The sequence below is a fragment of the Mycobacterium tilburgii genome (assembly GCF_902168065.1).
In the GTDB taxonomy this organism is placed as follows: domain Bacteria; phylum Actinomycetota; class Actinomycetes; order Mycobacteriales; family Mycobacteriaceae; genus Mycobacterium; species Mycobacterium tilburgii.
Window position 1 is genome coordinate 57,672 of sequence record NZ_LR655691.1, and the last position, 98,249, is coordinate 155,920.

The following is a 98,249-nucleotide window of genomic DNA, read 5'->3' on the forward strand; positions in this document are numbered from 1 at the left end:
GGCCAGGCCGAGGCAGACGGTGATCGCCTCGACGATGCCCGCGCGGTCGGTGGTCGCCGAACCTGACGGGGGGCCTTTGGGGCGGCGCCGCCGGTAAGGCAGGTTGTACCGGATCGCCAGCCAGCCACGGCGGGCCCACTCGTCGCAAATCTGTTGTAGCAGTGGAGAATCCCGATCGCCTCCGGCGCCGTGAGTCAGCACGACGACACCGCGCGCCACCTCGTCGGGTGGGTGCGCGATGCCCGCGATCGTGTCGAGATTCATGCGAGCCGGAACAGTGGAGAGACGGGCCCGTGACCCGCTCCGAGTGGGTAGCCGGCGCGCAGGCATTCGGTGACCCAGCGCTTGGCGAACCCGACGCCGTCAGGCACGGTGAACCCGTATGCCAGCGTGCAGGCGGCCGCGGCGGCCAGCGTGTCACCGCCGCCGTGGTCGTTGCCGGTGGCTATCCGCTTCGCGACGAACTCGTGGAAGTCGGCGCCTTCGGAAGGCCCGTACAGCAAGTCGCAGCTGCGTTCCGACGAACGCAGGTGGCCACCCTTCACCAGGACCCACTGCGGTCCCAGCGCGTGAAGCGCCTTCGCGGCCGCGCGCTGCGAGTTGGCATCCACCACGTCGATACCGACCAGCAGTCGCACCTCGTCGAGGTTCGGGGTCACCAGCGTGGCCAACGGAAAGAGCTGGCCGCGCAGCGAATCGAGAGCCGCTGGTGCCATCAGTGCACCGCCGTGCATCGACGCGGCGACCGGGTCGACGACCAGCGGCACCGTCAACCCGAGGCGGCGCCAGGTGGCGGCCACGGTGTCGATGATGCGGGGCGATGCCAGCATCCCCGTCTTGGCGGCCTGGACACCGATGTCGGTGACCACGGCCTCGATCTGGCTCGCCACGACGTCGTCGGGAACCTCATGAAAGCCCTTGACGCCCAGCGTGTTCTGCGCCGTCACCGCGGTGATCGCGATGCAGGCGTGCAGGCCCAGCATCGCGATCGTGCGCATGTCGGCTTGTATGCCCGCACCGCCCCCGGAGTCCGATCCGGCGATCGAGAGCACCCGCGCCGGCGTGCTGCCCGGCGGCGGCACGGGCAGCACCGGAGGCGAAAAGGTCACTGCGCCAGCGGTAGATACACCCGGTTGCCGTGCTCGGCGAACTCGCGAGACTTCTCCGCCATGCCCTCCGACATCGCCGCCTCGATCGCTTCCTCGCTGCCGAGCCCGTGCTTGGCGGCGTAGTCGCGAACATCCTGGGTGATGCGCATGGAGCAGAACTTCGGCCCGCACATCGAGCAGAAGTGCGCCGTCTTGGCGGGTTCGGCCGGCAGCGTCTCGTCGTGGTATTCCCGCGCGGTGTCGGGATCCAGTGACAGCGCGAACTGGTCATTCCAGCGAAACTCGAAGCGCGCCTGGGACAGCGCGTTGTCGCGATCCTGGGCGTGTGGGTGGCCCTTGGCCAGATCTCCCGCGTGCGCGGCGATCTTGTAGGCGATCACCCCGTCCTTGACATCCTTGCGGTCCGGCAGCCCCAGGTGCTCCTTGGGTGTCACGTAGCAGAGCATCGCTGTGCCGGCCTGGGCGATGATGGCCGCGCCGATCGCCGAGGTGATGTGGTCGTAGGCCGGCGCGATGTCGGTGGCCAGCGGGCCCAGCGTGTAGAACGGCGCTTCCTCGCACCATTCCTCTTCCAACCGCACGTTCTCCACGATCTTGTGCATCGGAACGTGTCCGGGGCCTTCGATCATCACCTGCACGCCATGGGATTTCGCGATCTTGGTCAGCTCACCCAGGGTGCGCAGTTCGGCGAACTGCGCGGCGTCATTCGCGTCGGCGATCGAGCCGGGCCGCAGCCCGTCGCCCAGCGAGAAGGTGACGTCGTAGCGGGCGAAGATCTCGCAGAGCTCGTCAAAGTTGGTGTACAGGAACGATTCCTGGTGATGAGCCAGGCACCACGCGGCCATGATCGAACCGCCGCGCGAGACGATGCCGGTGACGCGCTTGGCGGTCAGCGGCACATAACGCAGCAGCACACCGGCGTGCACGGTCATGTAGTCCACACCCTGCTCGCACTGCTTGATCACGGTGTCGCGGTAGAGCTCCCAGGTCAGTTCGGTCGGGTCGCCCTCGGTCTTCTCCAGCGCCTGGTAGATCGGCACGGTGCCGACCGGCACCGGCGAATTGCGCAGGATCCACTCGCGCGTCTCGTGGATGTTCTTGCCGGTGGACAGGTCCATGATGGTGTCGGCGCCCCACCGGGTGGCCCACACCATCTTGTCGACCTCTTCGGCGATCGACGACGTCACCGCCGAGTTCCCGATGTTCGCGTTGACCTTGGTCGCGAACGCCTTGCCGATGATCATCGGCTCGATCTCGGGGTGGTTGTGGTTGGCCGGGATGACCGCGCGCCCACGGGCGACCTCGTCGCGCACCAACTCGGCGGGCCTCCCTTCCCTAGCGGCGATGAACGCCATCTCAGCGGTGATTTCACCGGCGCGGGCGCGTTGCAGCTGCGTGCCGCGGTCGCGGACCAACCTGGCACGCGGCGGCAGCCCGGCCGACAGGTCGATGGTGGCGTCTGGATCGGTGTACGGACCCGAGGTGTCGTACAGGTCGAAATCCTCGCCTGTGGCGAGGTGCACTCTGCGCAGCGGAACACGCAGGGTGACGCCGCCGGGTCCCTCGACCGTGCGGTAGGCCTTACTGCTGCCCGCGATCGGTCCGGTGGTCACGGACGGTGCAGTGGTGGGTGACAAGGTGTCGGTCATCTTTCATCTCCCTACGCCGGCATTACCCGGTCAGGTTCGTACGGTCGACGGCCCCAAGCCGTCCTCTCAGCACACTCAGCGTGCGCTCCCGCGCCTGTTTACTTTTGGTGTGGCTGGATTGCCCGCACCGACGTTACCCTGACCGCGCACGGATTGCGCCGCACGGGGACCACCAGAGCGATCTAGATTACGAAAACCTGCCGGGCGCCGCGGGGCGGAGACGCTTTCCCGACGGGTGCGTCGCCGTCCGATGAATTCGTGGGGGTGGAATGATGAGCCCGTGCAGCAGCCCAAACAAACGGGCGCCGAGGGCGCGGAGGCCGCGCTCCCGTACCTCAATGTCGGCAGTTTCCGGTTCTGGTTCGACGGTGAACGCTGGGAGTGGTCCTACGAGGTTGCGCGAATGCACGGCTGCGAGCCGGGCACGGTGACGCCAGACGACACAACCGATGTTGTCTACACAAGCACCCCGAGGACCGGGAGCACGTTCGCGATCTGCCGCACCACGCCCTGCATTCTGGGGAGTCGTTCTGCATTCCGGGGAGTCGTTTTCCAGCCGTCACCGCTTCGTCGACACCACGGGCGGCGTGCACGAGGCGATTGTCGTGGCCGATCGTATGCTCGACGATGCGGGCGCGGTGCTGGGGACTGCGGGCTACTACATCGACCTGACGAGCACATTCGACGAGAACCAGCCGGAAGTCCTCGACGATGCGCTGCCCGATCTGTTCGAGAACCGCGCGGTCATCGAGCAGGCTAAGGGTGTGTTGATGGCCGTCTACCGGGTCGGCCCCGATCAGGCATTCCGGGTGTTGCAGTGGCGCTCGCAGGAGACCAACGTCAAACTACGCACTCTGGCCAAACAACTGGTCGACTAGGTCAGCGCTATGCCACCGTTGTCGGCGCCTATCCAGGGCCGGTTCGACCAACTGCTGCTCACGGTCCATGAGCGGATCCGCGCCGAAACGGGCCCCGAGCCCGGCCCCCAAGACCAGCTAGGCTTCTTCCATCGCCTCGCCGAGCTTCTCGAGCAGCTTGTTGTGGTGATTGCTGGCCAGCAGGTGCCCCGCCGCGATGACCAGCGCGACCGGCCAGTCGATCAGTTCGAACGCGGCCAGCGCGGCCAGACCGCCGTAGTAGGCCAGCTGTTCGGGGCGCGGGATCTCGGTCTGACCGACCAACGGCAGCTTCACGACGAACGTTTCGCCTTCGCGGATTTTCTGCACCGCGTCGCGTTGCGACGTCGCGCAGCGAGTTTTCTTTTCCGCCATCATTTGCCTTTCAGTAACGAAGGGTTTGCCAACCCTCCGGGTGAGTTTGGTCACTGTCGGAGCTATGGCGACCAAGTCGACAACCGAAATCCTGGCCGATCCGATCGTCGCATCACTCGTTTCGGTGCTGAGTGTGCCGTTGTTCGAACTCTATGCGTTGCTGTGGCGGGCAGATCGTGGAGATCGTCGAGCCGGATCGCAGGCACCGCAGGCCTCCCCCGGTTCTCGGGCCGGGCGCCTCGCGGCCGCACGGGCAGTTGTGCCCCGATCCCTCGGTACACGGATCAAAGCGGTCCGGCCGGCCGCAGCACGCGACGGCATAACCCGTTCTGGGTCCGTTCCGGCCCGTTCCCAATCAGTTGGTGCTGCGTAAGTTGGTGGCGCCCGCCCGACGTCCGGTCGCCTTCTTTGCCGGCGACTTGGCGGCGGATATGCGCGGGGTGACCTTTTGCGGGACCGGCTCGCTGGGCACTCGGGTGAGACTGGCCTTCGGCGTGGCTTCGTCCCTCCGGTTCAACCGGCGCAACACCAGTGCACCGCCGCCGACGGCCAACAGCACCGGCCATTCGACCAGCCCGGTCAGCCCGAGCGCGCCGATGGCCAGCGCGGCCGCCGGCGTGGAATGACTGCCCGAGTTGATGCCGCGTTTGATGCCTTCCGCGGCTCCGGTGACGCCACCGACAATTCCGTTGACTGCCGCGCCCCCGACGGCGCCCGCGGCGGCGGTGGTGGCTTCTGCCGCGCGATTGACTGTTCTTCCCACGCTGCGGACTGCACCGCCGACGACACCCATGATGACTCCCTGGTTCTTCGGTCGCATTCGTTGCAAACGCGTAGCAACATGTATACCCGCCGAATGGTAAGTAAAGGCTGTGACAACAAATTGTTCACGCTTATAACACGCGAAATGCTGCCACGTTCGGAACGCGCAGACAATGCGCGGCTGTCGCTTTACTCAGGTGTCAGATTGACAAACACCGGCGCGTGATCGCTGGGCGCCTTTCCCTTGCGCTCTTCTCGCACGATCTGCGTGTCCACTACCCGGCCCGGCCAGCGCTGGTGAGGCGAGGATGAAGTCGATGCGCATGCCTTGCTTTTTCTGGAATCGCAGTTGGGTGTAATCCCAATACGTGTAGACACCCGGGCTGGGGGTGAAAGGCCGGACTACATCGGTGAATTGCGCGTCGACGATGGCGTTGAAGGCATTTCGTTCGGGTTCGGAAACGTGCGTGGCGCCGACAAAGAATTCGGTGCTCCACACGTCTTCATCAGTAGGGGCGATGTTCCAGTCGCCGACCAACGTGATCTGCGTGGACGGATCGTCGCGTAACCATTCGGCCGCAGTATACCGCAGGGCGGTAAGCCAATTCAGCTTGTATGTGTAATGCGGATCGGCCAGTGTGCGACCGTTGGGCACGTACAGGCTCCACACCCGGACCCCGCCGCGGGTGGCCGCCAATGCCCGGGCCTCGGCCATGGCCTCTACGTCCGGCTTGCTGCTCCAGGTGGGCTGGCCGTCGAATCCGATCTCCACGTTGTCCAGGCCGACCCGAGATGCGATGGCCACGCCGTTCCTATTGGGAGGCCGACGTGGGCGACCTCGTAGCCCGCCTCCAGGAACGGCAGGGCCGGGAATTGACCGTCGGAGCACTTCGTCTCCTGCATGGCGATCACGTCGACATCGGCGCGACCGAGCCAGTCGATGACGCGGTCGACACTACTGCGAATGGAGTTCACGTTCCAGGTCGCCAGTCGCACCCGCCGTGAATCCGGACGCCGTGAGTCGCCGCCATCAACCGTGCCGTCGGGCATGGCTAGACCGTATCCCAGCCGCCCTGTCGGGCGTCGAAGTAGCGGCGGTCATGGTGCAGGCGGAAAGCCAGACGATGCGCCAAGCCGGCTGCGACGGCGTCGTTCTCGGTGACGACGAGATAGCCGCGCGTGGCGCCGAGCTGCACCCCGGCGGCCAGTACCGCCTCGTACCGCCGCGCCGCCGACTCCTCGTCGGCACCGTCGGTACCGCCCGGCACGGAAATCCCTACCCACCGGGTGCCGTCCGGCGCGTCGGTCACTGTCGCGCGATCCCCGTCGTCCGGCGAGGCGTAGCTCGAGGTCGGTGGTGCAGGTCCCGCACCAGCACCCGGCTCGGCCGATACGGCCACCGCTCGCGGTGGCACCGCCAGCAACCGGTCGGGGATGGCCAGCCACGGAATCACGCCCCGTTGCTCGTACCAATCCACGATCGCGGGCACCGCGCTGAGCCGGGCCGAAATATCAAGGGGCAACGCCGAATTGCCGGTCGGGACTGGCTTGGTCTGTGGCCCGCAGCAACTAGCCGTCGATCCAGGCGCGTTCACCGCCGGCGCGGGCTGTCGCGGCGGCGTGCTCGAGCGCGCGGATCGCTGAGGTGCGGATCGGCGTATCGGTCAGCACCCGCAGCGCCACCGCGTCGTCGGCCGCGAACTCGACCACGGTGCCGGTCTTCGTCCGCACCCGCACCGACCGCCAGCAGGTGGCCGACCGCGTCCGTCAGCGGCGAGACCGATCCGGCGGGACGCCGGTAGCGCACCGTAACCCGGGTTCCGAGGTCCGGCCACGAGACCATCAGTGACCGAACGGATCCGGTCCGTCGCCGGGTTTCCAGGACAGGCCGGGCACGCCCCAGCCGTGGGACTTGACCGCCCGCTTGGCGGCGCGCGCATGCCGGCCGATGAGACGGTTTAGGTAGAGGAAGCCATCCAGGTGGCCGGTCTCGTGCTGCAACATCCGGGCGAACAATCCGGTGCCCTCGATGGTGATCGGTTTACCGTAGGCGTCGAGGCCGGTGACCCGGGCCCAGGTGGCGCGCCCGGTGGGGAACGACTCGCCCGGAACGGACAGACAACCCTCGTCGTCGTCACCGGGGTCAGGCATGGTCTCCGGGATCTCGGAGGTTTCCAGGATCGGATTGATGACCACGCCGCGGCGCTCGTTTGTGCCACGATCGTCGGGGCAGTCGTAGACGAACAGTCGTAACCCGAATCCGATTTGATTGGCGGCCAGACCGATGCCGTGGGCGGCGTCCATCGTCTCGTACATGTCGGCGATCAGTCCAACGATGTCGGCTGGCAGCGACCCGTCAGCATCGACGTGGACGGGTGTCGTCGCGGTGTGCAAGACGGGATCGCCCACGATCCGAATGGGTACGACTGCCATGGTCGGCTAGCTTAAGCCCGCCGACGATGCGCGCCGCAAGGCAGCGGGCTGTATGCGCACCGGGGCGCCCCTCCGATGCAAGCTATGAAGCCAATCGGCCGACTCGCGGGTCTGGATGACGACTTGAGGGTTCGCGGCGTGATTCAATACTCGCCGAAACATGCCTCTAGGTAAGTCAAGTCATGCGAGCAACACGGAATTCGGCGGAAGGGTCCAGGGGAAGCGATATGGACAGCGCCATGGCGCGGGCAAATCGATCGGGGGACGATGCTGAGACCGCCGATGGGCTGACCCGACGCGAACACGACATCTTGGCCTTTGAACGGCAGTGGTGGAAGTTCGCCGGTGTCAAGGAAGACGCGATCAAAGAGCTGTTCTCGATGTCGGCGACGCGGTACTACCAAGTGCTCAACGCGTTGGTGGATCGGCCCGAGGCGCTGGCGGCCGACCCGATGCTGGTGAAACGGCTACGGCGGCTGCGCGCCAGCCGGCAGAAGGCGCGCGCCGCCCGGCGCCTCGGCTTCGAGGTGACCTGAGTAGCTACAGTAGGGCTCGATGAAAGAGCGCGTGCCCGACTCGACGGGGCTCCCACTGCGGGCCATGGTGATGGTGCTGTTGTTCCTCGGCGTCATCTTCTTACTGCTCGGGTGGCAGGCGCTGAGCTCGTTCGGGAAGTCCGACGACGACTCGGCCTCGGCGGGCTCGAGCGTGACCAGCTCCGCCAGCGCCACGCCGGCGACCTCGACGAGCCCGAAGCCCGCCAACCAGGCCGACGTGCACGTCTACAACATCTCCGGCAAGGACGGTGTCGCCGGCCGCGCCGCGGACCAACTCAAGGCCGCCGGCTTCAAGGTCGTCGACGTGGGCAACATGTCGCTGCCCGACGTGACGGTGATGACGGTGTACTTCACCGACGCCGAGGGTGAGCACGCCACCGCCGACGCGGTGGGTAAAAACCTTGGGGCCGCCGTCGAACCGCGCATCCCCGCCCTGTCCGGTGAGCCACCGGGCGTCATCGTGGTGGTTACGGGCTGACTCGGAGTCGTGCGCCGGGTTAGGCTTCTGCTATGCCTAAGCCCGCCGGTCACCGCAAGGTTGTTCTCGCCACCTTGTCCGCAGCCAATGTCGTCGCCGCGCTGAGTGCGTGCTTGTCGCCCCTACACGCCTCCTCGGTGCCGGGCACCACGCCGTCCGTGTGGACGGGATCGCCTGCGCCGTCGGGATCCGCGGCTGCCGAGGGTGCAAGCGAGGGAAAGCCAAGCATCACCACACACCTGCCCGCGCCGGACGGCACCCAGGTGGCGACCGCGGCGTTCGACTTCAGCAACGACTACGCCACCATCACGATCGCGACGACCGGGGTCGGCGGGATCACGCCGGGCTTCCACAGCGTGCGCATCCACAAAATCGGCAAGCGCGAACCCAATTCGGTTGCCCCACCGGCGGCTCGCCCGGCGACTTCCTCTCGGTCGGCGGCCATTACCAAGCGCCCGGCCACTCCACCCAACCCGAAAGTGGCGACCTCACCTAGCTGCAGGGTGCGTAAGGACGGCATCGGGACGCGGGTGACCACCACCGACGCGGTCACGACGGAAGACTGTTGAGTGGTGAAAAGACCGCGATCATCATCCACGCCGGCGCCGACAACTTCGGCAACATCCCACCGGAACGCTACAACCAGACCAGGAGAAGCAAGTAGCGTGCGGCGCGCTACGGTCTGGACGCGGTGATCATCCTGGATGCCGAAGCAACGAGCGCATGGTCACCGAGGATCTCGCCGACGTGCTGACGCGGCTGGAGCCGGTCGCCAAGGCGCTGCACTGCAGTGAGGAACTGGCCGCGGTGGAAGGCATTTGGCGCAACGGCGCCTCATATAAGCGACAGCGGCGGATGGCCGAGGAGCACGACGGCGATCTGCGCGCGGTCGTCGATGCGTTGGTGGACGAGCTGGACATCCGAGCTGGACATCTAGGTTGGCGTTATGGCGGATCCGGAAACGATTGAGCTGGCGATGTTTCCGCTGAGGCGGCGTTTCTGCCGAACCAGGATCTGTCGCTGCGTATCCTAGAGCTCCGCTACGTCGCGCTGGTGCGGCACTGCCTGCGGACCGACGAACCCTTCGGTGTCGTGATGATCTCCGCGGCCGTGAGGTCGGTGGTGGTGACGAGCGGTGCGACGTCGGCGTGCTGTGCCACATCGACGAGTGCATCGACGCGGGCGCGGACCGCTACGAGCCGCACACCCGAACCGGCGAGCGGATTCGGGTGTGCGGGTGGCTGCCCTACGATCCCTACCCGCGGGCGTCGGTGCGCCGCTGGCCTGATGAGGCCGGCGATCCGGTGATCCCGGCCCAGCTGGTCGACGTCGAGGACCGGATGATGGCGTTGTTCGAGCGGATCGCCGAGTCCCGCGACACCGCACTGCCGGACCGCGAGGTGTTGCTGGGTTCGGGCCACTCCGATGCGGGACAGCGGCTGTTCGCGTTGGCCGGTCGCATACCGATCGGCGCGGCCGACCGGTATGCCGTGTTGTCGCCGCCAACCGCGGCGGACCGGTTCGTCGCGCTGCGCGAGGCGGTCGACACGCTCGCGGAAATGGTGGAGTTCCAGCTGTCGGATTAGCGGTGTGATTTTATGGGGAATTGGTTGAGCGACTGGACGGTTGAGTGAAGGCACATCTGCAGGTCAACGGATCGCCGACGGGTGTGTCGGCGAGCGCCGCCGAGACCGGCGCCGATGGCCTGTTCACCTTCGAAGGTCAACACGATGTCTTCTTCCCGCTGCTGGTGGCCGCCCGGGAGACCAGCCTCGATCTGATGACCAACGTCGCGATCGCCGCGCCGCGCAGTCCGCTGCACCTGGCACACGCCGCCTACGATTTACAGGTCTTCAGAGGTGGCCGCTTCCGGCTCGGTCTGGGCTCGCAGATCAAAGTCCACATCGAAAAGCGCTACGGCAGAACCTGGGACCAGCCGGCCGCATGCATGGCCGAGACGATTGCCGCGCTCAAGGCGATTTTTGCGGCCTGGGAGGGCCAGTCTCCCTTGAACTTTCGTGGCGAGTTCTTCACCCATACGCTGATGGCGCCCAATTTCAATCCGGGGCCCAACCCCTTTGGGCCGCCGCCGGTGCTGATGGGGGCGCTGGGCCCGATCATGACGCGCACTGCGGCCGAAGTCGCCGACGGCCTGCTCGTCATGCCGTTCAACAGTGCCCGGCATTTCGCCGAACGCACCCTGCCAGCCCTCTACGCGGGACTGCGCCGTGAGGATCGAAAGGCCAACGATCTTCAGGGTGATCGCGCAGGCCATGGTCGCGGTCGGCAGCACCGAGGCGGACCTGACCGCGGCCGTCAACGGCGTCGCGTCGTTGATCGCGTTCTACGGGTCGACGCCGGCATACCTGCCGGTGCTCGAGATCGAGGGCTGGGCCCGTGACGCCGCCCGCAGCGCCGCCTCGCGCACCAGGGCAGCAAGATCAGTGGCTACGAAAACTGTTGTGCTACTGCAGATATCATCAAGATTCAGCTCCTCGGTGGGGGCGGATCGTAGCAGTGTTTCGAGCAGCGCCTTGCGGGTGCCACCGTCGGGAAGCGTCAAGCTGAGTTCCCGGTCGCACAGCTCGGGGGAGCGCAACCGCGGATCGAGGTGGTCGGGACGCGCGGAGGTGGCGATCAGTGCCACCCCGTCGGTGGCTACCGCGTTGCGCAGCTCGGCGAGGATCAGAGCGGCCACCGGCTCGGCGGTCTCCGGCAGCAGCGCGTCGACGTCGGTGATCAGCAGCACGCCGCCATCGTTGCGGACCGTGGTCGCCGCGGCGGCTACCGTCTTGAGCCGGTCTTCGGCCGCGAGTGCACCCGCCTCCGGGCCGTCGAGTTCGACCAGCCGGCGTCCGGCGCACACCGCGCGCACCATCGTCGCCTTGCCCACCCCCGGCCGGACCAGAAACCAGCACCCCAAATTCGTTGTGGCGCCAAGGATTTCAGCAGGTGCGGTTTGTCGAGGGCCAACTTGAGCCACTCGCTCAGCTTGCCGGCGTGCACCTGGGAACCCTAAAGGTCGTCGACATGGATTGCCGGGTTGGCGATATCGGCCCGTTCAGCCCGGCCCGTCGCGACACCGGCGTTGGGCACCACACCGTCGCCCTAGGTGACCAGGGAATTCGGCTGCACGCTCACCGGGCCCTCGGGATCAACCGCGGTGACGGTGAGCAACTCCGAGGTCCAACTGATCCCGACCGCCAGCGCCCGGCTGGCGGCCGACGTCGAGGTGCCCGGCCCGAGGTCGCGGGGCAGCAGCGACACCGCGTCGCCCACCGTCATGACCTTGCCGAGCAGCGCCTGCCGCAGCGTCGCCGGGCTGATCGACCGGGTGGCAAACGAAGAGCCGCTCAATGTCACCGAGCGCGCGCCGTACACCGTGACGGCGCCGACGATCAACGCGGTGCCCCCGCGCAGCCCCGCGTTGGACAGCGTCACGTCGTCGAGCAGCACCGTGCTGACCGGGATGTCCCGATCGGCCAGACCCGCCACGGCGGCGGTGGTTCGCGATCCCGTCAAGGATACCGCATCCCATTCCCGAATGCTCAGCGCAGCAAGGGCATTCGGATCCAGCCTGACGACGCCGCGGCGCGAGTCAACGGCTGAGGTGTTCAGACGGGCGGTCAGCGTCAGCTGCCCGGGCCCCGCGGCAGTCATGGTAATCGCCCACCCGGCTTACGAAGTCCCAGCCGCGCCACCGACCGGCCGCCGGATCTGCCGAAGCGGACGATCGGCCGCCGGTTCGGCTGCGCCTGCCGATTCGTCCGCCGTACCGCGCGCCGCTGCTCGGGCTTTTCGTCCCACACCTCCGGGTGCTCGGCCAGCCACCGCTTGTTGCGCACCGCAAACGGGACGTGACACAGGTAGGCGATGATGATCACCCAGATCAGGACGTAGTGGACCAGCACCGCCGCCGCCGCGCAGATCGCCAGGAGTGCCAGCAGCGGGGCCGCCCAATTGGGCGGAACCGCGGCCGCATGCATCTTGCGCATCGGGATCTTGCTGATCATCAGAATGGAGGTTCCCGCGATCCAGATGCACAGGAACAGCGGCGCCGACCACCAGCCGTCACCGAACTGCAGCTTGAGCCCGATCAGGCCGATCATCGACACGGCGCCAGCCGGGGCGGGCATCCCGACGAAAAACTCACGCGCATACGCCGGCTGGGTCCCGTCGTCCTGCAGCGCGTTGAACCGCGCCAGCCGCAGCACCACGCACACCGCGTAGAGCAGCACTGCGATCCATCCCACCGGCGAGGTCGACAACAGCGTCACGTAGAGCACTACCGCCGGGCTCACCCCGAAGTTCACCGCGTCGGCCAGCGAGTCGATCTCCTCGCCCAGCCGTGATTGGGCCTCCAGGATGCGGGCCACCCGGCCGTCCAACCCGTCCAGGATCGCCGCCGCGGCGATCAACGCCATCGCCGCTTTGGGCTGGTGCTCGAGCGAGAACTTGATCGACGTAAACCCCGCGCAGATCGACAGCACCGTCATCGCGCTGGGCAGGATCTGCAGGTTGACCGCTCGGCCCCGGATCCTGTTGGTCATGGCAGCTCCGCCAACACGGTCTCGCCGGCCACCGCGCGCTGGCCGACTCTGACGATCGGCTCCGCGCCTGGGGGTAGGTAGATGTCGAGCCGGGAGCCGAACCGGATGAGGCCGTAGGTGTCGCCGATCGACAGCTTGTCCCCGGCGCGCGCGTTGCACACGATACGACGGGCCACCAGCCCGGCGATCTGGACGGCGACCACCTCGGCGCCGCTCTCGGTTCGGATTCGTACGCTGGTGCGCTCGTTCTCGTCGCTGGCCGAGGGCAGGTCGGCCGACCCGAAGCGGCCCGGCCGGTGCTGCACCGCGATCACCTGGCCGCTGACCGGGGCGCGCAGCACGTGGGCGTCGAAGATCGACAGGAAGATGCTGATCCGCGGCAGCGGCGTGTCGCCCATTTTCAGCTCCGCCGGCGGTGCCGCGGAGTCGGCCAGACAGACCAGGCCGTCCGCCGGTGCGACGACGGCACCGGGCCGGGCAGGCGGCACCCGCGGCGGGTGCCGGAAAAACGCGGCGCACGCGCCCGCGGCCAGCAGGCCCGTGCGCCGCGGCCAGCGGTGGTTGCGGCCAAGGATGGCCAGAGCCAGACCAGCCAAAATGAACGGCAGCCCTGCGGGGTGCACTGGCGGAACGGTCTCGCGCAGCAACTCAAGCATATGTCGAGGGCTGACAGTCAGACCTTGCAAGGACTGGCCTTCTGAAGCGGAAGGACGGGGGCGTCGTGCCACCCGCGTCATCTTACGGAGTTTGGGCAGCGTACTGGTTGGTCCGGATCCCGGCCGGGAAGGATGTTGGTAATACGATCGAGGGGGTCGTTCGCGGAGGCCAGCCACCGCAGGTGATGCGACGCGGGCGGGCCGTAACTGACCACACTGCCCGTCTCGGGGTCGAGGATCGCGCGGCGGAACTGGCGTTTGCCGCGCGGTGAGGTGAGCGATTCGGCCAGCACCGCGGGCCGGTGTGGGCGATACGGAGCCGGCAGCCCCATCGCCATGCGTAGCGCCGGCCGGATGAACACTTCGAAGGACACCAGCGCGCTGACCGGGTTACCGGGCAGGGTGACGATCGTCGTGCCGGCGACCCGGCCGACCCCCTGAGGCATCCCCGGCTGTATTGCCACCTTGACGAATTCGACGCTTTCCCCGCCTCGCACGCCGTCGGGACCGAACGCGTCCTTGACCACCTCGTAGGCCCCGGCACTGACACCACCGCTGGTGATGATCGGGTCGAACCCGTTTTCGGTGTGCTGTTCCAGGAGCGCGCTGAACTGCGCGACATCGTCCTCGGCGGTCGCGACAGCGATCACCTCCGCACCGGCCTCCCAGCACGGCCCTGGCCAGCATCACCGAGTTGGTCTCGTAGATCTGACCGGGTTGCAGCGGGGTGCCCGGCGTCACCAGCTCGCTGCCCATCGACATCACCAACACCCGCTGCCGCGGGATCACCGGCAGCTCCGCCAATCCCAGCGCCACGGCCAGACCCAGCACCGCCGGCGTCACGACCTGGCCCGCACGCAGCACCGTGGTGCACGCGACGACGTCCTCGCCGGCCCGCCGGATGTGCTTGCCGGGCGACCGAGCTCTGCTGGATCTCCACCGAATGCAAGCCGCCGTCGGTGTTCTCCACCGGCACGATCCCCGTCGCGCCGGCCCGGCACCGGCGCGCCGGTCATGATGCGGTGGGCCGTCGCCGGTTGCATCGTCAGCCGGCGAGAACACCCTGCAGTCGTTCAAGGAGCATCCGCCGGACTGGGTGATCGCCGCCGACAACATCGCGTTCCTCGATCTCGGACCGGTCTTCGAGGAATGGGAAGCCGACTTCGGGCGCACCTTCGTGTTGGGCAACGATCCCGCTAAACACGCTGTGCGCGAAGCGCTTCCGCGAGTGTGGCAGGCCGGGCGCGACTACTTCGGCGAACACTCGGGCGTCACCGGTGCCGAGTTGTATGACCGCATGGTTGGCGCGGCCCGCGCCGAGGGCTTCGAGTGGGGCAGCCCCATCGCCGGCCATCTGGTCGGCGAATTCTCGCACTGCAAGATCGTTGGCGACGGCGTCAAGTGGTACACCGCGCCCGGCTCGAACCGGCTGCTGCGGCACGAAGACGCCGCAGGACGGCCGTGCCACTGGATCCTGGAGAGCCACCTGGTCGACCGACCGCGCGGGTTCGGTGGCTTTTACGAGCAGCTACTCGATCTGGCTCGCTAGTCGAACGGATACGTCACCCCGGTGAGCTCCTCGGAGACCGCCTACAACCGGCGCTGCGCGTCGACGTCGTGCGACTTCTCGCTGGAGGCAACGACCTTCGGGTAACCGCGCTGCTCGGCGAAGCCGCCGGGCCGTAGTACTGCTCACCCAGCACGCCGGGGTCGGTCGCGGCGCGTAGCGTCGGCAACGCCCCTATGGCCTTCTCCTGGAACAACGGCTCGATCCCCATTGCGATCAGCATCAGCGGTTCGGACAGGGCGGGTCAATTCGCCGCGCGAACCACCGGGGTGGGCTGCCACCGCGATCGTCGTGCCGTGCGGTGCCAGCCGTCGTTGCAACTCGTAGGTGAACATCAGGTTGGCCAGCTTGGCCTGTCCGTAGGCGCCGACACGGCTGTAGCTGCGCTCCCATTGCAGGTCGTCGAAATGAATGTCGGCCTGGATGCGGTGGCCGATGCTGCTGACCGTCACCACCCGCGCGAGCCGGAGACCGGCAGGATCCGGTCCAGCAGCAGCCCGGTGAGGGCGAAGTGGCCCTGGTGGTTTGGTGCCGAACTGCAACTTGATGCCGTCCTTGGTGGTCGCCTTCGGCGTCCACATCACCCCGCGTTGTTGATCAGCAGGTCGATGCGGTCATGCGCGGTGCGCAGCGCCTTGGCGGCCTCCCGAACCGATGCGAGCGACGTCAGGTCGAGCTCCTGCAGGGCGACATCGGCGTGGGGACTGCGGGTGGTGATGCGCTCCGCGGCGTCCTTTCCCTTGTTGAGCTCGCGGACCGCGAGCACCACGTGGGCGCCGTGCTCGGCCAGCGCCAGGGCGGTCTCGAAACCCAGACCCGTGTTGGCTCCAGTGATGACGGCGACCCGGCCAGACTGGTCGGGGATGTTCGCGATGGTCCATTTGGTCATGACCGGGCTCCTTAAATCTAGTAAAGTAAACAAAGCGAGCGCTCCGTTTTGTCAACCACGAAGGGGTGAATGGATGGCGCAGCCCGAACGTCGGCTGCGTGCTGACGCGGCGCGTAATCGGGCACGCCTGCTCGACGTCGCCTACGACACCTTCGCGGCGGAGGGCTTGTCGGTGCCCATCGACGAGATCGCCGGCGTGCCGGCGTCGGTGCCGGTACCGTCTACCGGCACTTCCCGAGAAAGGAGGCGCTGTTTCGGGCCGTGATCGAGGACCGCATGCGCCTCCTCGTCGATGACGGGTATGCCCTGCTGCAGTCGGAGGGCCTGGGGGAGGCCCTGTTCGCCTTCCTGCGTTCGATGGTCTTGCAGTGGGGCGCCGCGAACCGCGGCCTGGTCGACGCGCTGGCCGGGTACGGAATCGACATCGCCTGCGCCGCACCCGAGGCCGACGAAGCGTTCAAGGCCATGCTGGGCGAGCTGCTTCGTGCCGCCCAGGAGGCCGGCACCGCGCGGCGCGACGTCGACATGCGGGATCTGACGGCGATCCTGGTCGGCTGCCAGGCGATGCGGGCCTATGACTCGGCGCTGGCCGACCGGGTGACCGACGTTGTCGTGGATGGGTTACACGCTGGGCGATAGCGGGTGAGCTTCTTGCACTCGGCATAGGCGAGTGCTAAGAATGACGTTGGCACTCGCGATGGGCGAGTGCTAGGTCGGGACAGTGAGACCAGTCCGGTCGTCCGTCGCGGGCACTGCGCCCGGCCAGCGTAAGTAATGGGGTCGCCCTGGTGACCCGTCATCCCCAATCCGGAGGAATCACTTCGCAATGGCCAAGACAATTGCGTACGACGAAGAGGCCCGTCGCGGCCTCGAGCGGGGCCTGAACAGCCTCGCCGACGCGGTAAAGGTGACGTTGGGTCCCAAGGGCCGTAACGTCGTCCTGGAGAAGAAGTGGGGCGCTCCCACGATCACCAACGATGGTGTGTCCATCGCCAAGGAGATCGAGCTGGAGGACCCCTACGAGAAGATCGGCGCCGAGCTGGTCAAGGAAGTCGCCAAGAAAACCGACGACATCGCCGGTGACGGCACCACCACGGCCACCGTGCTCGCCCAGGCGCTCGTCAAGGAGGGTTTGCGCAACGTGGCGGCCGGCGCCAACCCGCTGGGCCTCAAGCGCGGCATCGAGAAGGCGGTCGAGAAGGTCACCGAGACCCTGCTGAAGTCGGCGAAGGATGTCGAGACCAAGGACCAGATCGCTGCCACCGCCGCGATTTCCGCGGGCGACCAGTCGATCGGCGACCTGATCGCCGAGGCGATGGACAAGGTCGGCAACGAGGGCGTCATCACCGTCGAAGAGTCCAACACCTTCGGCCTGCAGCTCGAGCTCACCGAGGGTATGCGGTTCGACAAGGGCTATATCTCGGGCTACTTCGTCACCGACGCCGAGCGTCAGGAAGCCGTCCTGGAGGAGCCGTTCATTCTACTGGTCAGCTCCAAGGTGTCGACCGTCAAGGACCTGCTGCCGCTGCTGGAGAAGGTCATCCAGGCCGGCAAGCCGCTGCTGATTATAGCCGAGGACGTCGAGGGCGAGGCGCTGTCCACTCTGGTCGTCAACAAGATCCGCGGCACCTTCAAGTCAGTCGCCGTCAAGGCTCCCGGCTTTGGTGACCGCCGCAAGGCGATGCTGCAGGACATGGCCATCCTCACCGGTGGTCAGGTCATCAGCGAAGAGGTCGGCCTGACCCTGGAGAACGCCGACATTTCGCTGCTCGGCAAGGCCCGCAAGGTCGTCATCACCAAGGACGAGACCACCATCGTCGAGGGCGCCGGTGACACCGAGGCCATCGCCGGCCGGGTGGCGCAGATCCGCGCCGAGATCGAGAACAGCGACTCCGACTACGACCGCGAGAAGCTGCAGGAGCGCCTGGCCAAGCTGGCCGGCGGTGTTGCGGTGATCAAGGCCGGGGCTGCCACCGAGGTGGAGCTCAAGGAGCGCAAGCACCGCATCGAGGACGCGGTCCGCAACGCCAAGGCCGCTGTCGAGGAGGGTATCGTCGCCGGTGGTGGTGTGGCCCTGCTGCAGGCCGCTCCGGCCCTGGACTACCTCGGCCTTAAGGGCGACGAAGCCACCGGTGCTAACATCGTCCGCGTGGCGCTGTCGGCTCCGCTGAAGCAGATCGCCTTCAACTCCGGGCTGGAGCCTGGCGTTGTCGCCGAGAAGGTCACTAACTCGCCCGCCGGCGCCGGCCTGAACGCCGCCACCGGTGAGTACGAGGACCTGCTCAAGGCCGGCGTTGCCGACCCGGTCAAGGTGACCCGCTCGGCGCTGCAGAACGCGGCGTCCATCGCGGGTCTGTTCCTGACCACCGAGGCCGTCGTCGCCGACAAGCCGGAGAAGGCAGTCGCTCCGGCGGGCGACCCGACCGGTGGCATGGGCGGCATGGACTTCTAAGTCCCGTTACGAAAAAGCCCGGTCTGCGCATTGCAGGCCGGGTTTTTCGTGTCTCCACAGTGCTGAGCGATAGGTACGTCCCCACCGCGAGATTCGTTCCCAGGGCCCACACTCGGCGCATACCTGGCAGACGTATGGCGGTGAAAATGCCGGCACGGCATGGAGCCATTCCTTGGCAGCGCGGCGCTCAGGCGGGGCGCGGTTACCCGGAGCCAACTGCGCACCCGATACCGGCCGGTGTTCCGCGACGTGTACATTCTCAAGGAAGCGCGGCTGACGGCGGCGGTAAAGGCGCGCGGCGTGGCTGTCGACAGGGGCACCCTGGCGGTCCTGTCCGTCGCGGCGGTGCACGGCAGGAAATGGCGCGACGGCACCGCGCCCGCAGAGATCGTGCGCGGCAACCGGCATGGCCAGGCCGGCATCGTGGTCCACAGCTACGCGTTGGCCGACGGCGAGGTGCACATGGTCGCGGGAATGCCCGTGACGACAGCAGCCCGAACGGGTTTCGGCATCGGTCGCACCCGACCTGTCGCCAGTTCGGTCCCGATCCTCGACGCCTTGCTCAACGCGACAGGTACCAAGCCCGCCGACGTCAGCCTCGTCGCCGATCGGCACCCCCGGCGCCCGTGGTGTCCGGCAGCTGCGCGCTGTTCTGCAGCTTGCCGACGGTGGTGCCGAGTCACCGCAGGAGACCAGGGTGCGGCTGCTGTTGGTCGGTGCCGGAATGCCAAAACCCGAGACCCAGATCGAATTTCGGGAGCCGCGCATTCGAGTGGACATGGAGTGGGCGTGAGTGGCAGGTTGTGGTCGAATATGACGGCATCCAGCATTGGGAAAACCGATATCAGCGGTCATGGAACATCGAGCGAATCGCGCTGTTGGAGGCTGCCAGCTGGGCCGTGGTGCGGGTCAGCGCCGAAATGTTGTCCCGGCCGGACATCGTCGTCCAGCGGGTGAGGGAGAAGCTTCGCGAGCGTGGGGCATATGGACGAAATTGACGGCCGCCGCCGTAGGTAGGGCTCACACTCGGCCGGAAGGCTGAACACTACGCAGGTATGCAGGCAGCCCTGGGCCACCGATGGCGAGTCGATGTTGCGATGCAACAGGGCGCGGGTCGGCGCCACGCGCAGCCCGACCGTCTCGCCGTCCGATTCAGCGACCTCCGCCTGACCGTCCACGATCAATGAATAGCCACCCGGTTCGGGCGGCGGCCACAGCAGGGTGACTTCGTTACGGCGAGCCAGGTTTTCGCGGGTATGGCCGCCGATCTGCCCAACGTCCAGCGACGCCCCGTCCAGCCGCGGTTCGACCGCCACGGTGTGTACGCGATATTCGTCGTCGGCAGTGATCAAGTACCCGGACGAGAAGTCCGGCAGGGCGGCTGCCAGGCGCTCCAGGTCGACCCTATTTCTTCGTGCGCATGCTGTCGAGGATAGGCCTGCCCGGGCAGTGTCAGGTCGGCAAGCCCGCCTCGCCGTCGACCGGTGCGGCGCTGAACGGGACGTTGGCCAACGCTGGGTTCAGCAGGCCCTGCTGCGTGGCGTCCGGGTTGAAGCCTGTACCCGTGGTGGCCGAGTTCAGCAGGCCGGACTGCAGATTCGTCGTACTCACCCCGCCGGTGACGTACTGGCCGGAGCCCAACATGGCCGCGTCCGGGCCGGCGTGACTCACCCCGCCGGCCTGCCCCGCTTCGGCGTAGCCGGTACCGGTGCTGTCCCAGGGCAGCAGTCCGCCCGTCTGGCTGTCCGCCAGCCACGACCCGACATGGCCGCCGGTGTGGTCCAGGCCGGCCCCCGCGCTCAGGTGCTGCACCAGGTTGCCGATCCCAGCGTGCGGCGCGAAATTCAGGGTGCCGTTGTCGAAATTCACCCCGAGGTTCTGCATCACTTGCTGCCAGGGCACCAGCTGTTCGGCGGCCGCCGAACAGCTGGTGCCCTGGCAGCAAGTGATGCAGAACCTCGGGGTGAATTTCGACAACGGCACCCTGAATTTCGCGCCGCACGCTGGGATCGGCAACCTGGTGCAGCACCTGAGCGCGGGGGCCGGCCTGGACCACACCGGCGGCCATGTCGGGTCGTGGCTGGCGGACAGCCAGACGGGCGGACTGCTGCCCTGGGACAGCACCGGTACCGGCTACGCCGAAGCGGGGCAGGCCGGCGGGGTGAGTCACGCCGGCCCGGACGCGGCCATGTTGGGCTCCGGCCAGTACGTCACCGGCGGGGTGAGTACGACGAATCTGCAGTCCGGCCTGCTGAACTCGGCCACCACGGGTACAGGCTTCAACCCGGACGCCACGCAGCAGGGCCTGCTGAACCCAGCGTTGGCCAACGTCCCGTTCAGCGCCGCACCGGTCGACGGCGAGGCGGGCTTGCCGACCTGACACTGCCCGGGCAGGCCTATCCTCGACAGCATGCGCACGAAGAAATAGGGTCGACCTGGAGCGCCTGGCAGCCGCCCTGCCGGACTTCTCGTCCGGGTACTTGATCACTGCCGACGACGAATATCGCGTACACACCGTGGCGGTCGAACCGCGGCTGGACGGGGCGTCGCTGGACGTTGGGCAGATCGGCGGCCATACCCGCGAAAACCTGGCTCGCCGTAACGAAGTCACCCTGCTGTGGCCGCCGCCCGAACCGGGTGGCTATTCATTGATCGTGGACGGTCAGGCGGAGGTCGCTGAATCGGACGGCGAGACGGTCGGGCTGCGCGTGGCGCCGACCCGCGCCCTGTTGCATCGCAACATCGACTCGCCATCGGTGGCCCAGGGCTGCCTGCATACCTGCGTAGTGTTCAGCCTTCCGGCCGAGTGTGAGCCCTACCTACGGCGGCGGCCGTCAATTTCGTCCATATGCCCCACGCTCGCGAAGCTTCTCCCTCACCCGCTGGACGACGATGTCCGGCCGGGACAACATTTCGGCGCTGACCCGCACCACGGCCCAGCTGGCAGCCTCCAACAGCGCGATTCGCTCGATGTTCCATGACCGCTGATATCGGTTTTCCCAATGCTGGATGCCGTCATATTCGACCACAACCTGCCACTCACGCCCACTCCATGTCCACTCGAATGCGCGGCTCCCGAAATTCGATCTGGGTCTCGGGTTTTGGCATTCCGGCACCGACCAACAGCAGCCGCACCCTGGTCTCCTGCGGTGACTCGGCACCACCGTCGGCAAGCTGCAGAACAGCGCGCAGCTGCCGGACACCACGGGCGCCGGGGGTGCCGATCGGCGACGAGGCTGACGTCGGCGGGCTTGGTACCTGTCGCGTTGAGCAAGGCGTCGAGGATCGGGACCGAACTGGCGACAGGTCGGGTGCGACCGATGCCGAAACCCGTTCGGGCTGCTGTCGTCACGGGCATTCCCGCGACCATGTGCACCTCGCCGTCGGCCAACGCGTAGCTGTGGACCACGATGCCGGCCTGGCCATGCCGGTTGCCGCGCACGATCTCTGCGGGCGCGGTGCCGTCGCGCCATTTCCTGCCGTGCACCGCCGCGACGGACAGGACCGCCAGGGTGCCCCTGTCGACAGCCACGCCGCGCGCCTTTACCGCCGCCGTCAGCCGCGCTTCCTTGAGAATGTACACGTCGCGGAACACCGGCCGGTATCGGGTGCGCAGTTGGCTCCGGGTAACCGCGCCCCGCCTGAGCGCCGCGCTGCCAAGGAATGGCTCCATGCCGTGCCGGCATTTTCACCGCCATACGTCTGCCAGGTATGCGCCGAGTGTGGGCCCTGGGAACGAATCTCGCGGTGGGGACGTACCTATCGCTCAGCACTGTGGAGACACGAAAAACCCGGCCTGCAATGCGCAGACCGGGCTTTTTCGTAACGGGACTTAGAAGTCCATGCCGCCCATGCCACCGGTCGGGTCGCCCGCCGGAGCGACTGCCTTCTCCGGCTTGTCGGCGACGACGGCCTCGGTGGTCAGGAACAGACCCGCGATGGACGCCGCGTTCTGCAGCGCCGAGCGGGTCACCTTGACCGGGTCGGCAACGCCGGCCTTGAGCAGGTCCTCGTACTCACCGGTGGCGGCGTTCAGGCCGGCGCCGGCGGGCGAGTTAGTGACCTTCTCGGCGACAACGCCAGGCTCCAGCCCGGAGTTGAAGGCGATCTGCTTCAGCGGAGCCGACAGCGCCACGCGGACGATGTTAGCACCGGTGGCTTCGTCGCCCTTAAGGCCGAGGTAGTCCAGGGCCGGAGCGGCCTGCAGCAGGGCCACACCACCACCGGCGACGATACCCTCCTCGACAGCGGCCTTGGCGTTGCGGACCGCGTCCTCGATGCGGTGCTTGCGCTCCTTGAGCTCCACCTCGGTGGCAGCCCCGGCCTTGATCACCGCAACACCGCCGGCCAGCTTGGCCAGGCGCTCCTGCAGCTTCTCGCGGTCGTAGTCGGAGTCGCTGTTCTCGATCTCGGCGCGGATCTGCGCCACCCGGCCGGCGATGGCCTCGGTGTCACCGGCGCCCTCGACGATGGTGGTCTCGTCCTTGGTGATGACGACCTTGCGGGCCTTGCCGAGCAGCGAAATGTCGGCGTTCTCCAGGGTCAGGCCGACCTCTTCGCTGATGACCTGACCACCGGTGAGGATGGCCATGTCCTGCAGCATCGCCTTGCGGCGGTCACCAAAGCCGGGAGCCTTGACGGCGACTGACTTGAAGGTGCCGCGGATCTTGTTGACGACCAGAGTGGACAGCGCCTCGCCCTCGACGTCCTCGGCTATAATCAGCAGCGGCTTGCCGGCCTGGATGACCTTCTCCAGCAGCGGCAGCAGGTCCTTGACGGTCGACACCTTGGAGCTGACCAGTAGAATGAACGGCTCCTCCAGGACGGCTTCCTGACGCTCGGCGTCGGTGACGAAGTAGCCCGAGATATAGCCCTTGTCGAACCGCATACCCTCGGTGAGCTCGAGCTGCAGGCCGAAGGTGTTGGACTCTTCGACGGTGATGACGCCCTCGTTGCCGACCTTGTCCATCGCCTCGGCGATCAGGTCGCCGATCGACTGGTCGCCCGCGGAAATCGCGGCGGTGGCAGCGATCTGGTCCTTGGTCTCGACATCCTTCGCCGACTTCAGCAGGGTCTCGGTGACCTTCTCGACCGCCTTCTCGATGCCGCGCTTGAGGCCCAGCGGGTTGGCGCCGGCCGCCACGTTGCGCAAACCCTCCTTGACGAGCGCCTGGGCGAGCACGGTGGCCGTGGTGGTGCCGTCACCGGCGATGTCGTCGGTTTTCTTGGCGACTTCCTTGACCAGCTCGGCGCCGATCTTCTCGTAGGGGTCCTCCAGCTCGATCTCCTTGGCGATGGACACACCATCGTTGGTGATCGTGGGAGCGCCCCACTTCTTCTCCAGGACGACGTTACGGCCCTTGGGACCCAACGTCACCTTTACCGCGTCGGCGAGGCTGTTCAGGCCCCGCTCGAGGCCGCGACGGGCCTCTTCGTCGTACGCAATTGTCTTGGCCATTGCGAAGTGATTCCTCCGGATTGGGGATGACGGGTCACCAGGGCGACCCCATTACTTACGCTGGCCGGGCGCAGTGCCCGCGACGGACGACCGGACTGGTCTCACTGTCCCGACCTAGCACTCGCCCATCGCGAGTGCCAACGTCATTCTTAGCACTCGCCTATGCCGAGTGCAAGAAGCTCACCCGCTATCGCCCAGCGTGTAACCCATCCACGACAACGTCGGTCACCCGGTCGGCCAGCGCCGAGTCATAGGCCCGCATCGCCTGGCAGCCGACCAGGATCGCCGTCAGATCCCGCATGTCGACGTCGCGCCGCGCGGTGCCGGCCTCCTGGGCGGCACGAAGCAGCTCGCCCAGCATGGCCTTGAACGCTTCGTCGGCCTCGGGTGCGGCGCAGGCGATGTCGATTCCGTACCCGGCCAGCGCGTCGACCAGGCCGCGGTTCGCGGCGCCCCACTGCAAGACCATCGAACGCAGGAAGGCGAACAGGGCCTCCCCCAGGCCCTCCGACTGCAGCAGGGCATACCCGTCATCGACGAGGAGGCGCATGCGGTCCTCGATCACGGCCCGAAACAGCGCCTCCTTTCTCGGGAAGTGCCGGTAGACGGTACCGGCACCGACGCCGGCACGCCGGCGATCTCGTCGATGGGCACCGACAAGCCCTCCGCCGCGAAGGTGTCGTAGGCGACGTCGAGCAGGCGTGCCCGATTACGCGCCGCGTCAGCACGCAGCCGACGTTCGGGCTGCGCCATCCATTCACCCCTTCGTGGTTGACAAAACGGAGCGCTCGCTTTGTTTACTTTACTAGATTTAAGGAGCCCGGTCATGACCAAATGGACCATCGCGAACATCCCCGACCAGTCTGGCCGGGTCGCCGTCATCACTGGAGCCAACACGGGTCTGGGTTTCGAGACCGCCCTGGCGCTGGCCGAGCACGGCGCCCACGTGGTGCTCGCGGTCCGCGAGCTCAACAAGGGAAAGGACGCCGCGGAGCGCATCACCACCCGCAGTCCCCACGCCGATGTCGCCCTGCAGGAGCTCGACCTGACGTCGCTCGCATCGGTTCGGGAGGCCGCCAAGGCGCTGCGCACCGCGCATGACCGCATCGACCTGCTGATCAACAACGCGGGGTGATGTGGACGCCGAAGGCGACCACCAAGGACGGCATCAAGTTGCAGTTCGGCACCAAACCACCAGGGCCACTTCGCCCTCACCGGGCTGCTGCTGGACCGGATCCTGCCGGTCTCCGGCTCGCGCGGGTGGTGACGGTCAGCAGCATCGGCCACCGCATCCAGGCCGACATTCATTTCGACGACCTGCAATGGGAGCGCAGCTACAGCCGTGTCGGCGCCTACGGACAGGCCAAGCTGGCCAACCTGATGTTCACCTACGAGTTGCAACGACGGCTGGCACCGCACGGCACGACGATCGCGGTGGCAGCCCACCCCGGTGGTTCGCGCGGCGAATTGACCCGCCCTGTCCGAACCGCTGATGCTGATCGCAATGGGGATCGAGCCGTTGTTCCAGGAGAAGGCCATAGGGGCGTTGCCGACGCTACGCGCCGCGACCGACCCCGGCGTGCTGGGTGAGCAGTACTACGGCCCGGCGGCTTCGCCGAGCAGCGCGGTTACCCGAAGGTCGTTGCCTCCAGCGAGAAGTCGCACGACGTCGACGCGCAGCGCCGGTTGTAGGCGGTCTCCGAGGAGCTCACCGGGGTGACGTATCCGTTCGACTAGCGAGCCAGATCGAGTAGCTGCTCGTAAAAGCCACCGAACCCGCGCGGTCGGTCGACCAGGTGGCTCTCCAGGATCCAGTGGCACGGCCGTCCTGCGGCGTCTTCGTGCCGCAGCAGCCGGTTCGAGCCGGGCGCGGTGTACCACTTGACGCCGTCGCCAACGATCTTGCAGTGCGAGAATTCGCCGACCAGATGGCCGGCGATGGGGCTGCCCCACTCGAAGCCCTCGGCGCGGGCCGCGCCAACCATGCGGTCATACAACTCGGCACCGGTGACGCCCGAGTGTTCGCCGAAGTAGTCGCGCCCGGCCTGCCACACTCGCGGAAGCGCTTCGCGCACAGCGTGTTTAGCGGGATCGTTGCCCAACACGAAGGTGCGCCCGAAGTCGGCTTCCCATTCCTCGAAGACCGGTCCGAGATCGAGGAACGCGATGTTGTCGGCGGCGATCACCCAGTCCGGCGGATGCTCCTTGAACGACTGCAGGGTGTTCTCGCCGGCTGACGATGCAACCGGCGACGGCCCACCGCATCATGACCGGCGCGCCGGTGCCGGGCCGGCGCGACGGGGATCGTGCCGGTGGAGAACACCGACGGCGGCTTGCATTCGGTGGAGATCCAGCAGAGCTCGGTCGCCCGGCAAGCACATCCGGCGGGCCGGCGAGGACGTCGTCGCGTGCACCACGGTGCTGCGTGCGGGCCAGGTCGTGACGCCGGCGGTGCTGGGTCTGGCCGTGGCGCTGGGATTGGCGGAGCTGCCGGTGATCCCGCGGCAGCGGGTGTTGGTGATGTCGATGGGCAGCGAGCTGGTGACGCCGGGCACCCCGCTGCAACCCGGTCAGATCTACGAGACCAACTCGGTGATGCTGGCCAGGGCCGTGCTGGGAGGCCGGTGCGGAGGTGATCGCTGTCGCGACCGCCGAGGACGATGTCGCGCAGTTCAGCGCGCTCCTGGAACAGCACACCGAAAACGGGTTCGACCCGATCATCACCAGCGGTGGTGTCAGTGCCGGGGCCTACGAGGTGGTCAAGGACGCGTTCGGTCCCGACGGCGTGCGAGGCGGGGAAAGCGTCGAATTCGTCAAGGTGGCAATACAGCCGGGGATGCCTCAGGGGGTCGGCCGGGTCGCCGGCACGACGATCGTCACCCTGCCCGGTAACCCGGTCAGCGCGCTGGTGTCCTTCGAAGTGTTCATCCGGCCGGCGCTACGCATGGCGATGGGGCTGCCGGCTCCGTATCGCCCACACCGGCCCGCGGTGCTGGCCGAATCGCTCACCTCACCGCGCGGCAAACGCCAGTTCCGCCGCGCGATCCTCGACCCCGAGACGGGCAGTGTGGTCAGTTACGGCCCGCCCGCGTCGCATCACCTGCGGTGGCTGGCCTCCGCGAACGACCCCCTCGATCGTATTACCAACATCCTTCCCGGCCGGGATCCGGACCAACCAGTACGCTGCCCAAACTCCGTAAGATGACGCGGGTGGCACGACGCCCCCGTCCTTCCGCTTCAGAAGGCCAGTCCTTGCAAGGTCTGACTGTCAGCCCTCGACATATGCTTGAGTTGCTGCGCGAGACCGTTCCGCCAGTGCACCCCGCAGGGCTGCCGTTCATTTTGGCTGGTCTGGCTCTGGCCATCCTTGGCCGCAACCACCGCTGGCCGCGGCGCACGGGCCTGCTGGCCGCGGGCGCGTGCGCCGCGTTTTTCCGGCACCCGCCGCGGGTGCCGCCTGCCCGGCCCGGTGCCGTCGTCGCACCGGCGGACGGCCTGGTCTGTCTGGCCGACTCCGCGGCACCGCCGGCGGAGCTGAAAATGGGCGACACGCCGCTGCCGCGGATCAGCATCTTCCTGTCGATCTTCGACGCCCACGTGCTGCGCGCCCCGGTCAGCGGCCAGGTGATCGCGGTGCAGCACCGGCCGGGCCGCTTCGGGTCGGCCGACCTGCCCTCGGCCAGCGACGAGAACGAGCGCACCAGCGTACGAATCCGAACCGAGAGCGGCGCCGAGGTGGTCGCCGTCCAGATCGCCGGGCTGGTGGCCCGTCGTATCGTGTGCAACGCGCGCGCCGGGGACAAGCTGTCGATCGGCGACACCTACGGCCTCATCCGGTTCGGCTCCCGGCTCGACATCTACCTACCCCCAGGCGCGGAGCCGATCGTCAGAGTCGGCCAGCGCGCGGTGGCCGGCGAGACCGTGTTGGCGGAGCTGCCATGACCAACAGGATCCGGGGCCGAGCGGTCAACCTGCAGATCCTGCCCAGCGCGATGACGGTGCTGTCGATCTGCGCGGGGTTTACGTCGATCAAGTTCTCGCTCGAGCACCAGCCCAAAGCGGCGATGGCGTTGATCGCCGCGGCGGCGATCCTGGACGGGTTGGACGGCCGGGTGGCCCGCATCCTGGAGGCCCAATCACGGCTGGGCGAGGAGATCGACTCGCTGGCCGACGCGGTGAACTTCGGGGTGAGCCCGGCGGTAGTGCTCTACGTGACGCTGTTGTCGACCTCGCCGGTGGGATGGATCGCAGTGCTGCTCTACGCGGTGTGCGTGGTGCTGCGGCTGGCGCGGTTCAACGCGCTGCAGGACGACGGGACCCAGCCGGCGTATGCGCGTGAGTTTTTCGTCGGGATGCCCGCCCCGGCTGGCGCCGTGTCGATGATCGGCCTGATCGGGCTCAAGCTGCAGTTCGGTGACGGCTGGTGGTCGGCGCCGCTGTTCCTGTGCATCTGGATCGCGGGAACCTCCATTCTGATGATCAGCAAGATCCCGATGCGCAAGATGCATGCGGCCGCGGTTCCGCCCAATTGGGCGGCCCCGCTGCTGGCACTCCTGGCGATCTGCGCGGCGGCGGCGGTGCTGGTCCACTACGTCCTGATCTGGGTGATCATCATCGCCTACCTGTGTCACGTCCCGTTTGCGGTGCGCAACAAGCGGTGGCTGGCCGAGCACCCGGAGGTGTGGGACGAAAAGCCCGAGCAGCGGCGCGCGGTACGGCGGACGAATCGGCAGGCGCAGCCGAACCGGCGGCCGATCGTCCGCTTCGGCAGATCCGGCGGCCGGTCGGTGGCGCGGCTGGGACTTCGTAAGCCGGGTGGGCGATTACCATGACTGCCGCGGGGCCCGGGCAGCTGACGCTGACCGCCCGTCTGAACACCTCAGCCGTTGACTCGCGCCGCGGCGTCGTCAGGCTGGATCCGAATGCCCTTGCTGCGCTGAGCATTCGGGAATGGGATGCGGTATCCTTGACGGGATCGCGAACCACCGCCGCCGTGGCGGGTCTGGCCGATCGGGACATCCCGGTCAGCACGGTGCTGCTCGACGACGTGACGCTGTCCAACGCGGGGCTGCGCGGGGGCACCGCGTTGATCGTCGGCGCCGTCACGGTGTACGGCGCGCGCTCGGTGACATTGAGCGGCTCTTCGTTTGCCACCCGGTCGATCAGCCCGGCGACGCTGCGGCAGGCGCTGCTCGGCAAGGTCATGACGGTGGGCGACGCGGTGTCGCTGCTGCCCCGCGACCTCGGGCCGGGCACCTCGACGTCGGCCGCCAGCCGGGCGCTGGCGGTCGGGATCAGTTGGACCTCGGAGTTGCTCACCGTCACCGCGGTTGATCCCGAGGGCCCGGTGAGCGTGCAGCCGAATTCCCTGGTCACCTAGGGCGACGGTGTGGTGCCCAACGCCGGTGTCGCGACGGGCCGGGCTGAACGGGCCGATATCGCCAACCCGGCAATCCATGTCGACGACCTTTAGGGTTCCCAGGTGCACGCCGGCAAGCTGAGCGAGTGGCTCAAGTTGGCCCTCGACAAACCGCACCTGCTGAAATCCTTGGCGCCACAACGAATTTGGGGTGCTGGTTTCTGGTCCGGCCGGGGGTGGGCAAGGCGACGATGGTGCGCGCGGTGTGCGCCGGACGCCGGCTGGTCGAACTCGACGGCCCGGAGGCGGGTGCACTCGCGGCCGAAGACCGGCTCAAGACGGTAGCCGCCGCGGCGACCACGGTCCGCAACGATGGCGGCGTGCTGCTGATCACCGACGTCGACGCGCTGCTGCCGGAGACCGCCGAGCCGGTGGCCGCTCTGATCCTCGCCGAGCTGCGCAACGCGGTAGCCACCGACGGGGTGGCACTGATCGCCACCTCCGCGCGTCCCGACCACCTCGATCCGCGGTTGCGCTCCCCCGAGCTGTGCGACCGGGAACTCAGCTTGACGCTTCCCGACGGTGGCACCCGCAAGGCGCTGCTCGAAACACTGCTACGATCCGCCCCCACCGAGGAGCTGAATCTTGATGATATCTGCAGTAGCACAACAGTTTTCGTAGCCACTGATCTTGCTGCCCTGGTGCGCGAGGCGGCGCTGCGGGCGGCGTCACGGGCCCAGCCCTCGATCTCGAGCACCGGCAGGTATGCCGGCGTCGACCCGTAGAACGCGATCAACGACGCGACGCCGTTGACGGCCGCGGTCAGGTCCGCCTCGGTGCTGCCGACCGCGACCATGGCCTGCGCGATCACCCTGAAGATCGTTGGCCTTTCGATCCTCACGGCGCAGTCCCGCGTAGAGGGCTGGCAGGGTGCGTTCGGCGAAATGCCGGGCACTGTTGAACGGCATGACGAGCAGGCCGTCGGCGACTTCGGCCGCAGTGCGCGTCATGATCGGGCCCAGCGCCCCCATCAGCACCGGCGGCGGCCCAAAGGGGTTGGGCCCCGGATTGAAATTGGGCGCCATCAGCGTATGGGTGAAGAACTCGCCACGAAAGTTCAAGGGAGACTGGCCCTCCCAGGCCGCAAAAATCGCCTTGAGCGCGGCAATCGTCTCGGCCATGCATGCGGCCGGCTGGTCCCAGGTTCTGCCGTAGCGCTTTTCGATGTGGACTTTGATCTGCGAGCCCAGACCGAGCCGGAAGCGGCCACCTCTGAAGACCTGTAAATCGTAGGCGGCGTGTGCCAGGTGCAGCGGACTGCGCGGCGCGGCGATCGCGACGTTGGTCATCAGATCGAGGCTGGTCTCCCGGGCGGCCACCAGCAGCGGGAAGAAGACATCGTGTTGACCTTCGAAGGTGAACAGGCCATCGGCGCCGGTCTCGGCGGCGCTCGCCGACACACCCGTCGGCGATCCGTTGACCTGCAGATGTGCCTTCACTCAACCGTCCAGTCGCTCAACCAATTCCCCATAAAATCACACCGCTAATCCGACAGCTGGAACTCCACCATTTCCGCGAGCGTGTCGACCGCCTCGCGCAGCGCGACGAACCGGTCCGCCGCGGTTGGCGGCGACAACACGGCATACCGGTCGGCCGCGCCGATCGGTATGCGACCGGCCAACGCGAACAGCCGCTGTCCCGCATCGGAGTGGCCCGAACCCAGCAACACCTCGCGGTCCGGCAGTGCGGTGTCGCGGGACTCGGCGATCCGCTCGAACAACGCCATCATCCGGTCCTCGACGTCGACCAGCTGGGCCGGGATCACCGGATCGCCGGCCTCATCAGGCCAGCGGCGCACCGACGCCCGCGGGTAGGGATCGTAGGGCAGCCACCCGCACACCCGAATCCGCTCGCCGGTTCGGGTGTGCGGCTCGTAGCGGTCCGCGCCCGCGTCGATGCACTCGTCGATGTGGCACAGCACGCCGACGTCGCACCGCTCGTCACCACCACCGACCTCACGGCCGCGGAGATCATCACGACACCGAAGGGTTCGTCGGTCCGCAGGCAGTGCCGCACCAGCGCGACGTAGCGGAGCTCTAGGATACGCAGCGACAGATCCTGGTTCGGCAGAAACGCCGCCTCAGCGGAAACATCGCCAGCTCAATCGTTTCCGGATCCGCCATAACGCCAACCTAGATGTCCAGCTCGGATGTCCAGCTCGTCCACCAACGCATCGACGACCGCGCGCAGATCGCCGTCGTGCTCCTCGGCCATCCGCCGCTGTCGCTTATATGAGGCGCCGTTGCGCCAAATGCCTTCCACCGCGGCCAGTTCCTCACTGCAGTGCAGCGCCTTGGCGACCGGCTCCAGCCGCGTCAGCACGTCGGCGAGATCCTCGGTGACCATGCGCTCGTTGCTTCGGCATCCAGGATGATCACCGCGTCCAGACCGTAGCGCGCCGCACGCTACTTGCTTCTCCTGGTCTGGTTGTAGCGTTCCGGTGGGATGTTGCCGAAGTTGTCGGCGCCGGCGTGGATGATGATCGCGGTCTTTTCACCACTCAACAGTCTTCCGTCGTGACCGCGTCGGTGGTGGTCACCCGCGTCCCGATGCCGTCCTTACGCACCCTGCAGCTAGGTGAGGTCGCCACTTTCGGGTTGGGTGGAGTGGCCGGGCGCTTGGTAATGGCCGCCGACCGAGAGGAAGTCGCCGGGCGAGCCGCCGGTGGGGCAACCGAATTGGGTTCGCGCTTGCCGATTTTGTGGATGCGCACGCTGTGGAAGCCCGGCGTGATCCCGCCGACCCCGGTCGTCGCGATCGTGATGGTGGCGTAGTCGTTGCTGAAGTCGAACGCCGCGGTCGCCACCTGGGTGCCGTCCGGCGCGGGCAGGTGTGTGGTGATGCTTGGCTTTCCCTCGCTTGCACCCTCGGCAGCCGCGGATCCCGACGGCGCAGGCGATCCCGTCCACACGGACGGCGTGGTGCCCGGCACCGAGGAGGCGTGTAGGGGCGACAAGCACGCACTCAGCGCGGCGACGACATTGGCTGCGGACAAGGTGGCGAGAACAACCTTGCGGTGACCGGCGGGCTTAGGCATAGCAGAAGCCTAACCCGGCGCACGACTCCGAGTCAGCCCGTAACCACCACGATGACGCCCGGTGGCTCACCGGACAGGGCGGGGATGCGCGGTTCGACGGCGGCCCCAAGGTTTTTACCCACCGCGTCGGCGGTGGCGTGCTCACCCTCGGCGTCGGTGAAGTACACCGTCATCACCGTCACGTCGGGCAGCGACATGTTGCCCACGTCGACGACCTTGAAGCCGGCGGCCTTGAGTTGGTCCGCGGCGCGGCCGGCGACACCGTCCTTGCCGGAGATGTTGTAGACGTGCACGTCGGCCTGGTTGGCGGGCTTCGGGCTCGTCGAGGTCGCCGGCGTGGCGCTGGCGGAGCTGGTCACGCTCGAGCCCGCCGAGGCCGAGTCGTCGTCGGACTTCCCGAACGAGCTCAGCGCCTGCCACCCGAGCAGTAAGAAGATGACGCCGAGGAACAACAGCACCATCACCATGGCCCGCAGTGGGAGCCCCGTCGAGTCGGGCACGCGCTCTTTCATCGAGCCCTACTGTAGCTACTCAGGTCACCTCGAAGCCGAGGCGCCGGGCGGCGCGCGCCTTCTGCCGGCTGGCGCGCAGCCGCCGTAGCCGTTTCACCAGCATCGGGTCGGCCGCCAGCGCCTCGGGCCGATCCACCAACGCGTTGAGCACTTGGTAGTACCGCGTCGCCGACATCGAGAACAGCTCTTTGATCGCGTCTTCCTTGACACCGGCGAACTTCCACCACTGCCGTTCAAAGGCCAAGATGTCGTGTTCGCGTCGGGTCAGCCCATCGGCGGTCTCAGCATCGTCCCCCGATCGATTTGCCCGCGCCATGGCGCTGTCCATATCGCTTCCCCTGGACCCTTCCGCCGAATTCCGTGTTGCTCGCATGACTTGACTTACCTAGAGGCATGTTTCGGCGAGTATTGAATCACGCCGCGAACCCTCAAGTCGTCATCCAGACCCGCGAGTCGGCCGATTGGCTTCATAGCTTGCATCGGAGGGGCGCCCCGGTGCGCATACAGCCCGCTGCCTTGCGGCGCGCATCGTCGGCGGGCTTAAGCTAGCCGACCATGGCAGTCGTACCCATTCGGATCGTGGGCGATCCCGTCTTGCACACCGCGACGACACCCGTCCACGTCGATGCTGACGGGTCGCTGCCAGCCGACATCGTTGGACTGATCGCCGACATGTACGAGACGATGGACGCCGCCCACGGCATCGGTCTGGCCGCCAATCAAATCGGATTCGGGTTACGACTGTTCGTCTACGACTGCCCCGACGATCGTGGCACAAACGAGCGCCGCGGCGTGGTCATCAATCCGATCCTGGAAACCTCCGAGATCCCGGAGACCATGCCTGACCCCGGTGACGACGACGAGGGTTGTCTGTCCGTTCCGGGCGAGTCGTTCCCCACCGGGCGCGCCACCTGGGCCCGGGTCACCGGCCTCGACGCCTACGGTAAACCGATCACCATCGAGGGCACCGGATTGTTCGCCCGGATGTTGCAGCACGAGACCGGCCACCTGGATGGCTTCCTCTACCTAAACCGTCTCATCGGCCGGCATGCGCGCGCCGCCAAGCGGGCGGTCAAGTCCCACGGCTGGGGCGTGCCCGGCCTGTCCTGGAAACCCGGCGACGGACCGGATCCGTTCGGTCACTGATGGTCTCGTGGCCGGACCTCGGAACCCGGGTTACGGTGCGCTACCGGCGTCCCGCCGGATCGGTCTCGCCGCTGACGGACGCGGTCGGCCACCTGCTGGCGGTCGGTGCGGGTGCGGACGAAGACCGGCACCGTGGTCGAGTTCGCGGCCGACGACGCGGTGGCGCTGCGGGTGCTGACCGATACGCCGATCCGCACCTCAGCGATCCGCGCGCTCGAGCACGCCGCCGCGACAGCCCGCGCCGGCGGTGAACGCGCCTGGATCGACGGCTAGTTGCTGCGGGCCACAGACCAAGCCAGTCCCGACCGGCAATTCGGCGTTGCCCCTTGATATTTCGGCCCGGCTCAGCGCGGTGCCCGCGATCGTGGATTGGTACGAGCAACGGGGCGTGATTCCGTGGCTGGCCATCCCCGACCGGTTGCTGGCGGTGCCACCGCGAGCGGTGGCCGTATCGGCCGAGCCGGGTGCTGGTGCGGGACCTGCACCACCGACCTCGAGCTACGCCTCGCCGGACGACGGGGATCGCGCGACAGTGACCGACGCGCCGGACGGCACCCGGTGGGTAGGGATTTCCGTGCCGGGCGGTACCGACGGTGCCGACGAGGAGTCGGCGGCGCGGCGGTACGAGGCGGTACTGGCCGCCGGGGTGCAGCTCGGCGCCACGCGCGGCTATCTCGTCGTCACCGAGAACGACGCCGTCGCAGCCGGCTTGGCGCATCGTCTGGCTTTCCGCCTGCACCATGACCGCCGCTACTTCGACGCCCGACAGGGCGGCTGGGATACGGTCTAGCCATGCCCGACGGCACGGTTGATGGCGGCGACTCACGGCGTCCGGATTCACGGCGGGTGCGACTGGCGACCTGGAACGTGAACTCCATTCGCAGTAGTGTCGACCGCGTCATCGACTGGCTCGGTCGCGCCGATGTCGACGTGATCGCCATGCAGGAGACGAAGTGCTCCGACGGTCAATTCCCGGCCCTGCCGTTCCTGGAGGCGGGCTACGAGGTCGCCCACGTCGGCCTCCCAATAGGAACGGCGTGGCCATCGCATCTCGGGTCGGCCTGGACAACGTGGAGATCGGATTCGACGGCCAGCCCACCTGGAGCAGCAAGCCGGACGTAGAGGCCATGGCCGAGGCCCGGGCATTGGCGGCCACCCGCGGCGGGGTCCGGGTGTGGAGCCTGTACGTGCCCAACGGTCGCACACTGGCCGATCCGCATTACACATACAAGCTGAATTGGCTTACCGCCCTGCGGTATACTGCGGCCGAATGGTTACGCGACGATCCGTCCACGCAGATCACGTTGGTCGGCGACTGGAACATCGCCCCTACTGATGAAGACGTGTGGAGCACCGAATTCTTTGTCGGCGCCACGCACGTTTCCGAACCCGAACGAAATGCCTTCAACGCCATCGTCGACGCGCAATTCACCGATGTAGTCCGGCCTTTCACCCCCAGCCCGGGTGTCTACACGTATTGGGATTACACCCAACTGCGATTCCAGAAAAAGCAAGGCATGCGCATCGACTTCATCCTCGCCTCACCAGCGCTGGCCGGGCCGGGTAGTGGACACGCAGATCGTGCGAGAAGAGCGCAAGGGAAAGGCGCCCAGCGATCACGCGCCGGTGTTTGTCAATCTGACACCTGAGTAAAGCGACAGCCGCGCATTGTCTGCGCGTTCCGAACGTGGCAGCATTTCGCGTGTTATAAGCGTGAACAATTTGTTGTCACAGCCTTTACTTACCATTCGGCGGGTATACATGTTGCTACGCGTTTGCAACGAATGCGACCGAAGAACCAGGGAGTCATCATGGGTGTCGTCGGCGGTGCAGTCCGCAGCGTGGGAAGAACAGTCAATCGCGCGGCAGAAGCCACCACCGCCGCCGCGGGCGCCGTCGGGGGCGCGGCAGTCAACGGAATTGTCGGTGGCGTCACCGGAGCCGCGGAAGGCATCAAACGCGGCATCAACTCGGGCAGTCATTCCACGCCGGCGGCCGCGCTGGCCATCGGCGCGCTCGGGCTGACCGGGCTGGTCGAATGGCCGGTGCTGTTGGCCGTCGGCGGCGGTGCACTGGTGTTGCGCCGGTTGAACCGGAGGGACGAAGCCACGCCGAAGGCCAGTCTCACCCGAGTGCCCAGCGAGCCGGTCCCGCAAAAGGTCACCCCGCGCATATCCGCCGCCAAGTCGCCGGCAAAGAAGGCGACCGGACGTCGGGCGGGCGCCACCAACTTACGCAGCACCAACTGATTGGGAACGGGCCGGAACGGACCCAGAACGGGTTATGCCGTCGCGTGCTGCGGCCGGCCGGACCGCTTTGATCCGTGTACCGAGGGATCGGGGCACAACTGCCCGTGCGGCCGCGAGGCGCCCGGCCCGAGAACCGGGGGAGGCCTGCGGTGCCTGCGATCCGGCTCGACGATCTCCACGATCTGCCCGCCACAGCAACGCATAGAGTTCGAACAACGGCACACTCAGCACCGAAACGAGTGATGCGACGATCGGATCGGCCAGGATTTCGGTTGTCGACTTGGTCGCCATAGCTCCGACAGTGACCAAACTCACCCGGAGGGTTGGCAAACCCTTCGTTACTGAAAGGCAAATGATGGCGGAAAAGAAAACTCGCTGCGCGACGTCGCAACGCGACGCGGTGCAGAAAATCCGCGAAGGCGAAACGTTCGTCGTGAAGCTGCCGTTGGTCGGTCAGACCGAGATCCCGCGCCCCGAACAGCTGGCCTACTACGGCGGTCTGGCCGCGCTGGCCGCGTTCGAACTGATCGACTGGCCGGTCGCGCTGGTCATCGCGGCGGGGCACCTGCTGGCCAGCAATCACCACAACAAGCTGCTCGAGAAGCTCGGCGAGGCGATGGAAGAAGCCTAGCTGGTCTTGGGGGCCGGGCTCGGGGCCCGTTTCGGCGCGGATCCGCTCATGGACCGTGAGCAGCAGTTGGTCGAACCGGCCCTGGATAGGCGCCGACAACGGTGGCATAGCGCTGACCTAGTCGACCAGTTGTTTGGCCAGAGTGCGTAGTTTGACGTTGGTCTCCTGCGAGCGCCACTGCAACACCCGGAATGCCTGATCGGGGCCGACCCGGTAGACGGCCATCAACACACCCTTAGCCTGCTCGATGACCGCGCGGTTCTCGAACAGATCGGGCAGCGCATCGTCGAGGACTTCCGGCTGGTTCTCGTCGAATGTGCTCGTCAGGTCGATGTAGTAGCCCGCAGTCCCCAGCACCGCGCCCGCATCGTCGAGCATACGATCGGCCACGACAATCGCCTCGTGCACGCCGCCCGTGGTGTCGACGAAGCGGTGACGGCTGGAAAACGACTCCCCGGAATGCAGAACGACTCCCCAGAATGCAGGGCGTGGTGCGGCAGATCGCGAACGTGCTCCCGGTCCTCGGGGTGCTTGTGTAGACAACATCGGTTGTGTCGTCTGGCGTCACCGTGCCCGGCTCGCAGCCGTGCATTCGCGCAACCTCGTAGGACCACTCCCAGCGTTCACCGTCGAACCAGAACCGGAAACTGCCGACATTGAGGTACGGGAGCGCGGCCTCCGCGCCCTCGGCGCCCGTTTGTTTGGGCTGCTGCACGGGCTCATCATTCCACCCCCACGAATTCATCGGACGGCGACGCACCCGTCGGGAAAGCGTCTCCGCCCCGCGGCGCCCGGCAGGTTTTCGTAATCTAGATCGCTCTGGTGGTCCCCGTGCGGCGCAATCCGTGCGCGGTCAGGGTAACGTCGGTGCGGGCAATCCAGCCACACCAAAAGTAAACAGGCGCGGGAGCGCACGCTGAGTGTGCTGAGAGGACGGCTTGGGGCCGTCGACCGTACGAACCTGACCGGGTAATGCCGGCGTAGGGAGATGAAAGATGACCGACACCTTGTCACCCACCACTGCACCGTCCGTGACCACCGGACCGATCGCGGGCAGCAGTAAGGCCTACCGCACGGTCGAGGGACCCGGCGGCGTCACCCTGCGTGTTCCGCTGCGCAGAGTGCACCTCGCCACAGGCGAGGATTTCGACCTGTACGACACCTCGGGTCCGTACACCGATCCAGACGCCACCATCGACCTGTCGGCCGGGCTGCCGCCGCGTGCCAGGTTGGTCCGCGACCGCGGCACGCAGCTGCAACGCGCCCGCGCCGGTGAAATCACCGCTGAGATGGCGTTCATCGCCGCTAGGGAAGGGAGGCCCGCCGAGTTGGTGCGCGACGAGGTCGCCCGTGGGCGCGCGGTCATCCCGGCCAACCACAACCACCCCGAGATCGAGCCGATGATCATCGGCAAGGCGTTCGCGACCAAGGTCAACGCGAACATCGGGAACTCGGCGGTGACGTCGTCGATCGCCGAAGAGGTCGACAAGATGGTGTGGGCCACCCGGTGGGGCGCCGACACCATCATGGACCTGTCCACCGGCAAGAACATCCACGAGACGCGCGAGTGGATCCTGCGCAATTCGCCGGTGCCGGTCGGCACCGTGCCGATCTACCAGGCGCTGGAGAAGACCGAGGGCGACCCGACCGAACTGACCTGGGAGCTCTACCGCGACACCGTGATCAAGCAGTGCGAGCAGGGTGTGGACTACATGACCGTGCACGCCGGTGTGCTGCTGCGTTATGTGCCGCTGACCGCCAAGCGCGTCACCGGCATCGTCTCGCGCGGCGGTTCGATCATGGCCGCGTGGTGCCTGGCTCATCACCAGGAATCGTTCCTGTACACCAACTTTGACGAGCTCTGCGAGATCTTCGCCCGCTACGACGTCACCTTCTCGCTGGGCGACGGGCTGCGGCCCGGCTCGATCGCCGACGCGAATGACGCCGCGCAGTTCGCCGAACTGCGCACCCTGGGTGAGCTGACCAAGATCGCGAAATCCCATGGCGTGCAGGTGATGATCGAAGGCCCCGGACACGTTCCGATGCACAAGATCGTGGAGAACGTGCGGTTGGAAGAGGAATGGTGCGAGGAAGCGCCGTTCTACACGCTGGGCCCGCTGGCCACCGACATCGCGCCGGCCTACGACCACATCACCTCGGCGATCGGCGCGGCCATCATCGCCCAGGCCGGCACAGCGATGCTCTGCTACGTGACACCCAAGGAGCACCTGGGGCTGCCGGACCGCAAGGATGTCAAGGACGGGGTGATCGCCTACAAGATCGCCGCGCACGCGGGAGATCTGGCCAAGGGCCACCCACACGCCCAGGATCGCGACAACGCGCTGTCCCAGGCGCGCTTCGAGTTTCGCTGGAATGACCAGTTCGCGCTGTCACTGGATCCCGACACCGCGCGGGAATACCACGACGAGACGCTGCCGGCCGAACCCGCCAAGACGGCGCACTTCTGCTCGATGTGCGGGCCGAAGTTCTGCTCCATGCGCATCACCCAGGATGTTCGCGACTACGCCGCCAAGCACGGGCTCGGCAGCGAGGAAGCGATCGAGGCGGCGATGTCGGAGGGCATGGCGGAGAAGTCTCGCGAGTTCGCCGAGCACGGCAACCGGGTGTATCTACCGCTGGCGCAGTGACCTTTTCGCCTCCGGTGCTGCCCGTGCCGCCGCCGGGCAGCACGCCGGCGCGGGTGCTCTCGATCGCCGGATCGGACTCCGGGGGCGGTGCGGGCATACAAGCCGACATGCGCACGATCGCGATGCTGGGCCTGCACGCCTGCATCGCGATCACCGCGGTGACGGCGCAGAACACGCTGGGCGTCAAGGGCTTTCATGAGGTTCCCGACGACGTCGTGGCGAGCCAGATCGAGGCCGTGGTCACCGACATCGGTGTCCAGGCCGCCAAGACGGGGATGCTGGCATCGCCCCGCATCATCGACACCGTGGCCGCCACCTGGCGCCGCCTCGGGTTGACGGTGCCGCTGGTCGTCGACCCGGTCGCCGCGTCGATGCACGGCGGTGCACTGATGGCACCAGCGGCTCTCGATTCGCTGCGCGGCCAGCTCTTTCCGTTGGCCACGCTGGTGACCCCGAACCTCGACGAGGTGCGACTGCTGGTCGGTATCGACGTGGTGGATGCCAACTCGCAGCGCGCGGCCGCGAAGGCGCTTCACGCGCTGGGACCGCAGTGGGTCCTGGTGAAGGGTGGCCACCTGCGTTCGTCGGAACGCAGCTGCGACTTGCTGTACGGGCCTTCCGAAGGCGCCGACTTCCACGAGTTCGTCGCGAAGCGGATAGCCACCGGCAACGACCACGGCGGCGGTGACACGCTGGCCGCCGCGGCCGCCTGCACGCTGGCATACGGGTTCACCGTGCCTGACGGCGTCGGGTTCGCCAAGCGCTGGGTCACCGAATGCCTGCGCGCCGGCTACCCACTCGGAGCGGGTCACGGGCCCGTCTCTCCACTGTTCCGGCTCGCATGAATCTCGACACGATCGCGGGCATCGCGCACCCACCCGACGAGGTGGCGCGCGGTGTCGTCGTGCTGACTCACGGCGCCGGAGGCGATCGGGATTCTCCACTGCTACAACAGATTTGCGACGAGTGGGCCCGCCGTGGCTGGCTGGCGATCCGGTACAACCTGCCTTACCGGCGGCGCCGCCCCAAAGGCCCCCCGTCAGGTTCGGCGACCACCGACCGCGCGGGCATCGTCGAGGCGATCACCGTCTGCCTCGGCCTGGCCGACCGCCCGCTAATCGCGGGCGGGCACTCCTACGGAGGCCAGCAGACCTCCATGGTGGTGGCCGAAACGAACTCACCGCACATCGACGTCCTGACGCTGTTCTCCTATCCGGTGCACCCGCCGGGGAAGCCGGAGCGGCTGCGCACCGAACACCTGCCCGACATCCGGGTGCCGACCGTGTTCACCCACGGCACCTCGGATCCATTCGGTACACCCGTCGAGGTGCGCGATGCTGCGGCGCTGATCGCGGCGCCGACCGAAGTCATCGAAATCACCGGCGCGCGACACGATTTGCGTTCCAGCACCCTCGATGTACCCGCGCTCGCGGTTGACGCGGCGCTGCGGATGTTGGGGTAGCCGTCACGACCCCGGCAGCATGCACGAGGTGGGGAGCAGCAACACCACGGGCCACAACACGATCACCTCGCCAAGGGCGGCCATGTTCGCGCCGGCCGGCACCATCTTGCTCCACTCCGCCTCGAGCTCGTGCAGCCGTTCGGGATGGATCGCGGCCCAGACGCCGCCGCGATGTAGGGCACGGCAAGCCACAGCGCGATCTCCAGCAGCGCGCCGACGGTCACCCCGCGCTACAGAATACGTCGTAACGGCTCCATGACCCGCCTCGCATCTTCACCCGGCGACTACAGCAGCGGTTCGCGTCGCTCGACCCGGCGCTCGGACATCCCGCCAGCAGTACATGGCTTCCCCCTTGGTACAGGAACGGGGGAATGAATCGGTTCACGAAAGCGACCAAAAAGAACAACCGTTCAAAGCGCCGCTGCTCGACCTCGGTCCAAGTGAGGCCCAGCGCGTCGCGGAAGACCGGCGCCAGAAAACCGACCGTGAGAAAGCGTAGCAGGGGTCGAACGGCAGCCGAAGCAGCGGATTGACCATCTTCAAGCCGACCAGACCGAGCAGATTGAAGTTCAGGTACATCGCGATGTCGTTGAGCTGCTCGTCGTTCAGACCGAACACGTAATCCAGCACCCCGTTGAGGCCATCCTCGTCGGCTCCCCAGAACACGAACCACACCGCGTTGTTCACCGGCGCCAGTGGGCCGACCTGTAACGCGGTTTCCAACACGGCGGCCACGCCGGATCCGTTGTCGTTGATGCCTGGTCCGGTGCACGGTCCGTCCAGATGGGCGCCGACCATGATGACGTCTTTCGTCGAGCCGGTCTTGGTCTGCGCCAGAACGTTTCGTGTGGTCACGTTGATGTTCTCGGCGTCGAGCACCAGGCGTACCGATGCGGTGGTGCGGGCCAGCGCGTTGCCGCCGTAACTACCGACCACGGCCACGGGCATCGTCAGGGGTTGAAACAAGTTCGGCGGGGCACCCTGACCGCTGGGCGCGCTCACCACGATCAGCGCCGCCACGCCCCTGGCCTTCGCGCTGTTCTGCTTGTCGACCACCGAGCACCGAGCGTCGTCGACGACGGCGATCGCCCCTGCGGGCAGCGTCGCCGGATAATCGCCCACAGCGTAACCCTACGGTTGCCCAGGACGCACCGGTGGGCCGGTCAGACCGTCGCGCGGCGTCCGGACCAGCAGCGAGGCCTGGTCCACCGAATAGGTGCTGCCGGCGATTGTCAGCGACGGCTTGCCCGGTGACACGGCGTACAGCCGGTAGCACTAGGGCGTGGCGACGTCGAAGCTTTTGTCCCGCAAGGCTTTTTCCACATACTCGACGCTGGCGTCATAGCCCGGTGTCCCCTGTCCATCGAGGTTCAGCGATTCGACGTGTTGCGGGAAGTAGCCGGGGATGCCAACCGCTCGGGTGCCGTTATTGGCGTTCGCGATGTCTTGCAGCTTCGTCAGATGCACCATCATGGCGTCGGCGGTGACCTTGTTGTGCAGCGCCCCGGCGAATTCCGCCGCCGCGGGTTACTGGCCGGCTGCGAGTTCGCCGACCGATGGAAGCAGCCGCTCAGCGTCGCGGCGAGGGCGACCGCGGCAAGGATCGCCGCCAACGCTCGGGATTTGTTCACCATCGCGTCTAAGGTTAGACGTTTCAGACATACAGCCCGCTAAATGGGGCAAACGAAATGTTGCGCACCACAAACCAAACCATGACCAACGACAGCACCACCGCGGCTGACCAGCGCTGGTGCTGCCAGCTTCGGATGTGCCGGCCCTTGACTTGACCGTAGGTCCACACCGCATACGCCCACACCAACAGCACGACCGCCGCCAGACCCAACGCATTGAACCTGGCGGCGGCCATCAGGTTGCCGTGCAGCAGCGAATACAGCATTCGCAGACTGCCGCAGCCTGGGCAGTCGATGCCGAGCAGCGCCTTGGTGGGGCATACCGGCAGGGGCCCACCCGGCGTGGTCGGGTCGCCCAGCCAGGTCGCGGCGCACACCAACGTGGCGGACGCGGCGACCACCAGCGGGGCGCCGAGTTTAACCGCAACATGTCCCTGGCGCATGACCGCGAGCGTAGCCCGCTTTTCAGCGCATCGCGGCCAGGGTAGTAGATGTCGAGGTGTCAACGGTCAGGGCGATGATTCCCAGAACGATGGCGTAGAGGACGGCGCTAACGAACACGGCGATGAGCGACCACTTCACCCACTCCTTGGCGGCATCGGCGGCCGCCTGCGCCTCGCCTTACTGGCCCTGTGCTCACAACCCGCTCACCAACGGATTGTATTGACCGACCGACGCACGATCCTACGGTCGCGCGGAATGGGTTACCTAGCCACGGTGGCGCGAGGGGCGGCGGCCCCCACGGTCGGGATCGGCCGCCCCCGTGGCGGCCGATCCCGACACCGGCAATGCGGCGGAGAACACACTGGCCAGCGTGCTCTCGAAAGGGTATGGGCTGAACAACTGCACCACCCAGCCGGTTCCCCGCGGTGCACTGGCCTACCTGGTGCGGGACGAGCCCCGACCTGACCGAGCCGATCCTGGCCAAGTACTTACTGTTCGGCGACGACGGTCCCACGAGCTCGTTTAATGCACTCATCGGCGGCGACACCCTGAGCAACTGCGGGGACAAGCCCGCGCCCACGCTCTGACATCAGGGCAGCTCGACCACGACCGCGGGATCAATTGCGTGGAGGACCTTTCAGAACCACGCCGAGATCATTTGGGCCAACACCGGCAAGAACATGCTGTGGGCGTGATCCGCACCGCCGGGGCCGATGTGCCCGCGCTGTACCAAATCGTGGCGAAATAACGGCTGACCCACACCAAATGATGCCGATGTAAATGGTATTCGGCGGAATGGGTTGCGTCCGGGGGTTTATCCCTACGATCATTCTCACAACACGAATATCGTCAGCGCGGCCCGCTGAGCGGTTGAACTATTTTCAGGAGTTGACGATGCCTTACCTCACTTCCACTCTGCGAGTCGCGACCGTAACCGCCTTCACTGCAGGTTTTGCTGCATCGGTGCCGCCACCGCTACGGTGGATACCACCGGCAGTTCATCCGATGTCAATACATTGGCCAGCGCTGTGGGCTGGACGTTTGCGCCCAGAACCGCTTCGGGATCCGTCCGGCGCCCTGGGTCAGATGACCGGCGGTGACGGCGGCCGCCATCGCGGCGGCCATGGCAGGCGGATCGGCGGCGCGGGTCACGGCGCTGGCCAAGAGCACGGCGTCGCAACCCAATTCCATCGCCAGCGCGGCGTCACTGGCGGTGCCGATGCCGGCGTCGAGTACCACCGGGATCCCGGCCCGCGCCACGATCATCTCGATGTTGTGCGGATTGTTGATCCCCAAGCCGGTTCCGATCGGCGAGCCCAGCGGCATCACCGCCGCGCAGCCGGTGTCCTCGAGCCGGCGGGCCAGCACCGGGTCGTCGTTGGTGTAGGGCAACACGGTGAAGCCGTCGTCGACCAATTGCTCTGCCGCCCGGACTAACTCGACCGCGTCGGGCAGCAAGGTACGCTCGTCGGCGATTACCTCGAGTTTGACCCAGTTGGTGTCGAGGGCATCGCGCGCCAGCTGGGCGGTGAGCACCGCTTCGGCGGCGCTGCGGCACCCCGCGGTGTTGGGCAGCGGGGTGATGTTGAGCCGGTTGAGCAGGTCGAGCAGACCGGTGCCCCCGTCGGCGTCGACGCGGCGCATCGCGACCGTGGTCAGCTCGGTGCCCGAGGCGACCAGCGCCGCCTCCAGCACCGCCAGGTTCGTCGCTCCCCCGGTCCCCATGATCAGTCGCGACGCGAAGCTGCGGTCCGCGATCGTCAATTTGGAATCAGCCACCCTGCACCGCCGTCACTATCTCAACCCGAGCACCATCGGAAAGTGTTGTCGTCCAGCTAGATCGGGGAAGCACCGCGTCGTCCACCGCCACCGCGATGCCCCGTTCCGGAAAGCCCATCGATTGCAGCAAACCGGCGACCGTGGTCTGCCCGTCGATCTCGACCGCCTGCTCGTTGACCATGACGATCATGAGCGCGCCCCGACCGGAGCAAGTTCGCCGACGATCTGTTCCGCTGTCCACGGCGCCAGCAGGAAACCCGACCGGCCGTGCCCGGCCGCCACCAGCGTGCGCTTGTCCAGGCGGCCTACCAGCGGCAGATTATCCGGCGTCATCGGGCGCAGCCCGGCCGCGCATTCGGCCAGTTCGTACTCACCTAGCGCCGGCAGCACCGCGCACGCGTCGTCGAGTAGGTCGCGTACGCCGGACACCACCGGGGCGGTGTCGCGGCCGTGCTCATACTGCGTCGCGCCGACCACCACCCCGTCCGGGCGCGGCACCACGTAGACCTGGCGTCCGTGCACGCGGGCGCGAACAACCCTGCGCAGCAACGGCATACACCCCTTGCGCCAGCGCAGTCGCAGCACCTCACCCTTGACCGGGTGCACCGCCAGGCCGGGCCACAACGTCGGTGCGTCGATACCGTTGGCGATCACCACCGCGTCACCCTCCACCCGCGACAGGTCCTCGGCCGGCGGCGCCCACGTGACGCCACGACGTTCGCAGTCCGCCTCCAGCGCATCCACCACGGCGCGGTTGCCCACGGCCATCTCGGTGGGCGCCCGAAAACCGTGTCGGATACCTTGCGCCAGCAGGGGTTCGACGTCACGCGCCGCCGACTCCCAGATGACCAGATGGCCCTGGGCCTCCAGCCACTCCGCGACCGTGCGCAGATCGGCGACGTCGGCCCGGTCCACGGCCACCACCAGCGACTCCCGCGCGGTGATCACACCCGGCGGCAACCCATCCAGGTAACCGCCCTCGTGCCACAGCCGCAGCGAGTCAAGGCCCAATCGCAGCAGGTGCTCCTCGCCCGGCCAGCCCTCGCTGTGCGGCGCCAGCATGCCCCCGGCGACCCAGGACGCGCCCCGCACGTCGGTGCGGTGCACCCGCACCGACCAGCCGGCCTGAACCGCTCGACGCGCCACGGACAGCCCAATGACACCGCCGCCAATGACGGCCAGCGTCTGTTTGCTTGAAATCATCCCCAGCTCCCTTCGCCGGCATGATCCGGATCAGGTGTGACGGTAAGGGCAGGTCCGGTGGCTCTGGATGTGCCCATTCTCAGCCCCGCAATCACCCGGGACTCCCGTGTCTCTAAAATTGTCCGGGTACCACGCTAGCGCGCTAGCGTCATTGTGTGCATCCACGTGTTACCCGACTAACTTCCGCAAAACTTTATCTCTGTACCGACGCGCGGCGCGAGCGCGGCGATTTGGCCCAGTTCGCCGAGGCGGCGGTGGCGGGCGGAGTGGACATCATTCAGCTGCGTGACAAGGGGTCGCCCGGCGAGCAGCGGTTCGGGCCGCTCGAGGCCCGCGACGAGTTGGCCGCCTGCGAAATCCTCGCGGACGCGGCCCACCGGCACGGCGCGCTGTTCGCCGTCAACGATCGCGCCGACATCGCCCGCGCCGCCGGCGCCGACGTTCTGCACCTGGGCCAAGGCGACCTGTCGCCGGCCGTGGCCCGCGACATCGCCGGCCCGGACACGCTGATCGGTCTGTCCACGCATGACGCGGAACAGGTCGCGGCCGCCCGAATCGGCGCGGCCGGCGACGTCGACTACTTGTGCGTGGGGCCGTGCTGGCCGACGTTCACCAAACCCGGCCGAACCGCGCCGGGTCTGGGACTGATCCGCACCGCCGCGCAACAGAACCCCAGCGCCGACGGCGACAAGCCGTGGTTCGCGATCGGCGGCATCGATGCGCGGCGGCTGCCCGAGGTGCTGGACGCCGGCGCCCGGCGGATCGTGGTGGTGCGGGCGATCACCACGGCCGAGGACCCGCGCGCGGCGGCAGAAAAGCTCAGGTCAGCGCTTCTAGCAGCGAGCTGATCTGCGGGCTCAGCTGCGAGGGCGGCTCATCGGCCCGCAGCCGCGGGCCCGGCATGCACCAGACGAAGACGCCGGCTTCGATCTCGAGGGTGCGCGGCAGCTGCTGACGCCGTTCGTCGGTGTCCTCCAGTGGCACCCGCGCCTGCGCGGTGCGCAGCCGTTGCCAGCTCGCCGCGAAACCGGGGTGCAACAGCAGCTCGGCCACCTCGTCCTCGGCGACCCAACGCATTTCGGCGCTCTCCCGGTTGGGCACGGTGTGCAGCAACTCGCCAGCGTCGGCGACGACTGTGGTGTAGCTCCATTGGGTGCCGCCGCGCCCGGCGACCTCGGCGGTGACCACCGTGGCCCGCACCGCCAACCGCTCGACGGGCAGACCCGCCTCCTCGTGGGCCTCGCGAACCGCGGTATCCTCTGGGGTTTCGTGACTGTCCCGAGCGCCGCCCGGCAAACCCCAGGTGCCACCCTGATGGCTCCACATCGCCCGGTGTTGCAGCAGCACGGCAGGGGTGCCGTCGGGGCGGGGCGCCCGCAACAACAGACCGGCCGCGCCGTACCGACCCCAGTAGTGGGCGCCGCTGTCGGAGATCACCCAGCCGTCGCCGTCGCCTTGCACGCGTTCAGGATATGCAGGCGATCAGCGAACTTGGGTCTGCCTCCCCCATCAGTCCCGACATGCTCTTAGAATTTGCTTATACGCCTTCGAACAGTGCACTCCGGTGGCCGAAAGTTGAGGTCTGCAGACACGTGACGGTTGAGCTGGCGCATCCGTCGACCGAGCCGCTGGGGTCGCGGTCGCCGGGCGAACCGGCCCACCCTCGCTGGTGGTTCTTCTCGACGACCCCAGGACGCATCCTGACAATCGGCATTTTGCTGGCGGCACTCGGTGTGTCGAGCGCGTTCGCCACCTCGACGACCATCAACCATCGCCAGCAAGTGCTGACCACCGTGCTCAACCACACCGAGCCGCTGGCCTTTGCGGCCGGACGGCTCTACACCACGCTGTCGGTGGCCGACGCCGCGGCGGCCACCGCGTTCATCGCCCAGGCCGAGCCGTGGCCGGTGCGGCTGCGGTACGAGCAGGCCATCACCGATGCGGCGGTGGCCGTGACCCGGGCATCGAGTGGGCTGACCGATGAACCGTTGGTGCAGCTGCTCGGCAAGATCAACGCCGAGTTGGCCGTCTATACGGGGTTGATCGAGATCGCGCGGACCAACAACCGGGAGGGCAACCCGGTGGGGTCGTCGTATCTGTCGGAAGCCTCAGGTCTGATGCAGTCGACGATCCTGCCGGACGCCGCCCAGTTGTACCGGGCGACCTCGGAGCGGGTGGACACGGAAACCACTGCGTCCACGCACTTCCCGGCCCCGGTCATTCTGGTCGTCGCCACCACGGTGGCGTTCGGTCTGTTCTCGCATCGCTGGCTGGCCCGGCGGACCCGGCGCCGAATCAACCCGGGCCTGGTGGTGGGTGCTCTCGGTATTCTCGTCATGGTGGTCTGGGTCGGAACCGCGCTGACAATCTCCACGGCCGCCAGTCGAAGCGCAAAGGACACGGCGGCCGCGTCGCTGAAGACCGCGACCAACGTGGCGATCACCGCCCAGCAAGCCCGGGCCGACGAAACGCTGTCGCTGATTCGGCGCGGCGACGAGCAGATCCGCAAGCAGTCGTTCTATCAGCGCATCGACTACATGCACGAGCAGATCGACCACTACATGGCCCGCAACGACGCCGTCGACAAAGCCGATCTGCAAGGCGCCGACGAGCTGTTGGTGCGGTGGCGTCAGGCCAACGATCGCATCAACTCCTACATCTCGGTCGGCAACTACCGCGCCGCCACCCAGATCGCACTGGGCAGCGCCGAGGACGACTCGACCCCGGCGTTCGACAAACTCGAGGATCAGCTGGGCAAGGCGATGACGCAGAGCCGTACCCGCCTGCGCAACGACGTGGTCAACGCACGCAGCGGACTGTCCGGCGCCCAGGTCGGCGGCGTGGTGCTCAGCCTCGGCGCGGCCGTCGCGGTCGCCCTGGGCCTGTGGCCGCGGCTGAAAGAGTATCGATAATGAACCGCCCGCCCAGGACCCGCCGGGCGTGCGCCTACCTCGGGCCACTCGCCGCGGCGATGCTGCTGGCAAGTTGTGGGCACACCGAATCGCTGACCGTCGCCACGGCGCCCACGCTGCCGCCGCCCACCCCGGTCGGCATGCAGCAACTGCCGCCCCAGCCGCCGGACGCCGCCGGCCAGGAGGACTGCGACGCCACCGCCAGCCTGCGGCCGTTCGCCACCAAGTCCGAGGCCGACGCGGCCGTGGCAAACATCCGCGCCCGTGGCCGGTTGATCGTCGGCCTCGACATCGGCAGTAACCTGTTCAGCTTCCGTGACCCCATCACCGGCGAGATCACCGGCTTCGACGTGGATATCGCCGGGGAGATCGCGCGCGACATCTTCGGTGCGCCGTCGCATGTCGAGTACCGGATCCTGTCGTCGGACGAGCGCATCACCGCCCTGCAGCACTCCGAGGTCGACGTCGTCGTCAAGACGATGACCATCACCTGCGAGCGCCGCAAACTAGTCAACTTCACCACGGTCTACCTCGACGCCAATCAGCGCATCCTGGCGCCGCGTGATTCTCCGATCACCAAAGTAAGCGACCTGTCCGGCAAGCGGGTCTGCGTGGCCAGGGGCACCACGTCGTTGCACCGCATCCGCCAGATCGACCCACCTCCGATCATCGTCTCCGTCGTCAACTGGGCGGACTGCCTGGTCGCCATGCAGCAGCGGGAGATCGACGCCGTCAGCACCGACGATTCGATTCTTGCCGGGCTGGTCGAGGAAGACCCCTACCTGCACATCGTCGGACCGAACATGGCCACCCAGCCTTACGGCATCGGGATCAACCTGGACAACACGGGACTTGTCCGGTTCGTCAACGGCACACTGGAGCGCATCCGCCGCGACGGCACCTGGAACACGTTGTACCGCAAGTGGTTAACGGTTCTGGGTCCGGCGCCGGCGCCCCCTGTACCGAGGTATGTGAACTGATGTCTGAATCCGAACACGACGCCGAGGACATGGACCCCGGCACCCAGGACGCACAAACCGGCGCGACCACGGGCCGCATACACGCCACCCAGGCGCTGTTCCGTCCCGACTGGGACGACGATGACGACGACCTGCCTCACGTCGCGCTGGGCAACCTTAACAGCGAACCGCAAGACCGGATGACGGTCGCGACCCGCGTGCTGCCGCCCACCAGGCAGCTCGGTGGCGGGCTGGTGGAGATCCCGCGGGTCCGCGACATCGATCCGCTCGAGGCGCTGATGACCAATCCGGTGGTGCCGGAGAGCAAACGGTTCTGCAGGAACTGCGGCAAGCCGGTGGGCCGGTCGAGCGCCGAGGGTAAGGGCGCATCGGAGGGCAAGTGCCCGTCGTGCGGTAGTCCGTATTCGTTCCTGCCCCAGCTCAACGCCGGCGACATCGTCGCCAACCAGTACGAGGTCAAGGGCTGCATTGCGCACGGCGGGCTGGGCTGGGTGTACCTGGCCGTCGACCACAACGTCAACGACCGGCCGGTGGTGCTCAAAGGGCTGGTGCATTCTGGTGACGCCGAAGCGCAGGCTATCGCGATGGCCGAACGGAAATTCCTCGCCGAGGTCGTCCACCCGCAGATCGTGCAGATCTTCAACTTCGTCGAGCACACCGACCGGCACGGCAACCCGGTCGGCTACATCGTCATGGAGTACATCGGCGGTCGGTCACTCAAGCGGGGGAAGAAGGACAAAAAGCTGCCCGTCGCCGAAGCCATCGCCTACCTGCTGGAAATCCTGCCGGCGCTGAGCTATCTGCATTCGATCGGCTTGGTCTACAACGACCTCAAGCCGGAGAACATCATGCTCACCGAGGAGCAGCTGAAGCTGATCGACCTCGGCGCGGTCTCGCGGATCAACTCGTTCGGCTACCTCTACGGCACACCGGGCTATCAGGCACCGGAGATCGTGCGCACCGGGCCGACGATCGCCACCGACATCTACACGGTGGGCCGCACGTTGGCCGCGCTGACGCTGAATTTGCGCACCCGCAACGGACGCTACGTCGACGGGCTGCCCGAAGACGATCCGGTGCTATCCACCTACGACTCGTTCGGCCGGCTGCTGCGCCGCGCCATCGACCCGGACCCGCGGCGCCGGTTTACCTCCGCCGAGGAGATGTCCACGCAATTGATGGGCGTGCTGCGCGAAGTGGTCGCACAGGACTCCGGCGTGCCGCGGCCCGGGCTGTCGACACTGTTCAGCCCCAGCCGATCCACCTTCGGGGTGGATCTGTCGGTCGCGCACACCGATGTGTATCTCGACGGCCAGGTGCATTCGGAGAAGCTGACGGCGCGCGAGATCGTGACTGCGCTGTCGGTGCCGCTGGTCGATCCGACCGACGTCGCCGCCCCGGTGCTGCAGGCCACCGTGCTGTCTCAGCCGGTGCAGACCCTGGACTCGCTGCGTGCAGCGCGGCACGGTTCGCTGGCCGCCGAGGGTATCGACGTCTCGGAGTCCGTCGAGCTGCCGCTGATGGAAGTCCGCGCGCTGCTCGACCTAGGCGATGTGGCCAAGGCGACCCGCAAGCTCGACGACCTGGCCGAGCGGGTAGGGTGGCGCTGGCGGCTTGTTTGGTTCCGCGCCGTCGCCGAATTGCTCACCGGCGACTACGATTCCGTGATCAAGCATTTCACCGAGGTGCTCGACATCTTCCCCGGCGAACTGGCGCCGAAGCTGGCGTTGGCCGCGACCGGCGAGCTCGCCGGCAACGTCGACGTGAACAAGTTCTACGAAACGGTGTGGCGCACCAACGACGGCGTGATCTCGGCGGCGTTCGGGTTGGCGAGATCCCTTTCCGCGGCGGGAGATCGGATGCGTGCGGTGCGCACCCTCGACGAGGTCCCGCCGACGTCTCGGCATTTCACCACCGCCCGGCTGACGAGCGCCGTGACGCTGCTGTCCGGCCGATCGAGCAGCGAGATCACCGAGGAGCAGATTCGCGACGCCGCCCGGCGAGTCGAGGCGCTGCCGCCCACCGAGCCGCGGGTGCTGCAGATCCGCGCGCTGGTCCTGGGCGCCGCGATGGACTGGCTGCAGGACAACCAGGCCAGCACCAACCACATCCTCGGCTTCCCGTTCACCCAGCACGGGTTGCGGCTGGGTGTGGAGGCGTCGTTGCGTAGCTTGGCCCGGGTTGCGCCGACGCAGCGGCACCGCTACACGCTGGTCGACATGGCCAATAAGGTGCGCCCAACCAGCACCTTCTAGGTGTGCGGCCCTGTGCGTCTGCGACGTTGAGTGTGCTCTCGCGGCGGCGACACGCCCGCACACCCCGCCGCCAGTGCACACTCAAAACCGTTGCTGCACACTCGAGGCGGCGAGAGCAGCACGAACCCGCCTCACGATCGCGGCGGGCCGGTTCTCAGCCACCACCCGAACGACCGTCCAGCCCAGCTGCTCGACGGTTTCCAGCCGGCGGATGTCCTTGAGATATTGCCGTCGATCCGTTTGATGCTGCTCGCCGTCGTATTCCACCCCTACCATGCAGTCCTCCCAGCCCAAATCGAGGTAGGCCACCAGCATGCCGTCCACCCCGACGACCGGGATCTGAGTCCGCGGCCGCGGCAGACCCGCGTCGATCAGCAGCAACCGCAGATAGTTCTCGCGCGGCGACTGAGCGCCCGCATCAACCAGCTCTAGCGACTCGAGGCGGCGCAGCCCCGGTGAGCGCAGGTGATCGCTCGCGACGCGAAGCGCGTCGTCTACCTTGACACCCGTTGCCTGCGCAAGCGTATTCAACCGGACCATCGCAATCGAATCGCCCCGCGACGGACGATGTTGAAGGCCGTCCGCTCCGGCGTGGTGACGTGCAGCCCACCGACGACCTGAATTCGTTGTCCAGCAGCGTATCCCGTCTCGAGAGGATACCGTGGGGAGCGCGTGTGCTGGCATGGAGCAGTTCGATCGGGACGCCGTCGGGGATCCACCTGCGTCGTGCCATGCCGCAGCGGCGGACCCCGCGACGATGCCGCGACGCCTCGACCACAGCCAGGCCGCGACCGTGCGCGACTGAAGCGACGCCTCGACGTGCCGGGACAGATAGACGTTGGAGAACACCGCGCGGTAGCGCGTGCGCAAATTGAGGCCAGTTCAGGACGCCGGACGCCGATGCCTCGCTGCCGATGAACGGCTGACTCAGATCCCACATGACGGGAACCCTGGCACAGCGGTCCCGACCGTGAATTCAGTTATGCACAGGGGCGTTGCGTGTGCGTGTGCGGCGGCGACACGCCGATGCGCCCCGCCCTGGACAAAACATTCAACGCCGCAAGTGCACACTCAAGCGGGGTCAGCCGGCCAGGAGGTTCGCGCAGTCACGGGCAATGGCGAGTTCTTCGTTCGTCGGGATCATCAGCACGGCGATCGGCGAATCGTCGGCAGAGATCCGCGACGCGCGGTTGGCGGCCGAGAGGTTGCGGCCCTCGTCGAGGACGATACCCAGCCGATCCAGCCCGGCCATCGCGTCGCGGCGCACCGCTGCATCGTTTTCGCCGATGCCCCCGGTGAAGGTGATGACATCGGTGCTGCCCAGCACTGCCAGATAAGCCCCGATGTACTTGCGCGGCCGGTGGATGAACACGTCGTAGGCCAATCGTGCTGCGCTGTCACCGGATTCGATCATCGCGTGCAGCTTGCGGAAATCACGCTCATCGACCAGCCACAGACACCGGAGCGATTGTTGAGCATCGACTCGACCGCGTCGACATCCATGTGCGCGGTGCGCCGCAGGTAACTGATGACACCCGGGTCCACGTCGCCGCTGCGGGTGCCCATCATCAGCCCCTCCAGCGGGGTCAGGCCCATCGAGGTGTCCACCGGCCGGCCGGCGGCGATCGCCGACGCCGACGCGCCGTTGCCCAGGTGCAGGACGATCTGGTTCAGCTCGTCCAACGGTTGGTGCAGGAACGCGGCCGCCTGCTGGCTCACATACTCATGCGACGTGCCGTGAAACCCGTAACGGCGGATCTGATATCGCTCGGCCACGTCCCGGTCCAACGCATAGGTCGCGGCCGCGGGCGGCAGGTCATGGAAGAACGCCATGTCGAACACGGCGATGTGAACGACGTCCGGCAGCAGTTGGCGTGCCACCTTGATGCCCTCGATCGCCGGGGGATTGTGCAGCGGGGCGAGTTGCGACAACTTCTCGAGATCGACGATCCGCGCATCGTCGATGAGCGTCGGACGATAGAACTCCTTGCCGTCGTGCACAACCCGGTGTCCGACTCGCCAGCAGTCCGCCCGAGCGCAGGTCAACCCCGGATTCGCGCATCTGCTCGAACGCCAGACGCAACGCCTCCTCGTGGGAAGCCACCCGCGATGACGGTTCGCCGATCTGCTGGATGCCGCTACCGGCCTACGCAACGCCGGATTCCGGATCGACCAGCTGATACTTCAGCGACGATGGCCCCGAATTGATCACCAGCACAGGGCGGTTGGCGCGATCAGTCATGGCCGACGCCCTGCGCCTGGATAGCGGTGATCGCAATGGTGTTGACGATGTCTTCAATCAGCGCACCGCGGGACAGATCGTTCACCGGCTTACGCAGACCCTGTAGCACCGGTCCGATCGCGATGGCCCCAGCACTGCGCTGCACCGCCTTGTAGGTGTTGTTGCCGGTATTGAGGTTGGGAAAAATCAGCACCGTCGCGTGACCGGCCACCGGCGAGCAGCGCCCCACTTCCCGAATCGCCGGTGGAATAGGACAGCAGCGCCACCCTCGGCTCGATGCCGAACCACGCGGCGGTGCGCGCCGAGCTGATCGCGATATCGGCGAGCTGTTCGGGTGCGGGGTCCGAGACGATCGCGCAGTCACCGTAGACGAGCACCCGATCGGGCAGGAACATCAGGAAGATGCTCGACACGGTCGAGACGTCCAGGACGGTCCGGATGATCTCGAACGCCGGGCGCACCGTATGGGCGGTGGTGTGGGCGGCACCGGACACCGTGCCGTTGTAGAACAGCATGGTGCCAAAATACGAGACGTCATGCATGAACTCGTGGGCATGCTCTAAGGTGATATCTTTGGCTTTACGCAGCTCCGCGTATCTGCAGGCGAACTGGTTGCACAAGTCCTCGTCGTACGGATCGAGGATCGTCGCATCGTGCATGCGACACCGAGTTCTGCTGAGCGTAAACGGATTCGGCCCTCATCGCCCAAAATGGTCAGGTCGACGATGCGGCGTTTGAGCACCCGACCGGCGGCCTTGAGGATTCGGTCGTCGTCGCCTTCGGGCAGCATGATGTGCCGGCAGTCCGCCCGCGCCATCTGGGTCAACCGATAAGTTAACATCTGCGGAGTCGTCACCGTCGGGATAGGAATGGCAAGCTGGGCAACGAGCTCGGTGATGTCGAAGTGATGCTCCATCAACTCCAGCGCGGTGTAGATCTTGCGTTGCGAGCCAGCGGTGACCCGCCCCCGCCAGGAACGCCGCGTTGGCCGTGTCGTAGGTCCCCGGGTCGTTCCCGATGATTGGCAGGCGCAGCCTAAGCCCGGCGACCAGCGCCGCGATCGACGGGTGCAGCTGGAAGCCACCGTTGAACACGATGCACGCCAGCGATGGAAACCCTTCGGCCGCATGGGAACTCGCGGCGGCTAGCACGACGTCGGAGCGGTCGCCCAGGGTGATCACCGTCATGCCGTCGCGCAACCGCTCCAGCACGTGGTCGGCCGTCATACCGGCCACCAGCACGCCCATCGCCTCACGCTCGACCAACTCGGTGTCCCCGCTGACCAGCGTCCCGCGTACGGCCTGCCGCAGCTCCTCCACGGTCGGCGCCGCGAGCACCGGATCGTCCGGCATCACATAGCTGGGTGGGCTCTAATCTGCCGAGCGCTTCGGCGGCCACGCTCATCTCGGCTGGCTCGCACCGACTGGCCACCATTGCCGCAGTGTGCGCGCGCTGGGTGGCCAGTTCGGCCAGAGACACCCCGACGACCGTCGCGGTCTGCTCGGCCGAACGCCCTTTCGCGCGCACCGCCAGCAGCACGGGGGCACCGAGATTAACCGCGATGCGCGGCATTGACCGAAAGCTCGGCGGGCGTGGTGACATCGGTGTAGTCGCTGCCGACGATCACCACCGCATCACAGGCCTGCGCCATGGCGTGATACGCATCGACGATGTTGGCGAGCGCGGCGTCGATCTCGGCATGGATGTCCTGGTAGGTGGCGCCCACGCACTGCTCGTAGGACAGGTCCGCGGTGGTACGCGTCAGCAGCAGCTCCAAGATGTAGTGGCGCTGCTCCGGCGACCCACCGACACCGGAAACCCGCTTAATCGGCTGGAACCCACCAACTTTGGCGACCGTTGCGGTCAACCGATTCAGCAATCCCAACGCGATCGTCGATTTGCCGGTCTCCGGCTCGGGCGCCGCGATGTAGATCGCCGAAGCGGCTGGCGCGGTGTCAGGCAAGTCGTCGCAACCTGGGCGCCAGGTCCTTCTCGAAGAGGGTGAGGAACCGGCGCTGATCGTGTCCTGGTGCGTGGAACACCAAATGGTTGAGGCCCCATTCCACGTATTGCCCGACCTTTTCGACGGCCTCGTCGGGGTCCGAGGAGACGATCCACCGCTTGGCGACCTGTTCGATCGGCAGCTCGTCGGCGGCTTTCTCCATCTCGAGCGGGTCGTGGATGCTGGTCTTCTGTTCGGCCGTCAGGGACAGCGGTGCCCAGAACCGGCAGTTTTCCAGCGCCCGCTCGGGATCGGTGTCGTAGGAGATCTTGATCTCGATCATCCGGTCGATGTCATCAGGATTTTTGCCCGCCGCTTCGGCGCCCTCCCGCATCGCGGGAATGAGCTTGTCTTTATACAGCTCCTCCCCCTTGCCGGAGGTGCAGATGGAGCCGTCACCGGCGCGGCCGGCGTACTTGGCGACCTGCGGACCACCCGCCGCGATGTAGATGGGGATGCCGCCCTCGGGCACGTCATAGATGGAAGCGCCCTTGGTGTGGTAATATTCGCCCTCGAAGTCGACCCGATCGCCCAGCCACAGCTCACGCATCAGCCGCACCGACTCGCGGAGCCGGGCGTAGCGCTCCTTGAACTCCGGCCATTCGCCCTCGTACCCGGTGGCGATCTCATTGAGCGATTCCCCGGTCCCGACACCGAGGAAGATGCGGTCCGGGTAGAGGCAGCCCATCGTCGCGAACGCCTGCGCGATGACGGCGGGGTTGTAGCGGAACGTCGGGGTGAGCACCGACGTCCCCAGCTGGAGTCGTTTGGTGCGCTCGCCGACGGCGGTCATCCACGCCAGCGAGAGCGGGGCGTGCCCGCCCTCGTGCCGCCAGGGTTGAAAATGATCGCTGACCGTAGCGCTGTCCATGCCGTGTTCTTCGGCGGCCACAGTAAGTTCGACGAGCTCACGCGGAGCAAATTGTTCAGCGGACGCCTTATATCCAAGCTTCAGTTCGGCCACTCGTTCTTTGTACTCCAATATTCTTTGTACTCCATACGTTGTCAGTCGCGACCCGCGACGTCCGGATCTCGAAGCGCCGCGCGCGGCTTTGCCGAACCTGCGATCGCTTTAGACTCGCCCGCATGGGAACGGCGCGAGCTCTTGTCCAAGTCACCGACAGCGTTCACCTCGTCGAGGGTGAGGCGGTCAACTGGACACTGGTCACCGATTACACCGGCGTGCTGCTGATCGACGCGGGCTATCCCGGCGACCGCGAAGCGGTGCTGTCTTCGCTGCGCCGGCTCGGCCACGGCCCTGGCGACGTGCGCGCCATCCTCCTCACCCATGCCCACATCGACCACCTGGGCTCGGCCATCTGGTTTGCCACGGAGCACGGCACACCGGTCTACTGCCACGCCGATGAAGTCGGCCACGCCAAGCGCGAATACCTCGAGCAGGTGTCGCCCGTCGATCTCGCGCTGCGGCTCTGGCGACCGCGCTGGGCGGTGTGGACCGCTCACGTGGTGCGCAGCGGCGGCCTGTTACGCGACGGCATCCCGACCACCAAGCCGCTGACACCCGAGAGCGCCGCGGCGCTGCCTGGACACCCGCGGCCGGTGTTCAGCCCCGGCCACACCCACGGTCATTACTCGTACCTGGTCGACAATGTGTTGGTCAGCGGCGACGCGCTGATCACCGGGCACCCGTTGATCCGTCATGACGGGCCGCAGCTGCTGCCGGCGATCTTCAGTTACAGCCAGGAGGACTGTATCCGCACTCTTTCCGCGCTGGCGCTGTTGGAGACCGAGCTCCTGGCGCCCGGGCACGGTCCGTTGTGGCGCGGCCCGATCCGCGAAGCCACCGACGCGGCGCTGGCGAAGGCGTCGAAACAAGCGAGTGTTCGGTGACGGCCGCCAAGTCGGTCGCACTGTTCGCCCTGGCGGCGCTGCTCGAGATCGGCGGCGCCTGGCTGGTGTGACAGGGCATCCGCGACACCGCGGCTGGGTGTGGGCGGGCTGGGGCGTCGTCGCCCTCGGCGCCTACGGCTTCGTCGCCACCTTGCAGCCTGACTCCCATTTCGGTCGGGTCCTGGCAACGTACGGGGGCGTCTTCGTGGCGGGCTCACTGTTGTGGGGCATGGCTTTTGACCGGTTTCGGCCCGACCGCTGGGATGTCGCCGGCGCGTTTGATATGCCTGATCGGCGTGGCGGTGATCATGTACGCGCCGCGAACTCGCTGAGCCCAAAATGATCTCGCAGATTTTCGCCGACGCACTCAGTGTGATAGGCGCCGCGTTCCTGTAGTAGCGGTACCACCCGGTCGACGAACTCGTCGAAACCGTGCGGCGTCAAATACGGCACCAGGATGAACCCGTCGCAGGCGTCGGCCTGGATGTATTCGTCGATCTCGTCGGCGATTCGGGCGGCGGTGCCGACGAACTGCTCCCGGCTGGTGACGGTGATGATCAGCTCTCGGATCGAGAGGGTTTCTGCCTCGACGCGCTGCCGCCAATGGGTCGCGACCGCGACGGGGTCGACGTGGCGTACCCGGCCCTGGGTGATGTCGCTGTCTACGACCGGATCGAACTCGGGCAGCGGACCGTCCGGGTCGAAATCAATAGAGTTCACGCCCCCACACCTGTTCGAGCATGGCGATTGCGGTGGCACCGCTGACCTGATGATGACGTGGCGAATTGTCTTGCCACCTTGAATGGTTCGTTGAAGGTGGTGTTGATCGTTTCGGTCAGGACGATCCGATCGGTGACACCGGCCAGCGCCGACAGCACGGTGAACGTGTCCGGCTGTCCCACCACGTCGAGGTCGTAGATGCGTCCGCGGTGCTCGCGCAGCCGCAGGCCATCGGCGAGGAAGAAGAGGTCGAAAATTCCCCGTTCGGCGGTGCGGGCGAGGTGGACGAACGAATCTAATTCGATCTGGCTGCCCACTCCCGCGCGATCAGCTCGTGCGAGCGCAACCGGTCCTTGTGGCGATGGGTCACCGAGGTGATGACCAGTTCGTCGGCGCCGGTGACCCGCTGCAACGCCCGCAACCACTCGGCAACCTCACCCGAGGTTCCCACTAATTGCGTTGCTGTCCAATCCTTTACCAGGACCAGCTGCTCTTCGGTCAGTGGCGGACAGTTTCCGGGTTCGGGGTAGGACATGGCGCCGACACCGGTTCGTATCGAGTAGACCCAGTAGCCGTACCCGGCGGCCAGCCGTTGGGCGGTGTCGCTGTCGTCGGCGACGACGATGTCCGCCGACACCACCACGTAGAGTCGCGCTAGCGCCGCCGACGGCACAAACGTCTCGCGGTAGGCCTCGACGCTTCCAGAGCGGTGGCGGGCGTGATGTGGTAGCTCGCGACGAACGACAGCCCCCGCACCCCGACCACCCGCGCACTTTGACCCCGGTGCTGCCAAAGACCCGAGGCCGCAAGCTACTTCCTTCTCCATGCACCGCGTGCACGTCGAATTTTCCCGCGCGGTACGTGCCGTCGAGCAGGGCCAGTATGCCGTCGTTGTGTCGGCTTCTTCGGCTTGTGCTGTTCGGCGCGTCGCTGCCCGGACCGTCCGACCCCCAGATCGATGCGCCCCGGGTAGAAAGCTTCGGGCATGCCGAAACTCTCGACCACCGCGATGGTGGTGGTGTAGCCCAGTTGCACAGCCGCGGCGCCAACTCGAATCGTGTTGGTAGCGGCCGCGATCTATCCGATCAGCACCGCCGGCGCGGCGCTGGCGACGGCCACGAAGTGCTGCTCGGCGACCCAGTAACGCCGAAAGCCCCAGGCCTCGGTGCATTAGGCTGGCCGGACAGGGCGCAAACGCCACGCTGCCGCCGATGACCACCACCAACGCTGGACCGGTCATCGGCGAGTCGGGTGCGGCGCCGCAGCTGTCCCAGCAACTCAAGAGTCTCAACGACCCGACGCCCAAGAATCCGATGGGCAGGACACGGCTCAATTCATCACTGCCGCAGCCAATATCAGTGACTGCGAGCGGGCGGGAACACGACACACCGCTGCCAGGTTCCGTAGGGCTGAACTGGTCCGTCGCACTTGCTGAACGCGACTCCGGCCGAACTGGCAACCCGCGTTGGCCGGCGGTGCTAAGGCGAGTAGCGCGCCGACCGTGAGGCCGCCCGCCAGTCCTGCAACGACGAATTGTTTCATGGCTATCGGAACACTACCGTTGATTGTGAGTTTGCGGGTGGCGATGGCCCGCGCCGACTCCGTGAACGCGCGACACCGCGCGAGGCGACGTTATTAGGGTGGGTATGCGCTACGGAGAAAGCCAGAAGGATCTGCAGACCTGAAAGAGGCTGGAGAGAAGGGGGGGGGGTCGAAGTCCAGCTCAACGCGATAGTCGACGACGTATACTACATGGGCATCACGATCAAGGAGAAGGACGGCACCAAGCGCCGCATCGAATGCGCCTGCAAGGTGTGAGCGGCCGGCGTGCAAGCCAGCGCGCTGGGCAAGATCCTCGCCGACCAGTCCGACTGCACCGAGATCGACCGGGCCGGACGGGTGGTGGTCGAGCCCGACCTGACCATCAAGGGACACCCGAACATCTTCGTCGTCGGTGACCTGATGTCGGTGCCCAACGTGCCCGGGATGGCCCAGGGCGCACACTATGCCACCTACCGAATCAAAGCCATGGTCAAGGGCACAGACAACCCGGCCACCCACAAGCCGTTCAGCTACTTCGACAAGGGCAGCATGGCCACCATCTCCCGGTTCAGCGCCGTCGCGCAGGTCGGCAAGCTGGAATTCGGCGGCTTCATCGCCTGGCTGGCCTGGCTGGGGTTGCACCTGCTTTACCTGGTCGGCCTCAAGAACCGGTTCACCGCCGTCGTCGCCTGGTTCACCACCTTCCTGGGCGATGGCCGAAGCCAGATGGCCATCATCACTCAGATGATCTACGCCAGGGTGGTGACCCGGAACTGGATGTAAGCACTCACCCAGGCCGAACAAGCCGAAAAGCAGGCCGCCAGTTAGCTCAGGGCCTGGTCGATGTCGGCGATCAGATCGTCGGTGTTCTCCAGACCGACCGAGATGCGGACCACGCCGTCACCGAGCCCGATCGCGGCGCGACCCTCCGGCCCCATCGCCCGGTGCGTCGTCGTAGCCGGGTGTGTGACAAGCGATTTCACGTCGCCCAAGTTGTTGGATATGTCGATTATCCGCAGCTTGTCCAGCACCTGGAAGACCCGGTCCTTGACGACGGCGGCGTCCGCGTCCAGCTCGAAAGTGAGAACCGTTCCGCCACCGGACATCTGGCGTTTCGCCAGGACGTGTTGCGGGTGGGACGACAGATACGGGTAGCGCACCCACCGCACCGCCGGATTCTCCTCGAGGAACTCCGCAATCCGATGTGCCGAGGCGTTGCTGTACTCCACCCGAACCGCCAGTGTCTCAAGGCCTTTCAGCAGCACCCAGGCGTTGAACGCACTCATCGAGGGGCCGGTGTGGCGCATCAGCTTTTTCACCGGACCGTCGATGTACTCCTGGTCGCCGAGGATGGCGCCGCCCAGCACCCGGCCCTGACCGTCGATGTGCTTGGTGGCGGAATACACCACGACATCCACCCCCAGCGGAAAGCTCTGCTGCAGTAGTGGAGTGGCAAAGACGTTGTCCAACAACACCTTTGCTCCCGCGGCGTGCGCCATTTCGGTCACCGCGGCGATGTCCACCAACGACTGCATCGGATTGGACGGCGTCTCGAAGAACACCGCCTGGGTGGGCACCGACAACGCCTGCTCCCACTGGGTGAGATCGTCGCCATCGACGAAGACCGTCTTCACGCCCCAGCGCGGCAAAATCTCGTTGCAAACCACGAAACATGACCCGAACAGGCTGCGCGCGGCCACCAACCGATCGCCGGCACCCAGCAGCGCGCCCAGCGAGGTGAACACCGCGGCCATGCCGCTGGCCGTCGCGAACGCCGCCGGCGCGCCCTCGATCAGCCGCAGCCGTTCCTCGAACATCGACACGGTGGGATTGCCGTAGCGCGAGTACACGTAGCGGTCGATATCCCCCGAGAACGACTGCTCGGCCTCCGCCGCGGACGGATAGACATAGCCGGAACTTAAGAACATCCCCTCGGCGGTCTCGTCAAATGCCGACCGCAATAGTCCCCCGCGCACGCCGATCGTGGCTTGGCCTACACCGTCGGGAAGGACCTTCGAAATGCGCACCGAAGGCTTGTCGGTCATTGTTGTTTCATCCCTGCTTCCATGGCAATCCGACTGCACGCCAACCGGTTTCACCACGATGCCCCTGCTCGTCAAGGTGCCCCTCGAAACCGTCCAGCACGTTGTAGGACGGCGTGATACCCGCCTCGGTCGCGACCTCGGCCGCGCCGATCGAGCGGTTGCCGGAACGACACAGGAACACTACCGGGCCCGCCTCGGACCCAACCCGCTCCTTCAGTTCGGCCAAGAAGTTCTGGTTGGGCTGACCGGCCGCCGTGGTCCACTCGATGAAGACCGGGTCGCGGCCGAGACTGGACAGATCGGGCACTCCGACGAACCGCCATTCAGCCTCGGTGCGCACGTCCACCAGCACCGCCTGCGGGTTGTCGCTGAGCAACCTCCAGGCCTCGCGCGGTGTGATGTCTCCTGCGTAGCTCATCAGCGTGAGTCTAGTGGCGGTCCTCGGACACCGCTGCGGCCGCATCGCGAGCGCGGTCCCGGGCGGCCGCCACTTCCGGTGCGGTGGCCAGCGCCACGCCCCGCCGCGGGTCCGGCCCGCGACCAGAACACCCGCAGGTCGGTCTCCGGGATGGCCACCGCCGCGGTCAGCGTCGCGGCGGTGGTCGCCGGACGGGTCGAGCGGGCGGCCGCCGGTGAGATCATCAGCGCGTCCACCGGCAGCCCTAGAATCGCCCGCGCCTGCTGTTCGATCGCCGAAATCCGTTGACTGCGCAGAGTTACCCAGGCGCTCTGCGGCAGCACCGCCCCGACAGCGGCGAAGTACACCTCGTCGCCGTGGATCATCAGTTCGACGGCGACGACACCGCGGCCACCCAGCGCCTTGACGATGCGCGCCGCGATCGACTTGGCCGCGTCGAGGGCGGCCGGGCTCATTGGCTGCGGTTGCCAGGACTCCAGCACGTCCTGCTCGGCGCGGCGATGCCCGATGGGCGAACAGAACTCGATCACCGGCCCGCCGGGCCCCTCGGTGCGGATTGCGAGCAGTGTGAAGCAAACCTCGACCTCGACCACGGTCTCGGCGAGCACGCGCAGCGTCTCGCTCTGCCCGATGGCGCGATGCCAGACCGCCTCGACCTCGTCGGGCCGGCCACCATGGATCGCCCGGCTGGGCCGCTCACCGACTCGACCAGCATGGGGTAGCCGCCGTGCGCGGCGACCGCCCGCAATTCGTCGACCGACCCGACGAACCAGAACAGCGCGGTCGGCAGGCCCAATCGATCGGTGGCCAGCCCGGCGCAATGCCTCGCGGTCGCTCGTCAGCCGCACCGTCCGGGCATTGGGCACCAGCTCGAGGGTGCCCTCGTCGGCGCGGGCGGCGAGGACGTCGAGGGTCCGACCCGACACCGCCGAGGTGGCGGTCACCACGACATACGGGCGCAGCCGGTCGATCACCCCCGCCACCGCGTCGGTCACGACGTCGCGATGCTCGTCCACCTGCGCACCGAGGCGGCGCAGGGCGATCGCGAGGTCCCCGCTGAGCTTCGTCGGAACCCAGCAACAGCACGCGGGGCCCGCTGGCGGGCGCGGGCGGTCCTTCGGTAACGCCGTCAGTCACCAGCCAAGGATATGTGCCGCGCGCGTCAGGGCTGGCCAGGCAGCAAACGCACCATCAAAAACTGTTGGCCTCCGCCAACAGTGCGCCGTCCGCATCAACCAACTCCGCGGCGACGAAGGCCTTCCTCCCTCGGTGCTGGTGACCCGTCGCTCACCCGCAACGGAACGTTGATCGGGGTGATCTTGCGGTAGTCGACGTGCAGGAAGGCCGTGCGGCTGATCGGCCGGTTGGCGGCGTGCGAGATCATCCCGAACATGTGATCAAACAGCAGCGGCAGCACACCCCCGTGCACCGTGTAGTTGCCGCCAACGTGGACCGGGTGAACTGGCGGGTCATTTCGAAGCCGTCGGGCTGGTAGCGGGTCAACGTACACGGCCGGCAACAGCATGCTGCCCATGCCCGGCAGATCGGGCGTCCGCCCCGCCGGGGCCTGACCCTCGTGTCGGCCTGAAACGGGCTCAACAGCTCCACCAGGGCGGCGGCACGATCGGCCGCCTCGTCCCAGACGTCGTCGCTCGGCCGGCGGACACGGCAAGGTCCTGCAGCCAGCGCATGGTCGCCACGAACCGGCCGAAGCCTGGGCGGGGGGTAGCCGGACCGTATTCCGGGCAACCGCCGTGGTGTTCGTAGTCGGGGTCGAGCTCTTTGGGGTCGGGGTCGGTCACCGGCGGGCCGCCAGCACGTCGCGGCGCACGATGGTCTGGTCGCGGCCCGGCCCCACCCCGATGCACGAAACATGCGCTCCGGCAAGCTCTTCCAAACGCAACACGTAGTCACGCGCCTTAGCGGGCAGGTCGTCGAACTCGCGGGCGTCGGAGATGTCTTCCCACCAGCCGGGCAGCTCTTCGTAGATCGGTTCGGCCCGCGACAGGTCACTTTGGGTCATCGGCATCTCGTTGGTCTGGGTGCCGTAGACGCGATACCCCACGCATACCGGCACCGTCTCCAGGCTGGACAGCACGTCGAGCTTGGTCAGGAAGTAGTCAGTGATGCCGTTGACCCGGGTGGCGTAGCGGGCGACGACGGCGTCGAACCAGCCGCAGCGGCGGCGCCGACCGGTCGTTACGCCGAATTCGCCGCCGGTCTTGGACAGATATGCGCCGTTCTCATCGAACAATTCGGTCGGGAACGGGCCCGAGCCGACGCGGGTGGTGTAGGCCTTGAGTATCCCGAGCACGGTGGTGATGCGGGTGGGACCGATGCCGGACCCGACGGCCGCGCCGCCCGCCGTCGGATTCGACGACGTCACATAGGGATACGTGCCGTGGTCGACGTCGAGCAGCGTGCCCTGCGAGCCTTCCAGCAGCACGGTTTCGCCGGCCTCGAGCGCGGTGTTGAGCAGCAGCCTGGTGTCGGCAATGCGGTGCTTGAACCCCTCGGCCTGTTCCAGTAGCGCCTCGATCACCTGCTGCGGATCGAGCGCCTTGCGGTTGTAGACCTTGACCAGAATCTGGTTCTTGAGCTCCAGGGCGCCCTCGACCTTGTGGGCCAGTAGCTCCGGGTCGAGCACGTCGGCCACCCGGATGCCCTGGCGGGCGATCTTGTCCTGGTAGCACGGCCCGATGCCGCGACCAGTGGTGCCGATCTTCTTGTTGCCCATGTAGCGCTCGGTCACCTTGTCGATGGCCACGTGGTAAGGCAACAACAGGTGGGCGTCGGCGGAGATCAGCAGCCTGGAGGTGTCGACACCGCGATCCTGCAGCCCCTTGAGCTCGTCGAGCAGGACGCCGGGATCAATCACCACGCCGTTGCCGATGACGTTGGTCACACAGGGAGTCAGGACCCCCGACGGGATCAGATGAAGGGCGAAATTCTCGCCGGTCGGCAAGACGACCGTGTGCCCGGCGTTGTTGCCACCCTGATAGCGCACCACCCACTGCACGCGGCCACCAAGCAGGTCAGTGGCTTTACCTTTGCCCTCGTCGCCCCATTGGGCGCCGATGAGGACGATTGCCGGCATGTGGCACGCTCCCGCCTGGTCTCGCCTGCTTATTGTGGTCCAGCCGGGAAACAACCATATCTCAGTAGGGTCGTGAGGAGCTCATGAATATCGCCGCCGACACGTCGAGCGTGGCGGTGTTGCGCTTCGGCGGGCGACGACTCCCCGCGCCGCTGCGCGGGCTGCCGATCCACCAAGTCGACCGCGCCGCCGCCGCGGCGATCGGCGCGGCGATCGGGCCGTATCGGCGGTTGGCGGTGGTCGGCGCCGACGCCGAGCTGGCCGCCGTGCTGAGCCGGCTGATGCGCGCCGAACGCCTCGACGTCGAGGTCGCCTACGTGCCACCACGGCGCACCCGGGCCACCCGGATCTACCGCGTGCCGGCGGGCCGTCGCGCGGCGCGCCGAGCGCGGCGCGGTGCGGCGCAGCGGGTCACGCTGGTGCGCGACGAGACCGGTTCCGTGATCGTGGGCCGGGCCGGCTGGCGGCCACCGGCCGACGTGCAACGCCTGAGGGGTGAGGCCGTCGTCGACGACACCCAGCTGTTCGACGGCGACGTCACCGGCGCCGACGTCGAACCGACACTGTCCATGCCGGGCCTGCGGGCCGCGCTGCGCCCACCCTGGCGGCGATGGATCACCGGGCGCGCCGTCCAGCTGGGCAGCACCGGTGTCGTGGTGATCCGCGACGGGGTCGCCGCGCCCCGTCCCGCGCGCCGGTCGACGTTCTACCGCCACGTCGAAGGCTGGCTGCTAGTCCGGTAGTTTCGACCGGTGGACTCACACGGGCGTGCTTCGGTGCGACCCAGCCCGATCTTCTTCACCCTGATCGCGCTGACGGCGGCCGGCGGCGTGTTGGCGTGGCTGGCCGGAACGACAGTGCGTCCGATGGCCTACGCCGGAGTGTTCATCTTCGTGATCGCCGGCTGGCTGGTGTCGCTGTGCCTGCACGAATTCGGCCACGCGATGATGGCCTGGCGGTTCGGGGATCATGACGAGGCGGTGCGCGGCTACCTGACGCTGGATCCGCGGCGGTACGCGCACCCCGGCCTGTCGTTGCTGCTGCCGATGGTTTTCATCGCGCTGGGCGGGATCGGTCTGCCCGGCGCCGCGGTCTATGTGCGCAGCTGGTTCAGGACGCCGACGCGCCGCACGCTGGTCAGTCTGGCCGGCCCGGCGGCGAACCTGGTGCTGGCGGTGCTGTTGCTGACGCTGACGCGGCTGTTCTTCGACCCGGACCACTGGGTGCTGTGGGCCGGGGCGGCGTTTCTCGGCTTCCTGCAAATCATGGCGGTGATGCTGAACCTGCTGCCCGTCCCGGGGCTGGACGGCTACGACGCGCTGGAACCGCACCTGAGTCCGGACACGCAGCGCGCGGTCGCGCCGGCCAAACAGTATGGCGTGTTCATCATGTTGTTCCTGCTGCTGGCGCCGGTGATCAACCAATGGTTGTTCGGGATCGTGGCCTGGTTCTTCGACCTGTCCGGGATACCGCACCTGCTCGCCAGCGCCGGGAATTCGCTGACCCGCTTCTGGAGCCGCTGGATCCGACCCTGAAATATATGCGCTTTCCTGCATATATTGGCGGCATGGGCGCCGGACACAGCCACCCCCCTGCGGAGGCCTCGGATGGGGCCTCCGCTTCTCGAATGATTCCGCGCAGATCCATGGCCGCCGGGATCCTGGCAGTCTTCTTCGTGGTGGAGCTGACCACCTCTCTGCTGATCAATTCCCTTGCGCTGCTGGCCGATGCGGGTCACATGCTCACCGACGTGGTCGCGGTGTTCATGAGGCTGGCTCGCGGTGATCCTGGCCAGGCGCAGCAGTACATCGCCGAATCGCACCTACGGCTGGCATCGCGCCGAAGTCTTCACCTCGATAGCCAATACCGCGTTGCTGGTCGGCGTGGCGGTGTTCATCCTCGTCGAGGCGATCGACCGGCTCGGTACAGGGGAAGTAGTGCACGGTGTCCCGATGACCGTGGTGGCGTTGGCCGGGGTTGGCGCCAACCTCGTGGTGGCGATGCTGCAGCGGTCACCACTCCGGGGGCAGCCTCGCGGTCAAGGGTGCCTACATGGAGGTTGTCACCAACACCGTCGGCAGCCTCGGCGTGCTGATCGCCGGCGTCGTAACCGTCACGACGCACTGGTCCTACGCCGACGTGGTGGTGGCCTTGCTGGTCGCGATGTGGGTGCTGCCACACGCGTTCTCGCTGGCGCGCGCGGCGATGCGGTGTCCGAGACGTCGCCGGCCCACATCGACGTCGAGGAACTGCGCGCGGTCGACGGTGTCACCGAAGTGCACGATCTGCAGGTGTGGACGTTGTCGCCGGGCAGGGACATGTGCACCGTGCACCTGACCAGCGCCGCCCGCACGATTCCGCGCAGGTGCTCAGCGCCGCGCGTGCCGTGCTGCACGAACGCGGCCTCGAGCACGCCACCGTCCAGGTCGAGAACGGCAACATTTACTGCGCCGAGGACTTCTGAGGCGTTCTGGGGAGCTCTAGAGCCCCAGCTCCTTACGGGCCGCCGGGTCGCAATCGTCGAGCAGGTCCAGGCAGCGGCCGTACTCGTCGGCCTCGCCGATCGCGTCGGCGGCCCGGGCCAACGCCGCCACGCACCGCAGGAAGCCGCAGTTGGGTTCGTGCGAATAGGGCACCGGCCCGAAGCCCTTCCAGCCGTTGCGGCGCAGCTTGTCCAGGCCCCGGTGGTAACCGGTCCGGGCGTACGCGTACGCGGTGATGGCCCGGTCCTCGGCCAGCGCCTCCTCGGCGAGGGCCGCCCAGGCCACCGACGCCGCCGGATGCGCCGCGGCGACGATGCCCGGATTCTCGTTAGCCAGCAACTCGGCTTCCGCTTCGCTGTCGGCGGGCAGCAGGATCGGATCTGGTCCCAGAAGATCACCCATTGGTGTCATAAGTTCCATTCTGCCGTCCCGCCGCGGGTCGCTAAGCTCCAACTCATGCCTAACCCACCGGAGCCCAACCGCGGAAGCACCCCGCCAGGTGAAGACCCGGGCGCGGAACAGGCCGAAGATAACGCCACCGAGGCCTACCCGCTCGTTCCGACCCACCCGGAGACCGAGACCGTGGTGATCGACAAATCCGATCCCGAGACCGACCCGGACCAGCAGCAGGGCGAACGCCGCTTCACCGCACCGGGCTTCGACGCGAAGGAAACCGCGATCATCGCGACCACTGCCGAGCCGGCGACCGAGGTGTTCAACACCGCCCCCGGACAACCCGGACCGCCGGGACAACCTCCACCTCAACCGAAACCGGCTGTTCCGCAATCTATTCCGGGACACGACGGAAACAAGCCACGTCCTGCGTCGCAGAATTTCAACTGGGGTTGGGTGCTGGCGATCACCGTGATCGTGTTGGCGCTGACGGCCATCGCGATCTTGGGTACCGTGCTGCTCACCCGCGGAAGGCACACCCACGTCTCGCAAAAAGACCTGGTACGTCAGGCCATCCACAACTTCGACAGCGCGGTACAGCGCGGAGACCTCACCCAGCTGCGCAGCATCACCTGCGGCACCACCCGTGACGGTTACGTCGATTACGACGAACGCTCATGGGCCGAGACGTACCAACGGGTTTCGGCGGCCAAGCAATACCCGGTGATCGCCAGCGTCGACCAGATCGTCATCAACGGCCAGCACGCCGAGGCCAACGTTACCACGTTCATGGCCTACGACCCGCAACTGCGGTCGACGCGCAGCCTCGACCTGCAGTACCGCGACGATCAGTGGAAGATCTGCCAAGCCCCCAGCGGCTAGATGCCGATCGACTTTCCGACGCAGTGCAGGTCGTTGCACACGCCGATCACCCGCTCGGTCACCCGGCTTCGGCCTTCTTGAGGTAGCTACGCGGGTCGTAGAGCTTTTTGCTGCCCACCTCGCCGTCGACCTTGAGCACGCCGTCGTAATTGGTGAACATGTGCGTGGAGATCGGACGGGAGAACGCGTACTGGGTGTCGGTGTCGACGTTCATCTTCACCACGCCGTAGCGCTACGCCTCCTCGATCTCCGACTTCAGCGAGCCCGACCCGCCGTGGAAGACGAAGTCGAACGGCTTGGCGTCGTCGGGCAGACCGAGCTTGGCCGCCACCTTCTGACCCTGCGCCAGGATGTAGGGCCGCAGCTTGACGTTGCCGGGCTTGTAGACGCCGTGGACGTTGCCAAACGTCTCGGCCAACAGGTACTTTGCCATGCTCACCGGTGCCGAGGGCCTCGATCGTCTGCTCGAAGCCCTCCGGAGTGGTGTAGAAGCTTGTCGTCGATCTCGTTGTCGACGCCGTTCTCCTCCCCGCCGATCTCGATCTCCAGGATGATCTTGGCCGCGGCCGCCGCCTTGAACAGCTCTTTGGCGATGATGAGGTTCTCGTCGAGCGGCAACCGCCGAGCCGTCCCACATGTGTGACTGGAACAGCGGGTCCTTACCGGCCGCGACGCGCTGCGCCGAGATGTCCACCAGCGGGTGCACGTAGCAGGCCAGTTTGTCCTTCGGGCAGTGGTCGGTGTGCAGGGCGACGTTGATCGGGTACTTGGCCGCGATGGTGCTGGTGAACTTGGCCAGCACGACGGCGCCGGTGACCATGTCCTTGACGCCGAGACCCGAGGCGACCTCCGCACCGCCGGTGGAGAACTGGATGATGCCGTCGCTGCCGACGTCGGCGAAGCCCTTGATGGCGGCGTTCACGGTCTCCGACAAGGTGCAGAGTGGATCGCAGGGAACGCGTAGACGTTCTCCCTGGCGCGTGCCAGCATCTCGGCGTAGACCTCGGGGGTGGCGATGGGCATGACATTCCTCCTGAAGACTGAGTCGGCTTAGTATCGCAACCCGCCGTGCGCGCGGGGCAGCCCTCCATGTGCCGGTATGTTTGGACCCCATGAACATCGCCGCGACGGCTGAGTGGTTTTGATGCCCGACATCGTCGACCCGATGTTTTGGATTGGGCCGCAGGGCTTGTTCGCCTCCGCGGTGCTGCCGACCATCCTGGTCATCGTCTTCGTCGAGACCGGTCTGCTGTTCCCCCTGCTACCCGGCGAATCTTTACTGTTCACCGGTGGCCTGCTGGCCGCGCACGGGAAGCTCAACATCTGGGTGCTGGCGCCCGCGGTGGCCGTGGTCGCGGTGGCGGGCGACCAGACCGGGTACTTCATTGGCCGCCGGATAGGTCCGGCGCTGTTCAAGAAGGAAGACTCCCGCTTCTTCAAGCAGCATTACGTGACCGACTCACACGCCTTCTTCGAAAAATACGGACCTATGGCGATCATCCTGGCCCGCTTCATGCCGTTCGTGCGAACGTTCACGCCGGTGGTCGCCGGGGTGTCCTACATGCGCTACCCGCTGTTCCTCGGCTTCGACATCGTCGGCGGGGTGTTGTGGGGTGGCGGCGTGACGGTGGCCGGGTACTTCCTGGGCAACATTCCGTTCGTGCACCAGAACCTGGAAAAGATCATCCTGAGCATTCTGTTCGTGTCGCTGCTGCCCGCGCTGATCGCCGCGACCCGGAGCTACCTGGCACGACGGCCCTAGGCCCCGGCCCGGGAACCATCCAGTTGGCCAGGTCGCCGTTCTCGGCCGCCTCGAGGCCGCCGAGGATGGACAGGTCGATGTGGCCGCCGCGGATCATCGCGAACGACTCGGCGCTGCTGAAGAAGTTCGAGCCCTTCAGCGTGGTGATGGTCTGCTTGCCGGCGTTGACGAGGTCGGGGTCGACCTCATCCTCGGTCGGATAGGCCCCGATCCCGAGCAAGCCGTTCTCCGATTGCAGCGTGACGTTGATGTCGTCGGGGATGTAGTTGGCGACCAGCGTCGGAATGCCAATGCCCAGGTTTACGTAGTAGCCGTCGCGCAGCTCCTTCGCCGCGCGTCTGGCCATCAGCTCGCGGATCGGGCTGTCCTTCTTGGCCTCGGCGCCGGCGCTGATGGTGCGGAATTCGATGCGCTTCTCGCAGCCGGGGCCCTCGATGATGCGGTCCACGTAGATGCCGAGGGTGTGGATCTGGTCCGGATCCAGCTCGCCGACCTCAACCAGTTCTTCCACTTCGGCGACGGTCACCTTGCCGCAGGTGGCGATCATGGGGTTGAAGTTGCGGGCCGTTTTCCGATAGATCAGGTTGCCCGCCGTGTCGCCCTTCCAGGCCTTGACGATCGAGACGTCGGCCTGGATTCCTTCCTCCAGCACGTATTCGGTGCCGTCGAAAACCCGCATGTCCTTGCCTTCGGCGAGTTGAGTGCCGAACGCGGTGCGGGTGTAGAAGCCCGGAATCCCTGCGCCACCGGCGCGCAACTTCTCGGCCAGCGTGCTCTGCGGGGTGAACACCAGATCCAATTCGCCGGCGAGCACCTGGCGCTCGAATTCCTTGTTTTCTCCATACGTAGGAGGCAATAACTTCCTTGACCTGCCGCCCCTTCAGCAACAAACCCATGCCGAAATCGTCGACGCCGGCGTTGTTTCCGACGATCGTGAGGTCCCTGACGCCGCTGTCCACCAGCGCCTGAATCAGGTTCTCGGGTATGCCGCAGAGCCCGAAACCGCCTGCGGCAATGGTGATTCCGTCCTTCAGCAGGTCTCCTAGAGCCGACTGGGCGTCGGGGTGGACTTTACTCACGGCATGCTACTGTCCTGAGACGACGATTCGGTAGTAACCTTGCATGCGGCTTCCATCAGCATCCACCCCGACAGTTGGACCGACATATCCTGCTCCGGGATCTCCGACGCGTGCACCGCGCCCCCGACGAATTGTGCCTGGGCGCCACCGGCCGTCGGCAGTTCGGCGTCGCGATCCCAGATCGCTCCGAACAGCGGCAGCCCGTCCACGGTTTGCCGGTACTCCCAGGAGGACTTCGCCAAGGACAGCACGATCGTGCGGGCGGTGTCGCGGGCCAGCACGTCGTCGGCGGAAGCACCCGGCAGCGCGGTCGCTACCAGCGCCAGGTAGCGGGCGGTGATCCCGGCGAACAGCCCGCCGTCACCGCCGCCGGAGCCCTTCAGCACGCCGGACGACGCCATGTGCTCGCTGACGGCGGCGACCAGACGGTGCACCCGCGGGGCGTGCCGGTCGTCATGGGTGCGGGCCGCGAGTTCGGTTTCCAGGCCGAGCACCACGCCCTGGCAGTAGGTGTACTGGGCGCGGACCAGCGAGCCGGCCTTGATCCCGTCGAACACCAGGTGGGTCTGCGGGTCGATCAGGGTCTCGTCGATCCAGTCAGCTATCTGCTGCGCGAGCCGCACGTGGTCGCCGTAGCGCGCCAGAAAGATTCCGGCCGGTCCATTGGCCGGGGCGTTGAAGAACTGATCCTGCTTGCGCCACGGGATGCCGCCTCCATCCTCGGGCACCCAGGCCTTGACGAACTGGGCGGCAAGTTTGGGCAGTGCGCGGCTGCGCTCGACGCCGGCGAGCCGCGCGGCCCGTTCCAGCGCGATGGCCAGCCACGCCATGTCGTCGTAGTAGCTGTTGGTCCAGCGAAAGTTGTTGCGCAGCCGGTGTGAACGGACCTGACGGTTGATGCTGACCCGCCGCTTCGGCTGCGGATCACGCGATTGCGCGTCGACCAGGCAGTCCAGCAGATGCGCCTGCCACCAGTAATGCCAGGTACCGAACAGCCGGTCGCGCCGGGTCGGCGGCCAGACCACCACACCCAGCTGCGTTCCGGGTAACCCCCACAACCGTTTCAGGTGCCGGTGCGCGACAGCGGCTTCGGCGCTGGCGGCCCGGTTGGCCCATAGCTGATCCATACGTGCCGACCCTAGCCTCATCGTTGTTCGAGCGCCGAGTGTGCAGTTGCGGACTCAGCTGTGCGTCCAGGGCGGCCCACGCCCGCGTGTCGTCGCGCTGGACGCACACCTCAACACCGCAGATGGCCAAGTCAGTTGTGCCGCCTCATACTGAAATATGCGCTACCGGCAAACCATTGCGGGCACCACGCATTCGTTTACCGGGCTGGTCGACGTGCTGGCCAAGGCCACGCCGCTGCGCTCCGGTGATCAGCTCGCCGGATGCGACGCCGAGCGCGCCGCGGCCGCCTGGGTGCTGGCTGACATACCGCTGACGACGTTTCTGGACGACGTCGTCGTGCCGTACGAAACCGACGAGTTCACCCGGCTGATCATCGACAGCCACGACCGCGCGGCCTTCGGCCCGATCGCGCATCTGACCGTAAGCGGTTTTCGCGACTGGCTGCTGGACACCGCGTCGCGCGACGACGGCGCCGCACGCATTGCCGCCGTCTCGCCCGGGCTGACGCCGGAAATGGTTGCCGCGGCGTCCAAGATCATGCGCAACCAAGACCTGATTCTGGTGGCCGCGGCGGCGAGGTCGACCGCCGCGTTCCGCACCACGATCGGACTGCCGGGCACGCTGGCCACCCAACTGCAGCCCAACCATCCCACCGACGACCCCGCGCGGGATCGCCGCGGCGATGCTCGACGGGCTGCTGATGGGCTGCGGCGACGCGGTGATAGGCATCAACCCCGCGACCGACTCCCCGGCCGCGGCCGGGGAGCTGCTGCGCCTGCTCGACGACATTCGGCAGCGGTTCGCGATCCCCACCCAGTCCTGCGTGCTGTGCCATGTCACCACCACGATGGACCTGATCGACCGCGGTGCACCCGTCGACCTAGTGTTTCAGTCGATCGCGGGCACCGAGAGCGCCAACGCCGGGTTCGGCACGTCCATCGCGATGCTGCAGGAGGCCAACGAGGCCGCCCGGTCGTTGCGCCGCGGCACCGTCGGCGACAACGTCATGTACCTGGAGACGGGCCAGGGCGCGGCGCTGTCGGCGGAGGCGCATCTGGGCGTGGGAAACCAGCCGGTCGACCAGCAGACGCTGGAGGCGCGGGCCTACGCGGTGGCCCGGGCGCTGCAGCCGCTGCTGATCGACACCGTGGTCGGCTTCATCGGCCCGGAATACCTCTACGACGGCAAGCAGATCATCCGCGCCGGGCTCGAAGACAACTTCTGCGGGAAGATGCTCGGCCTGCCGATGGGCGTCGACGTCTGCTACACCAACCACACCGAGGCCGACCAGGACGACATGGACACGCTGCTGACCCTGCTGGGCGCAGCGGGCACCGCGTTCGTCATCGCCGTTCCGGGCGCCGACGACATCATGCTCGGGTACCAGAGCCTGTCCTTCCACGACGTGCTGTATGCGCGAAAGGTGTTGGGGCTGCGGCCCGCACCTGAATTCGAAGCCTGGCTGGCCGGCCTGGGCATGGCTGCCCGTACTCGTTCGGCGGCTGTGCGCAAGGTGCGGACGGTCAATTCGGACGCCAGATGCCGCTTGTACTCGGCGGTGCCGCGGACATCGGTGACCGGGTCGCAGGCCTGCGCGGCGCGTCCGCGAAGACCTCGTCGGTGGCCGGCTGACCGGCCAGCGACGCGGCGACTTTGGCCAGCGCCTCGCGGTCCACGTTGACCGCGGTCAGGCCCAACCGCGCCGCGGCGATCGCGGCGCCGTCGAGGGTCAGCGAGGCGCCGGCCGCCGCCACGGCCCAGTCATCCACTCGTCGTTCCACCTTCGCGTAGGCGCTGGATATCTTGTGCCACAACGGAATACGGAACACTACCAGCATCTCGTTGAAGGCCAGCGCCGTTTCGTACGGGCTGAGGATGAAGTCGTCGATCGGTATCTCGCGTTCCCTCGACGGGCCGCGGGCCAGGCATACCGCGTCCAGCGCCTCGCAGACCGTCGAGAGGTCTTCGGTCCGGATCGGTTTGGCACAGTGAATTATTCAGGATAGCAGGCTGTGCCCGGCGGCGACCACTCGCGCGCCGTCGCCCAGCCGATCGAGTAGGCCGATGGCGTGGTCAACACTGGTGGTGCGCTCGTATTCGAAGGGACCGGATACTTGCATGTGACGCACCTCACTGGGCAGGGGGCGGACCCGGTGTCGACCCCCTCTGACCTGCGCATCAAGAACGAGTTAAGCGATCGTTGAAGTCGTCTCGAACCCGCAGCCGCGCCATCCAGTCGTCGTGCGTGCGACGTGAGCCAATCGCCCCGACGTATCCGACACGCGGCAGGCGCAGCGCCACCTCGCGAGGACCGGGACATCGAACTTGGCGTCGTGGGTAAGCACGCAGATCACCGTGCTGTCGTCGATGGCGCTGGCGTCGGCCTGGGCGGCGAGATAGCGATGCTGCCAGTCGACGACGACCTCTTCGGCCGCCGGGAAACGGGCGGTCGTGGCGAACACCGCGCGGGCGTCGCACACGGTGACCCGGCAGCCAGGGAAGGCGCCTTGCCGTGCCGACCTCCATGCCCTCGTCGAGCCGCTGGCCGTCCGGCCCGTAGGTGAGAACCTCGCCGCGGCCCAACGCGAGCAAGCCGCGGGCATCGTCGGCGACCGCGGCATCGGCACGCGCCGATCCCAGTGACGCCGCCACCGCATCCGGGCGGACGACGAGACGGCGGCCGATCCAGGCGTCGTCGCGGTGCGCGATGACGGTCGCGACCGCCACCGGCCGGTGCGCGTCGTTGTCGTCGGCGATCGCGCCGAGTTTGGGAAAGGTCGTCTTGGTCGCGCCGAACAGTCCACTGGCCGTGGGTATTCTGTCCCCGGTGCTGTTGCGCCAACAGCAGTGGATGCTGGGACCGTCGGCGGGCAGCGTGGACGCGAGATCGCAGCCATGTTGCGCGACTTGGCTATTCCCGAATCTCAGCAGCGGATTTTTCAGAGTGATGACGCCGCGCTGAAAGAGGTGCAACGCGTCGGCGGGGTCACGCTGACCATCGGTTTCTCGGTCACCAAGGACCTCGCCGCTGGGCGGCTGGTGCACGTCAACGGGCCGGGCCTAGACCGCGCGAGTGAGTGGTGTGCGGCGACGCCGGCGCCGGCGTCGCGACAGCCGCAGGGCACTACCAGGCGGAGCCGAGGTCAGCGTGCTGGCGGATCCAGGCGTGCATCGCGATTCCCGCGGCGACGCCGGCGTTGATGCTGCGGGTCGAGCCGAACTGCGCGATCGAGACCGTAATCGCCGCGGCCGAACGGATGTCGTCGGTGATCCCCGGCCCCTCTTGGCCGAACACCAGCAGGCACTCCCGCGGCAGCGCGGTGTCCTCCAGCCGCGCCGCCCCAGGCACGTTGTCCACCGCGACCACACCCAGCCCCGCGGCCCGGGCGAACTCCATCAATTCCGCGGTGCTGTCGTGATGGCACAACCGTTGATAGCGGTCAGTCACCATGGCGCCACGGCGATTCCAGCGACGCCGACCCACGATGTGCACGGTATCCACCGCGAAGGCGTTGGCCGTGCGCACTACCGAACCGATGTTGACGTCGTACCCGAAGTTCTCGATCGCGATGTGCAGCGGATGGCGGCGGCGGTCGATGTCGGCGATAATCGCCTCCCGGGTCCAATACCGGTAGGCGTCGACGACATTGCGGGTATCGCCGTCGCGCAACAACATTGGGTCGTATCGCGGGCCGTCGGGAAGCTCCCCCGGCCAGGGACCGACGCCGGCGGCCGGCTGCGCCGCCCATTCGGTGGGGCCGGGTTCGGTCATCGCTGGGTCCACACCCCGGCGTGCGTACCGACGATCGCCACCGTCGCATAGAGCAGAGCCTGATTGATCTCGCCCTGGGTGCACAACGACGCGGAGACGTGCACGGCGTCCCGCGACGCCTCGGGCAAGATCAGCACCGACGACCCGTACACCGCGCACGCCGGGTCCAGGCCGGGCGCGGGCAGCGTCGGCGACGCGAGCAACATCATCGGGCCGCCGCGGCGGGCGGAGTCGTCACGGTAGCGCGCCGCGACGGCCTCGGCGTCCAGCCCGAGCAGCATGTAGCCGTTGCCGGTGAAGGCCCCCGGATCGCCGAGTTGCGCCCGGGTCACCGGCGTGCCGTCGGCCCGCCAGGCCGACAGGCTGGTGGTCTTGACGACCAGGCCGGTGTCGTTGACGTTGGTCGGCATCAGGCCCACCGGGAACGCGGCCGGGTAGGCCGCGGAAGTGTCGGGGATCCGGTCGCGTGTCGAGTAGCTGTACACGCCGCGCACCTGGCTGCGGTCCTTTAGCGGGCCGAGGCACACGGTGCCGGTCAGCCGTCCGGGCGGCGCCTTCAGCGGCGACGGGATGTCGTGCACGGTCGTCATCGCGGTGTCACAGCTGCCCAACCCGTCCGACTCCATCGGGTGGGCGAGCGCGCCGTACAACCCGAAGCGAATGTCCTCCGGCTTGGTGTGCGGCGCCTTCGGGTCCGTCGGCGACGCCTCGACGTCGACCAGCACGTAGTCGCCGCCCCAGCGCAAATTGGATACCGAGATGTTCCAGCCCAGCACCGCCAGCGATTCGCCCAACCGCGTCGACTGCGCGCCATATGGCGCCGCGACACGGCCGGAACCCAAGCAGCCCGCCAGGCAGAGTACCAAACAGGCTGCTATAGCCAGGAAAGTGCGCACAACGGTGACGGTCCTAGCTCAACCCCAGATCGGCCAAACCCAACACGCTGCGATACGGCAGGCCCTCCGCCTGGATGGCTTCGGCGGCGCCGGTAGCGCGGTCCACCACGGTGGCCACGCCGATCACTTCGCCGCCCGCGTCCTGGACGGCGTGCACCGCGGTCAGCGCCGACCCCCCGGTGGTGCTGGTGTCCTCGACCACCAGCACCCGCTGCCCGGAAACCTCGGATCCTTCGATAAGACGTTGCAGGCCATGGATTTTCACCGATTTACGCACCACGAACGCGTCGATCGGGCGACCGGGTGCGTGCATGATGGCGGTCGCGACCGGGTCCGCGCCCAGGGTCAGGCCCCCGGCGACGGCGTAATCCCAGTCAGCGGTGAGTTCCCGCATCAGCACACCGATCAGCGCACCGACCCGGTGATGCAGGGTGGCGCGGCGCAGGTCGACGTAGTAGTCGGCCTCCTTGCCGGACGACAGCGTGACGCGGCCATGCACCACCGACAGTCGTCGCACCAGATCTGCCAGTTCCGCGCGGTCAGATTCGGACACGGCCTTATTTACCCTTTGTGTGTTTACCGTTGCAGCGCAACAGGATTCAGTGATGGAAGTTGGGGGCCTGCTGGCCGTTGCGCTCGGTCGACGGTGGGCGCCGGATCGCTTCGGTACGCCCCTCGTCGCAGGGGCCGGGCTCCGCGGCGCGGCGGGCGACCTGCGGATCCGAGCCCACCAGCCCGGACACATCCTGGGCCGAACGCCGGGGCGGTAACTCGGCGCGGCTGGCCGGGGGCAGCGGTCGGCTCGGCGCGGCGGCGCGCGGCCCGGCCGGCTCGTCGCTTTCGGCAGGCACCGGCGGCAACACCCGCAACAGGTCGTTGAACTGGCGCACGGTCCGCAGACCCTCGTCCCACTGGGTGCGCGTGCTGGACACCGGCATCGCGACCAGCGTCCAGTTCTGCTCGTTCCACATGATCTCGGCGGAATCCGGCGCGGTGTGCGCGAAGGTGACCATCCGGCGGTCACAGGCCCGGCGGGTGGCGTCCAGGTTGGTGGAGTACACCATCCGCGGACCGATCGCGCCGAGCAACCAGATGTCGCTTTCGCGCGGCTCTTTGAGACCTTTGAGCCGCAGGTCGACGACAACGTTGGTGCCCACCTTGCGGTGCAGCGCGATCACGGTGGCGACTTCCTCAAGATCGAAGATGTACACTGCCTCACCACGGATTTGGCCCAGCACGACGTTGTGGGCGGGAACATCGCCGACCGTCGACATCACGCCGCGCTTCCAGCGCTTGAGGATTTCGGTCGACTCGCGCTCGTAATCGAATCCATGCGAGCGCGCCCAGGATCGACGCCGTCTGCTGCGCCCGCGGCGTCGATCGATGTCGACGTACAGCAGCACCACCGCACCGACGAAGCACAGCGCGGAGAGCGTGAACCAAAGCGGGACCATCCTAAGTAGCGTATCCGCTATCGGACCGGAACCGAGAATGCGACCAGGTCACAACCACATTAAGTTTGCTGATACGCGTAGGGTTTCCCGCATGGCCTACGACGGCTTCCAGTTCATTCGCGTCGCGGCGGCCGACAGTGTTTGCCGGGCAACCATCGACCACCCCCGATCAATTTGCTGGACGCGTCGCTGCTGCACAAGATCGACCGGCTGACGCGCGAGGTCGCAGCCGATGACGCGGTGCGCGTGCTGGTCGTCGATTCGACCGATCCGGAGATATTCATCGCCCACGCTGACGTGGAGTTGATCCTGGATCTGCCCGCCTTCACGACAAGCGAGGACCTCGGCCCGCACCCGGAGCTGTCACTGTTTCACGCGGTGACCGAGCAGGTGCGGACGCTGCCGATGGCGACCGTCGCGGTCATCCAGGGGGTCTGCCGCGGCGGTGGCTGCGAGTTCGCAATGGCATTCGACATGCGCTTTGCCGCGCTCGGCACGACCGTGCTGGGTCACCCGGAGGTGGCGCCCGCCGGCGCCCAGACTCGTGACTGCGAGCTGGGCGACCGGCGCCAATAGCGTCCTGCGAGCGCCGAACGTGCACTCAGCGCGAAAAATCGCGGAAATCTCGCTATCAGTGCACGTTCGGCGCGGGGGCGCGGCGTCAGCCCAAGATCAGGCTGTCGCCGCCCGGGCTGACGTTGACCGGCACGGTGTCGCCGTCGTGGACGTCGCCGGCCAGCAGCAGCTTGGCCAACTGGTCCCCAATGGCCTGCTGGACCAGCCGACGCAATGGCCGAGCGCCGTACACGAGATCGAACCCGCGCTGGGCGAGCCACTGCTTGGCCGGCAGCGACACTTCCAGCGTGAGGCGGCGCTGCGCCAGCCGCTTCTGCAGCTGAGCCAGCTGGATGTCGACGATCTGCACCAACTCGCCGGGCTCCAGGCCCTGGAAGATGATCACGTCGTCGAGCCGGTTGATGAACTCCGGCTTGAACGCCGAGCGGACCGCCGCCATCACCTGCTCTTCGCTGCCGCCCGACCCGAGATTGGACGTCAGGATAAGTATGGTGTTGCGGAAGTCGACCGTGCGGCCCTGCCCGTCGGTCAGCCGACCCTCGTCGAGCACCTGCAACAGCACGTCGAACACATCGGGGTGCGCCTTTTCGATCTCGTCGAACAGGATCACGGTGTACGGGCGCCGCCGCACCGCCTCGGTGAGCTGACCACCCTGATCGTAGCCGATGTAGCCGGGCGGGGCGCCGACCAGGCGGGCCACCGAGTGCTTCTCGCCGTACTCGCTCATATCGATGCGGACCATGGCGCGTTCGTCGTCGAACAGGAACTCCGCCAGCGCCTTGGCCAGCTCGGTCTTACCGACACCGGTCGGGCCGAGGAACATGAATGACCCGGTCGGCCGGTTGGGGTCGGCGACGCCGGCCCGGGACCGACGCACCGCGTCGGAAACCGCGGTCACCGCCTTCTTCTGGCCGATGACGCGCTTGCCCAGCTCGTCCTCCATGCGCAGCAGCTTGGCAGTCTCACCCTCGAGCATCCGGCCGGCGGGGATCCCGGTCCACGCCGACACCACATCGGCGATGTCGTCGGGACCGACCTCCTCCTTTAGCATCCAATTTTCCCGCGCCTCGGCCTGCGGCAGTGCCGCTTCGAGCTTCTTCTCGACCTCCGGGATGCGCCCGTACCGCAGCTCCGCGGCCTTGGCCAGGTCGCCGTCGCGCTCGGCGCGCTCCGACTCGCCCCGCAGGGCCTCCAGCTGTTCCTTGAGCTCGCGCACGGTGTCGATGGCGTTCTTCTCGTTTTGCCACCGGGTGGTCAGCTCGGCCAGCTTTTCTTTCTGGTCGGCCAGCTCCGAGCGCAGCTTATCCAGCCGCTCCTTGGACGCCTCGTCCTCCTCCTTGGCCAGCGCCATCTCCTCGATTTCGAGGCGGCGCACCAGCCGCTCGACCTCGTCGATCTCGACGGGCCGGGAGTCGATCTCCATCTTGAGCCGGCTGGCGGCCTCGTCGACCAGGTCGATGGCCTTGTCCGGCAGGAAGCGGGCGGTGATGTACCGGTCGGACAGGGTTGCCGCCGCCACTAGCGCGGAGTCTGTGATCCGCACCCCGTGATGCACCTCGTAGCGATCCTTGAGGCCGCGCAGGATGCCGACGGTATCCTCCACAGACGGCTCGCCGACCAGCACCTGCTGGAACCGGCGTTCCAGCGCCGCGTCCTTCTCGATGTACTTGCTGTACTCGTCGAGGGTGGTGGCGCCGACCAGCCTCAGCTCGCCGCGAGCCAGCATCGGCTTGATCATGTTGCCGACGTCCATCGCGCCCTCGCCGGTCGCGCCGGCACCGACGATGGTGTGCAGCTCGTCGATGAACGTGATGATCTGGCCCGCGGAGTTCTTGATGTCGTCCAGCACGGCCTTGAGCCGCTCCTCGAATTCGCCGCGGTACTTCGCGCCGGCGACCATCGACCCGAGGTCGAGTGCGATGACGGTCTTGTCGCGCAGGCTCTCCGGAACGTCGCCGGCCACGATGCGCTGGGCCAGGCCCTCGACGATCGCGGTCTTGCCGACGCCGGGTTCACCGATCAGCACCGGGTTGTTCTTGGTGCGCCGGGACAACACCTGCACAACGCGACGGATCTCGTTGTCGCGCCCTATGACCGGGTCGAGCTTGCCTTCCCGAGCGCGGGCGGTCAGATCGGTGGAGTACTTCTCCAGCGCCTGATACGTCGCTTCGGGGTCGGTGCTGGTGACCCGGGTGCTGCCGCGCACCTTGACGAACGCGTCCCGTAGAGCCTGGGGGGACGCGCCGTGGCCGGTGAGCAGCTTGGCGACGTCGGAGTCGCCGGTAGCCAGGCCCACCAACAGGTGCTCAGTGGAGACGTACTCGTCGTCCATCTCGGTGGCCAGCTGCTGGGCGGTGGTAATGGCGGCCAGCGATTCACGCGACAACTGGGGCTGCGAGCTGAAGCCGCTCGCGCGGGGCAGCCGTTCGAGCAGGTGCTCGGTTTCGGTCCGAATGGTCCCGGGCGCGACACCGACAGCTTCCAGGAGCGGCGCGGCGATTCCATCGTTCTGGGTTAGCAACGCCAGCAGCAAATGTGCGGGCCTGATGTCGGGGTTACCGGCAGCGCTGGCCGCTTGTAAGGCTGACGTCAGAGCTGCTTGCGTCTTGGTGGTCGGGTTGAAAGAGTCGCTGGCCAACCGAGACACCTCCGTTCGGGTATAGGGAAAATGCTTCTCGCGATGTTCAACGTCGTCAAGGTTGAGTCTGTTTCGCTCAAGTCTAGATTTCTTGGAGGAATTTTGCACGAGGGAGGCGACGACTCCGCCTCGCGCCGCCGCCCCGGCGGATTCCGGTCACCTTTTGGGTGGCTGAGTTGCTCCCGTTTCGCTGGCGGTACGTCTGGACGCTGTTCGTCGTCGCGATCGCGCCGATCGCGCTGTGGCTGCAACTACTGACGGCCTTTGCCGCCACCGCGGTGATCACCCTGGCCGAGATCTACGCCGTTCACCTCTACGGCGCGCGTATTCGGCTCGGGCTGCTCAAGTGGGGGCGCGTCGCGACCGTCACCGGCATCGAAAGCCTTCCCGAGCACAGTATTTCAATACTCGACTACCGATCGCGCGGGAGTGGACCGTCACCCGGCTGCGCTGGAGCGGCCCCAACACCAAGACGACGGTGTCGTTCACACTCGACGGCCACCGCGGCGCTCTGGTGATGCGCGGGCGGGAATACGTCGACGGGGTGATCCTCGCCGACCAGCGCAATCCGGCACGCGCCCGCTGCGTGAGCGCGTTTGCCTACGACCTCGACCGGACCGGCAACTGGATCGGCGCGCTGCGGCCCAGGTTATTGGTGGGAATGTCCTGCTGGTTGGTCATCGTGGTGGGGTTGCTGCCCCTGGCCGGGCTGGCGGCCGCCGGATTCCGCACCAACCTCGTCGGCGACACCCCCGCCGAGAACGTGCCCGCCGCCGGCACGTTGCAGGTCAGTGGGTCCGGCATGACGAGAACGGTGCAGTGCAACGGGGGCTACCTGTCGGTCAGCGGCGTGGCCAACATGGACACCGTCACCGGTCACCTGCACCAGCGTCGCCGTTGCCGGCAAAGAAAATCGCCTCACCGTCGACGCAATCAGCATCTCGGGCACCGGCAACGTGATCACCTACCACTGGGGTTCACCGACGATCGCCAACACCGGCAGGTCGAACACCGTCCGTCAGGGCTAACGGCGGCGCTGCCAGCCGACTTAGAATCGGGCCCCGTGGGCTTAGAGGACTCCGATGCCCTGCAAGTGCTGCGCGACGCCCTGGCCCCCAACGCCGCGGGCGCCGAACTCGTGCGCCATTTCTACACCCAGTGGTTCGCCTTCAACGTCTCGCTACGCGACCTGTTCCCACCCGAAATGGACGCTCAGCGGGCAGCTTTCGGTCACGCGTTGCACTGGGTCTACGGTGAGCTGGTCGCGCAGCGCGCTCAGGAACCGGTGGCCTTCCTAGCCCAGCTCGGCCGGGACCACCGCAAATACGGTGTGCTGCCAAGACATTACGAATCGCTGCGGGCCGCCCTACTGGCCGCATTGCGCAGGCAGGTCGGCGACGCCTGGACCGATGCCGTCGACGATGCGGCCCACCAATCGCTCAACCTGATCACCGGCGTGATGAGCGGTGCCGCCGACGCCGAGGAGGGTCCCGCCTGGTGGGACGGCACCGTCGTCGAACACCATCGGGTTTCGCGGGACCTCGCCGTCGTCCGACTGCGACTGGACCACCCCATGCACTACCACCCCGGCCAATACGTCGACGTCCATGTTCCGCAATGCCCAGGGCGTTGGCGATTCCTCAGCCCCGCCATCCCGGCCGGCCCCGACGGCGGCATCGAATTCCACGTCCGCCAGGTCCCCGGCGGGCTGGTGAGCAGCGCGATCGTCAACGAGACGCGGCCGGGCGACCGGTGGCGACTGTCCAGCCCGCACGGCGGCCTGCACGTCGACCGGGGCGGCGGCGACGTCCTGATGGTCGCCGGGAGCACCGGCTTGGCGCCGCTGCGGACGCTGATCATGGACCTGTGCCGGTACGCGGAAAACCCGCGGGTGCACCTGTTTTTCGGCGCGCGGTACCGCTGCGAGCTGTACGACCTGCCTACGCTGTGGCAGATCGCCGCGCACAATCCGTGGCTGTCGGTCTCGCCCGTATCGGACTACAACAACAACCCGGCCTGGGCCGCCGACTATCCCGATGTGACGCCGCCGCGCGGTCTGCATGTGCATCAAGTCGGCCGGCTGCCGAGGGTGGTGACCCGGTACGGCGGATGGGGCGACAGGCAGATCCTGATCTGCGGTGGGCCCGCCATGGTGCAGGTCACCAAAAACGCGCTGCTGGCCAAAGGCGCTCCGCCGCAGCGCATTCAGCACGATCCGTTGAGTCGCTAGGCCCGACCGCTAGGTTTGATGGCGACGACCCGCCGCGCGCGGCCACGCCGCACTTGCGATCGCCGCTAGGCTGACCCTGTGCATGTGGTGACCCTGCGGGACCCCACCTCCTCGCTGGCCGCGCAGTTCGCGCCCCGACGACGGCATGATCGGCACCTCGCTGACCGACGACGGCGTCGAGTTGCTCGGCCAGCGGCGAGGCCTGGACGGCTACCTGCACGCCAGCAAGACGATGGGCGTTCCGATTCTGTATCCCTGGGCGAATCGCTTGAGCGCCAACACCTATACCGCCGAGCTGACGCCGGGCGATAACGGCGTCCGGGCGGACACCAACGGGCTACCCATTCACGGCGCCCTGGCCGCCTACCCGGGATGGCGGGTGATCACCCAGTCGACCAACGAGCTCACAGCCGAGGTGGACTTCGGTGCCGACCGGCGACTGCTGGCCAGCTTCCCCTACCCGCACTTGCTCACAGTGGACATGCGGCTGGCCGACCGGGCGGTGACGGTGCGCACGACCGTCACGCAACCGGCGACACCGCCGTCCCGCTGTGCTACGGCTTTCATCCTTACCTGCAGGTGCCGGAGGCGGCCCGCGGCGAGTGGCTCATCGAGACCCCGCCGCTGCTGCATCTGAGCCTCGACGGACGCGGCCTGCCCACCGGACAATCGTCGGAGCAGCCCGCCACACGAGAACTGCTGGGCAAAAACACCTTTGACGACGCCTACGACCAGGTATCCGACGGTGCCGTGTTCGCGGTGTCCGGTGGCGGGCGCTGGCTGGAAGTGCACTTCGAGCAAGGGTATTCGGCGGCCCAGATCTTCGCACCGCCGAGCGAGGAAGTGGTGTGCTTCGAGCCGATGAACGGCGCCGACCGCGGCGCTCAGCCGTGGCGGCTATCCACCGCCCGCCCCGGCGAACCGGCAGTCGCTCAGTTCTCCGTCCGAGTCGCCTGACCCCGCCGACCGCTGAAAGCCGCGCCGCGGCAGGTGAACCAGCGCATCCGCGGGTCAGCGACCCTTACGCGGCTGCCACACCACCAGCGCCGTGCTCTTGGGTACCACAGCGACCTCGCGGCGCTGGTTGGCGCGCAACGCTGCGATTTCCTCGGCCATTTCCTTCACCCGCGACTGCAGTGCCTCAACCTGATTGGTTAGCTCGATGATGCGCTTGATCCCGGCCAGGTTGACACCCTCGTCCTGGGACAGGCGCTGCACCTCGCGCAGCAATTCCACGTCGTGCTGCGAATAACGTCGCCCGCCACCGGAAGTGCGGCTCGGGCTGACCAGCCCCAGCCGGTCGTAGGTCCGCAACGTCTGAGCGTGCATGCCGGCGAGTTCGGCCGCCACTGAGATCAAAAAGGTCCGCGCCTCGTCGCGCCTGGAGTTCTTAACCATCAGCGGTTACCTGCCCATCCGGCCCGCGGGTTGAAGCCGCTCGCCCGCTCGGCTTCGGCGTACGCCTCCAGAGCTTCTTGTGCGGCGCCTTCCAGGTTCGGCGGCACAGCGACTTTCACGGTGACCAGCAAGTCACCGTGCCCACCGCTACGCTTGGGCACACCGCGCCCACGTACCCGCAGGATACGGCCGTCCGCCGTACCCTTGGGCACGCGAACACTGACCTTCCCGTCCAGGGTGGGCACGGAAAGTGTTGACCCGAGGGCTAATTCGCTGAAACTAACCGGCACGGTCACAGTCAATTCGTCACCGTCGCGGGCGAAGACCTTGTCCGGCCGCACGTGCACCGTCACGTACAGGTCGCCCGACGGGGCGCCGCGCAGCCCGGCCTCACCCTGCCCGGGCAGCCGGATCCGTTGCCCGTCTTCGACTCCCCGTGGGATCCGCACGCTGATGGTGCGGGTGCGGGTGGCGACACCGGTGCCCTTGCACTCGTCGCAGGGGTGCTCGATGATCGAGCCGCTGCCCCGACATTCGGTGCACGGCTCGGAAAACCCGAACGCCCCCTGGTTGCGGCTGACCACGCCGGACCCATTACAGGTGGGACACACCTTCGGGCTGGTGCCCGGACGTGCCCCGCTGCCATGGCAATTCGTGCACGGCGCTGGGCTGGTCAGCCGCAGCGGCATCGCGACGCCCTTGGCGGCCTCGACAAAATCCAGCTCGGTTTCGGTTTCCAGGTCGTTGCCGCGGCGCGGTCGACTGGGCCGCGCGCCCGCGCCGCGTCCGAACAGGCCGCCGAAGAGGTCGCCGATGTTGGCACCGCCGCTGCGGCCCGCGGCGTCGAACAGGTCGTTCAGGTTGAACTCGGCGCCATCGGAGCCGTAGCCGCCCACGTTGAAGCTGCCGAAGCCGCCACCGTCGAACCGCCGACCGCCGAAGCCCCCGCCGGCGAAAAGCCGGCGGGTCTCGTCGTACTCCTTGCGCTTGGCCGGATCCGAAAGCACGTTGTGCGCCTCCGACAACGCTTTGAACCGTTCGCCGGCCGCGGGATTGTCGGGATTCGCATCCGGGTGCAAGTCACGCGCCAGCTTGCGATAGGCGCGTTTGATCTCTTCGGGGCTGGCGTCGGAGGAGACGCCCAGCTCCTCGTAGAAGTCCTTTTCGACCCATTCACGCTGGGCCATGTCGCGTCACCCCCTCCCACCTTTCTGGCTGTTGTTCTGATTCTGTGCCTTATTCACCGGCGGCGGCAGCGTTTTCGTCGGTATCGCTCGATTCGGTCTCGGCGGGCTCGGCCGTAACAGCGGCGTCGCCGTCGTCCGGGATCGTGTCGACGACGGCGACCAGGGCGTGACGCAACACGTTCTCGCCCAGCTTGTAGCCCTGGCGCATGACCGTGCCGATCACCGGCTTGGAACCCTCGCCGCCATCGCCCTCATGCTGGACGGCTTCATGCAGCACCGGGTCGAAGTCTTCGCCTTCGGCACCGAACGCCACGACACCGAGCCCGGTCAGTGCGCTGTCCAGCTTGTCGGCTACCGACTTCAGCGGACCCGACTCCAGATCACCGTGTGAACGGGCGCGCTCGAGATCGTCCAGCACGCCCAGCAATTGGCTGATCACGGTGGCCTTGGCCCGATCCGCCGCGGCCTGCTGATCACGCAATGCCCGTTTCCGGTAGTTGGCGAAATCAGCCTGCACCCGTTGCAAATCGGCGGTCAGCTCGGCGACCTTGTTGGTGCCGTCATCTGCGGCGGAGTCCGTCGGGGCGGCCGTCGGTGTATCCCCTCCCGGCCCCGGGCTAGCAGGGCTGGGAGGGGCGTTCCGCACTTCTCCGGTCTCGGGATCAATCCGCCGCTTGTCGGTCACAGTCACCGGTTCTTGCGGATTGCCTTCGTTCACTTGGCCTCCCGGTCGTCGTCGACCACCTCCGCGTCCACGACATCGTCAGCGGAAGCAGATGTACCGCTTGCCTCTGCACCGCCGGCCTGCGCCCCGGCCGCCTGGGTGGCTTCGTAGATCGCCTGACCCAGAGCCTGGGACTCCTGACCCAGCTTCTCCATCGCCGTCTTGATCGCGGCAATGTCGGTGCCGCCCAACGCCGACTTGGCCTCGGCCACCGCGGCATCCACCTTGTTCAAGGTGTCCTCGGGAACCTTCGAACCACCGGACTCGGCCGCTGCGCCCCGTTGTTCAGCGACGAATTTCTCCGTCTGGTAGACCAGGGTCTCGGCCTGGTTGCGAACGTCGGCCTCCTCGCGGCGCTTGCGGTCCTCCTCGGCGTGCGCCTCGGCGTCCTTGATCATCCGGTCGATCTCTTCCTTGGACAGGCCGGAGCCCTCCTGGATTTTGATCGTGTTCTCCTTGCCGGTGCCCTTGTCCTTGGCGGTGACGTGCACGATGCCGTTGGCGTCGATGTCGAAGGTGACCTCGATCTGCGGGACACCACGCGGGGCCAGCGGGATACCGGTCAGCTCAAAGGAGCCGAGCAGCTTGTTGTGCGAGGCGATTTCACGCTCACCCTGGTAGACCTGGATCTGCACCGACGGCTGGTTGTCGTCCGCGGTGGTGAAGGTCTCCGACCGCTTGGTCGGGATGGTGGTGTTGCGTTCGATCAGCTTGGTCATCACGCCACCCTTGGTCTCGATACCCAGGCTCAGCGGTGTGACATCCAGCAGCAGAACGTCTTTCACCTCACCCTTGAGGACACCGGCCTGCAGCGCGGCACCCACGGCCACAACCTCGTCGGGGTTGACGCCCTTGTTGGGCTCCTTGCCGCCGGTCAGTTGCTTGACCAGATCGGTGACCGCCGGCATCCGGGTGGAACCACCCACCAGCACAACGTGGTCAATCTCGGACACCGAGATGCCGGCGTCCTTGATGACCGACTGGAACGGCTGACGCGTGCGGTCCAGCAGATCCTGCGTGATTCGCTGGAACTCGGCGCGAGTCAGCTGCTCGTCGAGGAACAACGGGTTCTTGTCGGCGTCAACGGTGATGTACGGTAGGTTGACTGAGGTGCTCTGCGAACTGGAGAGCTCGATCTTGGCCTTCTCGGCGGCCTCACGCAGCCGCTGCATCGCCATCTTGTCCTTGGTCAGGTCAATTCCGCTGGTGCCCTTGAACTTGTCGACCAGCCAGTTGACGATCCGGTCGTCCCAGTCGTCGCCACCGAGGTGGTTGTCGCCACTGGTGGCGCGGACCTCGACGACACCCTCGCCGATCTCGAGCAGGGACACGTCGAACGTGCCACCCCCAAGGTCGAAAACCAGAATGGTCTGTTCCTTCTCGCCCTTGTCCAGGCCGTATGCCAGCGCCGCTGCGGTCGGCTCGTTGACGATGCGCAGCACGTTCAGGCCGGCGATCTGGCCGGCTTCCTTGGTCGCCTGACGCTGGGCATCGTTGAAGTACGCGGGCACAGTGATGACCGCGTCGGTGATGTCCTCACCCAGGTATGCCTCGGCGTCGCGCTTCAGCTTCTGCAGCGTGCGCGCACTGATCTCCTGAGCGGTGTACTTCTTGCCATCGATCTCGACGGACCAGTCGGTGCCCATGTGCCGCTTGACCGAACGGATGGTGCGGTCGACGTTGGTGACCGCCTGGTTCTTGGCGGTCTGACCGACGAGCACCTCACCGTTGCGGGCGAACGCGACGATGGATGGCGTCGTCCGTGAGCCTTCAGAGTTGGCGACGACGACAGGGTCACCACCCTCGAGCACTGCGACGACGGAGTTGGTGGTCCCGAGGTCGATACCGACCGCACGAGCCATAGTGATTCCTCCTGATTGATGTAGGGCTTCTTTGGTGCCACTATGCTGAGTGAACCCCGCTCAATCCTGCCTCGTGAGCGCTGACCTGTCAAAACCCAATATTGAGTCTAGTACACTCAATTTGTCATCAAGCCTTACGAGGACCTGATCAGCGATCCCGAGGGTCAGCTGCGCTGGCTGTACGAGCACCTGAAACTGGGCGACTTCGAGTCGTACCTGCCGCGACTGCGCCAGTATCTGTCTGACAAGGCGACCTACCGGACCAACAGCTACCAATTGACGGCCGAACAACGCGCCGTCGTCACCGAACGCTAGGGTGAGTTCATCGAACGCTACGGCTACGCGGCGGCCGAGGATGCGCCGATCGAGTGCGCCGAGACGGCACTGGCGGGGTAGTCAGCGGGACGCGATCTCTTCGATCAGGTCCAGCACGACCCGGGTCGCCGCGCTGATCGACCGGGCCGCCGACGTGGTGACGAACAGCCGCCACTCCAGGTCGTGGTCGCTCACCCGCAGCGTGGCCAAGCCTAAATCGTCGATCTCGTCCAGGATGGTCCGGCTCAGAAAACCGATGCCCAGACCGTTGCGGATGTAGGTCGCGGCCGTGCCCAGATCGGCGACCTCCACCGTGACGGTCCGCTCGACGCCGGCGGCGGTGAACGCGTTGTCGATCACGGTTCTGGTGCCGTATCCCGGCGGGCCGTCCACGAACGACATGCCCGCCAGCTCCGCCAGCTCCACCGAATCCCGTTGGGCGAGAGTATGATCAGCGGGCACGACCAGCAGCAGCGGAACCGAAGCGACCAGCCGGGCGTTCAGATCGGCCGGCGGCGGCCCAGTGAAGACCAGAAACGCCACGTCGAGATCCCCATCGCGGAGCTGGCTGGCCAAACCGGCCGACCCGGAGCTGGCCGCGCGCAGGTGAACATTCACCCCGGGGTGGCGGGTGTGCAGCTCCGCGAGCACCGTGGGCATGTCGATCACACTGATCGACGTCAGGACCCCCACCGTCACCGTGCCGCGAATAGAACCGCGGGTGGCGTTGACGGCGTCCTTGGCGGCGCGGGCCGCGTCCAGAGTCTCACGAGCGCGCGGACGCAACTCCACGCCCGCCGCGGTCAACTCCACTCCGCTCGGACCGCGGACGAACAGTTCCGCTCCCAGTTCACGCTCGAGGGCCTTGATCGTCGCCGACACACCCGATTGGACGACGTGTAATTTCTTCGCGGCCTCGGTGAAGCTCCGGTTATCTGCGACCGCAAGGAAATACTCAAGATGGCGAAGCTCCACACAGCTATTATCACCGCACGTGCTAACGTCCATCAGAACATGTCGCTGGCCCAGATGCAGCAGGTGATCGTAGCGTCGATTTCGTCAAGCGTTCTGACCGCCCGGCGAATGATCAAACCCCCAACCTGCTGGACGTGCCAATGACTCTGCAAGCTCCCGCCTTGACAAGGACCAGGACTCGCTGGTCCTCTCCTTCCACCGACGACCAGTTCGTCGTTGGCCGCCGATTCACACCGCGGACAAGATCGCCCCGGCGCTCGCCGTCGGTAACGCCGTCGTGCTGAAGCCACCGGAGCAGACGCCCTCGGTGGTGCTGCGGATGGTGGAGCTGATCCAGTCGGTGCTTACTTGCCGGGCACCGCTTGCTGCACGCGGTGCCCGGCAAGTGAAAGGTGGGCCGGCGCCGTGTTCGTCAACAACTACTTCCGGATCGCGATCGGGACGGGCTTCGGTGGGGTCGGACACAGCGGCTTCAGCCGAGCACGCCGAGGAGACGCTGTCGGAATACGCCTACACCAAGACGATCCGGTGGGCCGCCAAGTGCGAAGAGTTGCCGTACTGGACCGCCGCCAGCCGCGTGCTGGAAGGTTAGGAGCGTCTTGCGCACCATCGCACTTGAAGAGCATTTCGCCACCGACAGATTTCTGCGTGGACCGGGTAGCTGGCTGGCGTCCCGCGCGGGCGTGATCGAACGCCATCGCCGAGTATGGACGAGACTCGCATAGCGGCGATGGATGAGGCGGAGGTCGACCTCGCGGTGCTGCCGCTGGCGACGCCCGGTGTCGAGCAGCTGGACGGGCCGAAAGCCGTTGAGCTGGACCGGGAATGCAATGATGAACTCGCCGCCGCGATCGGGCGTTACCCCGACTGGCTGGCGGGTTTCGCCACGATGCCGACGAGTGCACCAGATGCCGCGGCCGAGGAAGTCGAGCAGGCGATAGGTACGCTCGGTTTCCTCGGCGCGGTCATCAACGGGCACAGCCAGGGTCGCTACCTGGATGACCCGTTCTTCGAGCCGATCTTCGATCGCGCGGCGACGCTCAAGGCCCCCATCTACTTGCACACGACGATCCCGCCGGCGGGCGTCATCGAGTCCTGCTACGCCGGGTTCGCGCCCGAGGTGACGTTCGCGCTGGCGACCGTGGGGTGGGGCTGGCACATCAACACCTCCACGCGCGTGCTGCGCATGAATCTCGGCGGGGTATTCGACACCTACCCGGACCTGCAGATCATCATCGGCCACATGGGCAAGGGAATGTCGTTCATGCTGCCGCGGTTCGACGCAACACTCAGGCCGGAACTGACCGGCCTCAAGCACCTGGTCAGCTGGTACCTGCGAAAGAACGTCAACTACACCTTTGCCAACTTCAACAACGAGGCCACCTACGGCCAACCTGGTCTCACAGGTCGGCATTGACCGGTGAGCGTTTCCGCCGACTATCCCGTTCGGGTCGATGAAGGCCGCCCGTGCGTTCCTGGACGGCCTCCCGCTCAGTGATGACGAGCGTGCGCGCATCAGCCACCGCAACGCCGAGCGGCTGCTCGGTCTCTGAGTGGGCTTGGCCCGCGGCAATCGAGCCCGGATTCGACGATAACGCTTCGTTATCATCGGCGTCTCAAGGGCGCGTCGCCACCGCAGCTTTCCCCTCCTCGTGCGTACTCTACGTCTGACATCTCAGATCTTCGGGGAGCGACGCGTGCGGTTATACCACAAGGCACGGCGGGGCTTGGCCGGCGGCTCGCTGCTACTGGTGGCCGTGCTGGCGGGCCCCGCGCTGACGTCCGGCTGCAGCTCCGTCATCGAGGGCAGGCCGGTTGCCACGCCGGGCACCGGGCCGACCGAGCCCGCGTTCCCGACACCCCGGCCGAGCGGCGCCCTACCGCCGTCCAGCCAAACTCCGGCGCCACCGGCGAGCCCCACCACCCCGGCCAGCGCCATTCCGCTGCCACCCGACCAGAACGGCTACGTCTTCATCGAAACCAAGTCCGGCACAACCCGTTGCCAGATCAACAAGGACAGCGTGGGGTGCGAGGCACCATTCACCAACTCACCTATGCAGGACGGTGAACACGCCAACGGCGTCCACATCACCTCTGGCGGCACGGTGCAGTGGATATTGGGCAACTTGGGGGCGATCCCCACCGTCACGATCGACTACAAGATCTACGACGCGCAGGGCTGGACCATCGACGCTTCCGAAGCCGGCACCAAGTTCACCAACAGGCGCACCGGACACGGAATGTTCGTCAGCGTAGAGAAGGTCACCACGTTCTGACGCGGGTCAGTATGGTCGGTGCCGTGGCGCGGCCAGCGTCGCCACACATGACGGCAACGCGGCGCAAGCGGCGGAATTATTCGGCTGGCTAGGCCCGCAACCGGACGCTGTGGCCGGCGCGTCCGCAGCGATCGTGTTCTCCGCGACCGGAGACCTCGCCGCCACACGTAATGCCTTTCAGATCAAGGATTCCGGGCCTCCAACCATGGCCGCGCGGACCGCGCGCGGTCTCGCCGAGGGACTGCTGCTGACCATGGATCAGCCCTACCCGGCAGCGATCGCGCGACTCGGCCAGGCCATCGCGTCCGCGCAACCCATGACCGAAGTCCTGCTCGACAGCCCCACCAGGCTGGTCACCCTGGCCGCGATACATGCCGGCGATCCGGTCCGGGCCCGCAGCGTGATCGGCCGCGCGGTGCACGCCGACAGCGACGCGGTGTTCCACTCTCGGCACACACTGCTGGGGGCCTGGATCAAAATGCAGGACGGGCAGCTGGCAGCGGCCGGCGCGGATGTCGTCGCAGCCGGTTCCGTCCAGCTGCACCGCCGTGACGCATTGTGAGCAGCGACGCTGCAGACCGCCATCGCCCGTCGCAGCGGGGATGCCGGTGCGCTGCACAAGCATTGGTACGCGGGCATGGAAGTGCTCGCCGAGCACTCCGTCGATCTGTTCGCCCTGCTGCCATTGGGCGAGTTGTGGGTCGCGGCCGTGCGCATGCGCCAGGTCGAGCAGCTGCGCCACACCCTGGAGCGGGCGTTCGCCCTGCTGGATTCGCTGGGCAATCCAGCACTGTGGTCCACCCCCTGCATTGGCGGGCGTGCACGCCGGGATCCTCGCCAACGCGCCGGAGCTGGTGGCGCCGCACGGTCAGGCCCTCGGCGCGGCGGCCGCGGTCAGCACGCTGGCGCACACCCTGTCGGGCGCGGGCCGCACCTGGCTGCGGGTACTGGCCATCCAGGTCGACGTCGACGAGGTCACCGCGGCGGCGCGCGCTCGCGCACGTATGGCCTGACTTCCGACGCCACCCGGCTGACTGGTCAGGCCGCGCTGCAGACACCCGATGGCAAGGTGTCCGGTGCGATGCTGCAGCTCGCCCGCGACCTGAAGGTCGGAGCCACCCCGGACGAGGCCCCCGGTGACCAAACGCACAGCGCGGCTTCGCCGTCAGCGCAGCCGCCGTCAGGGTCTGCGCTGACGCAGCGCGAACGCGAGGTTGCCGAACTCCTGCTGCTGGGTATGCCATACCGGGACATCGGCACGCAACTTTCATCTCGGCGAAAACGGTTGAGCATCACGTGGCCCGGATACGCCGCCGACTGGGCGCCGGGCCGCGCTCAGAGATGCTCTATTAATGATCCGTGCGATGCTTGCTCCGAACGGCTAAGCCGCTGGTCAACGACCTGCAACAACGGCGGTTAGGTCAGCCTTTCTCGCGACGGTAACGGTGCAGATGTCACTATGAGCTAGCAAAGGTCGAACGAATTTTCGCTGGGTGACGAGGCGTGGGGAGAGACCTTCTGTGACCACACAGACGCTCATACGACTGGTGCTAGGCCTGGGCTTGACCGCGGTAGTGGTGTCGTTGGCACTCAAACGCGTCTGGTGGCTGTACCGGCTGGTCATGGCGGGCCAGCCCGCGACCGGCCGCACCGACAACATCGGTTCGCGCATCTGGGCGCAGGTCTCCGAGGTGTTCGGTCAGCGCAAGCTGCTCAAGTGGTCGGTTCCCGGCCTCGCCCACTTCTTCACCATGTGGGGCTTCTTCATCCTCATCACTGTGTACATCGAGGCCTACGGCACGCTGTTCCAGCCCAACTTCCACATCCCGATCGTCGGCCGCTGGAACGCCCTGGGCTTCTTGCAGGACTTCATCGCCCTGGCGGTGCTGGCCGGCATCACAACCTTCACCATCATCCGGTTGCGCAGCGAGCCAAAGGAACACGGCCGCTCGTCACGCTTCTATGGTTCGCACATCGGCGGCGCCTGGCTGATCCTGTTCATGATCTTCCTGGTCATCTTGAGCTACGCCATCTTCCGCGGCGCCGCCGTCAACACCGGCGACTTCCCTTACGGCCACGGGGCCTTCTTCTCCCACGCGATGGGCGCGCTGATGCAGCCGCTGGGCCCCACGGTCAACGAGTGGGTCGAAACCCTCGCGCTGCTGGCCCACATCGCGGTCGCGCTGATCTTCCTGCTGATCGTGCTGCACTCCAAGCACCTGCACATCTTCCTGGCGCCCATCAACGTCACGTTCAAACGCCTGCCCGACGGCCTGGGCCCGCTGCTTCCGATGGAGTCCGGCGGCAAGCCGATCAACTTCCAAGATCCCGGCGAGGACGACGTTTTCGGCCGCGGCAAGATCGAGGACTTCACCTGGAAGGCGAACCTCGACTTCGCCACTTGTACCGAGTGCGGACGCTGCCAGTCGCAGTGTCCGGCCTGGAATACCGGTAAGCCGCTGTCGCCCAAGCTCGTCATCATGGACCTGCGCGACCACTGGATGGCCAAGGCGCCCTATATCCTTGGCGAGAAGAAGGCCGAGCCGCTGGAGGGCCTGGATCTCGAGACCACCCACGAGAAGGGCCACCATGTCCCGGAATCCGGCTTTGGCCGGGTGCCCGGACATGGACCCGAGCAGGCGGCGCGCCCGCTGGTCGGGACTGCCGAGCAGGGCGGCGTGATCGATCCCGACGTGCTGTGGTCGTGCGTGACGTGCGGCGCCTGCGTCGAGCAGTGCCCGGTCGACATCGAACACGTCAATCACATCGTAGACATGCGTCGCTACCAAGTGATGATGGAGTCGGAGTTCCCGTCGGAACTCTTGGTGCTGTTCAAAAACCTTGAGAACAAAGGCAATCCGTGGGGCCAGAACGCTGGTGACCGTACCAATTGGATCGACGAGGTCGACTTTGACGTTCCGGTCTACGGCGAAGACGTGGACAGCTTCGATGGCTTCGAGTACCTGTTCTGGGTCGGCTGCGCCGGCGCCTACGACGACAAGGCCAAGAAGACCACCAAGGCGGTGGCCGAGCTGCTGGCCATCGCCGGGGTGAAGTATTTGGTGCTCGGCACCGGCGAAACCTGCAACGGTGACTCAGCCCGCCGTTCCGGCAACGAGTTCCTGTTCCAGCAGCTGGCCCAGCAGGCCGTCGAAACCCTGGACGGGGTGTTCGAAGGTGTGGAGACCGTCGACCGCAAGATCGTGGTCACCTGCCCGCACTGCTTCAACACCCTCGGCAAGGAGTACCGCCAGCTCGGCGCCAACTACACCGTGTTGCACCACACCCAGCTGCTCAACCGGTTGGTGCGGGACAAGAAGCTGGTGCCGGTGACGCCGGTCTCGCAGGACATCACCTACCACGACCCGTGCTACCTGGGCCGGCACAACAAGGTGTACAAGGCGCCGCGCGAGCTGATCGGCTTCGCCGGGGCGAACCTCACTGAGATGCCGCGCCACGCCGAACGCAGCTTCTGCTGCGGCGCCGGGGGCGCGCGGATGTGGATGGAAGAACACATCGGCAAGCGCATCAACCACGAACGCGTCGACGAGGCGCTGGCCACCAACACCGCGACGATCGCGACCGGTTGCCCGTTCTGCCGGGTGATGGTCACTGACGGGGTCAACGACCGACAGGAAGAGGCCGGCCGCAGCGGGGTCGAAGTGCTTGACGTCGCCCAGATCCTGCTGGGATCGCTCGAGTACGACAAGGCGACGCTGCCGGAGAAGGGCACCGCCGCGAAGCGGGCGGAGGAACGGGCCGCGAAAGCCGAGCCCAAGGCCACCGCCGTGACGGCTCCGGCGGAAGCCCCCGCGGCGACCGAAGCCGCCAAGGCGGCCCCGGCTCCCGCCAAGGGCCTAGGGATCGCAGGGTGTGCCAAGAAGCCGGGCGCCAAGAAGGCGGCCGCGGAGACCACAGCGCCCGCGGCGGAGACCCCGGCGGCGCAGCCGAGCCCCGAGGCCGAGGCACCCAAGGCACCCGCAGCGCCCGTTAAGGGCCTGGGGTTGGCCGCCGGTGCCAAGCGACCCGGCGCCAAGAAGGCTCCGGCCGCTAAGCCGGCAACCGAGGCCACGACGGAAACGGCCCCGGCCACCGACACCGAACCGAAGGCTGACGCGGCGACCGCGACCAAGGCAGCGGCCGCGCCCGCTGCGCCGAAACCC

66 protein-coding genes, 49 pseudogenes and 2 riboswitches (1 of these 117 only partly in view) are annotated in these 98,249 nt (G+C 66.9%); of the genes and pseudogenes, 52 read left to right on the forward strand and 63 right to left on the reverse strand.

Features of this window, described 5'->3' with window-relative positions:
* The 3 genes from FQ389_RS02245 to thiC (FQ389_RS02235) form a co-directional block, all read right to left on the reverse strand.
* Nucleotides 1-264, reverse strand: partial view of an alpha/beta hydrolase family protein gene (locus FQ389_RS02245; protein ID WP_144205949.1) — the 5' end (the start) only. 357 nt of this gene lie to the left of the window's left edge; 264 of the gene's 621 nt are visible here — the first part of the coding sequence; the start codon lies at nt 262-264; its stop codon lies beyond the left edge, outside the window.
* The gene (gene thiD, locus FQ389_RS02240) at nt 261-1,109 is read right to left on the reverse strand and encodes a bifunctional hydroxymethylpyrimidine kinase/phosphomethylpyrimidine kinase (protein ID WP_144205950.1); all 849 of its coding nucleotides are present in this window, start codon (nt 1,107-1,109) and stop codon (nt 261-263) included. The genes FQ389_RS02245 and thiD (FQ389_RS02240) overlap by 4 nt, the downstream gene beginning before the upstream one ends.
* Nucleotides 1,106-2,758, reverse strand: a complete 1,653-nt coding sequence (thiC, locus tag FQ389_RS02235) for a phosphomethylpyrimidine synthase ThiC (protein ID WP_407662723.1) — start codon at nt 2,756-2,758, stop codon at nt 1,106-1,108. Before thiC (FQ389_RS02235) ends, thiD (FQ389_RS02240) begins: the two co-directional genes overlap by 4 nt.
* Nucleotides 2,750-2,860: riboswitch (TPP riboswitch) on the reverse strand. Its footprint overlaps the gene before it by 9 nt.
* Nucleotides 2,861-3,008: 148 nt before the next feature.
* Here thiC (FQ389_RS02235) and FQ389_RS02230 point away from each other — a divergent pair.
* Nucleotides 3,009-3,723: pseudogene (locus FQ389_RS02230) on the forward strand (ANTAR domain-containing protein); the annotation flags it as partial.
* 30 nt (nt 3,724-3,753) lie between these two features.
* Here the strand turns inward: FQ389_RS02230 and FQ389_RS02225 are convergent.
* From FQ389_RS02225 to FQ389_RS02200, 5 genes and pseudogenes are all read right to left on the reverse strand, one after another.
* Nucleotides 3,754-4,029, reverse strand: a complete 276-nt coding sequence (locus tag FQ389_RS02225) for a hypothetical protein (protein ID WP_144205951.1) — start codon at nt 4,027-4,029, stop codon at nt 3,754-3,756.
* A 355-nt stretch (nt 4,030-4,384) separates the two neighbouring features.
* Nucleotides 4,385-4,822, reverse strand: a complete 438-nt coding sequence (locus FQ389_RS02215) for a hypothetical protein (protein WP_144205962.1) — start codon at nt 4,820-4,822, stop codon at nt 4,385-4,387.
* Between the two features lie 158 nt (nt 4,823-4,980).
* Nucleotides 4,981-5,787 (reverse strand): annotated as a pseudogene (locus FQ389_RS02210) (exodeoxyribonuclease III).
* A gap of 56 nt (nt 5,788-5,843) precedes the next feature.
* A pseudogene (locus FQ389_RS02205) lies at nt 5,844-6,634 on the reverse strand (GNAT family N-acetyltransferase, cg3035/Rv0428c family).
* Nucleotides 6,634-7,224 carry a peptide deformylase gene (locus FQ389_RS02200; protein WP_144205952.1) on the reverse strand — a complete coding sequence of 197 codons (591 nt, stop codon included), beginning with the start codon at nt 7,222-7,224 and terminating at the stop codon, nt 6,634-6,636. The pseudogene FQ389_RS02205 and the gene FQ389_RS02200 overlap by 1 nt, the downstream one beginning before the upstream one ends.
* A gap of 227 nt (nt 7,225-7,451) precedes the next feature.
* Here FQ389_RS02200 and FQ389_RS02195 point away from each other — a divergent pair, with 227 nt between their 5' ends.
* From FQ389_RS02195 to FQ389_RS18730, 6 genes and pseudogenes are all read left to right on the forward strand, one after another.
* A complete protein-coding gene (locus FQ389_RS02195) occupies nt 7,452-7,760 on the forward strand; it encodes a DUF3263 domain-containing protein (RefSeq protein ID WP_144205953.1) in 309 nt (102 codons plus the stop codon).
* Between the two features lie 19 nt (nt 7,761-7,779).
* A complete protein-coding gene (locus FQ389_RS02190; protein WP_144205954.1) occupies nt 7,780-8,259 on the forward strand; it encodes a LytR C-terminal domain-containing protein in 480 nt (159 codons plus the stop codon).
* 32 nt (nt 8,260-8,291) lie between these two features.
* Nucleotides 8,292-8,923: pseudogene (gene sodC / locus FQ389_RS02185) on the forward strand (superoxide dismutase[Cu-Zn]).
* Nucleotides 8,924-9,228, forward strand: a pseudogene (locus FQ389_RS02180) (hypothetical protein); the annotation flags it as partial.
* Nucleotides 9,206-9,845 (forward strand): annotated as a pseudogene (locus tag FQ389_RS02175) (LON peptidase substrate-binding domain-containing protein). The pseudogenes FQ389_RS02180 and FQ389_RS02175, both read left to right, overlap by 23 nt.
* Nucleotides 9,846-9,889: 44 nt before the next feature.
* A pseudogene (locus FQ389_RS18730) lies at nt 9,890-10,652 on the forward strand (TIGR03617 family F420-dependent LLM class oxidoreductase); the annotation flags it as partial.
* On the opposite strand, the pseudogene FQ389_RS21895 reads toward FQ389_RS18730, so the two are convergent.
* The 5 genes and pseudogenes from FQ389_RS21895 to FQ389_RS02150 form a co-directional block, all read right to left on the reverse strand.
* A pseudogene (locus FQ389_RS21895) lies at nt 10,652-11,280 on the reverse strand (AAA family ATPase); the annotation flags it as partial. The pseudogenes FQ389_RS18730 and FQ389_RS21895 overlap by 1 nt on opposite strands.
* Before the next feature lie 90 nt (nt 11,281-11,370).
* Nucleotides 11,371-11,919 (reverse strand): annotated as a pseudogene (locus FQ389_RS21900) (AAA family ATPase); the annotation flags it as partial.
* The gene (gene pssA, locus FQ389_RS02160) at nt 11,916-12,809 is read right to left on the reverse strand and encodes a CDP-diacylglycerol--serine O-phosphatidyltransferase (protein WP_144205956.1); all 894 of its coding nucleotides are present in this window, start codon (nt 12,807-12,809) and stop codon (nt 11,916-11,918) included. The gene pssA (FQ389_RS02160) and the pseudogene FQ389_RS21900, both read right to left, overlap by 4 nt.
* Nucleotides 12,806-13,537 carry a phosphatidylserine decarboxylase gene (locus FQ389_RS02155; RefSeq protein ID WP_407662724.1) on the reverse strand — a complete coding sequence of 244 codons (732 nt, stop codon included), beginning with the start codon at nt 13,535-13,537 and terminating at the stop codon, nt 12,806-12,808. Before FQ389_RS02155 ends, pssA (FQ389_RS02160) begins: the two co-directional genes overlap by 4 nt.
* A 5-nt stretch (nt 13,538-13,542) precedes the next feature.
* Nucleotides 13,543-14,532: pseudogene (locus tag FQ389_RS02150) on the reverse strand (molybdopterin molybdotransferase MoeA); the annotation flags it as partial.
* Between FQ389_RS02150 and FQ389_RS02145 the strand changes: the two are divergent.
* A pseudogene (locus FQ389_RS02145) lies at nt 14,514-15,014 on the forward strand (M24 family metallopeptidase); the annotation flags it as partial. The pseudogenes FQ389_RS02150 and FQ389_RS02145 overlap by 19 nt on opposite strands.
* Before the next feature lie 41 nt (nt 15,015-15,055).
* Here the strand turns inward: FQ389_RS02145 and FQ389_RS02140 are convergent.
* Nucleotides 15,056-15,921 (reverse strand): annotated as a pseudogene (locus FQ389_RS02140) (SDR family NAD(P)-dependent oxidoreductase).
* Nucleotides 15,922-15,994: 73 nt separating this feature from the next.
* Here FQ389_RS02140 and FQ389_RS02135 point away from each other — a divergent pair.
* Nucleotides 15,995-16,560: pseudogene (locus FQ389_RS02135) on the forward strand (TetR/AcrR family transcriptional regulator).
* A gap of 187 nt (nt 16,561-16,747) precedes the next feature.
* Nucleotides 16,748-18,373 (forward strand): chaperonin GroEL, encoded by a 1,626-nt coding sequence (gene groL / locus FQ389_RS02130; RefSeq protein ID WP_144205959.1) that lies wholly within the window; start codon nt 16,748-16,750, stop codon nt 18,371-18,373.
* 1,031 nt (nt 18,374-19,404) lie between these two features.
* Here groL (FQ389_RS02130) and FQ389_RS02120 read toward each other — a convergent pair.
* Both FQ389_RS02120 and FQ389_RS02115 read right to left on the reverse strand, forming a co-directional pair.
* Nucleotides 19,405-19,770, reverse strand: a pseudogene (locus tag FQ389_RS02120) (pyridoxamine 5'-phosphate oxidase family protein); the annotation flags it as partial.
* A gap of 55 nt (nt 19,771-19,825) precedes the next feature.
* Entirely contained in the window at nt 19,826-20,275 is a 450-nt protein-coding gene (locus FQ389_RS02115) for a hypothetical protein (RefSeq protein WP_144205960.1), read from the reverse strand.
* Nucleotides 20,276-20,303: 28 nt separating this feature from the next.
* On the opposite strand from FQ389_RS02115, the gene FQ389_RS02110 reads away from it, so the two are divergent.
* Together FQ389_RS02110 and FQ389_RS02105 are read left to right on the forward strand one after the other, a co-directional pair.
* Nucleotides 20,304-20,753 carry a hypothetical protein gene (locus FQ389_RS02110; protein ID WP_144205960.1) on the forward strand — a complete coding sequence of 150 codons (450 nt, stop codon included), beginning with the start codon at nt 20,304-20,306 and terminating at the stop codon, nt 20,751-20,753.
* Between the two features lie 55 nt (nt 20,754-20,808).
* A pseudogene (locus FQ389_RS02105) lies at nt 20,809-21,174 on the forward strand (pyridoxamine 5'-phosphate oxidase family protein); the annotation flags it as partial.
* A gap of 1,031 nt (nt 21,175-22,205) precedes the next feature.
* Here FQ389_RS02105 and groL (FQ389_RS02095) read toward each other — a convergent pair.
* Together groL (FQ389_RS02095) and FQ389_RS02090 are read right to left on the reverse strand one after the other, a co-directional pair.
* The gene (gene groL / locus FQ389_RS02095; protein WP_144205959.1) at nt 22,206-23,831 is read right to left on the reverse strand and encodes a chaperonin GroEL; all 1,626 of its coding nucleotides are present in this window, start codon (nt 23,829-23,831) and stop codon (nt 22,206-22,208) included.
* Nucleotides 23,832-24,018: 187 nt separating this feature from the next.
* A pseudogene (locus FQ389_RS02090) lies at nt 24,019-24,584 on the reverse strand (TetR/AcrR family transcriptional regulator).
* Between the two features lie 73 nt (nt 24,585-24,657).
* Between FQ389_RS02090 and FQ389_RS02085 the strand changes: the two are divergent.
* Nucleotides 24,658-25,523, forward strand: a pseudogene (locus tag FQ389_RS02085) (SDR family NAD(P)-dependent oxidoreductase).
* 41 nt (nt 25,524-25,564) lie between these two features.
* On the opposite strand, the pseudogene FQ389_RS02080 reads toward FQ389_RS02085, so the two are convergent.
* A pseudogene (locus FQ389_RS02080) lies at nt 25,565-26,065 on the reverse strand (M24 family metallopeptidase); the annotation flags it as partial.
* On the opposite strand from FQ389_RS02080, the pseudogene FQ389_RS02075 reads away from it, so the two are divergent.
* The 5 genes and pseudogenes from FQ389_RS02075 to FQ389_RS21910 all read left to right on the forward strand — a co-directional run.
* Nucleotides 26,047-27,036: pseudogene (locus tag FQ389_RS02075) on the forward strand (molybdopterin molybdotransferase MoeA); the annotation flags it as partial. The pseudogenes FQ389_RS02080 and FQ389_RS02075 overlap by 19 nt on opposite strands.
* Before the next feature lie 5 nt (nt 27,037-27,041).
* The gene (locus tag FQ389_RS02070; RefSeq protein WP_407662724.1) at nt 27,042-27,773 is read left to right on the forward strand and encodes a phosphatidylserine decarboxylase; all 732 of its coding nucleotides are present in this window, start codon (nt 27,042-27,044) and stop codon (nt 27,771-27,773) included.
* Nucleotides 27,770-28,663, forward strand: a complete 894-nt coding sequence (pssA, locus tag FQ389_RS02065; RefSeq protein WP_144205956.1) for a CDP-diacylglycerol--serine O-phosphatidyltransferase — start codon at nt 27,770-27,772, stop codon at nt 28,661-28,663. Before FQ389_RS02070 ends, pssA (FQ389_RS02065) begins: the two co-directional genes overlap by 4 nt.
* A pseudogene (locus FQ389_RS21905) lies at nt 28,660-29,208 on the forward strand (AAA family ATPase); the annotation flags it as partial. The gene pssA (FQ389_RS02065) and the pseudogene FQ389_RS21905, both read left to right, overlap by 4 nt.
* Before the next feature lie 90 nt (nt 29,209-29,298).
* Nucleotides 29,299-29,927: pseudogene (locus FQ389_RS21910) on the forward strand (AAA family ATPase); the annotation flags it as partial.
* Here FQ389_RS21910 and FQ389_RS18755 read toward each other — a convergent pair.
* The 6 genes and pseudogenes from FQ389_RS18755 to FQ389_RS02030 all read right to left on the reverse strand — a co-directional run.
* A pseudogene (locus FQ389_RS18755) lies at nt 29,927-30,689 on the reverse strand (TIGR03617 family F420-dependent LLM class oxidoreductase); the annotation flags it as partial. The pseudogenes FQ389_RS21910 and FQ389_RS18755 sit on opposite strands and share 1 nt — an antisense overlap.
* Nucleotides 30,690-30,733: 44 nt before the next feature.
* Nucleotides 30,734-31,373 (reverse strand): annotated as a pseudogene (locus FQ389_RS02050) (LON peptidase substrate-binding domain-containing protein).
* A pseudogene (locus FQ389_RS02045) lies at nt 31,351-31,655 on the reverse strand (hypothetical protein); the annotation flags it as partial. The pseudogenes FQ389_RS02050 and FQ389_RS02045, both read right to left, overlap by 23 nt.
* A pseudogene (sodC, locus tag FQ389_RS02040) lies at nt 31,656-32,287 on the reverse strand (superoxide dismutase[Cu-Zn]).
* 32 nt (nt 32,288-32,319) lie between these two features.
* Nucleotides 32,320-32,799 carry a LytR C-terminal domain-containing protein gene (locus tag FQ389_RS02035; protein WP_144205954.1) on the reverse strand — a complete coding sequence of 160 codons (480 nt, stop codon included), beginning with the start codon at nt 32,797-32,799 and terminating at the stop codon, nt 32,320-32,322.
* Between the two features lie 19 nt (nt 32,800-32,818).
* Complete coding sequence (locus FQ389_RS02030; RefSeq protein WP_144205953.1) at nt 32,819-33,127, reverse strand: DUF3263 domain-containing protein; 309 nt, start codon at nt 33,125-33,127, stop codon at nt 32,819-32,821.
* 227 nt (nt 33,128-33,354) lie between these two features.
* Between FQ389_RS02030 and FQ389_RS02025 the strand changes: the two genes are divergently transcribed.
* The 5 genes and pseudogenes from FQ389_RS02025 to FQ389_RS02000 all read left to right on the forward strand — a co-directional run bounded on the left by FQ389_RS02025 (nt 33,355) and on the right by FQ389_RS02000 (nt 36,825).
* On the forward strand, nt 33,355-33,945 hold the full coding sequence (locus tag FQ389_RS02025) for a peptide deformylase (RefSeq protein ID WP_144205952.1): 591 nt from the start codon (nt 33,355-33,357) through the stop codon (nt 33,943-33,945).
* Nucleotides 33,945-34,735: pseudogene (locus tag FQ389_RS02020) on the forward strand (GNAT family N-acetyltransferase, cg3035/Rv0428c family). Before FQ389_RS02025 ends, FQ389_RS02020 begins: the two are co-directional and overlap by 1 nt.
* A gap of 2 nt (nt 34,736-34,737) precedes the next feature.
* Nucleotides 34,738-35,594: pseudogene (locus FQ389_RS02015) on the forward strand (exodeoxyribonuclease III).
* A gap of 162 nt (nt 35,595-35,756) precedes the next feature.
* On the forward strand, nt 35,757-36,194 hold the full coding sequence (locus tag FQ389_RS02010) for a hypothetical protein (RefSeq protein ID WP_144205962.1): 438 nt from the start codon (nt 35,757-35,759) through the stop codon (nt 36,192-36,194).
* A 355-nt stretch (nt 36,195-36,549) separates the two neighbouring features.
* Nucleotides 36,550-36,825, forward strand: a complete 276-nt coding sequence (locus tag FQ389_RS02000; RefSeq protein ID WP_144205951.1) for a hypothetical protein — start codon at nt 36,550-36,552, stop codon at nt 36,823-36,825.
* Between the two features lie 30 nt (nt 36,826-36,855).
* Here FQ389_RS02000 and FQ389_RS01995 read toward each other — a convergent pair.
* Nucleotides 36,856-37,570, reverse strand: a pseudogene (locus FQ389_RS01995) (ANTAR domain-containing protein); the annotation flags it as partial.
* Between the two features lie 148 nt (nt 37,571-37,718).
* Nucleotides 37,719-37,829: riboswitch (TPP riboswitch) on the forward strand.
* Here FQ389_RS01995 and thiC (FQ389_RS01990) point away from each other — a divergent pair.
* The 3 genes from thiC (FQ389_RS01990) (at nt 37,821) to FQ389_RS01980 (ending at nt 40,935) form a co-directional block, all read left to right on the forward strand.
* On the forward strand, nt 37,821-39,473 hold the full coding sequence (thiC, locus tag FQ389_RS01990) for a phosphomethylpyrimidine synthase ThiC (RefSeq protein WP_407662723.1): 1,653 nt from the start codon (nt 37,821-37,823) through the stop codon (nt 39,471-39,473). It overlaps the preceding riboswitch by 9 nt.
* On the forward strand, nt 39,470-40,318 hold the full coding sequence (thiD, locus tag FQ389_RS01985) for a bifunctional hydroxymethylpyrimidine kinase/phosphomethylpyrimidine kinase (RefSeq protein WP_144205950.1): 849 nt from the start codon (nt 39,470-39,472) through the stop codon (nt 40,316-40,318). Before thiC (FQ389_RS01990) ends, thiD (FQ389_RS01985) begins: the two co-directional genes overlap by 4 nt.
* Nucleotides 40,315-40,935, forward strand: a complete 621-nt coding sequence (locus FQ389_RS01980) for an alpha/beta hydrolase family protein (RefSeq protein WP_144205949.1) — start codon at nt 40,315-40,317, stop codon at nt 40,933-40,935. The genes thiD (FQ389_RS01985) and FQ389_RS01980 overlap by 4 nt, the downstream gene beginning before the upstream one ends.
* A gap of 3 nt (nt 40,936-40,938) precedes the next feature.
* On the opposite strand, the gene FQ389_RS01975 is transcribed toward FQ389_RS01980, so the two are convergent.
* From FQ389_RS01975 to FQ389_RS01965, 4 genes and pseudogenes are all read right to left on the reverse strand, one after another.
* The gene (locus FQ389_RS01975; RefSeq protein WP_144205948.1) at nt 40,939-41,127 is read right to left on the reverse strand and encodes a hypothetical protein; all 189 of its coding nucleotides are present in this window, start codon (nt 41,125-41,127) and stop codon (nt 40,939-40,941) included.
* A 28-nt stretch (nt 41,128-41,155) separates the two neighbouring features.
* Complete coding sequence (locus FQ389_RS21915; protein WP_407662725.1) at nt 41,156-41,596, reverse strand: oxygenase MpaB family protein; 441 nt, start codon at nt 41,594-41,596, stop codon at nt 41,156-41,158.
* Nucleotides 41,488-42,569 (reverse strand): annotated as a pseudogene (locus FQ389_RS01970) (M28 family peptidase); the annotation flags it as partial. The pseudogene FQ389_RS01970 and the gene FQ389_RS21915, both read right to left, overlap by 109 nt.
* A gap of 20 nt (nt 42,570-42,589) precedes the next feature.
* Nucleotides 42,590-43,009 carry a DUF2752 domain-containing protein gene (locus tag FQ389_RS01965; protein ID WP_144205947.1) on the reverse strand — a complete coding sequence of 140 codons (420 nt, stop codon included), beginning with the start codon at nt 43,007-43,009 and terminating at the stop codon, nt 42,590-42,592.
* 426 nt (nt 43,010-43,435) lie between these two features.
* On the opposite strand from FQ389_RS01965, the gene FQ389_RS17640 reads away from it, so the two are divergent.
* The gene (locus tag FQ389_RS17640) at nt 43,436-43,597 is read left to right on the forward strand and encodes a hypothetical protein (protein ID WP_186296234.1); all 162 of its coding nucleotides are present in this window, start codon (nt 43,436-43,438) and stop codon (nt 43,595-43,597) included.
* Nucleotides 43,598-44,018: 421 nt separating this feature from the next.
* On the opposite strand, the gene thiG is transcribed toward FQ389_RS17640, so the two are convergent.
* From thiG to thiO, 3 genes are read right to left on the reverse strand one after another with little or no spacing between them, the layout of a single operon-like run.
* On the reverse strand, nt 44,019-44,789 hold the full coding sequence (gene thiG, locus FQ389_RS01960) for a thiazole synthase (RefSeq protein WP_144205946.1): 771 nt from the start codon (nt 44,787-44,789) through the stop codon (nt 44,019-44,021).
* The gene (gene thiS / locus FQ389_RS01955; protein WP_144205945.1) at nt 44,782-44,979 is read right to left on the reverse strand and encodes a sulfur carrier protein ThiS; all 198 of its coding nucleotides are present in this window, start codon (nt 44,977-44,979) and stop codon (nt 44,782-44,784) included. Before thiS ends, thiG begins: the two co-directional genes overlap by 8 nt.
* The gene (gene thiO, locus FQ389_RS01950) at nt 44,976-45,992 is read right to left on the reverse strand and encodes a glycine oxidase ThiO (RefSeq protein WP_144205944.1); all 1,017 of its coding nucleotides are present in this window, start codon (nt 45,990-45,992) and stop codon (nt 44,976-44,978) included. The genes thiS and thiO overlap by 4 nt, the downstream gene beginning before the upstream one ends.
* A gap of 155 nt (nt 45,993-46,147) precedes the next feature.
* Between thiO and thiE the strand changes: the two genes are divergently transcribed.
* Nucleotides 46,148-46,840 carry a thiamine phosphate synthase gene (thiE, locus tag FQ389_RS01945; RefSeq protein ID WP_144205943.1) on the forward strand — a complete coding sequence of 231 codons (693 nt, stop codon included), beginning with the start codon at nt 46,148-46,150 and terminating at the stop codon, nt 46,838-46,840.
* Here the strand turns inward: thiE and FQ389_RS01940 are convergent.
* The gene (locus FQ389_RS01940; protein ID WP_144205942.1) at nt 46,812-47,453 is read right to left on the reverse strand and encodes an NUDIX hydrolase; all 642 of its coding nucleotides are present in this window, start codon (nt 47,451-47,453) and stop codon (nt 46,812-46,814) included. The two genes, thiE and FQ389_RS01940, sit on opposite strands and share 29 nt — an antisense overlap.
* Nucleotides 47,454-47,584: 131 nt before the next feature.
* Here FQ389_RS01940 and glnX point away from each other — a divergent pair, with 131 nt between their 5' ends.
* Genes glnX through FQ389_RS01925 form a run of 3 tightly spaced genes read left to right on the forward strand, consistent with a single transcriptional unit; the run spans nt 47,585 to nt 52,139 of the window.
* Nucleotides 47,585-48,904 (forward strand): protein kinase G-activating protein GlnX, encoded by a 1,320-nt coding sequence (gene glnX, locus FQ389_RS01935; RefSeq protein ID WP_144205941.1) that lies wholly within the window; start codon nt 47,585-47,587, stop codon nt 48,902-48,904.
* Nucleotides 48,904-49,884: a glutamate ABC transporter substrate-binding protein gene (locus FQ389_RS01930; RefSeq protein WP_144205940.1), complete on the forward strand. Its 981-nt coding sequence runs from the start codon at nt 48,904-48,906 to the stop codon at nt 49,882-49,884. Before glnX ends, FQ389_RS01930 begins: the two co-directional genes overlap by 1 nt.
* Nucleotides 49,884-52,139 (forward strand): serine/threonine-protein kinase PknG, encoded by a 2,256-nt coding sequence (locus FQ389_RS01925; protein WP_144205939.1) that lies wholly within the window; start codon nt 49,884-49,886, stop codon nt 52,137-52,139. The genes FQ389_RS01930 and FQ389_RS01925 overlap by 1 nt, the downstream gene beginning before the upstream one ends.
* Nucleotides 52,140-52,220: 81 nt before the next feature.
* On the opposite strand, the pseudogene FQ389_RS01920 reads toward FQ389_RS01925, so the two are convergent.
* The 4 genes and pseudogenes from FQ389_RS01920 to fgd all read right to left on the reverse strand — a co-directional run bounded on the left by FQ389_RS01920 (nt 52,221) and on the right by fgd (nt 57,347).
* Nucleotides 52,221-53,079, reverse strand: a pseudogene (locus FQ389_RS01920) (hypothetical protein).
* 141 nt (nt 53,080-53,220) lie between these two features.
* Nucleotides 53,221-54,381 (reverse strand): annotated as a pseudogene (locus tag FQ389_RS01915) (acetate kinase).
* A pseudogene (gene pta, locus FQ389_RS01910) lies at nt 54,374-56,344 on the reverse strand (phosphate acetyltransferase). Before pta ends, FQ389_RS01915 begins: the two co-directional pseudogenes overlap by 8 nt.
* On the reverse strand, nt 56,337-57,347 hold the full coding sequence (gene fgd, locus FQ389_RS01905) for a glucose-6-phosphate dehydrogenase (coenzyme-F420) (protein ID WP_144205938.1): 1,011 nt from the start codon (nt 57,345-57,347) through the stop codon (nt 56,337-56,339). Before fgd ends, pta begins: the two are co-directional and overlap by 8 nt.
* Before the next feature lie 122 nt (nt 57,348-57,469).
* Between fgd and FQ389_RS01900 the strand changes: the two genes are divergently transcribed.
* Nucleotides 57,470-58,234: an MBL fold metallo-hydrolase gene (locus FQ389_RS01900; RefSeq protein ID WP_144205937.1), complete on the forward strand. Its 765-nt coding sequence runs from the start codon at nt 57,470-57,472 to the stop codon at nt 58,232-58,234.
* Nucleotides 58,231-58,566 (forward strand): annotated as a pseudogene (locus FQ389_RS01895) (YnfA family protein). Before FQ389_RS01900 ends, FQ389_RS01895 begins: the two are co-directional and overlap by 4 nt.
* On the opposite strand, the pseudogene FQ389_RS01890 reads toward FQ389_RS01895, so the two are convergent.
* From FQ389_RS01890 to FQ389_RS23035, 3 pseudogenes are all read right to left on the reverse strand, one after another.
* Nucleotides 58,541-59,271 (reverse strand): annotated as a pseudogene (locus FQ389_RS01890) (LLM class flavin-dependent oxidoreductase). The pseudogenes FQ389_RS01895 and FQ389_RS01890 overlap by 26 nt on opposite strands.
* Nucleotides 59,250-60,118: pseudogene (locus FQ389_RS18765) on the reverse strand (MsnO8 family LLM class oxidoreductase); the annotation flags it as partial. The pseudogenes FQ389_RS01890 and FQ389_RS18765, both read right to left, overlap by 22 nt.
* Nucleotides 60,119-60,336: 218 nt before the next feature.
* Nucleotides 60,337-60,496 (reverse strand): annotated as a pseudogene (locus FQ389_RS23035) (CDGP domain-containing protein); the annotation flags it as partial.
* A gap of 168 nt (nt 60,497-60,664) precedes the next feature.
* On the opposite strand from FQ389_RS23035, the pseudogene FQ389_RS01880 reads away from it, so the two are divergent.
* A pseudogene (locus FQ389_RS01880) lies at nt 60,665-61,279 on the forward strand (NAD(P)/FAD-dependent oxidoreductase); the annotation flags it as partial.
* 41 nt (nt 61,280-61,320) lie between these two features.
* Here the strand turns inward: FQ389_RS01880 and FQ389_RS01875 are convergent.
* From FQ389_RS01875 to FQ389_RS01855, 5 genes and pseudogenes are all read right to left on the reverse strand, one after another.
* Complete coding sequence (locus FQ389_RS01875; RefSeq protein WP_144205936.1) at nt 61,321-62,541, reverse strand: O-succinylhomoserine sulfhydrylase; 1,221 nt, start codon at nt 62,539-62,541, stop codon at nt 61,321-61,323.
* 7 nt (nt 62,542-62,548) lie between these two features.
* A complete protein-coding gene (locus FQ389_RS01870) occupies nt 62,549-62,959 on the reverse strand; it encodes a rhodanese-like domain-containing protein (protein ID WP_144205935.1) in 411 nt (136 codons plus the stop codon).
* Between the two features lie 10 nt (nt 62,960-62,969).
* A pseudogene (locus FQ389_RS01865) lies at nt 62,970-64,096 on the reverse strand (ATP-grasp domain-containing protein).
* A gap of 25 nt (nt 64,097-64,121) precedes the next feature.
* Nucleotides 64,122-64,761, reverse strand: a pseudogene (locus FQ389_RS01860) (PaaI family thioesterase).
* Complete coding sequence (locus tag FQ389_RS01855; protein WP_144205934.1) at nt 64,758-66,056, reverse strand: adenylosuccinate synthase; 1,299 nt, start codon at nt 66,054-66,056, stop codon at nt 64,758-64,760. Before FQ389_RS01855 ends, FQ389_RS01860 begins: the two are co-directional and overlap by 4 nt.
* A gap of 83 nt (nt 66,057-66,139) precedes the next feature.
* Between FQ389_RS01855 and FQ389_RS01850 the strand changes: the two genes are divergently transcribed.
* The 4 genes and pseudogenes from FQ389_RS01850 to FQ389_RS21925 all read left to right on the forward strand — a co-directional run bounded on the left by FQ389_RS01850 (nt 66,140) and on the right by FQ389_RS21925 (nt 68,520).
* Nucleotides 66,140-66,799, forward strand: a complete 660-nt coding sequence (locus tag FQ389_RS01850; RefSeq protein ID WP_144205933.1) for a peptidase M50 — start codon at nt 66,140-66,142, stop codon at nt 66,797-66,799.
* A gap of 9 nt (nt 66,800-66,808) precedes the next feature.
* Nucleotides 66,809-67,591 (forward strand): site-2 protease family protein, encoded by a 783-nt coding sequence (locus tag FQ389_RS01845; RefSeq protein WP_144205932.1) that lies wholly within the window; start codon nt 66,809-66,811, stop codon nt 67,589-67,591.
* Between the two features lie 246 nt (nt 67,592-67,837).
* A pseudogene (locus FQ389_RS21920) lies at nt 67,838-68,393 on the forward strand (cation diffusion facilitator family transporter).
* Entirely contained in the window at nt 68,350-68,520 is a 171-nt protein-coding gene (locus FQ389_RS21925) for a hypothetical protein (RefSeq protein ID WP_407662726.1), read from the forward strand. The pseudogene FQ389_RS21920 and the gene FQ389_RS21925 overlap by 44 nt, the downstream one beginning before the upstream one ends.
* Nucleotides 68,521-68,536: 16 nt before the next feature.
* On the opposite strand, the gene FQ389_RS01835 is transcribed toward FQ389_RS21925, so the two are convergent.
* Entirely contained in the window at nt 68,537-68,950 is a 414-nt protein-coding gene (locus tag FQ389_RS01835) for a DUF3151 domain-containing protein (protein WP_144205931.1), read from the reverse strand.
* Between the two features lie 45 nt (nt 68,951-68,995).
* On the opposite strand from FQ389_RS01835, the gene FQ389_RS01830 reads away from it, so the two are divergent.
* Nucleotides 68,996-69,814 carry an Rv0361 family membrane protein gene (locus FQ389_RS01830; RefSeq protein WP_144205930.1) on the forward strand — a complete coding sequence of 273 codons (819 nt, stop codon included), beginning with the start codon at nt 68,996-68,998 and terminating at the stop codon, nt 69,812-69,814.
* Here FQ389_RS01830 and fbaA read toward each other — a convergent pair.
* A pseudogene (fbaA, locus tag FQ389_RS01825) lies at nt 69,811-70,837 on the reverse strand (class II fructose-bisphosphate aldolase). The gene FQ389_RS01830 and the pseudogene fbaA overlap by 4 nt on opposite strands.
* A 121-nt stretch (nt 70,838-70,958) precedes the next feature.
* On the opposite strand from fbaA, the gene FQ389_RS01820 reads away from it, so the two are divergent.
* Entirely contained in the window at nt 70,959-71,576 is a 618-nt protein-coding gene (locus FQ389_RS01820; RefSeq protein ID WP_144205929.1) for a DedA family protein, read from the forward strand.
* Here the strand turns inward: FQ389_RS01820 and FQ389_RS18770 are convergent.
* The 3 genes and pseudogenes from FQ389_RS18770 to FQ389_RS01810 all read right to left on the reverse strand — a co-directional run bounded on the left by FQ389_RS18770 (nt 71,497) and on the right by FQ389_RS01810 (nt 73,782).
* Nucleotides 71,497-71,922, reverse strand: a complete 426-nt coding sequence (locus FQ389_RS18770) for a CoA-transferase (RefSeq protein ID WP_313901942.1) — start codon at nt 71,920-71,922, stop codon at nt 71,497-71,499. The two genes, FQ389_RS01820 and FQ389_RS18770, sit on opposite strands and share 80 nt — an antisense overlap.
* A gap of 39 nt (nt 71,923-71,961) precedes the next feature.
* Nucleotides 71,962-72,655 (reverse strand): annotated as a pseudogene (locus tag FQ389_RS18775) (CoA transferase subunit A); the annotation flags it as partial.
* Nucleotides 72,652-73,782: a glycoside hydrolase family 76 protein gene (locus FQ389_RS01810; RefSeq protein ID WP_144205928.1), complete on the reverse strand. Its 1,131-nt coding sequence runs from the start codon at nt 73,780-73,782 to the stop codon at nt 72,652-72,654. The gene FQ389_RS01810 and the pseudogene FQ389_RS18775, both read right to left, overlap by 4 nt.
* A gap of 157 nt (nt 73,783-73,939) precedes the next feature.
* Between FQ389_RS01810 and FQ389_RS01805 the strand changes: the two are divergent.
* A pseudogene (locus tag FQ389_RS01805) lies at nt 73,940-75,263 on the forward strand (ethanolamine ammonia-lyase subunit EutB); the annotation flags it as partial.
* On the opposite strand, the pseudogene FQ389_RS01800 reads toward FQ389_RS01805, so the two are convergent.
* Nucleotides 75,245-75,903, reverse strand: a pseudogene (locus FQ389_RS01800) (FAD binding domain-containing protein); the annotation flags it as partial. The pseudogenes FQ389_RS01805 and FQ389_RS01800 sit on opposite strands and share 19 nt — an antisense overlap.
* Nucleotides 75,904-75,970: 67 nt before the next feature.
* A pseudogene (locus FQ389_RS01795) lies at nt 75,971-76,570 on the reverse strand (XdhC/CoxI family protein); the annotation flags it as partial.
* Here FQ389_RS01795 and FQ389_RS18780 point away from each other — a divergent pair.
* Nucleotides 76,566-76,900 (forward strand): annotated as a pseudogene (locus tag FQ389_RS18780) (LysR substrate-binding domain-containing protein); the annotation flags it as partial. The pseudogenes FQ389_RS01795 and FQ389_RS18780 overlap by 5 nt on opposite strands.
* Before the next feature lie 7 nt (nt 76,901-76,907).
* Here the strand turns inward: FQ389_RS18780 and FQ389_RS01790 are convergent.
* From FQ389_RS01790 to ttfA, 4 genes are read right to left on the reverse strand one after another with little or no spacing between them, the layout of a single operon-like run.
* The gene (locus FQ389_RS01790) at nt 76,908-77,555 is read right to left on the reverse strand and encodes a TrmH family RNA methyltransferase (protein ID WP_144205927.1); all 648 of its coding nucleotides are present in this window, start codon (nt 77,553-77,555) and stop codon (nt 76,908-76,910) included.
* Nucleotides 77,552-78,451 (reverse strand): hypothetical protein, encoded by a 900-nt coding sequence (locus FQ389_RS01785; protein ID WP_144205926.1) that lies wholly within the window; start codon nt 78,449-78,451, stop codon nt 77,552-77,554. The genes FQ389_RS01790 and FQ389_RS01785 overlap by 4 nt, the downstream gene beginning before the upstream one ends.
* A gap of 13 nt (nt 78,452-78,464) precedes the next feature.
* Nucleotides 78,465-79,004: an orotate phosphoribosyltransferase gene (gene pyrE, locus FQ389_RS01780; protein ID WP_144205925.1), complete on the reverse strand. Its 540-nt coding sequence runs from the start codon at nt 79,002-79,004 to the stop codon at nt 78,465-78,467.
* A 46-nt stretch (nt 79,005-79,050) separates the two neighbouring features.
* The gene (gene ttfA / locus FQ389_RS01775; protein WP_144205924.1) at nt 79,051-79,905 is read right to left on the reverse strand and encodes a trehalose monomycolate transport factor TtfA; all 855 of its coding nucleotides are present in this window, start codon (nt 79,903-79,905) and stop codon (nt 79,051-79,053) included.
* Between the two features lie 174 nt (nt 79,906-80,079).
* On the opposite strand from ttfA, the gene FQ389_RS01770 reads away from it, so the two are divergent.
* On the forward strand, nt 80,080-80,481 hold the full coding sequence (locus FQ389_RS01770; RefSeq protein ID WP_260860409.1) for an enoyl-CoA hydratase/isomerase family protein: 402 nt from the start codon (nt 80,080-80,082) through the stop codon (nt 80,479-80,481).
* 85 nt (nt 80,482-80,566) lie between these two features.
* Here the strand turns inward: FQ389_RS01770 and clpB are convergent, their stop codons facing one another.
* Nucleotides 80,567-83,119, reverse strand: a complete 2,553-nt coding sequence (gene clpB / locus FQ389_RS01765) for an ATP-dependent chaperone ClpB (RefSeq protein ID WP_144205923.1) — start codon at nt 83,117-83,119, stop codon at nt 80,567-80,569.
* Nucleotides 83,120-83,286: 167 nt separating this feature from the next.
* Between clpB and FQ389_RS01760 the strand changes: the two genes are divergently transcribed.
* The 3 genes and pseudogenes from FQ389_RS01760 to FQ389_RS01745 all read left to right on the forward strand — a co-directional run bounded on the left by FQ389_RS01760 (nt 83,287) and on the right by FQ389_RS01745 (nt 86,306).
* Nucleotides 83,287-83,637: a hypothetical protein gene (locus FQ389_RS01760; protein WP_144205922.1), complete on the forward strand. Its 351-nt coding sequence runs from the start codon at nt 83,287-83,289 to the stop codon at nt 83,635-83,637.
* Between the two features lie 545 nt (nt 83,638-84,182).
* On the forward strand, nt 84,183-85,349 hold the full coding sequence (locus FQ389_RS01750; protein ID WP_144205921.1) for an FAD-binding oxidoreductase: 1,167 nt from the start codon (nt 84,183-84,185) through the stop codon (nt 85,347-85,349).
* Between the two features lie 78 nt (nt 85,350-85,427).
* Nucleotides 85,428-86,306: pseudogene (locus FQ389_RS01745) on the forward strand (aldose 1-epimerase).
* 54 nt (nt 86,307-86,360) lie between these two features.
* Here the strand turns inward: FQ389_RS01745 and FQ389_RS01740 are convergent.
* From FQ389_RS01740 to dnaK, 4 genes are read right to left on the reverse strand one after another with little or no spacing between them, the layout of a single operon-like run.
* The gene (locus tag FQ389_RS01740; protein ID WP_144205920.1) at nt 86,361-86,747 is read right to left on the reverse strand and encodes a heat shock protein transcriptional repressor HspR; all 387 of its coding nucleotides are present in this window, start codon (nt 86,745-86,747) and stop codon (nt 86,361-86,363) included.
* Nucleotides 86,747-87,934: a molecular chaperone DnaJ gene (gene dnaJ, locus FQ389_RS01735; RefSeq protein ID WP_144205919.1), complete on the reverse strand. Its 1,188-nt coding sequence runs from the start codon at nt 87,932-87,934 to the stop codon at nt 86,747-86,749. The genes FQ389_RS01740 and dnaJ overlap by 1 nt, the downstream gene beginning before the upstream one ends.
* 49 nt (nt 87,935-87,983) lie before the next feature.
* Entirely contained in the window at nt 87,984-88,652 is a 669-nt protein-coding gene (grpE, locus tag FQ389_RS01730; protein ID WP_144205918.1) for a nucleotide exchange factor GrpE, read from the reverse strand.
* Entirely contained in the window at nt 88,649-90,520 is a 1,872-nt protein-coding gene (gene dnaK, locus FQ389_RS01725) for a molecular chaperone DnaK (protein WP_144205917.1), read from the reverse strand. The genes grpE and dnaK overlap by 4 nt, the downstream gene beginning before the upstream one ends.
* Before the next feature lie 129 nt (nt 90,521-90,649).
* Here dnaK and FQ389_RS01720 point away from each other — a divergent pair.
* A pseudogene (locus FQ389_RS01720) lies at nt 90,650-90,832 on the forward strand (sulfotransferase family protein); the annotation flags it as partial.
* Between the two features lie 84 nt (nt 90,833-90,916).
* Here the strand turns inward: FQ389_RS01720 and FQ389_RS01715 are convergent.
* Nucleotides 90,917-91,810 (reverse strand): LysR family transcriptional regulator, encoded by an 894-nt coding sequence (locus FQ389_RS01715; RefSeq protein WP_144205916.1) that lies wholly within the window; start codon nt 91,808-91,810, stop codon nt 90,917-90,919.
* Nucleotides 91,811-92,087: 277 nt separating this feature from the next.
* On the opposite strand from FQ389_RS01715, the gene FQ389_RS17630 reads away from it, so the two are divergent.
* From FQ389_RS17630 to FQ389_RS01690, 5 genes and pseudogenes are all read left to right on the forward strand, one after another.
* Nucleotides 92,088-92,402: a hypothetical protein gene (locus FQ389_RS17630; protein ID WP_407662722.1), complete on the forward strand. Its 315-nt coding sequence runs from the start codon at nt 92,088-92,090 to the stop codon at nt 92,400-92,402.
* 138 nt (nt 92,403-92,540) lie between these two features.
* Nucleotides 92,541-93,227, forward strand: coding sequence for an amidohydrolase family protein (locus tag FQ389_RS01705; protein WP_260860407.1), 687 nt, complete (start codon nt 92,541-92,543; stop codon nt 93,225-93,227).
* Nucleotides 93,228-93,507: 280 nt separating this feature from the next.
* On the forward strand, nt 93,508-94,086 hold the full coding sequence (locus FQ389_RS01700) for a hypothetical protein (protein WP_144205914.1): 579 nt from the start codon (nt 93,508-93,510) through the stop codon (nt 94,084-94,086).
* A 22-nt stretch (nt 94,087-94,108) separates the two neighbouring features.
* Nucleotides 94,109-95,471: pseudogene (locus tag FQ389_RS01695) on the forward strand (LuxR C-terminal-related transcriptional regulator); the annotation flags it as partial.
* Between the two features lie 135 nt (nt 95,472-95,606).
* On the forward strand, nt 95,607-98,249 hold a 2,643-nt coding region (locus FQ389_RS01690; RefSeq protein ID WP_144205913.1), incomplete at its 3' end, for a 4Fe-4S dicluster domain-containing protein.

What these genes read in the sequence shown, in the direction of transcription:
- FQ389_RS01855 (WP_144205934.1), bottom strand. Translation starts at nt 66,056, where the DNA reads ATGCCGGCAATCGTCCTCATCGGCGCCCAATGGGGCGACGAGGGCAAA.
- FQ389_RS01835 (WP_144205931.1), bottom strand. Translation starts at nt 68,950, where the DNA reads ATGACACCAATGGGTGATCTTCTGGGACCAGATCCGATCCTGCTGCCC.
- thiC (WP_407662723.1), top strand. Translation starts at nt 37,821, where the DNA reads ATGACCGACACCTTGTCACCCACCACTGCACCGTCCGTGACCACCGGA.
- FQ389_RS01790 (WP_144205927.1), bottom strand. Translation starts at nt 77,555, where the DNA reads ATGACCGAACCCGGCCCCACCGAATGGGCGGCGCAGCCGGCCGCCGGC.
- thiO (WP_144205944.1), bottom strand. Translation starts at nt 45,992, where the DNA reads ATGATTTCAAGCAAACAGACGCTGGCCGTCATTGGCGGCGGTGTCATT.
- FQ389_RS01980 (WP_144205949.1), top strand. Translation starts at nt 40,315, where the DNA reads ATGAATCTCGACACGATCGCGGGCATCGCGCACCCACCCGACGAGGTG.
- dnaJ (WP_144205919.1), bottom strand. Translation starts at nt 87,934, where the DNA reads ATGGCCCAGCGTGAATGGGTCGAAAAGGACTTCTACGAGGAGCTGGGC.
- groL (WP_144205959.1), top strand. Translation starts at nt 16,748, where the DNA reads ATGGCCAAGACAATTGCGTACGACGAAGAGGCCCGTCGCGGCCTCGAG.
- dnaK (WP_144205917.1), bottom strand. Translation starts at nt 90,520, where the DNA reads ATGGCTCGTGCGGTCGGTATCGACCTCGGGACCACCAACTCCGTCGTC.
- thiS (WP_144205945.1), bottom strand. Translation starts at nt 44,979, where the DNA reads ATGATCGTCATGGTCAACGAGCAGGCGGTCGAGATCGACGGGCAGACC.
- FQ389_RS01875 (WP_144205936.1), bottom strand. Translation starts at nt 62,541, where the DNA reads ATGACCGACAAGCCTTCGGTGCGCATTTCGAAGGTCCTTCCCGACGGT.
- FQ389_RS01870 (WP_144205935.1), bottom strand. Translation starts at nt 62,959, where the DNA reads ATGAGCTACGCAGGAGACATCACACCGCGCGAGGCCTGGAGGTTGCTC.
- FQ389_RS01830 (WP_144205930.1), top strand. Translation starts at nt 68,996, where the DNA reads ATGCCTAACCCACCGGAGCCCAACCGCGGAAGCACCCCGCCAGGTGAA.
- FQ389_RS02190 (WP_144205954.1), top strand. Translation starts at nt 7,780, where the DNA reads ATGAAAGAGCGCGTGCCCGACTCGACGGGGCTCCCACTGCGGGCCATG.
- pssA (WP_144205956.1), bottom strand. Translation starts at nt 12,809, where the DNA reads ATGACCAACAGGATCCGGGGCCGAGCGGTCAACCTGCAGATCCTGCCC.
- FQ389_RS01925 (WP_144205939.1), top strand. Translation starts at nt 49,884, where the DNA reads ATGTCTGAATCCGAACACGACGCCGAGGACATGGACCCCGGCACCCAG.
- FQ389_RS01850 (WP_144205933.1), top strand. Translation starts at nt 66,140, where the DNA reads ATGAATATCGCCGCCGACACGTCGAGCGTGGCGGTGTTGCGCTTCGGC.
- FQ389_RS02035 (WP_144205954.1), bottom strand. Translation starts at nt 32,799, where the DNA reads ATGAAAGAGCGCGTGCCCGACTCGACGGGGCTCCCACTGCGGGCCATG.
- FQ389_RS02010 (WP_144205962.1), top strand. Translation starts at nt 35,757, where the DNA reads ATGGGTGTCGTCGGCGGTGCAGTCCGCAGCGTGGGAAGAACAGTCAAT.
- FQ389_RS02195 (WP_144205953.1), top strand. Translation starts at nt 7,452, where the DNA reads ATGGACAGCGCCATGGCGCGGGCAAATCGATCGGGGGACGATGCTGAG.
- FQ389_RS02200 (WP_144205952.1), bottom strand. Translation starts at nt 7,224, where the DNA reads ATGGCAGTCGTACCCATTCGGATCGTGGGCGATCCCGTCTTGCACACC.
- FQ389_RS01705 (WP_260860407.1), top strand. Translation starts at nt 92,541, where the DNA reads ATGGATGAGGCGGAGGTCGACCTCGCGGTGCTGCCGCTGGCGACGCCC.
- FQ389_RS01965 (WP_144205947.1), bottom strand. Translation starts at nt 43,009, where the DNA reads ATGCGCCAGGGACATGTTGCGGTTAAACTCGGCGCCCCGCTGGTGGTC.
- FQ389_RS01930 (WP_144205940.1), top strand. Translation starts at nt 48,904, where the DNA reads ATGAACCGCCCGCCCAGGACCCGCCGGGCGTGCGCCTACCTCGGGCCA.
- pssA (WP_144205956.1), top strand. Translation starts at nt 27,770, where the DNA reads ATGACCAACAGGATCCGGGGCCGAGCGGTCAACCTGCAGATCCTGCCC.
- FQ389_RS02225 (WP_144205951.1), bottom strand. Translation starts at nt 4,029, where the DNA reads ATGGCGGAAAAGAAAACTCGCTGCGCGACGTCGCAACGCGACGCGGTG.
- groL (WP_144205959.1), bottom strand. Translation starts at nt 23,831, where the DNA reads ATGGCCAAGACAATTGCGTACGACGAAGAGGCCCGTCGCGGCCTCGAG.
- FQ389_RS01820 (WP_144205929.1), top strand. Translation starts at nt 70,959, where the DNA reads ATGCCCGACATCGTCGACCCGATGTTTTGGATTGGGCCGCAGGGCTTG.
- FQ389_RS01810 (WP_144205928.1), bottom strand. Translation starts at nt 73,782, where the DNA reads ATGGATCAGCTATGGGCCAACCGGGCCGCCAGCGCCGAAGCCGCTGTC.
- FQ389_RS02000 (WP_144205951.1), top strand. Translation starts at nt 36,550, where the DNA reads ATGGCGGAAAAGAAAACTCGCTGCGCGACGTCGCAACGCGACGCGGTG.
- FQ389_RS01740 (WP_144205920.1), bottom strand. Translation starts at nt 86,747, where the DNA reads ATGGTTAAGAACTCCAGGCGCGACGAGGCGCGGACCTTTTTGATCTCA.
- FQ389_RS18770 (WP_313901942.1), bottom strand. Translation starts at nt 71,922, where the DNA reads ATGGCCAGACGCGCGGCGAAGGAGCTGCGCGACGGCTACTACGTAAAC.
- ttfA (WP_144205924.1), bottom strand. Translation starts at nt 79,905, where the DNA reads ATGGTCCCGCTTTGGTTCACGCTCTCCGCGCTGTGCTTCGTCGGTGCG.
- FQ389_RS02030 (WP_144205953.1), bottom strand. Translation starts at nt 33,127, where the DNA reads ATGGACAGCGCCATGGCGCGGGCAAATCGATCGGGGGACGATGCTGAG.
- thiC (WP_407662723.1), bottom strand. Translation starts at nt 2,758, where the DNA reads ATGACCGACACCTTGTCACCCACCACTGCACCGTCCGTGACCACCGGA.
- FQ389_RS01900 (WP_144205937.1), top strand. Translation starts at nt 57,470, where the DNA reads ATGGGAACGGCGCGAGCTCTTGTCCAAGTCACCGACAGCGTTCACCTC.
- FQ389_RS02025 (WP_144205952.1), top strand. Translation starts at nt 33,355, where the DNA reads ATGGCAGTCGTACCCATTCGGATCGTGGGCGATCCCGTCTTGCACACC.
- FQ389_RS02215 (WP_144205962.1), bottom strand. Translation starts at nt 4,822, where the DNA reads ATGGGTGTCGTCGGCGGTGCAGTCCGCAGCGTGGGAAGAACAGTCAAT.